A 115343-nucleotide genomic window follows, 5' to 3' on the forward strand; every position below is an offset into this window, starting at 1 on the left:
ACTCAGCTCGTTTTTGTAAAACTTTGCTGAGTTTTTTTATTCTATTTTTATAAATCAACTTACTTCTGAAAGTGCCTGTTTTAGCAAATAAAAAACCCAAGAATTAATTTCTTGGGTTTTCTGTTAATAAATGTAGCGAGAGGGGGGCACGATCCCCCGACCTCCGGGTTATGAATCCGACGCTCTAACCAGCTGAGCTACCTCGCCATAATTTAAGGCTGCAAATATAAAAACAATATTAATGCTTACAAACATTACTTTAGTAAAATATTATTAAAAATAGTTGTATAACTTATCAATTAATGTATATATTGAGCATCATATTATTTAATGTTTACTTATGGACGATAAAGTTAAATTTGAAATAGAGTTTCCTATTCATGCATCACCTCAGTTGTTGTATCAATATATATCGACACCTTCTGGTTTATCTGAATGGTTTTCTGATAATGTAAATTCTAGAGGCGAACTATTTACTTTTATTTGGGATGATAGCGAAGAACAGGCTAAATTATTAAGTAAAAAAAGTGGTGAGCGTGTTAAGTTTAGATGGGTTGAACATGAAGAAGAAGAACTTTCTTGTTATTTTGAAATTCGTATTCAAGTAGACGAAATCACCAAAGATGTATCGCTAATGATTACCGATTTTGCAGATGAAGATGAAGTCGATGAAGCAAAAATGCTGTGGGATAATCAGATATCCGATTTAAAACAGGTTTTAGGCTCAGCCTAAATTTATAATACATTTTAAATTATATTTGTCCAGCTCAAAATTTTTAAACGAGCTGGATTTTTTTATGATAAATTTTAACGGAACTATTCAAGAAGAAAACACGAAGTTATCTATTAAAAATAGAGGATATGCTTATGGTGATGCATTATTTGAAACAATTAAATCTGTTTATGGAAAACTATTGTTTTGGGAGGATCATTATTTTAGATTGATGGCTTCTATGCGTATAATGCGAATGGAAATCCCCATGAATTTTACCATGGAATATCTTGAAGAACAAATTCAAAAGACATTAATAGCATCTCAATTAGAAAAAGTTACCACCCGAGTGAAATTAACTGTACACCGAAATGAAGGTGGTTTATATTTACCAGATAGCAATGATATTAGTTTTATAATTACGGTAAAGATTGTTGATTCCGATTTTTACTTATTTAATGACAATGCTTACGAAGTTGATTTATTTAAGGACTATTATGTGTCAATTGGCTTACTTTCTACATTAAAAACTAACAATAAAGCTTTAAATGTTATTGGAAGTATATATTCTAAGGAAAACAACTTAGATAATTGTTTGATTCTTAATACCAATAAAATGGTAGTTGAAGCATTAAATGGCAACCTATTTCTTGTAAAAGAGAATGTAATAAAAACACCGCCTATAAGCGATGGCTGTCTTAAAGGTGTTATGCGCAAACAAATTATTGAAATAATAAACAGTATTCCTGAATATGAAGTTATAGAAGAATCTATTTCACCATTCGAATTGCAAAAAGCAGATGAACTGTTTATAACTAATGTTATTGCCGGAATTCAACCAGTAACCAAATATAGAAAGAAACAATTCTCTAATATTGTTTCGAAATCACTGCTTCAAAAATTGAATATAAAAGTGAGGTTGAACTAGTTGTAACTAGGATTTTCTGGTGCGTTAGACCATATGCTGTATTCGCCACCAAGTTCTAGCATTTTTTCTTTCCAGAATGTTTCATAATCTTTTTCGATAATATTTTTTTTGTAAATATTTTCCGAAATAAGCCATGAATTTGCTTTAAGTTCATTTTCTAACTGGTCGGAATCCCAACCTGAGTAGCCAAGAAAAAAGCGAATATCATTTTCCTTTATCCTTTTGTTTGCAATAAGTTCAGCAACTTTTGAAAAATCACCACCCCAGAAAATACCAAGTGAAATTTCAATACTGTTTGGAATTAAATCGGGTACCTTATGTATAAAATATAAATTATCCTGTTCTACAGGGCCGCCATTATAAACTTTATAATTGGCATCAATTTCTGGAACTAAATCGTTGATACTATATTCTAACGGTTTATTAAGAATAAAACCAATAGAGCCTTCGGGGTTATGATCGGCCAACAATACAATAGAGCGATTAAAGGAAACGTCTCCAATTATTGCTGGTTCTGCGATTAACAAATTACCTTTTTCTGGTTTTGCCGAAGTCATAAACTTGAGTAATTTAATATTTAAATCTAAGATTTATTTATTAAAAATGCAACTACCAACTATTAATAAACAAAAATGCCTTCAAAATTGAAGGCATTTTATAAAATATTTAAAAAGTAAATTAGTTTACTGCGCTAGATAAATCTGAACCAGCTTTAAACTTTACTACGTTTTTTGCTTTTATTTTTATAGTAGCTCCTGTTTGAGGGTTTCTTCCTTCTCTTGCAGCTCTTCTTGAAACTGACCAAGAACCGAAACCAACTAAAGAAACTCTGTTACCTTTTTGTAAAGCGCCTTCAATTTCTATTAGAGCACACTCTAAAGCTTTTTTTGCAGCTGCTTTAGTAATTCCAGCGTGTTCTGCCATTGCGTCGATTAAATCTGTTTTGTTCATAATATAAATTTTAATTATTAATAAATTGGTTAAACAATTTTTGTTAAATCCTCTACAAATTTATACGGATTATGCAACCATGCAAGTAATAGCAAGCGAAATGCATGCTATTGTTGATAACTTGATGCATTTGTTAATAACGGAAGTGTATTTTATCGATGTTTTATTAATATCAGTGATAGTAGGGCTTCAGAGAACTTTAGCATTAGAATCAAAATGATATCCATTTAGAAGTGATTTTACATCCATTTTACGTTTACCAGGAAGCTTAATTTCTATCAAATTTATATAACCACCTGCTACAGCTATCTTTAATTCTTTTTTATTAGATATAATGTTACCAATGGGTAATTTATGTTCAAAAATTTCTTTTTCAGATTTATAAATTTTAATATCAAAAGAATCATCACCATTAATTATTGAAGTATAAGCAGCAGGGTACGGACTCAAGCCACGAATCTTATTATATATATTGTCTATAGAATCTGTCCAGTCTATTTTACAGTTATCACGATTAAGTTTATAAGCTGTTTTTAAATCTGGGATATCTATTTGTGGTGTAGTATTAACTTTATTCTTTTTAATTAAGGAAACAGTTTTTAAAACGAGCTCACTTCCTAATAGCATTAATTTATCATGGAGGCTTCCTGCATCTTTCTTAGAATCAATTGGGGTTTCTTCCTGCAAAATCATTTCTCCTGTATCAATCTTATCGTCAATAAAGAATGTAGAAACACCTGTTTTTGTTTCACCATTAATAATAGCCCAATTTATGGGAGCTGCACCACGATAGTTTGGTAATAAGGATGCATGTAAATTAAAAGTGCCATACTTGGGCATTTGCCAAACAACTTTGGGTAACATTCTAAAAGCTACCACTATTTGTAAATTAGCATTTAGATATTCTAATGCTTTTATAAAATGGTCGTCTTTTAAATTTGTAGGCTGTAGAATATTTAAACCTTGCGATTTTGAATATACTTTCACGGCACTTTCATGTAACTTACGACCGCGACCAGCAGGCTTATCTGGAGCTGTAATAACACCTACAATATTATAGTTGTTTTTAACCAAAGCTTTTAAAGTATTAACCGCAAAGTCGGGAGTTCCCATAAATATAATTCTTAAATCCCTCATAAATGACTTAATTTATATGTGTTTGTTTTTGTTAGACGTATAATATCGTGTTCTAGTAAAATAGCTAGTGTTTCTTTAATGTCTTTTTCTGAAAAGTCTAAAGCTGAAACCATAGCTCTTGATGACTGTTCTTCAACTTCTAGTAATTCTATTATACATTTTTTTATAGAATTTATATCTTTAGAAGCGTTATTTTTTTTTGATTTAAGGCAAACAGTACAAATACCACAAGGTTCTATTTCTTTTTCACCAAAATAGGCGAGTAGCTGCGTGCTTTTGCAAACGGTATCATTTTCAGTATAGTCAAGAATCGCTTTTACCTGTTCTTGTTTTAGCTTGTTTTGTTGCTCAATAATTGTAGCAATACGATTAATGGTTTTGTCATCTTCTCTTGGCTGAATAAAGGTTACTTGAGCATCTGTTTTTGCTAAATGTAAATTTATAATGCCATCATTTTCTAATTGTTGGAGGATCTTGATAACATGAGATTCAGATGTTGAAGCTTTTTCAGCAACTCTAATAGTATTTATTTTAGTGTTGTGGTCAAAAATACCACCATAAACACGTAGCATGGATTTAACCGTTAAAACTAAGTCTTGATGTGTTTCTAAATAATTAAATAGAGAAGGACTCGATATTATAAATTGAACCGAAACATTATTTTTAAATTGCTTAGAAAGGTTAATAACACTATTTCTATCTAGTAATAGTAATGCATTATATGTTAAAATAGTACTGAATTTATAGGTTTTGCAAAATGAATTAAAATTAAAATCATGTACAGTAAAAGCGCCTTCACCATAAGAAATTTGAAAGTAGTTACATAGTTTTCTATATACCTGTTTTACAAAATCAACAGATGGCAATACTTTTAAAAATTGATTTTTAACTAAAACTTCATCACTATTGTTTTTCAATAAAATAGCGAATGCTTTATCGCCATTTCTTCCCGCGCGACCGGCTTCTTGAAAATAACTTTCAATACTTTCTGGTAAATTAATATGGATAACCGTTTTTACATCTGGTTTATCAATTCCCATACCAAAGGCATTTGTAGCTACCATAACTTGGCTTTGGTTATTAAGCCAGAGATTCATATTATCTTCTTTTTCATTATTCGATAAGCCGCCATGATAAAAAGTTGCAGAAATATTTTTCGATTTTAAAAAAGAGGATAGTTCTATAGTTAGTTTTCTGTTTCTAACATAGATAATTGATGATGCCTTATGCTTCTTTAAAATGGACTCAATACGATAGTATTTATCGTTTTCATGTAAGACCATATAAGCTAAATTGGAACGAAAAAAAGATTGTTTAAAGATTTTTGGTTGAATAAAATCGAGTTCTTTGGTAATGTCTTTAATAATATGTGTTCTTGCAGAAGCAGTAAGCGCAATTACATTTACAGTGGGATGCAATTGTCTTAATAATACAATATTCTTATAAGCTGGTCTAAAATCGTTACCCCATTGCGAAATACAATGTGCCTCATCTACAGCAATTAAATTTACATGCATTTGTTTGATGCGATCCTGCACCAATTCTTGTTGTAAACGTTCTGGAGATAGATATAAAAATTTATAATTTCCATAAATACAATTATCTAAAAGCGTATCTAAGTCGTTAAAAGAAATACCGCTCGTAAGTGCCATCGCTTTTATGCCTTTTGCTTGTAGCGCTTTTACTTGGTCTTTCATTAATGCTACCAACGGCGATACAACAATGCAAATACCGTCTTTGGCTAATGCAGGTATTTGAAAGCAAACCGATTTACCGCCACCTGTTGGTAATAAAGCAAACGTGTCTTCTCCTTCAATTACAGCATTAATAATGGCTTCTTGTTGAGGTCTAAATGCTGTAAAATTCCAATAACGCTCTAATATGTTTACAGGATGAGTCAATGAGTTTATAGACTATTTATGATATGATTTGTACGCTCTTCTATACTACCAAAAGGAACTTCAATAATATTATACCCAAATTTTTTATAAGTATGCTCTAGATGGTCATGAATTTTCAATACTTCATCAAAACTTTCAAATCGACCACTGTCGGGTTTATATATTGCTTTCCATGGCGGAAGTAAAAAGACATCTGTATACATATGCTTATTACAAGCATTTGTAAATAAGTCTCCATATTCTTGATTAAAGAAGTCCATATAAGCCAAAACATCTGGGATACCACGGTCAAAAAAACAAGTTTCTTCACTTAAAGAATCCACTTGTTTAAATTGATTAATTCGGCCATTTAGTAACCGTGTATTAAAATCTAATGGGTCTTTAGCAAAAACAATTGGGTTAGAAATATGGGTTGAAACATCTACTTCCTTTTTGGCTTCAGAAGTTAATGATCTTATAACTTCGTCAAAACAATAAAATCCTTTTGCTTTTAAAGCATTTATAACCGAGGTTTTTCCTGTTCCTGCACTACCTGTAATTACAATTTTTTTTGTATTCAATTCAACATTATTTGCTGTAAAAATCGGAATTTAACTGCTATAAAAAAAATAGAAAGGAAACCGACATGATTAAAATTATTATTAAAATTTAAGGCAATGATTATTTTAAATATTAAAGGATACATGAAACAATAAAAAAAACAATAAAATAAATTCATGAAACTGTATATTTGTTGCTTAAAAATTGACAAAGAGCATGCCTTCAAATTCAGAAGAATTTTATAAAAAACTAAGAGTCCAATTATACGATACCGCTTTATGGCCTTCGGAGTATCTGTATAAATTTATAGTAACAACCAATTCAGAAAAAATAGAGCAAATAGAATCGCTTTTCGATAACATGGGGGCTGTAATAAACACAAAAGAATCTAAGAACGGAAAATACACCAGTGTTTCTATTAATGTAAAGATGAAAAACCCAGATGCAGTAATAGAAAAATATAAAGAAGTTTCAGAAAAAGTTGAGGGCGTGATAAGCCTATAGTTTTTTTTTGTATTTTGCGCTTGCATAGCAACTACATGCACAAACATTTAACTCTACACATTTATTTTGATAGATAATTTAGAATACAACACAGAGCGTGAACATTTAATAATTCCAGAATACGGACGTCATTTACAGAAAATGATTAATCACGCTAAAAGTCGCGAAACAAAAGAAGAGCGCGATAAATTAGCAAAAGCCATTATATCTGTAATGGGAAATTTACAACCGCATTTAAGGGATGTTCCAGACTTTCAACATAAGCTTTGGGATCAGCTTTTTATCATGTCTAATTTCGAATTAGATGCCGACTCGCCATACCCAAAACCAACTAGGGAAGTTTTTGAAGAAGCACCAGAGCCTTTAAAATATCCTCAAAACCATCCGAAGTACCGTTTTTATGGTAATAATATAAAAACCATGATTGATGTGGCTATGACATGGGAAGAAGGCGAATTAAAAGAAGCCTTGACCTATACCATTGCAAATCACATGAAAAAGTGTTTCTTGAACTGGAATAAAGACACGGTTGAAGACGGCGTTATTTTTAATCATTTATTTGAATTATCTGATGGTAACATTGACTTACGAAACTCGGAAGAAGATTTATCAGATTCTACAAGTTTAATGCGTACAAAAACTAAGTATAGTACTAATAAAAAAGGTGGCCATAAGAAAAATACCAACCGTCAAAGAAAACGCTACTAACATTTATGGGAACATTTAAAATTGAAGGAGGCCACCAATTAAAAGGAAGCATTCAGCCTCAAGGCGCCAAAAATGAGGCGCTTCAAGTTTTATGTGCGGTTTTATTAACGCCAGAAGTGGTTACCATTAATAACATTCCAGATATTATAGATGTAAATAAGCTTATAAAACTTCTTGAAAAACTAGGCGTTAAAATTGAAAAATTAGGACAAGGTTCTTATTCGTTTCAAGCAGATGAGGTAAACTTAAAATATTTAGAATCCGATCAATTTAAAATAGACGGTAGAGGACTTCGAGGCTCTATAATGATTGTTGGCCCTTTATTAGCACGCTTTGGAAAAGGTTATATCCCGAAACCAGGTGGCGATAAAATTGGTCGTCGTAGGTTAGATACTCACTTTGAAGGACTTATTAAACTAGGAGCTAAATTTGGTTATAGTAGAGAAGATCAATTTTATGGTGTTGAAGCTAAAAGACTAAAAGGAACTTACATGCTTCTTGAAGAAGCATCGGTTACAGGAACAGCAAACATTGTTATGGCAGCTGTATTAGCCGAAGGACAAACAACTATTTACAACGCAGCTTGCGAACCTTACCTCCAGCAATTATGTAAAATGCTGAATAGAATGGGAGCAAAAATTAGCGGTGTAGGTTCTAATAAACTCATTATAGATGGTGTTGAAAGTTTAGGCGGTACAGACCATAAGTTACTGCCAGATATGATTGAAATTGGCAGTTGGATAGGATTAGCAGCTATGACTAAGAGTGAGCTTACCATAACCAATGTGTCATGGAATGATTTAGGCTTAATACCAGAAACATTTAGAAAACTTGGTATCACTGTTGAAAAACAGGGGGACGATATTCATATTCCTGCACATACTGATGGGTATGAAATACAAAGTTTTATTGATGGTTCTATTCTAACTATTTCTGATGCACCATGGCCTGGGTTTACGCCAGATTTGTTGAGTATTATTTTAGTAGTGGCGACTCAAGCTAGAGGTAGTGTTTTAATTCATCAAAAAATGTTTGAAAGTCGCTTATTCTTTGTAGATAAGTTAATAGATATGGGCGCTAAAATTATTTTATGTGACCCACATCGTGCTACGGTAATTGGTCATGATTATAAATCGACTTTAAAAGCCACTACCATGACATCTCCAGATATTCGTGCAGGGGTGTCGTTGTTAATTGCAGCGCTTTCAGCTAAAGGGACTTCAACTATCCAAAACATTGAGCAGATCGATCGTGGTTACGAGCGCATTGCTGAGCGACTACGTGCTATTGGTGCTAAGATTGAGAGGGTAGATTAATTAACTATTATTTTTATACATTTTCGTATGCAGTTATTTGTTGTATGCGCCTTTGCCTAATCTATTATTACTCATATAAACCATTAAATCACGAAAAATTATTCGTTGAATCAGTTTTAATTTTATCAGGTTGTCAATATGATTTTGAATTTCTTGTCTTGACGAAACAGTGATTTTCTTATTACGACCTTGTTTAGTAGGTGAGTTCTTTAGTGCAAGTAATTCAGTTGGTTCAATTTCGTTTGTCTGCTTGTTTATTCTAGAGCCGAGTTGGTAATTTGAATGCAGCAAATCATTTCTAACTTGAATTTGTTTATCAAACTGTTTTTTGAAATCATTTATTCTTTTTAGAATGTCATTCCCAGATATTTTATCTCCATCATTATCATTTATTAATTCGTTGCATATTTGTTCATAACAGTTTAATAAAGGTCCAGCGGTGAAAACCTTTTGACCAAATATAACATCAGATAATCCCCATTGTTCAAGTCCAACGTATTGTAGAATTGCACTGCAGTCAAATCGTATCCATTCTAATATTGATTCAAATTCCACAACAAAGAGTCCAATGGACGCAAGTTGATTATTAATTTGAATATCAAAGTTTTTCGATTTTTTCATAATTGCATAGAACTTTAATGATATATTTCCGTTTCAATGACTTATTATTATTCTGAGTATTTATTCCATTAATTCAATTTGAAACTTTGTTGCACTAAATGCAGATTCTAGACCTTTTAGATTAGATTCAGACTTATTGGTTTCAAATAATTCATTCAAATATTCGATTTGTTTAATAACATTGTTTTTATCTCTTTGGAAAATTTGATATTTCAAAAGAATTAAATTAGTCATAATATTATCTGATATACTCAAGTCGCTTTCCTTTAGAGCTTTGTTAATAGTGCTTTTTATCTCAGTATCGTTCTCTGATAATTCATCGAAAAGATAAGCGTTTGCTAAATCGGGATTATTCATATTCGAATAATCATTTTTATCAGACATATCTTTTCTATAAGTCATTTTGTTTCCATTAAGAAAATACCATCTGGTATAGGAATCATTCTCCATTTTTATTTCTTTTTCAAATATTCTTTCCTTTACACTCCAATTGGTAAAAGCAATTAAAAGCTCGGTTCCGTCATCTTTTTTTAAAATCGCTATTTTGATTATATAATTTTTTTTGCCTGGTTTTTCAATTTCAATTTCTAATGTGGTTTCTACTGAAACATATTTTTTGATAGCTTTCAATATAGATGAAACATCCTCTGGGCTAGCATCTGGAAATAAGTTCTCTCTCAAGAACAAATCAATATATAAATAATGAGTCAGATAGAAATCATCCATTTTTAGGTAGTTTGATTCCTTAAGATTATCTGATTTTATTGTTATTTTCTCTGATTGAGCATATCCAATGTTAGTGAACAAGAATAATAATGATATTGTAAATAGTCTTTTATGCATATTTCTTTTTTTGGTATAAAAACCGTAAAGCTAAATTAGAATTTTCGTACTCAAAAACCAATACATACTTATACTATATTTAATATTAGAATAACCCAGTAATCTCACCATCATCTTTAATATCAATATTTTCAGAAGCAGGATGTGCTGGTAACCCTGGCATGCGCATAATATCACCCGTTATAGGAATTAAAAACCCTGCACCGGCAGCAATTTCAATTTCTCTAACCGTAATAATAAAATCTTTAGGACGCCCCAGTAGTTTTGGGTTGTCGGACAACGATTTTTGAGTTTTAGCAATACATACAGGAAGATGATCTAATCCTAAATTAGTAATCTTTCTTAAATGCGCTTTTGCTTTGGCTGTATAATCTACATGTTCTGCTCCGTAAATTTCTGTAGCTATTGTTTCTATTTTAGAAGTTACCGAGGATTTCCAGTCGTATAATGGTTTAAAATCAGATTTGTTTTCGTCCACGATATCTATAACATGTTGTGCGAGTTCTAGGGCGCCTTCGCCACCTTTTGCCCACACATCTGCTAAAGCCACACGAATGCCTTTTGAGGCTGCAAATTCTTTTATGACGTTAATTTCAGCGTCGCTATCAGATACAAACTTATTTATGGCTATTACTGGAGACACTTTGAACTTAAATATATTTTCTAGATGTTTTTCTAAATTTGGAAACCCATTTTTAAGGGCGTCAACATCTGGAGTGGTGAGTGATTTTAAATCGGCACCTCCATGATATTTTAAGGCACGTATAGTTGTTGTAAGAACAACAGCTTTTGGTTTTAGTCCAGCACTTTGGCATTTAATATCAAAGAATTTTTCTGCGCCTAGGTCAAACCCAAAACCAGCTTCGGTAACCGTATATTCAGAATGTGTCATACCCATCAAGGTGGCAATAACGGTATTGGTGCCTTGTGCAATATTAGCGAATGGTCCACCGTGTATTATAGCAGGATTGCCCTCAATGGTCTGAACTAAATTAGACTTAATAGCATCTTTGAGTAAGGCAGTCATAGCACCTTCAGCCTTTAAATCTTTTGCGTAAATAGGTGTTTTATCGAAAGTGTAACCAATAAAAATATTACCTAATCGTTTTTTTAGGTCGGTGAGGTTTTCAGCTAAACAAAGAATAGCCATTATTTCTGAGGCAGCTGTAATATCGAAACCAGTTTCTCTTGGAACTCCAGAAGTGGTTCCTCCTAAACCCACAATGACACGTCGCAATGCGCGGTCGTTCATATCTATAACACGTTTCCAACCAATGGTTCTTGGGTCAATACGTAAGGATGTTGTTTTACTCTGAATATTATTATCAATAATTGCAGACAATAAATTGTGTGCTTTTTCTATTGCAGAAAAGTCGCCTGTAAAATGAAGATTGATGTCCTCCATAGGCAGTACTTGCGAATAACCACCACCTGTGGCGCCACCTTTAATTCCAAATACAGGACCTAAAGAGGGTTCTCTTAAAACGACGGTTGTTTTCTTATTTAAACGATTTAAACCTTCAGATAAACCAATAGACATGGTTGTTTTTCCTTCACCTGCTGGTGTTGGGGAAATAGCCGAAACTAATATAAGATTACTTTTGGAGGCTTTCTGTTTGTTTATTGTTTGTAAAGGAAGTTTCGCTTTATGCTTACCATACATTTCAATATCATCAGAAGGTATTCCAAATTTTTCTGAGATTTCCGATATATGTTTTAGAGTAATGGTTTTGGCTATTTCTAAGTCAGTCATAAGCTATAGAATTATGTGAAAAAATTAAACTGACTTAAATGTATGAAATTTGTAAATGATGTTATGTGATTTTTATCATTTTCAGTATGGTTGAGGAGTTAATTGACGTGTATTAGGTCTAGGTATAAATATGTGTGTCAATAAATTAGTTACAGATGTTAGGTTGAGCGCAGACCAAACCTCATTAGAATAGATGAATTTTGAAACCTTTCGACTGCACTCAAGGAGAAAAATTTTGTTATTAGGTCTTTGGTAAATTAAAATCAAATTTTAGGTCGAACTCACATTATTTAGGCACTAATTTAAAGCCTCTTTATAAACTAACAAACAACGTTCGCGTGCAAATTTATGATTTACTATCGGCTGAGGATAGGTTAGTTCTTGAAAATCGGGAACCCATCTTTTAATGTATTCTAAGTTTTTATCAAACTTTTGTATTTGCGTTGTTGGATTAAAAATCCTGAAATAAGGCGCTGCATCTACACCACAACCTGCTACCCATTGCCAGTTTCCAATATTGCTAGCCATTTCGTAATCGTGAAGTTTTTCGGCAAAATAGGCTTCACCCCAACGCCAATCGATGAGTAAATGTTTACATAAAAAACTACCTACCAACATACGAACCCGATTGTGCATGAATCCAGTTTCGTTTAATTGTCGCATGCCTGCATCGACTAGTGGATAGCCTGTTTTACCTTCGCACCATGCTTTAAATTCAGTTTCATTATTACGCCATTCGATGCGATCATATTTTGGTTTAAAGCTTGTATTGGTCGTATGCGGAAAGTGCCAAAGAATTTGCATAAAAAACTCACGCCAAATGAGTTCTTGCCAAAAGATTTCATTGTTTTCAGCAATCGCTTTTCGAATCATTTTACGAACACTAACCGTTCCAAAACGAAGATGAGATCCTAGCTTAGAGGTGCTGTCTTTAGCTGGATAATTTCTAGTCGCTTCATACTGTTGAATAAGTACAGGTGTTACTGTGTATGGTTCTATTTTTTGGTTAGTTTTTTTAAACCCAACATCAGCTAGACTTAAATTGGCAAGTTGATTATTCTTTAACAAATTATCAAGATTATTTTCTGATGGAAATGAGTTCGCATCGCTATCTCTAAAGTTTGCTTTCCATTTTTTCATGTAGGGTGTATAGACCAAATAGGGCGTGCCATCGTTTTTTACAACATCGCCTTTTTCAAAAATAACTTGATCTTTAAATGTTTTAAAACTTACGCTATTTTCAGCTAAAAAAGATTTTATTGCTTCATCGCGTGCTTGGGCATAAGGTTCGTAATCGTGATTTGTGTAAATCTCATGAATATTATATTCTTTAACTAAATTGGTGAAAATATTTTTTGGTTTCCCATGATAAATTGCAATACTACTATTATACTTACCTTGTAAGTTCTTGCATATTTTTTGAAGCGTTTCATGTATAAATGTAACACGCGCATCATTTCTGGGTAATTTATCTAAAATTTCAGAATCAAAAATAAAAATTGGTAAAACGGGGTGTTCTGATTTTAATGCTTTATAAAGACCAGCATTATCATCAAGTCTTAGATCACGTCTAAACCAGAATATGTTTATAGGTTTCTTCATTTAAATGTAATTGTCACATCGAGTGATTTTTATAAAAAATCGTATAGAGATTCAGTTATTGATACAATTCCAATAAAACTGAAATTACTCGAACTAGCTTTAAATTAATATTTACCAAATAGTTCTTCAAGTTTTTCAGTACGATAATTGAATATTTCCTCTAGTTTAGGCTTCACTAAAATAGGGTGTGCGAGTTGCCCTAGGAAACCAAATGGCACCTTATAGTCAACAATATCTTCCATTTCTACACCACCATCAATTTTATGTATAAAATGTTTATGATGCCATAACGCATAAGGACCAAAACGTTGTTCGTCAACAAAGTAATTTTTGTCAATACTATGGGTTATTTCTGTTACCCATTTAGTTTTGATGCCTAAGACAGGAGTTACAATATATTGAATTATTTGGCCAGAATACATAGGTCTATCGGCTCCAGATAAAATATGAAACCCCATATAATCGGGTGTAATTATTTTAAGGTTTTTAGGGTTTGATAAAAAATCCCAAGCTTCGTCAATTGTTATTGGAAGATTCTGTTTTTTATGTAGTCTATATATTTTCATTAATAATGTTTTTTTATTTCCTCGAAAAAGGGAATCTCAGTAATTTAATTATTCCATAAAATATAACCGTTTAATGAAGTGGCAATGCATAGCCAGATTAAATAGGGTAGTATCAATATCGTTTTTGCTCCAAGTTCTTTGCTATAAGAAATTGTAAAAATGCTAACTACAATGGTTAAAAGCAGAATGATGGTAAAGCCAATGCCAATTAAGTGCTGATTAAAAAAAGCATAGTTCCAGATAACGTTTAAGATAAATTGTATACTGAACAAGCCTATTACTGTTACGTTGGGTTTTAATTTATACAAATACGCCATATATAGAGAAAAACAAATCATTATGGTTGTCCAAGCAACGCCAAAAACCCATCCAGGAGGTGTCCATGGTGCTTGGTTTAAATTTGTGTACCATTCCGTTTGTGGTCCATTATTCATAAGTAGACTTCCAACGTATAACGCACCAAAGTTTATAATTAGAAAGATAGTATTGTACTTAAACAGCTTCATTCTTAAAGCTATTTATTTGTTCTGCGATTAATTGTGCCTGTGCGTATTTTTCGTCACTTGCAGCTCTATTAATACTGGACAGTTTATGCCATTCTTGCATAAGTTGTTTAAACTTCTCTTCTAATTTTTCTTTTTTTGATTTCTTTTTAAATAATCCGAACATAGCATTTATTTTAAATGTTTAACAATTTTTGGACTAAGCGGATTTGTAGAGGAGAGGTAGTAATCTACTAAGTTGCCACTTGTATCAATTAAATATTTTTGAAAATTCCATTTTACTGAAGATGTCTTTACAGCATTATTCACTTTTTGAGTTAACCAAGTGTAAAGCTGGTGTTGATGTTTCCCTTTTGTATCAATTTTTTCAGTGATTAAAAATGTAACACCATAATTTATTTCACAAAAGAATTGAATATCCTTTGAAGTACCAGGTTCTTGATTACCAAACTGATTACATGGTACCCCAACAATTTCAAGTTTATCCTGATGGTTTTTATATAGTGATTGCAACTGTTTATACTGCGAAGTAAACCCACACTTGGATGCTACATTTACAAACAAGATGTATTTTTCTTTAAACTTCGATAAATCAATTGGTTTACTGCTAATTGCATTAATTTTTATGTCGTAAATAGAATTTAGGCTTAATTTTTTTTCAAAATTATTAGAGCCTAAGTTAGGCGTAAGCGCTTTTAATACATTCATAAATTTATAATTTAAAGCTTACTATACCGCAATCCATTTCGAAAATTTGACCTGATATAGATGATGAATTTTTAGATAATAGAAACTCAGCCATATCTGCAACTTCTTCGGGAGATAGGATTTTTTTGAGAGGATGGCGTTCTTTGATGTTTTCAATCATTTTTTCGTTCCTAAGTAGTTTCGCAGAAAGGTTAGTATCAGTTACTGTAGGTGCGATGGCGTTTATTCGAATATTTGGCGTTAATTCGGCTCCTAAAGATTTTACCAATCCTTCAACGCCAGCTTTAGAAGTAGCAATACTAGCGTGATATGGCATTCCTAGTTTTGCTGCTACCGTACTAAAGAGTATGATAGATGGATTATTACCATTCTTTAGAATTGGTAAATATTTTTGAATAGAAATAACAGCTCCCAATACATTGATTTCAAAATCATTTTTAAAATCTTCAATGCTTAAGCGAGAAATTGGTTTTAAATTAATACTGCCTGGACAGTAAACTAAACCATCTGCATTTTTAATTTTTGGTAATTTATCTTGGGTAATATCGCAACTATAGTGAGTTAGATTGTCATGCGATATATCTGGAATACTCCGGCTAATGTTAATAACGTTGCAATACGTTAATAATTTAGCAATTATGGCTTTACCAATGCCCTTACTTCCACCAACTACTATTATTGTTTTCATGGGTTTCAGGGCATTTTAAATTTTTATGGCCTGCCCTTTAGCCTTTTTTCAATTTTTTGTTTTATAACTGTTAAGCGCTTCATGAGATCCATTAATTCAGGATCTTTGTTCTCTTTATAAAGGTCATTAATACTTAATATTAAACTTTTAACCTCTCTAGAAGATTCAATACGCTCGCTAGTTGTTTTAAACGTATGTCTGCGTTGTTCGAACTCTAAAGCTTTGTCAATAATTTCCATAATTCTAATCTTACTATAATTTTTATAAAATGCACTAATATATGCACATTTTCGCAATATAATAAATTATAGAAGATTACCTATTTTTATGTCGATTTATTAGTTAAATTTTAATAGTTCAATTAACTAGCCTCTTGTTTTTGATAGTTATACTATTATAAAAGACGTCCCTTCAATCGCTTCTCAACTTTTCGTTTTATCACAGTTAAACGCTTCATGATTTCCATAATTTTTTCATCTTTTTTAACCTTGTAAATTTGATTTAAATCTAAGATTAATGCTTTCGCTTCTCTAGAAATTTTTACACGATCGCTAGTTGAAAGTGACCTCATTTTTCTTTGTTCAAATTCTAATGCTCTGTTTATTAATTCCATATTATTAACTGTTTAAATAATTTTTTAATTCTGTGATTTTTTCTCAAGTATTATATTTTCAATCAGGATAAACGTTTATATAGATGAGATACTCTCTGAGGTAAGTCTATTTTTATGTGATTCAACTTTTACAAGTTTATTAATCATTCCGGAAAAAATGAACCCATGAAAAGGTAGAACAAAGTACCAGTATAATCTGCCCCAAAGTCCGCGAGGTCTAAATGTTGCCGTTTGCTTTAATTTGTTATTTTCTATTTTAAATTCTAACCAAGCCTCACCTGGTAATCGCATTTCAGCATAAAGAAGTAGTTTTTGTTGTGCTTTATTTGCAAAAATAACACGCCAAAAATCTAAAGCATCACCAGCGTTTAATTCTGTTGGACTTGTACGTCCACGTCTTAATCCAATGCCACCAAAGAGTTTATCGATATAGCCTCTAATACGCCATAAAATATTGCCGTAGTACCACCCATTTGTTCCGCCAATACACCATATTTTATCAATGGTTTCGTTTGAGTCAATAACTTCACGTTCTTTATAATCTTTAAAGCAGCCAAATTTTGGAACATTTACATATTTGTGTAAACGGTTTCTTAAGTGACCGCTACTTATCATAGAATCTTTCCAGCTGGAAACAATACTATTTTGTTCAATTTTTTCAAACGCTAATTCAACGGCAGCTTTATAAGTTATAGGTTCTACTTCTAAAAGTGTATTTATTTCACTTGGTTTTCCAATTATTTGAACACCCATACTATCAACTAAGGATGATGCCAATTTGTATGAGGTAGATGTTACAAAATACAACCAATACGATGATAATTTTGGTGTCATTACAGGAACTGTGAAAATGCGCCGTTTTAATTTCCGTACTTCTGCGAATTGCAAGAGCATCTGTTTGTAAGTGATAACTTCTGGACCAAACACATCATAAGCTTTGTTGTAGACAACTTGGTTTCCTGCAGCCCTAGATAAAAAAGCTAAGACATCTCTAACCGCCAAAGGTTGGGTTTTCGTATTTAGCCATTTAGGAGCAATCATAAACGGTAATTTCTCCACCAAATCTCTTATTATTTCAAATGAAGAACTACCCGAACCAACGATAATTCCTGCTTTGAAAATGGTTAAAGCATAGGATTCTGAAGCTAAACATTGTTCAACATTTTTTCTAGATTCTAAATGCTTTGAAAGTTCAACTTCATTTGTAATGCCACTTAAATAGATAACCTGTTCAGTATTTGTAGTTTCAATGTAGTTTTTAAAATTTATAGCGCAACGTTCTTCAAGAGATTCAAAATCTTTCGAAGAGTTAGACATAGAATGAATTAAATAATAAGCAACATCAATTTTTTTTGGAATATTTTGAAGAGTCTCTGGTTTTAAAAAGTCAGCTTCAATCACATAGACATTTTCATCTTCGAAATAGCTCTTTTCTGCTCTTAATCTATCACGTACAACACATATAACTGTATGTCCTTCATTTAATAAAAAAGGGATAAGACGTTTGCCTATGTAGCCTGTTGCACCAGTTACAAGAATATTCATATCTGTTGTATTAATTCCTTTGGTCTTTGGTAACCAAAGCGTGTTTTGTTTTCTGGTATAGTGTAACCATCTAATCCATTTATGGCTGCAACTTCCGCTTTAGATAGGTTAATAAATCCATCATTTTCAACAAGATTATCTTTAATATACAGCCCTTTTACCTTACCGATAACTAGGATGGTGTTATTCGCTTTAATTTCATATTCTTCAACAAATTCCATTTCTATTTGAACAGGAACACCTTTTACAAATGGTGCCAAAAATTCCGGTTTGAATTCCGGTTCTAAATTGGTAACATCAAACTCTGAAATATCTCTATCATATTTTGCAGAAGTATGATGCGCTTCGATAATAATATTTTTGTGAATATGATTGATGGTGTAAAACCCTGTTGCTTTTATATTTTCGTACGTATTCCTTAACACGGTTGTTGGTCTTACAAAAAAACCAAGCATGGCAGGACTTGAACCAACATGAGTTACTGAGCTGAATACAGATACATTTTCAATGCCACTTTCTGAAATAGAACCTATTAAATTAGCGGACTTATAGCCTGAACAACTATTTATCAAATTGATTTTATAAACGTGATCTAAGTCTTGTATGTCTGCTTCACTAAAGTATTTCATATTAAGATAACTTTAGATAATTATTAATTTGGATGTCTTTGGCTTTTAAGTCGAACATTAAATTATACAAACCAAAGAATGTTCTATTGATGTAAATGAAATGTTTAGACCCTCGGTTACCATTCATTTTTTTTAAGTCAGTGCTTTTTGAATAACGCTCACCTAATTCTGCAATTTTCCCAAAGAATTCAGCATCTGAGAAATCGAAAGTGTCTTGATGAAACGGCTGTGTGAAAAGGCTTAGCATTTCATGAAACATCTCAGTAAAAAAGGCTATTTCTTGGCTAGAATCATCCTCTCGAAGAATTTCAAGTTCATAAAGTTTTGAAACAAAGTATTCTTTATTGTTTATATTCTCTGGTTTTGCAAGCTCAAAATAAGGAGTGTAAAATTCGTCAGGGATCGATTTCATACACCCGAAATCAAGTGCAATTAATTCTCCTTTTTCAGAAATAAGGAAGTTACCAGGGTGTGGATCTGCATGTACCTTTTTTAAGTTATGAATCTGGTACATGCAAAAATCCCATAGTGCCTGCCCTAACTTATGTGCTTTCTCTTGGTCTCTATTATACGCCGTAAATTCCGAAAGGTGTTCACCATGCATATAATCCATAGTAATGATACGTTCAGAAGAAAAGTCTTCATAATATTTCGGAAACTTTAAATTTGAAATATGAGCGCAAGCATTGGCAATTTCTTTACTATGTTCAACTTCCAAAATATAATTCGTTTCCTCAGATAATTTGTTTTCTACTTCTTTAAAATACTTATCTGAATCTTTTCCTTTAATGTTGAACATGCTCATAGCCACAGGTTTTACCATAGCTAAATCTGATGCAATACTTTCCGCAACTCCTGGATATTGGATTTTCACAGCAAGTTTTTTCCCATTCTTAGTTGCCATGTGCACCTGACCGATGCTGGCAGCATTCACAGAAGTTGCGTTGAAAGTATCAAATAGTTCATTTGGATGTTTTCCAAAATATTTTTTAAATGTTTTTATAACTAGAGGGGGTGATAGTGGCGGTACAGAAAATTGGGCTAAAGAGAATTTCTCTACATAAGCCTGCGGCATTATGCTCTTTTCCATACTAAGCATTTGAGCTACCTTAAGTGCACTACCTTTTAATTGTTTCAACCCGTCATAAATATCTGAGGCATTATTCTGATTCAGCCGTTTTTTTGCTTCCTCCTCCGTATTTACAATTTTATCACCGTAATATTTTAAATAATTCACACCAACTTTAGCCCCAGTTGATACTAATTTACTGGCTCTTTGAATTTTTGATGTCGGTATGTTATCTATAGTTTTCATTTGTTTCCTTTTAATTCATTTGAAATTTTTCTTTGAATAAGAATTTACCTAGGTCCAAAACACTTTTCAATGGAGCTATATCCAAAACATCAAAAGTGGTGTTAACAGATTTTTCAATAAATATGTCTGTTTTTTCAAATGAAGTTGAAGTATCATCCAACCAAAACTTCATGGTCATTAGTAGCTGTAACCAAGCGGATTCTTTTAGGGCATTATCCTGAATTTTTTCAAACTGTTCTTGTTTAATATCCAACATTTGAATTCCTAATTCACTAACATAATGTGTGAAATGTTGCTTTAGTCCAGATAACATTTTCAAACCTTTGAGATTTTTACTGTATTTATCTAAAACATGCTTTACGTAACTTCTGTTTGCTGTTAGGTTTTCAAAAAATGTGTAATAAAAACTTAAGAGTTTGTTTCTTGCATCAAAAATTTCGTAGTCTTCACTTTTTTGAAGTGCATTAATTGAATTTGTATAGAATGCTTCAAAGATTCCTTTTTCTATAGCTTCAAAAGAAGCGAAATGTGCATAGAAATTTACTTCTTCAAAATTGTTCATTTTTGAAAAGGCAAATACTGTTTTTGGATTAGCATCATGCTCTAAAACATAATCCATATAGCACGTGATTATATCGTTTTTGGAAATTGCTTTTTTCTTTGCCATACTGTTTGAATTTATGGTAAAGATATAAAATGTTTAACAAATATTAAAATAAGTTAAACAAAATAACATATAGAACTATAAGAATTTCTTATTGAAATTTAGCAACACTGGTCATCCTTAACCAATTTACAACTAGAAACAGCGGCAATAGCACCCAAAATAGGTGCAGAAATATAAAGCCATAAGTATTGGAAATTTCCTGTAAAAATAGCAGGAGCTATAGAACGAATAGGGTTCATAGATGCTTTTGTCATGGGGCCAGCAAACATAGCTTCAAGCAGAATAACACCTCCTACAGCAATTCCTGCCATGATTCCTATTTCTTTACTGCCTGTGGAAACATTAATAATTACAATCATTAAAAAGAATGTGAGTAGAAATTCTAAAATAGCTGCTTTGTATGGGGGGAAACCATCTGCTGGCGTTGTTTCTCCTAAAAATTGACTTTCGGGAAACAGAAACCAAAGTAGAAAAGCTGCGAAAATGGCTCCAATTGCTTGTGCCGTAATATATTTTGGGACTTTGTTCCAAGCAAATTTTTTGGAAAAGGCAAAGCCTATTGTTACTGCTGGATTAAAATGTGCTCCAGATATTTCGCCAAAAGCATAAATCATGGCCATTACTATAAGCCCCCAAGTTGCAGCAACTCCAACATGAGAAACGTTTCCGCCAGTTATTTCGTTAATGGTCATGGCACCACAACCACAAAAAACCATAGCGAAAGTGCCTATTGTCTCTGCCAAATATTGTTTCATGTCTTTTGTTTTGTGCAAATATACAATGTCTTATTTTAAGCTTTTGTTAACAATAATAGGAAAGAGATTTGTTAAATTTATTGAATTGAAAACCTAATCATTAAAAAATATACAAAATGAAAAAATTACTACTAAGTTTATTAGCATTGCTCCTTTTTTTCTCTCTGAATGCACAAGTTAAAACGCCAGCACCTAGTCCTTTTGCTAAATTGGAACAAAAAGTTGGATTAACAGATGTAACTATCGAATATTCTAGACCTGGAGTTAAAGGTAGAAGTGTTTTTGGTAATTTAGTTCCTTATGGTAAAATATGGAGAACTGGTGCTAATGCTAGAACAAAAATTACATTTAGTACAGACGCTACAATAGATGGACAGACTTTAAAAGCAGGGTCCTATTCTATATTTACTATTCCTAATGCGGAATCATGGGATGTTGTTTTTTACAATGACGGAAAAGAATTTGGTACACCCAAGGAGTTAGATGATGCACATGTAGCAGCTAAAACAACTGCTAAGTCGTATCCAATTCCGTTTAATGTAGAAACTTTTGCAATGGATATAAATAACATTACTAATAGTGGAGGACGTCTTGAATTTATTTGGGAGAAGACCTATGTTGCAGTTCCTTTTACTGTACCAACAGATGATGCTGTATTGGCTAGTATTAATAATGTAATGAGTGGTCCTGGAGTTAATGACTATTTCTCTTCTGCTGTATATTATTTACAAGAAGGGAAAGATATTGATAAAGCAAAAGAATGGATTGACAAAGCAGTTGAAATGACTAAGGACAAACCGCGTTTTTGGGTATTAAGACAACAGTCGGTAATTCATGCCAAAGCGGGTAGTAAAGATACTGCTATCGCTGCTGCAAAAGCGTCACTTATGCATGCTGAAAAGGCTGGAAACGACGATTATGTAAAGATGAATAAAGATTCTCTTAAAGAGTGGGGAGCAATGTAATTTGTTGAAATTATAATTTTTAAAGCGTAATTCGAGAGAGTTGCGCTTTTTTATTTGTATTTTAAATTGATATGTTTTCTAACATCATCGAGGGTCTCGATAAGTTGCTTGCTAAACTCAAAAGACATCACATTACTTTCCGTTTTTCCTTGACGAAGTAAGTTATTAAAATGAATTATCTCGTAATTATATCCTCTAGTTTGGTAATTGAAATCTAATGTTTTGCTTTTACCATCGGCTATAACAGTAACTGTTGTTGGTCCATGAAATCCGCTATTTATTTTTATGGTACCTTTTTCACAATTAAAAATGGCCTCACTAGGAGTATCTTCTAATAGTGTGCTTTTTAAATAAGCTTTCACGCTGCTATCATATTCAAAAATTATATCGCATGAAGAGTCTGCTCCATTCTCAAAATATGTAGCAGTTGCTTCAATATTTTGCGGCTTTCCCAAAGCAGATAAAGCAGCAAATATTGGATAGATACCAATATCTAGCAAACTGCCGCCACCTAATGATTTATTAAATAATCTAGATGAATTATCAAATGCTCTGAAAAATCCAAAATCGGCTTCAAGCTTTAAGAGTTTTCCGTAAGTCTTGTTAACTAATTCTTTTAAAACGTATTGATAATGTGGTAAGAAGTATGTCCATAATGCTTCCATTAAAAGAACATTTTTTTGTTTAGCAACTGAAATCATTGTTAATACTTCTTCTGCATTCATAGCAAAAGGTTTTTCGCATAATACTGCAATACCATTTTCTATACAGAGTAAGGAGTTTTCTTTATGAAAAGCATGTGGAGTTGCTATATAAACAGCATCAATATTTGGGTCTTTTGTTAAGGCTTCATAACTAGTATACCATTTTTTGGCATTATATTTTGACGCAAAAGTATTGGCTTTTTCTTCTGAACGTGATGCTACTGCATACAATTTAGCATCATCAACTTTTAATAAGTCTTGGGTAAATTTATGAGCGATGTTCCCTAAACCTATAATGCCCCAGTTAATTATTTGCTTTGAGGTTTGTTTGGTCATGATTTTTATAAAATAGCTGGATAATAGCAGCAATTAAGATAACTAAAATACAACCAAATAAATTAAGCCATAGGTAAGGCATCCAATCGTACCACCAACCAATTAAAACTATGACTTGTGTAATTATTGCTGCTGAAAAAACAGCGTTACCTTTAATAAATTTGAAGAAAAATGCTAACAGAAAAATACCTAAAACATTACCATAAAAAATGGATCCAATAATATTAACTAGTTGTATTAAATTTTCTGCAAGATTAGCAAAACAAGCAATAATTATAGCAACAATTCCCCATATAAGTGTGAATATTTTTGTGGCTTTAACCATATGTTGTTCATCTTTTTCTTCTCTTAAATTTCTTCCGTATAAATCTATTGATGTAATGGTAGCTAATGCATTTATCTCTGAAGCAGTTGAGGACATAGCAGCAGAAAGTATTACAGCAAGGAGTAAACCTATAAGACCTTTGGGTAGATATTTGAGAATAAATGTAATAAACATATAATCCCTATCATTAGTTTGTGTGTCTTTAGAAGCTTCTATATACCAGTCTTTTATTTCAGCTTCTTTCTCTTTAAAGGCATCACTCTTATTATTTTTAAAAGCTAGTAGTTCAGAATTTAATCTATCATATTTACTTGCATAGGCGGTATCAATAGCTCTTTTAATTAAATATTTAGACTCTAATCGATGTGTTTTTTCGATGCTATCTAATACAAATATGTCTTCCCTTAAGTTATCATTTTCGCTTTTAGATAGTTGAATACTTAAAGCTTTCTTTTTATTAAAAAGAACATTTTGTTTTTCTTGAAGGTCTTTATATTGTTGTGAATATTCCGAAGCTAAAACTTTTTCAGTAGAAGAATCTATAAAATTTAAAGGTGCTGGATTAAATTGATAAAAGACAAATACCATGATGCCTACAAGTAAAATAAAGAACTGCATAGGTACTTTTAATAAACCATTAAAGATTAATCCCATTTGCATTTGCTTCATAGACTTGCCAGAAAGATAGCGCTGTACTTGACTTTGGTCGGTACCAAAATAGGCAAGAGCAAGAAAGGTGCCGCCAATTAATCCAGACCAAACGGTATATCTATTTTCTAAATCGAAAGAAAAATCTAAAACATCCATTCTTCCACTAGCCCCAGCTATGTCGAGAGCCTTAGTAAATGAAACATCTTCTGGAATTAAGTTTAAAATAATAAATAATGCAGCTATCATTCCAGCAAAAATGACAAACATTTGCTGTTTTTGAGTTACTGTTACAGCTTTAGTTCCACCCGAAACCGTATAAATGATAACTAAAATTCCTATAACAATATTTAGATAAGTAATATTCCAACCTAAAACTACAGATAAAATTATTGCAGGGGCAAAAATAGTAATACCTGCCGCTAAGCCACGTTGTATTAAAAATAAGATAGCCGTGAGGCTTCTGGTTTTTAAGTCGAAACGGTTTTCTAAAAACTCATAAGCAGTATATACTTTTAAACGATGATATAGTGGTATAAAAACTAAGCAAATTATTACCATCGCAATTGGGAGTCCGAAGTAAAATTGAACAAAACCCATTCCGTCTGAAAATGCTTGACCCGTAGTAGATAAGAAAGTAATGGCACTGGCTTGAGTAGCCATAACCGATAAGCCAATGGTCCACCAACGTGTTGTGTTTCCGCCTTTTACGTAATCTTGAACGCTTTTACTGCCTCTGGTTTTCCAAGTACCATAGCCAACTATAGTAAGTAATGTAGTAAGTAAAACAACCCAATCAATCCAATTTAGTGTTTGCATAATTTTAAAACCATTTCATTATAAAATAAAACACTAATATGTAAATAGCATTGGCTATTAAAACTATGGAGTATAGTTTGAGCCAAGGTTGTTTAGGTTGTTTGTCTTTGGTCATAAATTAATCGTTTAGTTTGGCTTCCGATTTTAATTCTTCTTTTCCAATAGAAAGCATATTTGCAAAAAGCCTATATGCTCCCGAAACACCAGCTGGAAATTCTCGAAAAAAGCTTAATCCTGTATAAATGTAGTATCCCTTTCCATATTGAGCGACAAGCAGGCTACCATCTTTGGCAGATTCTCCTTTATCGTTCATGGAAAGGATAGGAGTGTAGGCATCATCCCATTCATTTGGGAAATATAAACCGCGTTCTTGTGTCCAACCTTTAAAATCTTTTTGAGTGATTTTATTGGGAAAATTTAAAACAGGGTGTCCTGGATTTAGAAAACGAACTTCAGCATTTTCATCAGTAACTCGATCTCTTGATAGTTTTAGTTTGTAAGGAGTCAAGTCGTTAACTTTTATCCCATAACTTGTATTGTATTGTACAATCATATTACCACCTTTGGCAACAAAGTCAAATAGTATTTTTTGTTTAAACTTTAAATCTTCAACAGTATTATAAGCTCTAATTCCAAGAACAACAGCATCAAATCTTCTTAATGTTTCGGCATTAATTTCATTTGGTTTTAAAACACGAACATTATAGCCTATTTGTTCGAGGCTTTCTGGAACAACATCACCAGCACCTTGGATATAGGCTATGTTTTCACCTTTCTTTTTAATATCTAAGCGTACAATTTTACTTTTGTTAGGTAATAGAACTGTTTGAAGCGGTATATGTTCGTAGTTAATTTCAATAAGTTCCTTTGAGTAATTGTTATCGTTAATATTAACAATAGGACTAATAAACCCTTCACTTTGATTTTTAGGAGGAATAATAGTAAATATTAATGTTTGCTCTTCTCCTTTATTAGCAATATTTATTTTTTGTTGCGCAGGATATACGCTCCAATCGTTCGGGTGACTAACTTTTACAGAACCTTCTATATTATCGCGTCCAGCTTTTACAATCACCTCGATATCATGCTGATTATCACTATCTAAAATGATAACTTTTTCGGTGATTTTTACAGAAACTTCTGGTATAATTTCAAAAGGACGATATAATTCACCTTTATCTGGTTTAGAATAACGCTGTATTATAGGTTTAGTTATTGTTATTGGTACATTGTTAACTAGTAAATTAAAGTCGATAGTATAGGTTCTTGGAGTTTCAGGTAAGCCAATTAAATTTTTATTATCTACTTTATACATTCCTAAGGAACCTTTATTTGTTAACCAATATGGTGTGGTTGGTTTAGCAGAACTAGGAATTTTTATAACTTCTTTAAATGGGTATTTAATGTTATTTTTTAAAACTATTTTCTTTGAAATGTTTAAATCTTCATTATTACTTAAACTCACAAGCGTGATAGCTAATTCACTTCTATTAAGCGCTTCAATATTTAGGTTTACAGTTTCGTTAGGAGTTGCCCAATTAGTTTCGGCTGAAGCTTCCAAATAAAGACCAGCACACATTTCGATGATAGATTTTAGTTCTTTTGTTTTTTGCGTTTTCCAATGTTTATTATCAATTTTTTGAAGCAATTTGAATGCTTCAAGGAGTTGAGGGATGTGCTTTGAAGGGTTTTTAAAATTGAAATTAGTTTCAATCGTACTTAAAATATTACCAACAGCTTTTCCACCTTTAACACGATTCCAAGACGTATCAATACCTTCAAAAACGTCTTTGTTATTAACCAAAGGTTCTCCTTTTAAAAATTCAATATATTCTTGTTGAGATCCGCGTTGTGCCATACGTCCAAAGCCTTGACATAGATGCTGACTGCTTGCTAAAGAAGCTAATTCATTGTTAGATAAGCCTTTTTGTGGGTAATACGTGCCAATATCGAAACTAAGCATATTACTTTTATCAACTTTATCGAATTCCTCTCTGCTGCCATAACGCCACCAACTTGTATTATAAAACAAACGTTTTGGTTGCCATAGGCTTGTATATTTTAGTTGATATGTGTAAGCGGACTTATCATTAGCGAGATCAAAAGCTTCTAAACTTAACATAGCAGATGTGGTATGATGCCCATGTGAACGGCCTGGTGTTCTATGATCGAATCTGTTAATAATAACATCGGGCTTAAATCTTCTAACAGCTAATACGACATCGCTAAGTACTTGGTCTTTGTTCCAGATTTCTAATGTCTCATCTGGGTGTTTTGAGTAACCAAAATCGTTAGCTCTTGTAAACATTTGTTCGCCACCATCAACGCTTCTCGCGGCTAACAATTCTTGTGTTCTAATAACACCTAAAAGTTCTCTAATTTCTGGCCCAATTAGGTTTTGCCCACCATCACCTCGTGTAAGAGACAAGTAGGCTGTTCTAGCTTTTACATGGTTAGACATGTATGAAATTAGCCGTGTATTTTCATCATCTGGATGTGCAGCGACGTATAAAACTGAACCTAGGAAATTAAGTTTTTGAATGGATTCGTAAATTTCTGATGAAGAAGGTGTTTTTGGTTTTTGGGCTTGAATAGTAAGCGTAAAAACGAATATAAATAAGTAAAGAAGCTGTCTTTGCATACGGTTTTTAGTTAGCTAAAAACCAAATATAGGAAAGTTATGAGAGGGTTGGTTAGCTTTTAATGTTTCTTTAACTTTAAATGAAATAATCTAATTGTCATGCCCAATAGCGTCTTTTTTAACTAGAGTTACAGCCTTCTGAAGCATTAAATTGTTAGGGTAAGTCACTAAATCACCATTATCTAAACGAAGGTGTAATTGAAAAGCTCGAATGTCTTCAATAATAGCCTCAATAGGAAAATCTTTATCATGGATATTAATTTTGTCACCAACTTTATAAGGAAAGTTAAAAAACATTATGATGCCAGAAGTAACATTACTTAATATAGACCAAATAGCAAAAAGCGCAATGCCTAAAATAGCAAAAATAGAAGAGAATAAAACTGCTAAGTCTTTAAATTGAGCTCCAAAAACAAATGCTTCAATAATCATGGCAATTAAAAAAAGAGTCACGGTTACATAACGACGCATAAGTCGTATTCTAGCATCATTTATGCCGTTTTTTTTAGCTATTTTAGTAATGGTAAAATGCGAGATAAACCTAATTATTAACAATGAAATAATTACAATTCCAGATATAATAAATTCGTTTTGATAGTTGCTTAAAAACATAACTTTTAGATTAAGGTTTCATGCAAAGATACACTCAAAATGAAAATAAAATTAGTTTAATTTAAGCGTTTCCCTAAGAATTTCATCTGTGTTACTATTCTTTTGCCAATAAGCAGATTTTATGGTTTTAATTTTGGTTGCTCTTGTTGTTAAAATTTGAGAATTTGGTCCAAACCCACTTTTAAAAGTCTCTTCCCAACTCAAAACATCGTAAGGGAAATTACTGTTAAAAACAATGGCTAAAGTTCTATTTAATTCTGGGTAGTTTAAAGTATAAGTATTCTTATTTATTGTTGCAGATGCTTTATATGTTTTTATAGGTACGTGTTGCAGTCTAGCAAACTCGAATGATGGAATTATATCTAAATTGCCAATAGGTAAAGACTTTGGATTAATGCGTAGTTGTGTCCATAATTCATTTTCTAAAATCGATTTTTCTAGCTTTAAATTTTTATCAGCTTCCCCCTCAAAATACGAATGAGATATCACTTCAAATTTATCTCTATTGTTTAGCTGTGCATAAACATGACCACACCATTCTTGCATAGAGCTGGATATTTTTACAGCATGTTTGTTGTTTGAAACAGGGTAGAAGGTGCTCTGCATAATAGAATAGGGATATACACCAGTATTAAACTTTTTTGTAGCATTTAGTTTTAGCACGGGAATATTATTACTATTTCTGCTATCTGTTTTTACTTGTATATTTGGTAAAAAATCTTCAGTCACGTAAATTAATACAGCTGTTCCTTCCCTTATTTCTCCATAACGTGCTTGTTCTAATTTATAAGAAGATATTTCGGCTTCTCCAGCATACCAATAATCTTTAAAATCTTTTGGAAGCTCCTTTTTATTAAAAACCTTTTCATCTTCAACTGTGTTAGACGAATTAATTGCCAAATCTTTAGGTTGTTTTTCATCTTTACAGGATACGAGTAACATTAAAATCCCAATGATTGCCCATAAGATTAGTTTGGCTTTAATAATTTTATTCATTGCTAGAGTTTTAGCTATAAAGTTACAAAGCTAAGAGGGTTCTGCAATGGTGTTTAACGTTTTGTAAACAAGATGTATTGGTAATCCCATAACATTAAAATAAGAGCCTTGTATTTTGGTAACACCAATTTGCCCTATCCATTCTTGAATACCATATGCTCCAGCTTTATCGAAAGGTTTAAAGGTGTTTATGTAGTGCCAAATTTCTTCATCAGATAAATGCTTAAAAGTTACTTTTGTTATGTTATGAAGAGTTTTTTCAAAGTTAAGTGTAGTAAAACAAACAGAAGTAATAACCTCATGAGTAGCATTGCTTAAAGATTTTAAAATACTAAAAGCTTCATTTTTATCTCTTGGTTTACCCAATGCTTTATTATTATGCCAAACAATAGTGTCGCTTGTTATTAGAATGTCTTTTGGTTTTAATTCTTCTTTAAAGGGTAATGCCTTTAATTGCGCTAGATAATTACTTATTTCAAAATGGGTTAATCTGTTTGGATATTCTTCTTTTACTGGTTTTAGTCTCACTTCAAAATCTAAATCCAAATTTTTGAAAAACGCTTGCCTTCTAGGAGATCCTGAAGCTAAAATTATATGATAATTTTTTAGTTTTTTATTGAGCATTAATTTAGAATTACAAACTTGTATAAAAGTAACGAAAGCATCCCAAAAAGCATGATTAATTTATAAACGCTACTTATATGATGAAATTCGCTTTTTGTTTTAGCTGTAAATAGTTTAATAGAATTATAAATTAATGGACCTACAATTAAAAGCAGAAAGTAACTAACAGCTATAGGTTGTTTGTATAGGCTTGAATTAATATAATATATGATACCGAGTAATGGTATAAAGTTTAAAATAATTAAAAAATTTTTGGAGCGTTCTCTGCCAATAGCTATTGGTAAGGTATTCATGCCTGCTTTGTAATCGCCATCTATGTCTTCAATATCTTTTGCTATTTCTCTAAGTAAATTAATGATGAAAGCAAACAGAGCATAATCAAATATTACTTTGAAAAACGTTAATTGCGTTTGTTTATTTAAAGATGTTATTGATGGAAGTAATTCAAATATGCCAACAAAAATAAGACTTAACGCTACAAGAATAGAAATAATAATATTACCTACTAAAAGTGTGCGTTTTAAATAAGTGGCATAAATATAAAGCAATACAGAAACTATTACAAATAGTGAAAAGAAAGCACTTTTTTCAACTAAGTGTGATAGGTAAAACCCTAAACCAACCCCAGTAACATTAAAAATAATAAACAAATTATAAGCGTTTTTTTCTGAAATATTTTTACCAACAATTAGCTTATTCGGTTTGTTTATAGCATCTGTTTCGGTATCGCTTATATCGTTTATAATATTACCAGCAGCAGCAATACAAATGGTAGCTAGTATTAAGATTGAAATTCCGACACCATTCAAACTAGTATTGACGCCAAACGGTTCTAATAAAGCATATTTAATAAGTAGTTGCACTAAAGCAATCATTAATAAATTTTTCCAGCGGATGAGGTTTAAAAGTTTCATTAATCTTGCACATGAAAAATGAATGGGAAACTATATTTTGAATTCACATTTTTACCATTATTCTTAGCTGGTATAAATCTAGGAAGCAGATTAATTGTATGACTTATTTCGTCACTTAATTCAGGATTTTTTGATTCTATTTTTATGTTGACAACATTTCCTTCTTTATCAATTATAAAATGAATTTTATTTTTAAGTCTACCAGTTAAACCTATGTTAGAGGCAATCTCAGGATTAAACTTTCTAGAGAAAAACCACGTAATTGTTTGTGATACACATCTCTTTAAAAGGGCTTTGTCTTTTAAGTGAGAACAATTATAGGTTTTTGCGGGGATATTTATATCATCGGAAATGATATCATTTTCATCAATACTTACGTATGTAAACGGTTTATTATATAATAAAGTTTTAACTGATTGTATTGAATTCTTATTAATCTTTAGTTTACAAGAGTTTTCATTTTTTTTTAGCTTAAGTCGAGCTCCAATAAAATTGAAAAGTAAAAAATTATTTTCCTGATTTGCTTGGATATATAAGATATTTGATGACTTCTTTTTATTTCCTATACTTATGATATTGTTTTCAGTATTGTAGTATAAAACCTTATTAAATATATCATGGTTAAATGGTAAAGGTGTTGTTTTTTCAGTTTTTATTTCAACCAATCCATTTTTACTGAAAGCAAAATTTATGGTTTGAAAAAATGAAGATATTGAATTAATTTTGTCTCTATCAACAGCCTCAAATATTTTTGAATCTACATCAACTTCATTAACTTCCCAAAGCCCTGTTAATGTTTTATTAGTTATGTTTTGAGAAAACATTTGATTAAATGAAACAATGAGTAATATAATTTGTAGTTTTTTCATTATGCCTTTTTCTTAATCATATTTAGCCCCAAAATTTCCACTCCACTTACCTTGAACTTTTAATACTTGCTCAATAACGTCGCGCACCGCACCTTTACCACCTTTTTTATGAGATACGTATTTTGAAATATTTTTAATTTCTGGAACAGCATCCTGTGGGCAACATGGTAAACCAATACCTTTCATGACGGGGTAATCTGGAATATCATCACCCATGTATAATGCGTTTTCAGATTTTATGTCTTTTTTGCTGAAATAATCATCTAGTTGCTCAATTTTATTATGAGCACCAAGATAAATATCTGTAATCCCTAAACCTTTTAAACGAACACGAACACCTTCATTCGATCCGCCTGAAATAATACACACGTTATAACCCATATCAACCGCGGTTTTGAGTGCGTAGCCATCTTTTATGTTCATGGTTCTTAACATGTCTCCAGTAGCAGTAATATGAACTGTTCCATCTGTTAGTACACCATCAACATCAAAAATAAATGTTGTGATATGGTTTAGGTATTCTTTATAACTTTTTTCTTCCATGGGTTTGCTGTATTGAACTTGTTAAGAGCTTATAAATGTCTTTATGATGATTGCTTTCTAAAGTTTTTAAGTGCTTTTTAATGGTTTTTATATCATTGCGCTTTGCTGGCCCTGTTTGTGCCATGTAAGGTGATATATCTTGTATTTTCTTAGCAGTCTCTAAGATAAGTGGTTTTAATAAATCGAATTCTGCTCCTTGGCTTTCTGTTATTTCATGGCCAACTCTATACAGTTGGTTCGTAAAATTATTCACAAAAACAGCAGCTAAATGCAAAACGCGTCTTTGATCGCTATTTACTTTTTTTAAAGGACTTCCAATACTCAAAGCAAGCTCCTTTAGAATGTGATAATCAGATTTATTGATAGTTTCAATACAAATAGGGACATTAGCAAAATTCATTTTAGCACCTTTGCTAAAGGTTTGCAAAGGATAAAAAACACCTCGTTTGTGTTTCTTATCAAGGTCGTAAACATTCACGCTTCCAGAAGTATGCACCACTAATTTATCTTTTAATGACAATTGCTTAGATAAAGAAGCAATAGCATCATCGCTAACTGCCAAAATATAGACATCGGCATCTTTTAGCATTGATAAATCATCTGTAGTAGTAACCTCGTTTTTATATTGCTTTATAGAATCAATACTTCTGTTAAACCATTGAATTACAGAAATATTATCAGATTCTTTAAAAGCCTTAAATAAGTGTGTCGCAACATTGCCTGCGCCAAGAATGACAACTGAAACCATACTGCTAAAATAGGTAATAAAACCATATTTAAAAACCTATTGTCTTATCTTTGTTATTATGGACAAAAAGGATATTAATACAAGAGAGGATGTCTTTTTACTGGTGTCATCTTTTTATAAAAAAGTAAGACTTGATAGTGTTTTAGGTCCTTTCTTCAACGATGTGATTAAGGATTGGGATGCGCATTTAGATAGACTAACCACATTTTGGGAAACGAGCTTATTTATGACGCGAAAACTGGAGCATAAGTATTATGGAGACCCTCTTAAAGCTCACGTAAAAGTTGATAAAGAGAATAATAATAGTATTACCGAGTTACATTTTGGTTTATGGCTGAACCTATGGTTTGAAACCATTGAAGAACTCTTTAAAGGAGATAACGCCGAAAATGCTAAAAGACGCGCCAGAAAAATGGGAACCTTTTTGCATTTAAAAATATTTGAAGCGAGAATAAAAAAGTAGGCAGTAATCAGTTTGCAGTCGCAGTCGCAGTCTCCCGTCATCGGTCTTCAGTCTTCAGTCTTCGGTCTTCGGTCTTCAAACTTTTCCAACACTTTAACACCTCAAAACAAACATAAATCCCTAAATTTGCACGACCTTAAAATTGGGTTGTAATTATGAAAAAAAGACTTGCCAATATTTTCTTTTCTACCAGACTTACTGCTTTCTTATTTATTGTCTTTGCAGCTGCCATGGCTACAGGAACAATTCTTGATGCTGGACAAGAAACATCGCCAACTCCATATACTAGAAACTTAATTTATAATGCGTGGTGGTTTGAAGCAATCATGGTATTCTTCATTATTAATTTCACAGGAAATGTTTTTAGATTCAGACTTTATAAGAAAGAAAAGTGGGCGACATTCATATTACACCTAGCATTTATTTTTATTCTCTTAGGAGCTTTTATAACACGTTATGCGAGTTTTGAGGGGATGATGGCTATTCGAGAGGGTGCTACAGAGAACGCATTTCTATCTCAAAAAACATATGTAACCGCTCAAATTGTTGGTGATTACGAAATTGATGGGCAATTACAACAACGCTATTTAGAAACTGAAGTCGATTTCTCAGCACGTTTGGATAACGATTTTAAAGTTACAACAGACTACAATAAGCAACCAATTTCTATTGAATTGGAAAAGTTTATTAAAGGTGCTGAAGAAGATATTGTTCCAAATGATACTGGTGAAGAATACCTTAAAATTGTTGAAGCAGGAGGTAGTGGACCACATAATCACTTTTTAAAAGTTGGACAAGTGCAAAGTATTCATAACATTCTTTTTGCATTAAACAAACCAACCGAAGGTGCTATAAATATTACCTATACAGAGAATTCACTTTTAATTAAATCTCCATTTGAAGGTGAGTTTCTTACTATGGCAACCATGACTCAAGGAAAACTTGTAAAAGATAGCTTGCAACCTTTAGCATTGCGTTCGCGTTATATTATTGGCAATATGCAGATGGTATTTCCAAAACCTGTAGTTAAGGGTGTTTTTGATGTGGTTCAAAAATCACAAATACTTAAGAATGATGAAGATGGTGTGGTGTTAAAAGTGACTGCAAATGATGAAACTAAGCATGTTGGATTACTTGGAGGCAAAGGCATGAATAACCCATTAAAACAAGTTGAAATAGGCGGTTTAGATTTTGCTTTAAGATATGGTTCAAAAGTATTAGAATTACCATTTTCAATAAAGCTTAACGACTTTGAAGCAGAACGTTACCCGGGTACAGAAAGAGGCTATTCGGCGTATTCTAGTGAGGTTACCGTTATTGACAATGAGGAGGGCGATTTCGATTATAAGATATTTATGAATAACATTTTGGATCATCGCGGGTATCGATTTTTTCAATCTGGTTTCGATCCCGATGAGAAAGGAACCATTCTTTCTGTAAATCATGACTACTGGGGAACGCTTATTACCTACATTGGGTACTTTATGTTATATTTTGGTTTGATGGTTATTTTGTTTTCAAAGCATTCGCGTTTTGGCGATTTAAAAAAGCAATTGGAAAAGGTTAAAAAGAAGAAAGCAAAATTGTTTGCTATAATGCTATTATGTTTTGGATTACAAGCTGTGGCACAAGAGCATTCTGTAAACGATGGGCACGACCATTCAAAACCGAGTAAGGCTCAAATAGATTCTATATTAAAAGCGAATATTACTCCTAAGGAGCATGCTAACAAATTTGGACATTTAGTTATTCAAGATTTAAGCGGACGTATGATGCCGGTGAACACCTATGCTTCAGAGATGTTGCGAAAGTTAAGTAAGTATGATACTTACAACGATTTTGATGCAAATCAAGTATTCTTATCCATTCAAGAAAGTCCAATGCTATGGTATAATGTACCAATCATTTATTTGAAGCTTAAAAAAGGGGATTCCATTAGAAAACTTATTGGTGTTAGCAAGGACGAAAAGTATGTAAGACTAGCCGATTTCTTTTCAGACATGGGAGAATATAAATTAGCGCCTTTTTTAGATGAAGCTTACAAAGCACAAGTGCCTAATGGATTTCAGAAAGAGTTTAAAGAAACCGATCAGCGTGTAAATTTACTTTACAATACTATTGAAGGGATGTCATTAAAGATTTTCCCAATCCCAGATGATGAAAATAATAAATGGATTTCTAATTACGATTATAGAAGTGGTAACTACAAAATTCAAGATTCACTTTATCAAAATTTTATAAAGAATGGATTTAGAGCTTATCTATTTACGCTTAATCAAGCAAAACAATCTGGTGACTATAAAGAAACTGAAAAACTTTTAGCAGCATTCAAAAAAACGCAGCATCGTTATGGTGGCGAAGTCATGCTTAGCGATGATAAAGTAAAAACTGAAGTGCTTTACAACAAATATGACATTTTTAAAAAGCTATTTAGTTGGTACTTATACGCTGGAAGCTTATTGTTCATTCTGCTCATTATTCAGATATTTAATGACTTAAATAAAGTTATAAACACCTCAGTTACGGTTTTTAAATTTGTGATTCTAGGGTTGTTTTTATTACATACAGCTGGATTAATTGTACGCTGGTACATTTCTGGTCATGCACCTTGGAGTGATGCTTACGAGTCTATGATTTATGTGGCATGGGCTACAATGTTTTTTGGATTAGCATTCGGCAGAAAAAGTGATTTAACCATAGCTTCAACTGCTTTTGTTACAGCAATGATTTTAATGATTGCTCATTGGAATTGGATGGATCCAGCCATTGCAAACCTACAACCCGTTTTAAATAGCTATTGGCTAATGATACATGTAGCAGTTATTGTGGCAAGTTATGGACCATTTACTTTAGGAATGATTCTAGGAGTTGTGAGTTTACTACTCATGATTTTTACGAATAAGAAGAACAAAAAGAAAATGGCTTTAAACATCAAGGAGCTTACCATAATTAATGAAATGGCTTTAACGGTTGGCTTGGTTATGTTAACCATTGGAAACTTTTTAGGAGGTATGTGGGCTAACGAGAGTTGGGGACGCTATTGGGGTTGGGATCCCAAAGAAACTTGGGCACTTATTAGTATTATGATATACGCTTTTGTAATTCATATGCGTTTGGTTCCTGGTTTGCGTAGCCGCTGGTTTTATAACTTGATGTCTATCGTAGCCTTTGCAAGTATTCTTATGACGTATTTTGGTGTAAATTTCTATTTAGCTGGCTTACATAGTTACGCAAGTGGCGATCAAATAGTAAGCGTAAAATTTATAAGCATAGCCTGTGCTATAGTTACGGTTTTAGGATTCTTTGCATACAGAGGATATGCTAAACATTACCAAAAGTAAGGTTTTAAACATTTTAATATTCTTTTTATTTATAAACTTCATTTGTGTTAATTTTGGTTTTCATTAAACAATTTAGGACACATGAAAATATTCAAAGAATTTAAGGAGTTCGCCGTAAAAGGTAATATGATGGATATGGCCATCGGTATTATAATAGGAGCTGCTTTTAATAAGGTAATCGATGTTTTGGTTAAGATGGTGTTTCTACCGCCATTATCTTTATTAACCGATGGTGTAAATTTTCAAGATAAACGTATTATTTTAAGAGAAGCCCTTGCTGATACTTCTGGAGCTGTAATAACAGACGAAGTGGCAATTGGTTATGGTTCGCTTGTAGAAGCTTTTTTAGATTTCATTATAATTGGCTTTACGGTATTTATTGTGGTTAAATTTATGAACCGACTACGCAATAAAGCCCAAGACACCAAAGACGAAACTGTTGCTACACCAAAAGATATTGAATTACTAACAAAGCTCAACGAATTAATGGAAGAGCAAAATGCTTTGTTGAAATCTAAGTGATTATGGCTAAAAAAGGAAGTGAGAAAAACACTAAAAGCAAAGCTAAACATGCTAGGTTAGTAACGCAAAAGAAAAATAAAAAGAAAGCTGAAGAGGCATTAAGAAAAGAACGTTTGAAAAATATTGTCAAAAAAATGAAAGAAAATTCGAGTAGTTGAATAAAAGTTTTAAATTTATAGCTTTCAAATTTTAACAAACCAAATTTAAAATCATGCGCAAACTAACCATCGCTTTATTACTGTTTTTTTCTTTTCATATAAATGCTCAAGAAGCAGATTCATTATCTATTAACTTAGAACAATATCAAAGTGTCTTAGATAGTATCAATAATTCATTTACTTATGAATATGGAAGTATTAATTTAGATGATGGATTAGCCGTTTTAAATGTCCCTCAAGGTTTTAAGTTTTTAAATGGAGAACAAAGCAGTTATGTTTTGACAGAGTTATGGGGTAATCCTCCTGGTGAAACCATTGGATTGCTTTTTCCAGAAGACATGTCGCCAATGCATGATGCATTTACCTATTGTGTCGAAATTGAATATTCAGAAGAGGGTTATATAGATGATGAAGATGCCGAAGATTTAAATTACGACGATTTACTAGAAGAAATGCAAGAAGATATCATAGCTTCTAATCCGCAACGCATCGAGCAAGGGTATGGATCTATGGAACTTATTGGTTGGGCATCTCAGCCTTATTACGATAAAGAAAGTAAAAAACTGCATTGGGCTAAAGAATTAAAATTTGAAGGCACAGATATTAATACCTTAAATTATAATATTAGAGTATTAGGTAGAAAAGGCTATCTTAATTTAAATGCTATTGGAGATATTGATATGCTCGATACTTTTAATGCTGATAGAGACAATATTTTACACAGTGTAGAATTTACAGCGGGTAATAGATATTCCGATTTTAATCCAGACATCGATGAGGTGGCAGCTTATGGTATTGGTGGATTGATAGCTGGAAAAATATTAGCCAAAGCAGGTTTCTTTGCTTTAATTTTAAAATTCTGGAAGTTTATTGCTATTGGAGCAGTTGCTCTTTTTAGCGCATTTAGAAAGAAAATATTTGGAGGAGGGAAAGAAGAAGTATAGAAATTTTAAAGATTGTAAGTTATAGTAATTGTGATAGATTTGTCCAAATTGTATAAAGAAGGATAATTTAACATAGCTAAAATAGTTGCTCTAGCTTGTTAAAAGCAATTTCTTTAAAATCTTTAATTACCATATTGGCTTTTGAATAGTCTTGATTTTTAGAATGAAAACTATCAAAACCTACACAGAAAATACCTGCTGCTTTTGCGGCTTCAACACCGTTTGTTGAATCTTCAATAACTATACATTCGTCTTTAGAAAAACCAGAAGCTTCTGCTGCCTTTATAAAAATTTCTGGATGAGGTTTTGATTGTTTTAAGTCGCCACCACTAAGTTTAGCTATAAAATATTGGTTTAAATCAAAACGGTCAAAAATTTGATTGATACTCGTCATAGCAGCGGAAGAAGCCAGTACCAAAGTGAGTCCATTACTATGATAATCTTTTATTAAATCTAAAACCCCTTCAATAAGTCCTAAATCAGAATTGCTATAAAAAAAGTGTTTGTAGTATTTACGCTTTAAAGCGACTAATGTTTCTGGAGATTCATCAAGATTAAAATGATCGCATAAACGCTTGCAAATATTAATGGTGGATTGTCCTGTGAAAGATTCGTAAAGTTCAGTTGAAACCTCAATACCAACTTCATCAAACATATCGTGGTAGGCTTTATTATGCATAGGTTCACTATCTATAATAACACCATCCATATCAAAAATAACTGCTTTTAACATTTCTAAAATTTTTTGGCGAAGATAAAATAATAGGCATTCTTAGCCTAAGGACATTTTGTGGTTTTAAATAAAATTGTCATATTTGTTCCTTATGATTGTTTAATTGAAAATGAGTTCATCAATGCAGAGCATTGAGGATTCCGTTGAAATTGTCATTTCCGTGCAAACGGGAATCAAAAAATATAAGCTTTTATAATTTTTATTTCAACATCGTTCTCGCGTCGAGGTTCTCTCGAGCAAAACAAAAGCTAAGTGCTATGTGCATTTGGCAATGTTCTATATTTAATTATTTCAAAAATGCAATCAAATAAAATTTCTTTTAAACAATTTCTTCAATATTTTAAAATAGCTGTAAGAGGTAAAGCGCAAGATTTTACTTCTGGTAGTATTCGTAGGGCTGTTTTTATGCTCTCAATACCTATGATTCTAGAAATGCTCATGGAATCCATATTCGCTTTGGTAGATATCATGTACGTCTCTCAAGTAAGTGTTAATGCTGTCGCTACAATTGGCTTAACTGAATCTGTTATTACTCTGGTGTATGCAGTAGCCATAGGATTAAGTATGGCAGCTACAGCTGTGGTAGCAAGAAGGGTGGGAGAAAAGGATTTAAAAGGCGCTTCTAATGCCGCAGTACAAGTTATCTTTTTAGGTGTTTTTGTAGCTGCTATTATAAGTGTTATAGGGATTATATATCCAAAAGAAATACTGGGTTTAATGGGAGGCGAACCCGAATTAATAGCTGAAGGTTATGGTTATACGCAAGTCCTATTAGGAGGAAATGTAACCATTATGCTTTTATTTTTAATTAATGCTATTTTTCGTGGAGCAGGGGATGCCTCTATAGCGATGTGGACGCTCGTGTTGTCAAACGGACTTAACATAATACTTGACCCAATGTTTATTTTTGGTTTCGGACCTATTCCTGCTTATGGTGTTGAAGGAGCAGCTATAGCTACAACTATAGGTAGAGGGACAGCAGTACTATTCCAGTTGGCCATTTTATTTTTCGGTTTTAGTAAAATAAAAATAGCTGTTAAAGATTTAGTATTACAAATAGGAGTGATGTTGAATTTGATAAAGGTATCGCTTGGAGGCATTGGTCAGTTTTTAATAGGAACATCATCTTGGGTGTTTTTAATGCGTATTATGAGTGAGTTTGGTAGCGAAGTATTAGCAGGTTATACCATTGCTATTCGTGTTATGATGTTTACGCTAATGCCAGCATGGGGAATGAGTAATGCTGCTGCTACTTTGGTAGGGCAAAACTTAGGAGCTCAAAAACCCGAACGCGCAGAACAGTCGGTTTGGAAAACAGGAAAATATAGTGCTATTTTTATGGGAATGGTTTCCATAATTTATTTGGTTTTTGCGCCTCAAATTATAGTGCTATTTAATGCTACACCAGATGTTGTGAAATACGGTAGTTTATGTTTGCGTATTATTGCAGCTGGTTACATTTTTTACGGTTATGGTATGGTGGTAATCAATGCTTTTAATGGAGCAGGAGACACCAAAACACCAACATATATTAACTTTGTTTGCTTTTGGTTGCTACAACTACCATTTGCGTACCTTATGGCTATAACACTTGATTTTGGACCTTCGGGTGTATTTTGGGCAATTACTTTAGCTGAAGTGTTAATTGCTATTGTGGCTATTATTTGGTTTAAAAAAGGCCACTGGAAAAAAGTAGAAGTTTAATATTTAAAAACGATAAATAACCATCAAGACAAGTACAAATTTCCATCCGAAGAACAAGCATAAATCTGGATATGATTTTGAAGCTTTGTGTAGTGTGTTTCCAGATGTAATGCCTTTTGTTTTTGAAAATAAATATCAAACAAAAACGATAGATTTTGCTAACCCAAAAGCTGTTAAAGCACTAAACACAGCTTTGTTGTTTAAAGATTATAATATAACGTTTTGGGAGTTTCCAGATACTAATTTATGCCCGCCTATTCCAGGGCGGGTGGATTATATTCATCATGTTGCTGATTTATTAAAATCATCAAAAATCACAAACGATATACATGTTTTAGACATTGGTACGGGAGCAAGTTGTATCTATCCCATTTTAGGAAACGCAGAATATAATTGGCGTTTCGTAGCAACTGATATTGATAAAAACTCATTGAAATTTGCTCAGAAAATCATCGATAAAAATAATTTGAATGATGCAATTATTTTACGCCATCAAAAAGAGGTGTCACAAGTTTTTAAAGGTGTTTTAAATACAGAGGATGCTTTTTCGGTATCTATTTGTAATCCACCTTTTTATAAATCTGAAGCCGAAGCATTAGATGCAACTTCAAGTAAACTAAAGGGTTTGAAGAAGGGTGATAAATCAGTTATTAGAAACTTCTCTGGAACTCAAAATGAACTTTGGTATAAAGGTGGAGAAAAAGCATTTATTCATAACTATCTTTACGAAAGTTCATTGTATAAAAACCAATGCATTTGGTTTACAACCTTAGTTTCGAAAAAGGATTTGGTAAAAGGCATATACATGTCTTTAAAGAAATTAGGAGCTACAGATATTAAAACTATTACTATGGGGCAAGGGAATAAAATATCAAGAATTGTAGCTTGGTCTTATAAATGAATAAGTATCGAAAACTACATTTTGCGTAGCTTTCGATACCATTTTCAATTGAATGTCACTCCAAATATTTTATGTTTTCTTTCTTAAATCCATTTTATAAAACAGTCCTAATTGTAACCTGTGCAAGCTTAACTTTTTAATAGCTCTATTGAGGTAACCAACTTGAATATTTACAGATTTTGAGGCATTAATACCCAAAGCGGTATAAAAGCGATTCTCTGAAAAAGCATCTACTTTTTTGGTTTGAAGAGTTGTAAGATATTCATTGTGAATACGGATGAAGAAGGTTTTATCAAGCGCTATCTTGGTACCTAGTCTATAACGTAGTCTATTATGTGTAACGTTTGGTCCAGATTTGTTAAGAAAACGGTGTTCCACTCTAAACCTATGGTCTATAGGAAGTTTAAATAGTTTATGTTTATAACCAACCTGTTCAGATAAACGATTTTCAAAAGTATGTGCCCCATTTGTTTCGAAGCCACTATCAATATCTGCATATCCGTAAGCTAATGTAGTCGTCAATTTTGGTGTTACATAATAGTTTATTGAGAGGTTGTATAAAATAAAGTTGAAGTTATCCACAAATTCATAGTCCCAAGCTTGAATTAAAGTACTAATACTTGTTTTGTCAGAAATTTTATGATTTCCAAAAAAAGTAAACCAAGAGCCTAATTTTTCCTCAACAGGTGATTGAGCAAAAGTGCTGTTAAAACTTAAAATAAGTAATAAAAGGGCGATATTACGTTTCATATCAAATGAAGTTAAGTAAATGAAATATAAAAGGAGCTCCATTCGAGCTCCTTTTATGGTCAAATAAGAACCTATTAAAAGTGTTCGTGTAAGTGATGGTGTTCATCAATTAGTGGTCCACCTTCAATAATTTGTTCTGATGCTTGATGCGCAAATTTTTCAAAGTTTAGGTGGAATGAATGTGCTAGTTGAATAGCTTTACCCACATATGCACCTTTTTGCAACCAAGTATTCATTGGATCTAAAATCTCAGTTGGTACACCAGGACAGTATTTCGGCATATATAATCCGAATATAAAGTTTTGTTCGTAATCAACATTGTCTAAATCCCCATTAAGGATTGCAGTAATCATGGCTCTTGTGTATTTTAATTTTATACGAGATCCCACACCGTAAGGTCCTGCGCTCCATCCTGTGTTTATTAACCAAACATTTACACCAGCTTCAGTCATTTTTTTACTTAACATTTCGCCATATACAGTTGGGTGTAATGGCATAAATGGTTCTCCAAAACATGCAGAGAAAGATGGTACTGGTTCAGTAATTCCAGCTTCTGTTCCAGCTACTTTTGCAGTATAACCAGAGATGAAATGGTAAGCTGCTTGTCCAGGTGTTAATTTAGATACTGGAGGTAATACACCAAAAGCATCACAGGTTAAGAAGAAAATATTCTTAGGATTTTTTGCGTATAAGGTCTCTTGAATGTTATCAATATGATAAATAGGATAACTTACACGAGTGTTTTGCGTAATAGTACTATCTTCATAGTCTGGTTCTCCATCATCTTTAAAAACGACATTTTCAAGAAGTGCTCCTGGTTTAACAGCTCTAAAGATATCTGGTTCTTTTTCTTCTGTTAGGTCAATTACTTTTGCATAGCATCCACCTTCAAAGTTAAAAATGGTATTGTCTGGAGTCCAACCATGTTCATCATCACCAATTAGTTTTCTTTCTGGGTCTGCAGATAAAGTGGTTTTTCCTGTACCAGATAATCCAAAGAAAATAGCAGTATCTCCAAATTTACCAACATTAGCAGAACAGTGCATAGGTAATACGTTTTTTTCGGTTGGTAAAATTAAATTTAAAGCAGAAAATATGCCTTTTTTCATCTCACCAGTATAAGCCGAACCTCCTACTAATGCAATTTTTTGTGTAAAGTTTAAAATAGAGAAGTTACCTTGACGAATGCCATATGCTTTTGGGTCTGGACATTCATATCCAGGAGCACAAAGAATTAGCCAATCTTCTTTAAAGTTTTCTAGTTCTTTTTCGCTTGGTCTTAAAAACATATTATAAATAAACATATTAGACCATGGTAATTCGGTAACTGTTCTAATATTTGTTCTGTATTCAGGTTCTGCACAAACATAGCCATCTCTAGCATAGATTTCTTTTCCAGAAAGGTATTTAGCTATTTCATTTTTAAGCTTGTCGAAGTTTTCTGGTGAAACCGGTTTATTTGTTTTTCCCCACCAAACTTTATCTGCTGTGTAGGCATCTTTAACTAAAAAACGGTCTTTAGGAGATCGTCCTGTAAATTTCCCTGTGTTAATGGCAAGTGTTCCATTTGCTGTTTCTTTACCCAGTCCTTTGTCAATGGTAATTTGCTGAAGTTCCTTTGGTGATAAATTCCAATTTACTTTAACGTCTTTGATACCGTATTGGTTCAAGTCGGGATGTTTTGTTGCTGTTGTTTCCATTTTGATTTAATTTAAAAGGTTCTTATTAATATTTAATTTAAAAGGGCCATATTATTGGCACAAGTATTAGTGACACAATTAGAAATAAAAGTAGAAGTGGTGCGCCTACTTTTAAGTAATTCATAAATTTATATCCACCTGCCGTCATTACCATAGCATTTGTTGTTGTCCCGATAGGTGTTAAAAAAGCTGTCGAGGCGCTAATTGCAACTACAATCATAAACGGTTCTGGCGAAAGACTTAATGAGTTGGCTGCAAGAATAGCTATTGGTGCCATTAGTACAGCTGTAGCAGAGTTGTTAATTACTTGGCTAAAAGTTGTTGTTAGCATGAATACCCCACCTAAAAGTACAATGGGATGAATGCTTCCTAAATAGTCTACAAGTCCGTTGGCAATTAATTGAGCGGTTCCAGTTTTTTGCAAGGCAATACCCATAGGTATCATAGCAGCAATCATAACTACGCTTGTCCAACTAATTCCTTTGTATGCTTTGTTAATTGGAACACAACCTGTTAATAGAATAATGCCAGCAGAAATTAAAGCTGCAATCGACCCTGGTACTATTTTAAATACCATGAAAATAATCATTAGTATTAATGCGCCTAGGGCAATAAATGATTTTGGACTTAAACTTTCAACGTTCTTAGCCATACCTTCTGGACTGCCAATGATAACTAAGTTTTCATGTTGTTTTTTCAAATCTTCAATATGCTCCCAAGTACCTCTTATTAAAAAGGCATCTCCAGCTTTTACAATAATTTCTTTTTCTAGTATCGGTTTTTTATTTCTTGAAGCTGCTAGTAATTGAATACCAAATCGTTTAAAGTAGTCTCCTAATTTGTATTTTCTACCAACAAGAATAGAGTTTGGGTTTACAATAATTTCAGTCATTCCAACCTCTTGATTTATAAGATTATGCTTCAGTTCGTCTGTAATTGGTTCTAGAGGCAAAAGTCCTAATCTAAACGTAATCATCATTCTGTTAATAGCTTCAGTATCTCCTTTTACAGTAATTATGTCGTGATACATAAACTCTGTGCTAGGATCTGGAAACTCAATAAATGTTGGTATTTTTTTTAATAGATTTGGATGCCTTCTTCTAATACGAATAATAGAGACGTTGTATTTTTTTTCAAATTGCCATGCTTCTATTTTGGTGTTTAATAAGGGCGAAATGGATCTAACACGTAATCGGTAATAACCACTATCAATTTTATAGGCTTCAATCCAATTGTGTAGTGTAGATTCTATATTAACAGGCTTGTTGTTTGTTTTGTTTTTTGGTAATAGCTTATGGCCAACATATCTAAAGTAAACCAAAGCAATGATTAATAATGGCAAGCCAATTAATGCAAATTCAAAGAATGAAAACCCTTCAAAACCTGCTTCAATAAGTGCATTACTAGCAATAATGTTAGGAGGTGTTCCAGTTAATGTTAAAAGCCCCCCAGTATTAGAGCCAAAAGCTACAGGCATGAGCATTTTAGAAGGTAAAGTACCTATGCTCCAAGCAGATGAAATGGTTAAAGGCATTAATGTAGCTACGGTTCCCGTATTACTAACAAATCCAGAAAGTATACCAGCACCTAGTGTTACAATTACTAAAAGTTTAGGAACACTTTTGCCAGCCCACTCTACAAACTTTTTACCCGCCATGGCAGTCCAACCGGTTTGTGCAATGCCTTCTCCAATAATAAAAAGGGCTGCAATCATTATAACAGTAGGATTACTAAAGCCACTTAATGTTTCATTAGCGTCTAAAATGCCAGTTAAAAATAAACTAATCATAGATATTAGTGCTACAATATCTGGTGTAAACTTTCCCCAAACAAAGAGACCAATGGTGATAATTAATATGAGAAGCATTAAATAGATCATATTTTAAATTAGTTTATTAGATTTAACCGTTATATGGCATTTAATAAATATAGTGTAAAATTAGGATGGATTGACGTTAATTATTATGACGAATGTCATGCTTTTAAATAGCTAGGCATTTTTCAATTATTGTTATATTTAAGAGTTAATTTGTGATAAAAGTATTTACGAAGACGTTTTCGTAATAGTGAGTTATAAGATATTCGAAAAGTTTATTAAATAATTTACCTTTATCACTTATAAGAGTTACCAAAAAAAAGAATTTTTTATATGAAATTAGACATATTAGCTATAGGTGCACATCCAGATGATGTTGAATTAGGTTGTGGAGCAACTATAGCAAAAGAGATAGCCAATGGGAAAAAGGTTGGTATTATTGATTTAACTCGGGGCGAATTAGGTACTAGAGGTACTGCAGAAACTAGGGATGAAGAATCTTTTAATGCGGGCAAAATCTTAGGTGTAAAAATGCGTACAAATATGGAGTTTGCTGATGGCTTTTTTGTGAATGATAAAAAACATCAACTAGAAATTATAAAAATGATTCGTAAATACAAGCCAGAACTTGTTATTTGTAATGCGGTTGATGATAGACATATAGACCACGGAAAAGGGAGTAAGCTAGTTAGTGATGCGTGTTTTTTAAGTGGCTTATTAAAAATTGACACTAAAATAGAAGATGAAGATGAATGGCAAGAACCTTGGAGGCCAAAGCAAGTATACCATTATATTCAATGGAAAAATTTAACACCCGATTTAATTGTTGATGTTTCAGGGTATATGGATAAAAAGTTAGAAGCTGTTTTTGCATATAAAACCCAATTTTATGATGCCAATAGCAATGAGCCAGAAACGCCTATATCGAGTAAAAATTTTGCCGATAGTGTTATGTATCGTGCTAATGATTTGGGGCGCTTAGTTGGTGTTGAATACGGTGAAGGTTTTACTGTAGAACGATTAGTGGCTGTGGATAGCTTATTTCATTTAAAGTAGTTACATATTCCAGATAAAATATTAAAAAAGTCTTTGTAGATAAGATTGAAATAAATTACATTTGCACCTGTCTGCCGACAAAGGTAGGTACGCATTGAGAAATGCAGTTACACGGTGGTTGTAGCTCAGTTGGTTAGAGCATTGGTTTGTGGTACCAAGGGTCGCCGGTTCGAATCCGGTCTTCCACCCAAAAAGTAAAAGCCTTTCAAGAAATTGAAAGGCTTTTTTTGTTATTCGTAAATATAATTTAATCTAGTTTTACTCGTTCATCACGATTAGCCAGCTCCCAAGCGGTGTGAAAAATTAACCGCGCTCTAGTTTCTAAAAAGGCATAATTTATTTTATCTGGTGTGTCGCTTGGTCTATGATAATCATCATGCGTTCCATTAAAATAAAAGATAACAGGAATATTATTTTTTGCAAAGTTGTAATGGTCTGAACGATAATAGAAACGGTTTGGATCGTTATCGTCATTATAGGTATAATCGAACTCCATGTTAAAGTACTGTTTATTAACCGCCTCAGATACATTGTGCAATTCTTTACTTAATTTATCCGAACCTATTAAATATAAATAATTGTCTTTGCCTTCATGTTTTGGGTCGATGCGACCAATCATATCTATATTAAGATTGGCAATTGTGTTTTTTAAAGGAAAAACAGGATCAACATCGGCGTAATATCTTGAGCCAAAAAGGCCGATTTCTTCACCAGTAACATGTAAGAATAAAATAGAACGTTTAGGGCCATTACCCTTGTTTTTTGCTTCTTTAAAAGCTTCAGCAATTTCAATCATGGCAACTGTTCCAGAGCCATCATCATCTGCACCATTATTAATATCTCCATTGCCTGAGATTCCTATATGATCTAAGTGAGACGAAATAACAATAATTTCATCTAGTTTTTCAGAACCTTTTATGTAAGCCAAAACATTTTCAGAATCTTTAATATTGCTTTTGTTGAAGTATGAAGCTGGTATTTCTTGAAAATAGTCGTCTTTTCCTAAGGGCGAAGGTACGCCCATTTTAATGTATTGGGTCTTTATAAATTCAACTGCTTTTTTTTGCCCAGGCTCCCCAGTTTTTCTACCCTCAAATTCATTTGAAGCATAAGTAAAAAGCATTGTTTTTAGTTCGTCTGCGGTAATAGTCTTAGCAAATTCAGTAACACCTTCAACATTTTTTGAAGATTTATTGTTTTGTGAAGAACTGCATGATATTACTAGCAATGACGTGCATAATATTAAAGCTATTTTTTTCATTGGATACTATCTGTTTTTAAAATCAAATCTAATAAACCATGATATTAGTTAAGTATAGTCTATCTAATTCAGGATTTATTGGCTAATAATACAAAAATGCGAACTAACTTTAAGTCTGTTTTAGTCTATTTTAACAAAACATTTTCCTTATCTGTGGCTAACCTATTAGGCTGATTTGCTATTTGCCATGCAGTTGCAAAAATAAGTCTAGCTCTTTTTTGTAATAGTGCGTAATTTATTTTGTCTGGTGTGTCTGTGCTTTTATGATAATCTTCGTGCTCTCCGTTAAAATAAAAAATAACTGGAATACCATGTTTTGCAAAATTATAATGATCTGATCGTGAGTAATATTGATTTCTATCGCGCTCAGAATTATAACGATAATCTATATTAATATTATAGTAAGTATTATTTACTGTTTCCGAAATATAGTGTAGCTCCTTACTAAGCCTATTCGAGCCTATAAGATAAATATAGTTTTCATTGTTTTCATGAATTTGGTCAACGCGCCCAATCATGTCAATATTTAGGTTTGCAATGGTATTTTTAAGAGGAAAAACAGGATGTTGCGTGTAAAATTCCGATCCCATTTTTCCAATTTCTTCAGCTGTTAAATGAAGAAATAAGATGCTTCTTTTTGGACCATAACCGTCTCTTTTGGCTTGGTTAAACGCTTGAGCTATTTCCATGATGGCTACTGTGCCAGATCCATCATCATCTGCACCATGATTAACTTTTCCATCTTCGGTAATGCCTAAATGGTCTAAATGGGCAGAAATAATAATTACTTCTTCTGGCTTTTCGGAACCTTTAATGAATGCTAAAACATTCTCCGAAGCTTTTATATCTTTAAAGAAAAAAGATTTAGGGATAATCTGGTAATAATTTGAACCTTCATAAGGTGAGGCTATTTCCTCATTAATGTAATAATCCTTCAGAAAATTTGCAGCCAACTTTTGTCCTAGTTCACCAACTTCTCTCCCTTGAAATTCATCTGATGAAAATTTATACAGATGCTTGCTCAATTCTTTACTAGTTATAGTATTTGCATATTTTACAACCTTAGTACTATCTACAAGTTTAATACTGTTTTTAAGGTTTTCAATTTTTGTGGAGTACTTTTCTGTGGCGCATGTCCCTAATAGTGTAAAAACAGACAGAATACAAAAGGCTTTCATGTGTAAATATTAATGATCACGTGTAACCAGCAAATAATTATTTCTGAGGGGATAAGAAAAGTTTTTTATGCTCGTTTCATTAAAAATGATGAGCAAATATATTAAAAAACGTAAAAAAACGACTACTATTCTAAATTTATATCATCTAATTCAAGCTCCTCTAAATCTAGATCTTCAAGTTCTTCAATTGCTTCTTCTTTTGCCTCTTTTTCCTTTTCTATTAGTTCTTGGGTATCAGCTACTTCTGTAGTGTTAAAAATGGCTTTGTAAATAGTAATAGATAATGCTACTGCGGTAAGTAAAAATGTAAATTGAATAATTTTTTTTATTTGACCACTTTTTTTTGAAAAGTAAAAAGCTGCAATTCCAGATAAAAGAGCAAAAATAGCTGGAAAAATAGCTAGGTTTGAAACGGGTAATACAGATAGTATAATAGCTAAAATGGAAGCTATTAAGGCTAAAATGGTAAATAGTTTTTGCATAATAAAAGTATTAATTTTTTAATCCAGAAGCAGATTTTATTTTTAGCTCGCCACTACCAACAGGGATTTTAAATTTGGCATATACAAGAATTTTATTCTCATCTGCTGTAAGCCATAATAAATTATTATTACTTCCTTGTAGCACATTAGAATTCGATCCTATAGCCAATTTGTAACATTCTTTTGTGCCAATAGCTGTATTAATAGTTTCTTTTCCAAGATAGGTAATTTGTGCTTTTGTTTCTTTTCTGTCAAATATAATTGTGAACGATTTGCGTTGCCCGTTACTCATATTTTCATAATCAAACAATCTTATATTATATAAAGTAGATACAATGTCTTTTGTGCCAGCTCCAATAGAAACATTTTTCTTTTCTACATTATTGTTCTTTTTAGTTTGAACAGACTTTACGGTTTTTGTTTTATGGCTGAAGGTGTATTTCATAGCTTTATAATAGCTTCCTTCATTTATATCTCTATTGTATAAATAGGGTGTTAAGGTTTTGGGGTTTACATAACTTTCATATAAATCTCTAATCTTAAAAAAATTATCCCATTTACTGTAGGTAGCAGCAGTACATTTTAGTCTAAGTAGAGTTGCTTTCGATGTTTTTACTTCGCTAGTCTGCATAGTAACTTGAGCAATATTAGTTAATATACCAGACATATTATAACTAGCTGTATAGGTTAATTTTTCATTTGTTCCTATAGTACTATTTTGTGCTTGAGTAGCAAATGATATTAAAAAAATTAAAAGAAGAGATATGCGCATTTTAGATAATAATTTTTTATTGTATAATGAAGCAGGATGCATTTATTGTGCCAAAAATACGATGCTTTGTATAATTAAGCTAATTTTTTAATATGGCGATTTGTAAACCTTTGTTTAGCTGATAATTATCATATTTTTGATAGTTGATGTACATTATATTTATAAAAAATACTACATCATGAAATCGATATTACTGCCAACAGATTTTTCGAAGAACTCGGTTAATGCCATACACTATGCTATGAACCTTTTTAAAGATGTAGAATGCCAATTTTATATTCTGAATGTACAAAAAGCATCATCATTTTTAACAGACGATATGATGGTAGTTTCTTCTTCGGCTACTTTATATAATACCATTGTTGATGCAGCTAAAAAATCTATAACAAACATCATTTCAAAAATAGAAAAGAAATATGCTAATATGAATCATGAGTTTCACTCACTGGTTGATTATGATAATTTTATTGATTCCATAAATCAAGTTTCAGAGAAGTTTGAAATTGATTTAATAGTTATGGGAACCAAGGGAGCCGCTGGTTTAGAAAAAATGATTTTTGGAAGTAATACGGTACGTGTAATGCAGCGTTGTAATAAGCCAGTTTTAGCTATACCTAATGGTTGTAAATATCATGCAATAGACTCTGTGGTATTTGCGACAACAAACTTAAAGCAATTTAAAGTTGAAGATTTTAAGCCGCTAATCTATATTTTAAACACTGGAAATTCACAACTAGATATCTTGCATTTGGCAGACCAGAATCATATAGCTTATGATGCTTTTGATAATATGACGTTTTTTAATACTCACTTTACTAATGCTAATCACGAATTTATTGATACAAATAGCAAGGATTTGTTTAATACGGTTCATAATTATTTAATTAATAATAACATTAAAATGCTCTCAATAGTCAATAAAAAACACTCCTTTTTAGAACGATTGTTCAATAAACACGATGTTGAAACATTTGGATTTAAAATTGATATTCCACTTTTAGTTATGCAAAGTTATAACTAGTCTATGGTGTTAAATAACTCAGAATCGTTTTTAGTAAAACAAAAAAAGAATAAGGTCTAGTAGGTATTAACTAGACTTTATTCTTTTAAATAAAGAAGGAGTAACTACTGTCCTTCTTTTATATATCCCCAGCCTTCATTTTGTTTCGTTACAATTTCTAGAATGCCATCGGGTACGCTTCTTACACCTTCAATAATATCTGAAGCTTCTGCCTTATGACGTTTCATTGTGCCTTCGCAAATAACAAAATCGACATTGTTTTTTTGAATAAGATTAGCAATGTCTTCTGCTACCACAGACTTTTCCTTTAATACCATTTCCATAGCGCCACTATACATAACAACTTCAAATTGTGAATTTGGATATGCTGCCGACATTGCTTTTACATGCCTAACGGTAGACTTATGAACACTTGTATTATTACTAGTAACGTCAAATACTATTTTAACAGGTTCTTCTTGCGAAAAAGTTATTGCTGTAATAAGGCTCGCTATTAATAATGTGAAAATTTTTTTCATAATCATAATTGTTTAGTTATTCGCCTGCAAAAATATACCCACAACCTTTTGCTTGTGCTTTTCCAAGAGCCCATACGCCAGATGGCACTAATTCAATATCTGAAATAATACCCGCTACCCAGTCTTTGTAAATTTCTTCGGCGTTTCCACCGTTTTTTTCTGCATATTTTCCACTATACACTTGGAGGGCTAAATTACAAACGCAAAAGAGAGCACCTCTTCCTTGCATTTCTTTAATGCCTCCAGGGCCGTTAATAGGGTAATCGCCATCTTGTGGTTCGTGCCATGGATTTCTTAGCGCAAAATCTTTTGTGTGATCTTTTACTCCGAAAAATTCGCCTAATTTATATTTTGCCCAAGTTTCATCATTTAATGCTAAAGGAATAGCGGAATGACGTAAAACGGACATTGCTGTTATGTCGGTATCTGGTGAATCTGTTGAATTGTGAGATAAGTAAAATGCCCAATTCCAAAGAATAGGTAAACCTGCATGTGGTGTCGAGCCATCATATACTATACGATGTGTGCCTTTAATTTTGTCGAACCAATTTTCTGTAGCTTTCATTCCTTTAACGTCAAAAGCTTTTGTGCTTGCGTAAATTGGATTTGCTAGCACAGATATTGTACTTGCTGTAGCTCCTAGGGCTAGGGCTCCTAAAAATTGCCGTCTTGAATTACTGTCATTTGTTTTCATAATTTACTTGGTTTTAGTTATATTGTATTCTTGTTTATAAAATGCCATTATTGGCTGAAATGGTCCTAATTTATGTTGTTCAATAGGGAAGTTATCTGCATAAGGTGGGTAAGGTGTAGAAACGGGTTTTTTCTTTATATCTGGAAAGTCTTTTTCTGGGTTTGATTTTTGAGGGCGATCGTGCATATTAATAAACCCTGCAACATCATAGGCTTCTTCATCGGTTAAAACAGGAGCATCATATGTAGCAAGTTCAAATGGCATGTTTCCTTTTATAAATTTTGCTGCAGTAATAACTCGCGTCATGCCAGCGCCATTATTAAATGAATCGTCTCCCCAAAGAGGTGGGTATTCATAACTATAACCATCAGCGTATAATGTGCCTTGTCCATCTATTCCATGGCAAGTAACACAATGTTGGGTAAACACTTTTTTGCCATTATCAAGGTTTACTGCTCTATTAGGTATTTTAAGTTTTAAAAATCCTTTGCCTTTTATTTCTCCATCTTCTGGTGCAAACCGGCTTAACCATTTTAAATAAGCAACCATGCCTTTCATTTCTTTACTTTCAAGTGGTAATACGCGTCCATTCATACTACGTTCCATGCAGCCATTTATACGTTCTTCTATAGTGCCGATTTTATTTTCGCGCCCTCTAAATTGTGGAAACCTTTGTATGATTCCTATTAGTGGCGCAGAATATGGTTGTGTTCCTAAACCTAAATGGCAATTTCTACAAGCTAACCTGTTATTTTGATACACCATATCTGGGTTTCCATTGTCTGTCCCTATATATTTTGGTGTTTTTTGAAATAGTTCGAATCCATATTTTAGAAGTTCATTGTCTTTAGAGTCTGGTAATGTTGAAACATCATAATTCATATAATAAATATTAGAAATCTTGTTTTTGGATTTAAACAAATCTAAAGGGATAACATCGAAACAACAGCACAGAGTTAAGAAAGCGATTACTAATATTGAACCAAAGTACATAAATACTAGTCTTCTAATTTTTTTGTAAAACGGTGGTACTTCTTTGTTCATAATTAATTAAAATAATTCGTTAAGGTTATATTAATTTAGGGTGTAATTTAACTATACCAGATAGCCGTTTAGACTATTAAGCTTTTGGAGCTACTTTTTTAATTCTAGGAAGTGAATCAAAAAAAAATATTCTTGATTCGGAGAAGAATATTTTTAAAAATATCTTCAATTTACAAAAAAGTATCTTTTTATATCAATTTGTTTTGCGATTTGTCATTTTTTGTAAGTTAATTGCTTTTTGATTTTGTTATTTTGAATTAATTTAAACCTGTTAACAGGGGTAGAGAATGCCATGTTTAAATACTTGTCAAATCTTCTATCTACTTGTTTTTGAATCTTTAATATTCGAGAATTATATACTTCTTTATTATTTTCGAATAATTTTGAAAAACGTTTCTCCAGTTTTAAATAGTCTCCAATTTTTATTGAAGGTATATTAGAATCTAACTGAAGTGTATTTAGTTTTTTTTCTGATTGTCTTGGATCGTTTCTATATAATAGCCATTGGCCAGAATCTACTGCTGCTTTATGATATTGACTTGGATTTTTCATGTCGATACCATGAGAATCACTATGGCAATAGGCAATTATTATGGATGGGCCATCAAAACTTTCTGCTTCATTAAAAGCTTTAAGAGTTTGGTCTTGGTCTGCACCAATAGCAACAGAAGCCACATATACATTATTGTAAGTCATTGCTAATAACCCTAAATCTTTCTTTTGTTTTTGTTTTCCATTATAGGCGAACTTTGTTTGTGCTCCGTAAGGTGTAGATTTAGAGGCTTGAGCGCCTGTATTATCGTAAACTTCGTTGTCTAAAACAAGAATATTTACATTGGCACCACTAGCCATAACATGATCTAGTCCACCATATCCAATGTCGTATGCCCAACCATCACCACCAACTATCCATACACTTTTTTTAATTAAATTATCGACTACATTTAGCAATTGCTTTGCTACTGGAGATTGAATTTTTTTAAGCTGTTCTTTTAATGTTTCAACAAGTAATCGTTGATTACTAATTTCAGTTTCAGTTGTTTGTTCGTTATTTAGAATGTCGTGAACCAAATCGAAGTTTAATTGTGGTAATAAGGATTCTAAAAGTTGTTTTGCTTTTTGTTTTTGTTGGTTTATTGAAATCCTAAAGCCTAGTCCAAATTCGGCATTATCTTCAAACAGTGAATTCGACCAAGCTGGACCGTGTCCGTTTTTATTTTGAGACCAAGGAGTTGTAGGTAAAGCACCTCCAAAAATAGAACTAGCACCTGTTGCGTTGGCAATTAACAATCTATCGCCAAACAATTGGGTTATTAGTTTTAAATAGGGTGCTTCACTACAACCTTCAACACCACTTGAATATTTGAATAAAGGTTCTTGTAATTGTTGTTGACTCACTTTTGTTGTATCAATTTTTGTTCTATCTAATTCTGGAATCGATTTAAAGTAATTCCAATTAGTTGTTTCTTTTTGTGTATTTTCACTTTTATTAACCATTTTTAAAGCCTTAACAAGACAAGCATCAACACAATTATTACAGCTATTACATTGTTCGTGATTTATTTGAATTGTGTAATTCATTAAATCAAAATCTTCAGAGTTTATCTTTTTTAATGTATTAGGAGCTTCATTTGAAATTTCATCATCATATACTTTAATTCTTAAAGCAGCTTGAGGACATGCCATACTACATGCACCACATTGTGTGCACAAATTTGAATCCCAATCGGGTATGTATTTACCAACCTGAAACGGATTGAATTTAGAAGTGTTGGTTTGAAAAGTCCCATCGGTAGGTAATAAGCTTACAGGTATACTGGTTTCGTTGTTTTTAAGCATTTTGCCTAAAAGGCTATTACTGAATTCGTTATCAAATTCTGATACAATAGATTCTTTTTTATACCCATATGAGGTATCAACGCTGTAGATAAAGTCTCTTAAATCAATTATAGATTCATCATAGATTAAATCTGTTTTAATAGCTAAGAAACAGGCATGAAGTTCAGAAATTGATTTTAAATTTGAAATATGATTTTCTCTGATTTCATCAAAATTTACAATCATTAGATTGATGTTTTTTTCAATTACTTGATATTGTTTGTTAGCAGATAAAGATTGCCAAAATGCTTTAGACGTTTGTGAAGTATTAACCAGTAATGTGCCTCCTGGTTTTAAATTGTTTATTGCGTTGTCGTTTTGTGCGAAGTATGCATTTTGGCAACCTATAAAATCGGCTTGTTTTATTAAATATGGGGCTTTTATTTGTTTATTGTTTATGCGTAAATGTGCTACATTGCTTGAGTTTGATTTTTTATAATCTAGCTCTGTATAGCCTTGAACAAAAGTGTCGTCTATGTTTTCAATGAGTTTTAAAGTGTTTGTGAAACTCTTAGAAATAGCTTTGCTTTTATCTTGATAGAAAATAGCTTGATAAGCGTTGTTTTCTAGTTTTATATTTTCAGAATAGTCTAAACTCAAATTTTTAACATCGTCATTTATTCCAATGGTGAAATTGTTTTTTGGAAATTCTAATTTTAAGTTTTTGAAAATAGCATGAACCATATTAGGGGTAAATTCTTTTGAAGACAACCCGTAGCGGCCTCCAACGGTTTTAGGAAAAACACTTAATTGATTATTCTGAAATGCCTTAGTGATAGATTGAAGCACATCTAAATATAGTGGTTCGCCAGAAGAACCAGGTTCTTTTGTTCTATCTAGAACTGCTATCGATTTTATTGATTTTGGTAACGCTTCAATTAGATGTTTTGTGCTAAATGGTCTAAACAATCTAATTTTAATGAGTCCGAATTTTTCTCCTTGCTTGTTTAGCTGATTTATAGTTTCTTCTATAGTTTCAGTAGAGGAAGCTATTGAAATAATTAGTTGTTCTGCATTTGAATGTCCTATATAGTCGAAAAGCTTGTATTTTCTGCCAGTTAGTGTCGCAAATAAATCCATGTGCTTTTGTACAATATTTGGGCAGTTATCATAGAATAGGTTAGCAGCTTCTCTACTTTCAAAAAACACATCTGGCCCTTGAGCGCTTCCTCTAAGACCAGGTTTGTTTGGATTTAAAGCTCTATTTTTATGTTTAAGGATGGCATTTGAATCCATCATGAATTGAATGTTTGCATCAGAAACAGTTTCAATTTTAGATAATTCATGAGACGTTCTAAATCCGTCAAAAAAGTGAATAAATGGAATTTGAGATTCTAATGATGCCGTTTGGGCTATTAGGGAAAAATCTTGTGCTTCTTGAACTGATGCACTAGCTAACATGGCATATCCAGATTGTCTTACAGCCATAATATCGCTATGGTCTCCAAATATTGATAGAGCATGTGTAGCAATACTTCTGGTTGCGACATGAATTACATTTGGTGTAAGTTCGCCCGCTATTTTATACATATTTGGTAGCATCAATAATAAGCCTTGAGATGCTGTGAATGTAGATACTAATGAACCTGTTTGTAAAGCTCCATGCATCGCGCCTGCAACACCTGCTTCACTTTGCATTTGAAATACAGAAGGAATATCTCCAAAACAGTTTAGCTTTTTTTCTGCACTATACTGCTCTACAAGTTCGCTCATTTCTGAAGCTGGAGTGATTGGGTATATTGGAAAAACCTCATTGGTTTTATAAGCAATTCTTGCAACGGCTTCGTTGGCTGTTAGAATGCTATATTTTGAAGTTTTCATGTGGTGGTGTTTTAGTGAGTTGAAAAAAATGGCTACTTTAATGAGTAGCCATTTTTAAAAAAGATTTACTCTTTTACAATTTCAATTGAAACTGGAGTAGGGTTTGAAATCATATCAAACACTGGGGAGAATTTTGCCAACCTTTCTAATTGTTCAGCAGAAGCATCAGACTTAACTTTTAGTTGCATAGTAATACCATTGAAGCCAGTTCTTACTTCGGGATCTAAGCCTAAAAAGCCATGTAAATCGGCATTTCCCTTAATAGTTGATTGTGCGCCTTCTATTTCTATGCCATTTGCTGCGGCATGGTATACCATTGCTCCTGTTAAGCAAGAGCTTAATGCGTGAAGGACTACTTCTGGAGGAGTCGCTGCCTCATCTTGCCCTAATAATACTTGAGGGTGGCTACATTCCATAGTAAATGTTTCTTCTCGAGAAGCATCTTCTTGTCCAGCGCCATAAAAACTTTTAATACTTGATACACAATGTCCACCATCTATCCAGTTGTTCTTAGCTCTAAATTCAAATTTTGCTAATTCTGGTTGCTCTTGAATGTGGTTAATAGTGTCTACCAATTGATCTACGTTTACGCCGTTTTTTACATTTGTTGTTGTAATCATTTTTTCTAAATTTTAATTATTAATTGATTTTTTTAAATGTTTGCTATGTTTAATGCATTTGCTATGCCAAACTACTTAAATGGCTTATAATCAGTTTTTTAAATTAAAATTTAGAATATGGATGTGATACGATATTTAGTTTATTTACGAGATGTCGTTAAGTTATTTACGAAATATCGTTAAATTATATCGGTCGCTCTATTTTAAGTGCTTTAATTCTCGATGCTAATGTAGTAGGCGGTAATTGTAATAATTCTGCTGCGCCATTTTTGCCAGATATTTTCCACTTAGTTTGCCTGAGTGCTTTTAAAATATTCGCTTTTTCTAAAGTGATTAACTCTTTAGATGTTAGAATTTTTTCCTGAGAAACTTCCATCTGAACATTAGCGGTATTCGAACTATTTGGTATAATGGCCTGCCAATTAATAGTGCCATTTTGCGATACAATAACGGCACGTTCAATTAAGTTTTGAAGTTCTCTAACATTCCCTGGCCAATTATGAGCTTTCAAAAGCGCCTTGTCTACATCAGATAATGTAACAATAGGCTTATTCAGTTTCTTTGAAAATTGTTCAATCATTTCTTGGGCAATTAAACAAATATCATCACCTCTATCACGAAGGGCAGGCACTTCAATTGGAAATACATTTAGCCGGTAAAATAAATCTTCTCTAAATTTGCCTTCTTTAGAAAATTCGAGCAGGTTTCTATGTGTTGCTGCTATAATGCGAACATCAACTTTAATGGTTTCAGAACTTCCAACGGGATCGAATTCGCCTTCCTGAATAATTCTAAGTAATTTAGGCTGCAGTCCTAATGGCATTTCACCAATTTCATCTAAAAAAATAGTACCCTTATCTGCAAGTAAAAAACGTCCTTTTCTATCAGCAGTAGCACCAGTAAATGCCCCTTTTTTATGGCCAAACAATTCGCTTTCAATAAGGTTTGTTGGAATAGCACCACAGTTAATCCTGATTAATGGCTTATCGTTTCTATTACTTTCTTTATGAATAGCTCTGGCAACCAACTCTTTTCCTGTTCCTGTTTCGCCATGTATTAACACCGTAGCATCAGTTTTTGCTACTTGATGAATAAGATTTAAAACAGCTTTCATCTTTTTGTTTTCGGCTATTATACCATAACTGCTGGTAAGCTCTTGAATTTCTTCTTCTAAATATTGCGTTTGCTTTGTGAGTAAGTTAATTTTATCCTCGGCAATTAATCGTTCTTCAATATTTCTTAAAATAAGTGTGTAAAACGGATTTGAGTCCGAGCCATATTTGCTAATAGTACCTTCATTTAAAGTTTCGGTATCGTTAGAACCAATTACTTTAACAACATTTGGAAGATATTTGTTGACTTCTTTTTTATTGTCATCAGACTTTACAATACCTTCAATAATACCTGAGCTTTCATCATCAAAGAAAAATAAAACGTTACGCTGCAAAGTGTCATCATTTTCTAAAATTTTATTTGCCGAAGCGTTGGTTAATACAATTTTAAAATGGCAATCAAACATAATAATGGCATCCATAGCACCATTTATCAAACCATTCATTTTACTGTTAGCAATCTCAATAACTTGTTTAGAAGATGCTAAACTTTCTTGGATAGTATCCAATTCGCGATGACGTTTAACCATAACAGCCAGAATACTTTGAGAAAACTGGATGCTCTTGCTCATTAAGTCTAAAAAATGTTTGCGTTCAATTTTTAAAACAGTTGTTTTCTCTAGTGTTGCTATAGATGCTGAACGCGATTCGTTATCTATTAAGGCATATTCACCAAAGCAATCGCCAGAGCTAAGTGTGTCGTATACGTGATCTTTTTCAAAAACCTTAACCTTTCCATTAATAATAACATACATGGAGTCCCCTAGGGTTCCTTTTTTAAATATAGTTTCGCCTTTTATGTATAATTCCTCGGAAGCGTTTTTATACAATTCTTCCATAGATTTTGCAGAAACCCCAGAAAAAAAAGGACTATTAGAAAGAAATTGAATGCGTGTTTTTGAGCTAGAATCGGACATAAAATAACTTATAATTAGGCTAAATATATTAATAATTATGAAGCATATAGCACATTGAATTTTTAAAAGCTACGTTTTTAAAGATAATTAATTAAATTAGTTGTTTAACAACATTATATAAATGCCACAGCATAGAGAACTTGTTGCCATTATGTTTACGGATATTGAAGGGTATACCTCTTTAATGCAAAATGATGAAAAAGAAGCGATGCAAATTCGAAAAAAACATCGCGAGATATTTGATGCCTGTACACTTAAACATAAAGGGGAACTTATTCAATATTTTGGAGATGGTACCTTAAGTACTTTTAGAAGTTCTGTCGAGGCTATTAAATGTGGTATTGAAATGCAGCTAGCCTTTCAAGAAGAACCTGCAATTCCCGTTAGAATTGGTGTGCATGTGGGTGATGTTATTAGAACTGAAGCTGATATAATTGGTGATGCCGTTAATATTGCATCTAGAATAGAATCTTTAGCTGTTGCTGGAAGTATTTTGATTTCTGATAAAGTAAATGACCAAATAAGAAATCAAAAATATTTATCTACTCAATATATAGATGCTGTCGATTTTAAAAATGTAAATAAGGTAATTCCTGTTTTTGCAATTACTAATCAGGGGCTTGTTGTACCAGAAAAACATACTCTAAAGGGTAAAACTAAACCTAATGACTCCGAAGTATATAAAAGTTATAGAAAAAAGAGTTTTTATGTTTTAGGGTTTCTTTCATTAATTATATTCTTTCTAGCGTATTTTATGATGCAGAATAGCGATGTTGAAATTAAGGAACCTACTTTGGCCGTTCTTCCTTTTAACAATATGAATAATGACGAGAAATCGAATGTTTTTACTGATGGTATTACGGAAGATATTATAACACATTTGTCGAAAATCCAACATTTGCAAGTGATTTCAAGAGCATCGGCAATGCACTATAAAAATAGCAATAAGTCTATTCAAGATATAGCCAAAGAGTTAGATGTTAACTATATACTCGAAGGGAGTGTTAGAGTAAACAACAATCAAGTACGTATTAATGCAAATCTAGTTGATGCTGCAAATAATAAGAATTTATGGGCTGATAATTATGACAATGATTTAGTTCAGATTTTTAAAATACAAAATGATGTCTCTAGAGATATAGCTAATGCATTAAAAATTACTTTAAGTGATAGAGAGGAGTCTCGTTTAAGTAATGAACCTACTAACAACCCAGAGGCTTATACTGCTTTCAAAGAAGGTCAAGTTTATTTGCACCAAGGGGGAGGGAAAGTTGAAGAATTAAAAAAGGCAGAAGACTTGTTTAAAAAGGCAATTAACTTAGATCCGCAATTTTGCAGAGCTTATGTAGGTGTTGCAGAAACATATTTGGAATATATTTTCTGGGGTAGAGAATCGCCAAAAAAAATGTTAGAGCTGGCGTCAACACCAGCATTAAAAGCATTAGCAATTAATTCTAATGATGGAGGAACTTTTGGGGTTTTAGGAGCAATAAGTTATTATAAATATGAAAAGGAAACCGCTTTATTATATTTAAAAAAGGCTATAGAGATTAACCCAAGCTACGTAAGTGCCTATAATAAACTTGGATGGATTTATGCTTTTGATGGTGATTTAGAAAACATGGAAGAGAATTTTAATATGGTTCAAAAACTTGACCCTTTGTCATCTAAATACATCGGAGATATGGGGCAAGCTTATTACTATCTAAGAGAATTTCAAAAGTCTATTGATAAAATGAGTGAATCTTTGAATAAGTTTCCAAACGATAACATGTTATTATGGATGAAGGCTTCAAATCTTTCTGGTTTAGGAAGGTATCAAGAAGCGATTGATATTTATACTTCACGAAGTGTCGCTTCGAATACTAATTGGATGCTTGGTTATTGCTATGGCATGGTTGGAGAAACGGAGAAGGCAAAAGAGATATTAAATTACCAACTGAATAAAAACAAAATGGTTTATGTGCCTCCAGTTATGATAGCAACCATTTATATGGGACTAGGTGATTTTGATAATGCACTTACCTGGTTAGAAAAAGATTATGAGTTAGGAGGTCAGGGATTATTCTTTTGGGGATTAAAACAGGATATTAAATTTGACCCAGTTAAAAATCACCCACGATTTCAAGCTTTAATGAGCAAAATCCCATGATTAATTTAGGAATAGTGAATTTTAAGACACTAATTATTGTGGCATAAAAGTCTTGATTAGGTATCTTAGAGTTTCAAAAAAAAACATCATGAGACACCAAAGGCAATTAGCTGCTATTATGTTTACAGATATAGAAGGGTATACTTCTTTGATGCAGCATGATGAAATGCAAGCTATAGCTATAAGGGAAAGACATCGAAATTCTTTTGAAGTAACTACTGAAGCCTATGGTGGAAAAATTATTCAATATTTTGGTGATGGCACATTAAGTATTTTTAAAAGTACCGTTGAAGCAGTTTACTGTGCCATCGAAATGCAAAAAGCTTTTTTAGAAGACCCTAAAATACCTGTTAGAATTGGTATTCACGTTGGGGATATTATGTATTCTGATGAAGACATTATTGGCGATGCTGTTAATGTAGCTTCAAGAATAGAGTCCTGTGCAGTTCCAGGTAGTGTACTAATATCCGATAAGGTACACGATCAAATAAGAAGTCATAGAGATATTCATGTTAAATTTTTGGATGCCTTTGAATTAAAGAATGTTGATGATGCAATGCCAATATTCGCTATTTCAAATGAAGGATTAATTGTTCCGAAGCGCGAAGAAGTAAAAGGAAAACTTAAAGTTGTTAAAGAAAACCCTAAAAGTTTTATAGGCTTTTTTAAGAACAAAAAAAATATTTTCAGGTTAACAGCAGTTGCAATTTTGCTATTTTTTTTATTTAACATTAAATCGTTGAAAATAACTACTGATACTTCAGAAAAGGAATTATCTATAGCTGTTTTACCTTTTAATAATTTAAGCTCTGATAAAGATTCAGATTTTTTTAGAGATGGCGTTACAGAAGATATACTTACCCAACTATCAAAGTTGAAAGATGTTCGTGTTATTTCAAGAACTTCTGTAATGCAATATAAAGGCACAAATAAAACAATGCCCACGATAGCTAACGAATTAGGAGTCTCTTATGTGTTAGATGGTAGTATTCGAAAATATGGTAATGATATTCGAATTTCAGCACAACTAATAGATGCAGATTTAGACAGGAATTTATGGGCGGAAAATTATGATAAAACCATAACAGATGTTTTTACAATTCAGACTGAAATTTCTCAAGAAATAGTGATGGCTCTTGAACTTAATTTGTCTTTTGAAGAACAAAAAAGATTAACAACAGTAGCAACTAAAAATATAAATGCTTACAAGTTGTTTATAGAAGGTAGAGATGAAGCAGATAAAAGAAACTCTGAAAGTATTGCCAAAAGTATCGCCCTTTATAAAGAAGCCACGATACTCGACCCAAATTATGCAGAAGCATATGCAGAAATTGCTAATTCTATATATTTAGAGACGTATTATTCGCGACGAGATCCAGCGGAAGCTTCAAAAAGTGCAAGAGAATATTTAGTTAAAGCAGAAGTAATTAATAGTGAAGTTCCTCGAATTTATTCAGTAAAAGGTTTTATTGATAATATAGAAGGAAATCATCAAGCCGCAGAAGACGCATTTCAAAAAGCTATTAGTTTATCTCCAAATGATTTAACAACCAGACATCAATATGCAACTTTTTATTATTATACTAGACAATATGTAAAGCAGTTAGAACAAGCAGAAATTGCTTATAGATTAGATCCATTATCATTTGTTACGGCTAATAGTTATGCTACTGCATTGGCTTTTAATCATAAATATGATGAAGCAGAACGAATATTGAAAAAAGCTGAAAATTTAAGCAGCGAAAACAACAAGTTTGTTATTAACAGGTCTTATTTTAGACTCTATATGGATCAAAAGAGATATAAAGAGGCTATTAATCCATTAAAAAAAATTGTTATAGAAGAAAATGTGTTTAATAGGTTTTTAGGGTTTTGTTATGCCAAAATAGGAGATACTGTTAATGCTAAAAAAACAATTCATACTATTAGAAGAGTTGCTCATCCTTATGAAAAAAGCCAACAGTTAGCGGTAGTGTATGCAGGACTTCAGGAGCGTGACAGTGTACTTTATTATTTAGATACCATAAGAAACAAGCAAACAAAAACTTTGAAAAGAGAAGTTTCTGAGTTTTTTGAATTTTTGAAAGATGATGATGAATTTAAGGAAGTGCTTATGTCTCATGGTATTTTAGAGGAGTAAATATCTTTTACTATATTTATTCTGTAACATTTATTGAGTTTTTACGTCATATAAGTATCAATCGAAAAATTACCATCATGCGACAAGACAATCAATTAATCGTTATTACCCATTTAAGTCAGTTAATTACTCTAGTAACTGGTTTTGGAAGTTTACTACTTCCTTTAATACTATGGCTTACACAAAAAGAAAAAGTGTATCAAATGGATACACATGGTAAGAATATTATAAATTTTCAATTAAGTTTAATAGTGTATTGCCTTATATGCATTCCATTAATTTTATTGTTTGGCTTAGGAATTTTAGGCTTTATAGTTTTAGGAATAATTTCTATTATTTTCCCTATTGTTAATGCTATTAGAGCTAGTCGAGGCGAAACACCAAAATACCCTTTATCTCTTAATTTTATTAGTTAGTATAGTTAGTATGAGATAAACAAAACGTTCACCATTTGGTGAACGTTTTTTTGTTAAGTCTGTTTATAGTTTTTATTTTAGAAATTCTAAAACATTGGTTTCAATACGCTTTTGGATATTGCTAACATCTGCTTTTTCAAATGTTTCTCCTGTAATATTTTCGTAAAGTTCAATGTAACGTTCGCTAACTGTTTCAATATATTCGTCACTCATAAAAGGTACCGTTTGTCCTTCTAAACCTTGAAAGTTATTGGATATAAGCCATTGGCGTACAAACTCCTTAGAGAGTTGCTTTTGAGCTTCTCCTTTGTCTTGACGATCTTGGTAACCATCAGCATAAAAATATCGTGAAGAATCTGGAGTGTGTATTTCATCAATTAAAACAATTTGTCCTTCTTTTGTTTTGCCAAATTCGTATTTAGTATCTACTAAAATTAATCCACGAGATGCGGCTATTTCAGAACCTCGTTTAAATAATTTACGGGTATAATCTTCTAGAATTAAATAATCTTCTTTAGAGACAATTCCTCGTTTTAAGATGTCTTCCTTTGAAATATCTTCATCATGATCACCCATTTCAGCTTTAGTTGCTGGGGTAATTATAGGTTCTGGAAATGCATCATTTTCTTTCATGCCTTCTGGCATTGGTACACCGCAAAGCATTCGTTTTCCTACTTTATACTCACGTGCGGCATGACCTGACATATACCCGCGAATAACCATTTCTACTTTAAAAGGCTCGCATAAATGCCCTACAGCCACATTAGGGTCTGGTGTAGCTGTTAACCAATTGGGTACTAAATCTTCTGTTGCTGCCATCATTTTGGTAGCTATTTGGTTTAGTATTTGTCCCTTATATGGAATTCCTTTTGGCATAACAACATCAAATGCTGAAAGTCTATCTGTAGCAACCATTACTAATTGCTCATCATTAATATTGTATACTTCTCGTACTTTTCCCTTATAAACATTTTTTTGTCTGGGAAAGTTAAAATTTGTATCTATTATGGTATTACTCATTTTTGGTTTATTCGTTTATGAGTTGGTTTGTTTCTTATTTATTTAAGAAGCCCTAGCCCCGATTGATACGGCATCCTTTTTTGCAATTAAAAGCAAAAAAGATATAGTGGAAAGTGGGAAATAGCTTCTAAAAAATTAATCTCTGTTCTCTATACTTTTGTACGCTTCTATTACTTTTTTAACTAGTTTATGACGAATCACGTCTTTGTCATCTAAAAAGACAATACCTACGCCTTCTACATTTTTTAAAATTAAAAGTGCCTCTTTTAAACCAGAAATTGTTCGACGCGGTAAGTCAATTTGCCCAGGATCGCCTGTTAGTAAAAATTTGGCATGTTTACCCATACGCGTCAAAAACATTTTCATTTGTGCATGCGTTGTATTTTGTCCTTCATCTAAAATAACAAATGCATTATCTAAGGTTCTACCACGCATAAATGCTAAAGGAGCAATTTGTATTGTGCCGTTTTCAATATAATGTGCTAGTTTTTCTGGCGCAATCATATCGCGCAATGCATCATACAATGGTTGCATGTACGGGTCTAATTTTTCCTTTAAGTCGCCTGGTAAAAAACCAAGATTTTCTCCAGCTTCTACTGCTGGTCTTGTTAAAATAATACGTTTAACTTCTTTATTTTTAAGTGCTTGAACTGCTAATGCAACTCCTGTGTAAGTTTTACCAGTACCTGCGGGGCCAATTGCAAACACCATGTCGTTTTTACGCATTAACTCAACCAATTTTCTTTGGTTTGCAGTTTGGGCTTTAATAAGTTTGCCACCAACACCATGGACAATTACTTCGCCACTTTGCTTCGAGGTAGTATAGTCATCGCTACTTTGACTTGTTAGAACACGTTCTATAACATTTTCGTCTAGCTTATTATATTTAGCAAAATGTTTTAAAAGCATGGTGATTCGGCGATCGAATTCTTCAAGTAATTCTTCGTCGCCAAAGGCTTTAATTTTTGTGCCTCGGGCTACTATTTTAAGTTTTGGAAAGTACTTTTTAAGAAGTTCAATATTTGCATTTTGGGCTCCAAAAAATTCTTTTGGAGTAATCTCTTCAAGTTCGATAATAATTTCGTTCAAAGGCTTAAATTTTGTTTAAAATTTTATCTTATATAAGCGAATTTGATACTTATAAAGACAAAACGATTTATTAGTTTTATTCGGTATTTCTTATTTAAAAAAATAAGGATTCAATAACCTGCATTTTTCATTTAAAATATAAAAACGAAAACGAAAATTTATGTAGGTTTGTAAAACAAGTAATAATACTCAAAAATACTTAATTTTGGGTGAGGAAATGCTAAAAACATATCAACAATTTTGCCAATGGCGATAATAACATTAACTACCGATTTTGGAGAAAAAGACCACTTTGCTGGCGCGACAAAGGGCGCTATTTATAGTGAACTTCCAGATGTTAGAATTGTTGATATCTCACACTCGGTATCCTCGTTTAGTATTCCTGAAGCGGCTTATATAATTCAAAATGCATATAGTAGTTTTCCTAAAGGCACGATTCATATTATTGGAATTGATTCTGAAATAAATCCAGAAAATAAACATATTGCGATTAAACTTGACGACCATTTCTTTATTTGTGCAAACAATGGCATAATGAGTATGATTTGTTCTGAAATTGCACCTGAGAAAATAGTTGAAATTAATATCCACGATAAAATACAAACTAACTTTCCTGTTTTAGATATTTTTGTAAAAGTGGCTTGCCATATAGCTAGAGGAGGTACTTTGGAGGTTATAGGAAAGACTATTAATGAAATTAAACCAATTAAGAATATCGTGCCTTATGTAAATGATGATAAGTCACAAATAATTGGTAGTATTATTTATATAGATAATTATGGGAACGTTATTACTAATATAAAACGTAGTTTTTTTGAAACCATACAAAAGGGACGTGATTTTGAGATTTCTGCCAGAAACCATAAATTCAAAAAAGTATTTAATAAATACAGCGATATTGTAAATTTTGATATTCCAGAAGATAAAAGACATGATGAAGGAAGAGGATTAGTGGTGTTTAATTCTGGAAATTTTTTAGAAATTGCTGTTTATAAAAGTAATAGTGCAACCGTTGGAAGTGCTTCTACGCTTATGGGGCTGAGTTTAATGGACACAGTGAGCGTTAATTTTATAAAGAAAAGTGTTGAGGTTTTTCCTGAGCGTCCGCTTAAAACAGAATTAAACGAAGATTTATGATAGTAAGAATCGTAAAAATGGGGTTTAGGGAAGATGCAATAGACGATTTTATTAATAATTTTGAATCTAATAAACACAAAATAAGAAATTTTGAAGGCTGCGAATTTCTTGAATTGTATAGGGAAACTAAGAATTCAAATATATTTTTTACTTATAGTTATTGGAAATCTGAAGCTAATTTGGAAACCTATAGAGAATCTAGTTTGTTTAAAAGTGTTTGGGCAAAAACAAAGCCACTGTTTAATATTAAACCAGAGGCTTGGAGTTTAGATAAATTAGCAATACTTAAATAAATTTAGAACGCAGTTAAAGATTATATGTTAGCAATTTTTAAAAAAGAAATAAATTCATTTTTTACCTCACCAATAGGATACTTGGTTATTGCTATTTTTTTACTTCTAAACGGACTTTTTCTGTGGTTATTTAAAGGCGAATTTAATATTCTTGATTATGGTTTTGCCGATCTATCTTCTTTTTTTCTACTAGCACCTTGGATATTAATTTTTTTAATTCCTGCGGTGACTATGCGTAGTTTTTCAGATGAAAAAAAACAAGGTACCTTAGAATTATTACTCACTAAACCAATATCACACAGTCATATTGTTTTAGGAAAATATTTTGGTGCCTTTGTACTTGTTTTAATAGCTTTATTACCATCACTTTTATATGTTTATACTGTTTACAATTTAGGAAACCCAACAGGTAATTTAGATATTGGAAGTACATTAGGCTCATACTTTGGCTTACTGTTTCTTATAGCGTCATATACTGCTATTGGTGTTTTTAGTTCTACGCTTTCAGACAACCAAATAGTTGCTTTTATTTCTTCGGTATTTATTTGTTTTTTATTTTATATTGGTATTGAAGGGGTTTCAGATTTTTTATCAAGTACTATTATTGAACAATTTGGTATGAGTTTTCATTATAAAAGTATGAGTCGTGGTGTGTTAGATACACGAGATATTATTTATTTTTTTAGCATAACAATTTTCTTTTTAATGCTTACTAGGTTTAATCTTAATAAAGCAGATAAATGATATTAACGCCCATTTTTGTTGTTTTATTTTTACTTGTTTTTGTGCTCGTTTGGTTATTTGCGCGTACAATAGATAAAAGACTTTGGGTTAGTTTATTAATAGGTATGGTTTTGACTCCTATTCTTTATTTCTATGTATTTTATCCGTTTATAAATATTTTTTCAAGTTATTATCATGAAAAGCATTTTGATTCTTCAGCTTGGAAAGATAAACCTGGACTGCGTTATGAAATGAGCAAGGAAATAATTAATGAATCATTATTTATTGGGAAAGATAAAAACGAGGTTGAAATACTGCTTGGTAAAAGTGAATGGTTTGGTTGGGATGATTCTTTAAAAATGAATTCTCAAAATAAATGGAATTATAATTTAGGGTTTAAACCAGGAGCTTTTAATAGGAATCAAGAATGCCTAGAGTTGATTTTTAAAAATACCAAAGTAAAAAGTATAAAACAGTATCAATTAGAAAAAACATTTGAATAAATCTATTAAAAATATTAGCATAGCCTTAGTAGTTATCATTTTAATAAATGTTTTAGCTAGTAAATTTTATAAACGATTTGATTTAACTCAAGACAATCGTTATACGCTGAGCGAGTCTGCTAAAAAAATTGTTAGTAGTATAAACTCGCCTGTTGATGTTGATGTGTTTTTGATAGGAGAAGATTTTCCTTCAGAATTTAGACGTCTTCAAAATGAAACAAAGCAATTACTCGAAGAGTTTTCAGCAGAAAACAACAATATTAAATTTAAGTTTGTCAATCCTTTAGAAGACGAATCTACACGCGAAAGTAATATACAACAACTTACACAACGTGGTTTAACACCCATGCAGTTGAGTGTTCAAGAGAATGGAAAATCAAGTCAAGCAGTTATATTTCCTTGGGCATTAGCAAGCTACAATGGTGTAACAGTAGCAATTCCATTAGTAAAAAATAAAATTGGTGCCTCGCAGCAAGAATTAGTAAGTAATTCTGTCCAACATTTGGAATATGCATTTGCGGATGGGTTTAGCAAACTCACCCAACCAAAGCACCGTAAAATTGCCATTTTAAAAGGGAACGGACAGCTCGATGATAAATATATTTTTGATTTTGTAAAAAAATTGGGTGAATATTATTTTATAGCTCCTTTTACATTGGATAGTGTTTCTAGTAACCCACAAAAAACACTTACAAACCTAAAGTCTTTTGATCTTATTATTTCTGCAAAACCAACTGAGGCTTTTACAGAAAGCGAGAAGTTTGTATTAGATCAATTCAATATGAATGGCGGAAAAAGTTTATGGCTAGTAGATGCGGTAGCAATGGAGAAAGATAGTTTATATAACGATTCAGGGAAAAGTTTTGCCACAACAAGAGATATTAACCTAACCGATTTCTTTTTTAAATATGGAGCTAGAATAAATCCTGTTATGGTAAACACACTTTATTCTGCACCTATTACACTTGCAATGGGAGAGGGCAGTAGTTCTCAGTTTCAACATTTAAAATGGCCTTATTCACCTTTATCTGCATCTAATAATCATCATCCTATAGTTAATAATTTAAACCTAGTTAAATTCGATTTTGCCAATCAAATAGATACTTTAAAGAATAATATAAAGAAAACCATTCTTTTAGAAAGTGCACCATTAAGTAAAATAGATGGCACCCCGAAAGAAATAAGTTTAGAATTAGTTGTTAAAGAACCTAATCCAGCTTCTTATAACAAAGGAAACCAAACATTGGCAGTTTTACTTGAAGGTGCGTTTACTTCTATGTATAAGAATAGGATAAAGCCTTTTAATATATCAGGTGGAAAAGATGAAGGTGTTGCCTCAAAAATGATTTTGATAGCAGATGGAGATGTTATAAAAAATGATGTGGTTAGAAATACACCTCAAGAACTAGGCTTCGATCGTTGGACTGGACAAACTTATGGTAACAAGGAATTTTTATTGAATGCTGTAAATTATTTATTAGACGATAACGGACTTATAAACATTCGATCTAAAGAAATAGCGGTCACTTTCTTAGATCAACAGAAAATTGCCAAAGAGAAAACAAAATGGCAACTTATTAATATTGTATTACCACTAGGTTTATTAGCTCTTTTTGGTTTCATTTTTGGTTCAATAAGAAAGAAAAAATATAGAGTATAAATGTTAATAAGTTTGTTTCTTATATTAGACCGTATCGAATATATTTGTATGTAGTATTATTAAATTATAAATCTACAAATCATTCATTATTTCTTGTTTTAATTAAGTAGAATTTTTGTTTAATGAATGTAATAATTGTCAATTAAAAAAATACAAACTACCAAATGAAATTTATAGTATCAAGTACCTATTTATTAAAACAATTACAGATTTTAGGAGGTGTTATTAACAACTCTAATACACTACCTATTTTAGATAATTTCTTATTTAATTTAGATGGATCAAAATTAGTTGTGTCTGCAAGCGATTTAGAGACAACTATGTCTTCTTCTTTAAATGTGGAGAGTGATAGTAAAGGTAGTATTGCTATTCCAGCACGTTTATTACTTGATACCTTAAAAACATTTCCGGAGCAGCCATTAACTTTTGTGGTTGAAGAGAATAATACTATTGAGATTAGTTCTAATCATGGTAAATATGCATTAGCTTATGCCGATGGGAATGAGTTTCCAAATGCGGTATCATTAGAAGACCCAAGTCAAACAGTTATTGTTGGCGATGTTTTAGCTACCGCTATTAGCAAAACTATTTTTGCAGCTGGGAATGATGATTTAAGACCAGTAATGAGTGGTGTCTTTTTTCAGTTTTCTACAGAAGGTTTAACCTTTGTTGCTACAGATGCGCATAAGTTGGTAAAATATACGCGTGAAGATGTAAAAGCTTCGCAAGTAGCCGAATTTATTATGCCAAAAAAACCTTTAAATCTTTTAAAAAGTATTTTAGCAGGTAGTGAAGACAGTGTGACTATTGAATATAACGATTCTAATGCTAAATTTACTTTTGAAAACTCTGAATTAATTTGTCGCTTGATTGATGGAAAGTATCCTAATTATGAAGCAGTAATTCCAAAAGAAAACCCGAATAGACTTACTATCGCGCGTAATCAGTTTTTAAATTCTGTGAGACGTGTTAGTATATTTTCAAATAAAACTACGCATCAAATTCGTTTAAAAATTGCTGGTGCAGAGCTTAATATTTCTGCTGAAGATATAGATTATAGTAATAAGGCTGAAGAACGTTTAACTTGTGATTATCAAGGCGATGACATGCAAATTGGATTCAACTCACGTTTTTTAACAGAGATGTTGAATAATTTAGGTTCAGATGAAGTGCAATTAGAAATGAGTTTGCCTAATAGAGCAGGTATTTTAACACCTATTGATGGCCTTGATGAAGGAGAACAAATTACTATGCTCGTAATGCCGGTAATGCTTAATAGCTAGATATTATTTTAGTACATAAAAAAAGATTCTTATAAAAAAGAGGCTGTCTAAAACGTAAGTTCGATATCATATTACGCTTGTCGAAATATTTTTAACTTACTGATAATCAATATCGGTTTCGGCAGGCTCAACCTGACAAATCAAATTATCAAGACTTTTTAGACAGCCTCTTTTCTATCTTCACAATGTGATTAATTCACGTTATAGTATTATTCTTTTCCTCTTTTTCTCCTTTTTAGCTCATCGAGCATTCTTCTTTTAAAATCTTCTTCGGCTATTTTTAGAAGAATTATTTTTTTAGGAGAAATGATACCTGATAGTTTTTTACTAAATTCTAAATTTAGTTTATGTAATTTGTCTTCAGCAGCATCGAGTTTTAACAATAAGTCGCTTGCTTGTGCATCTGTAAGAGATTCAATATTGTTTTTAATTTCTTTACGTATGCTTCTTATATCTTGATATCTAATTTTTACTATCTTCTTGTCATGTTCGTTGTAAACGGGCCAAAACTTTTGGGCTTCCTTTTCTGTTAAATCTAGCATTTCGGTAATAAAAGAAACTTTTAAAGCTTTTACACGTTCTCTATGGTTTTGTGCCACAACATTTAATGATAGTAACAGTAGTAGTATAGTGAGTAATTTTTTCATCTTTTTAATTTATTTGTTCAAGCATTAAATCTTCAATATCTATATTGTTTAAAAGGTATTCTTCGACTATTTCCTCTTCAAAATTATATTCTACAAAGCTGTCTTCATTGAGTTGTTCGTTTGTTAATAGTGAAGCAATTTCATACGAGTCGATACTTTCAGAAATTACATAGTTTTCAACAGTTTCGGTTTCTAAAGTATCAAAAGTAGGTGAGTTATTAAAAATAAAAAGATTTAATAACAACAAAATAGTCGCAGCAATACCAGAGATATAGATTATATTTCTACGATTAAATAATGAAACAACCTTAGATTCACGTTTATCTGATGCTTTATTCAAAATACGCTCCTCTAAAGAGTCAAAATAACCATCAGGCGTTTTAAATGCCGTTTCTTTAAAGGTGTCTAAAGTATCTTCATTTTTAAGCTTACTCAAAATTTGTTCATTTAAAGATTCTAAATAACCATCAGGTATTTTAAACCCAGCAGATTTGATATTATGTAAATTATGTTTTTTCATCTTATTTATAAGACTTAAATTAATTGTAAGGGTTTAATGGGTAGTTAAATATGCTTCTATTTTTTTTACTGCTATATGGTATGATGCTTTTAATGCGCCCTCGCTAGTATCTAGTATTTCTGACATGTCCTTGTATTTTATATCCTGAAAATATTTCATGCTAAATACTAATTGTTGCTTTTCTGGTAGCGTAGCAATGGCGTTTTGTAATTTTAGTTGGATAGCATCTCCTTCAAAATAAACATCTGAGGTTAAATTGTTTATTGCCAATTGCTTGACTTCTTCGTTTGTAATTTGTAATTGTTTAGCTTTTTTATTTATAAATGTAATAGACTCGTTTGTTGCAATGCGATACATCCAAGAATATAATTTACTATCTCCTTTAAAATTATGAATATTTTTGAAAATTTTAATAAAAGTGTTTTGTAAAACATCGTCTGTATCATCATGCGACTTAACTATATTTCGAATATGCCAATATAAGCGCTCCTTATAAGTAGTTATTAACTCTTTAAAGGCTTGCTCTTTATATGTATCCGATTTAAGTCGTTCTAATAAATGCGCGTCGTCTAGCAAAAATATAGTTTAGGTATTAGACACATAAATATAGTGAAAGTTTAAGCTGAAATTTTTACTAATTCGCTTGCTTGTGTAAGTAGTTGATAAACAGGTGTTTTTAATTAAAATAATCGATAAAATACATAAAAACACGATAAAATACATATTTTTCTTGTGAGAAGCATTTATTTATTATATGTTTGTACCAGAAACCTATTTATGTTGTTAGTTGTCCCCAAATCTAGCAATGAACAAAAAAAGGATAGATGCCCAAATCTCTATCCTTTTTTATTTTTAAAGAAGTTTTATACTATTCGAAACTTTGCATATCAACCAACTTTTTATAAACACTATTTTTAGCAATAAGTTCGTTATGCTGCCCTTGCTCTACAATTTTGCCCTTTTTAAGTACAACTATAGTATCTGCAGTTTGAATAGTTGATAGGCGGTGAGCGATTACAATGGACGTTCTGTTTTTCATCATGTTTTCTAAAGCAGTTTGCACGACTCTTTCACTTTCTGTATCTAAAGCCGAGGTTGCTTCATCCAGAATCATAATTGGTGGGCTTTTTAAAACTGCTCGAGCAATACTTAATCGTTGTTTCTGTCCGCCTGAAAGTTTAGTTCCTGCATCACCTATATTATAATTTAAAACACCATCTAAGTCTTTCACAAATTCCCAAGCATTTGCGACTTTTAGAGCTTCAATTATTTCATCATCAGTAGCGTCGCTTTTTCCAAGTTTGATATTGTTTTTAATACTGTCGTTAAATAAAATGGCATCTTGTGTTACAATTCCCAATTGTTTTCTTAAGGAACTTGTCGAGATATCATTAATATTTATACCGTCTATTAATATTTCTCCGTTATTAACATGATAAAAACGGGTTATTAAGTTTGTAATTGTTGATTTGCCGCTACCGGACTGCCCAACAAAAGCCACCATTTTACCTTTTGGTATGGTTAAACTAAAATTCTTTAAGACATCTTCATCATCATATCTAAATGTGATGTCCTTAAATTCAATTTCAGAATCAAAGCTTTCTTTTTTAATGGCATTTGGTAAATCCTTTAATGGATTCTCAGTGTCAATAATTTCTTGAATACGCTCTGCTGCGGCTCCTCCCTTTTTAACATTGTATAAGCCCCTGGATATGGCCTTAGCAGGTGTTAATATATTATAAGCAAGGCCTAAATATATTAAAAACTTGCTACCGTCTAGGGCTAAACTAGTATCTTTGCTTAATACAAGATTTCCACCATACCAAAGTATAGTGGCTATCATACAAATTCCTAAAAACTCGCTCGTAGGAGAGGCGAGATTTTGCCGATTCATTAACTTATTTGAAAATCTATAAAATCGAGAGGTAGATTCTTGAAATTTTTCATTGAATTTACTTTCGGCATTAAAACCTTTTATGATGCGCAAACCGGTTAAGGTTTCTTCTAAAGTTGATAAAAATGTACCTTGCTCTTTTTGAACACGGTCTGATTTTCGCTTTAAACTATTACCGATTTTTGATATAATAAACCCCATTACTGGTATAAAAATAAAAACAAATAAGGTAAGTTGTGGACTTATATAAAGCATTGCAACTATCGTGAAGATTATCGTTAATGGCTCTCTAACAATAATTTCTAAAACTGATAGGAATGAATATTGTAAATCTAAAACATCACTAGTAACCCTTGATAGAATATCTCCTTTTCTTTGTTCAGATAGGTATGATAAAGGTAGTTCTATTGTTTTTTTGTAGACTTTATTTCTAAGATCTCTAATAACACCATTTCTTAAAAATACTAAAAAGTAGTTTGCGAGGTAACCAAAAAGATTTTTTAATAAAAACATTACTACTATTAAACAGATAGTAAATAAAAGTGCTTTGGAGTTGTCCCCACCTGTAATTCGATTCATTTCATAAGCTAGGAGGTCTCCAACATAATCATCTATTTTTATTATTCCTTCATAAACTGGTTTTTGCGATGGGACTTTGGTATCTTCTTTAAAAATAACCTTCAGCATAGGCATCATTGAAATAAAAGAAAGTGTACCAAATAAAGCAAAAAACACATTAGATATAATGTGTCCTATGGCATAGCTTTTATACGGCTTTGCGTACTTTAATATATTTAAAAAATGATTCATTAAATAAGATTCATGTCTTTTAAGATAGCATCTGCTTTAGCATCTAACGCCGCTTCGGTATTTGAAAAATCTTCCACGTTGTCCAATTTTGTATTGACACTTACGTAAAATTTAATTTTTGGTTCTGTCCCACTAGGTCTTAAAGCTACTTGACTACCATCTTCCGTATAATATATCAATACATTGGATTTTGGAATATCAATGGCGATTTCTTCGCCAGTTATCATGTTTTTAGATACCGATAAATCATAATCTTCGAACTTAACCACTTTAGAACCGTTTATAACTTTAAGTGTATTGTTTCGAGCATCTGTCATCATTTGTTTAATTTCCTCAGCACCTTCAATACCCTTTTTAGTAAGCGATACAAGTTTTTCTTTATAGAATCCATGCTCTACATAAAGCTTTAAAAGTTCGTCATAAAAAGAACTTCCGTTTGATTTTGTTATAGCTGCAATTTCGCAGGCCAAAAGGGTAGAGGTTACTGCATCTTTGTCTCGAACAAAATCACCTACCATATAACCAAAACTTTCTTCACCACCACCAATAAAATCTAATTCTGGAAAATCATGAATTAATTTTGCAATCCATTTAAAACCGGTTAAAACAATTTTGCTTTCAACATTATAAGCGGCCGCAAGTTTTGCTAGCATCGGTGTTGATACAATGGTTGAGGCAATAAATTCTTTTCCTTTTATTTTTCCTTCAGCTTTCCACTGTTTTAAAAGAAAAGCAGTCATCATCAACATGGTTTGATTTCCATTTAATAATTGTAATTCATTTTCAGAATTACGAACCGCAACACCCAACCTGTCACAGTCTGGGTCTGTTCCTATAACAATGTCTGCATTTACCTCCTTAGCTAATTCTAGTGCTATTTTTAGAGCGGCAGGTTCTTCAGGGTTTGGGGATGCTACCGTTGGGAAATCACCATCTGGTACTTCCTGTTCTTTTACAATATGTACATTTTTATAACCAGCACGCTTTAATGTTTCTGGCACAGCCGTAATAGATGTTCCATGTAAAGATGTAAACACTATCGTTAAATTTTCTTTGGCTGATTGTGTTGCACCAACACTTCCATTTTCTACAGATGCATTAATAAAAACATCATCAACTTGTTCTCCTATATAATGAATTAACGAGTCGTTTGCTTCAAACTTAATATCTGCATAATCAAGGTCGTTAATAATATTAATAACTGCGCTATCATGTGGCGGAACTAATTGACCACCATCTTGCCAATATACTTTATACCCGTTATATTCTGGAGGATTATGAGATGCCGTTAAAACAATACCGCAATGGCAGTTTAAATGTTTTACAGCGAATGATAATTCTGGTGTTGCTCGTAAGTCTTCAAATAAATAGACTTCAATACCGTTAGCTGAAAACACATCAGCAACAACTTTTGCTAATGTTTTACTATTATGTCTACAATCATAAGCTATAACTGCTTTAGGTGTTTCATTAGGGAATTGTTGGTGTAAATAATCGCTTAAACCTTGCGTGCTTTTACCAAGGGTATATTTGTTTATTCGATTTGTACCAACACCCATAACACCACGCATGCCACCCGTTCCAAACTCTAGGTCTTTGTAAAAGCTTTCTTGGATGTCTTTTGGGTTATTGGCAATACCATTCTTTATTATTTGTTGTGTTTCTTCGTCAAAACTAGGTGTTAACCACGTGTTTATTCTTTCTAAAATTTTTGGGTCTATATAAATCATTTTAATACTTATTGAATGGCAAAAATAAACAATTGTTTAGCTATAATTTTTTTAATAACATATTCTTTTCAAGATAAATTTATAGAGAAAACGTTTTAGTTAATATTTAATTCGTCTTTTATTAAATAACGTTTTTTGTCTTGCTTAGTGCGTAAAATAATTTCTCCTAAAAATCCTGCTACAAAAAATTGTGTTCCTATAATCATAGTGGATAAAGCGATGTAAAATTGCGGACGTTGCGTTATAAGTCTGCCTTCAGGATTTAAAAACAATTTATCGATGCCTAGGTAAGTTGCAAAGCCAAATCCAATAGCAAACATTATTACGCCAAGGGCGCCAAATAAATGCATAGGGCGTTTGCCAAATCTAGATAGAAACCAGATAGTAATTAAGTCTAGAAATCCGTTAATAAAACGATCCATACCAAATTTGGTTTCACCATACTTTCTTGCTTGATGTAAAACAATTTTCTCTCCTATATTGCTAAACCCAGCATTTTTTGATAATACAGGAATATAGCGATGCATTTCGCCATTTACATCTATATTCTTTACAACATCTTTATTGTATGCTTTTAAACCACAATTAAAATCATGCAATTTCACTCCAGATGTTTTTCTTGCAGCCCAGTTAAATAATTTTGAAGGTAAATTTTTGGTAATAACAGAGTCGTAACGCTTTTTTTTCCAGCCAGATACCATATCAAAACCATCTTTGGTAATCATATTATACAGTTCTGGTATTTCATCTGGATTATCTTGTAAATCGGCATCCATAGTAATTACAACGTCGCCTTTAGCTTTATCAAATCCTGCATGAAGTGCTTGAGATTTCCCAAAGTTTTTAAGAAACTTAATTCCTCTTACATTGTTGTTTTTTTCTGATAGTTGCTTGATAACGTTCCAAGAATTATCTGTGCTACCATCATCTATAAAAATAATTTCATAAGAAAAATGATTGGTTTGCATGACATTTACAATCCAATCATTTAACTCGTTTAACGATTCGTATTCATTAAGTAGTGGAATAACTACAGATATATTCATTTGAAATTTTCAAAATTAATAGTTCAAAAATACTGAATTTATTCTGAGTCTGGATTCGTTTTTTTTATAAAAGCGGCAGATATTAATCCAATAATAGTAATAGGAAGCAGGTAATTCATAATTAATCTTTGAAGAAGATTACTGAAAGAATAAAGGTTTTCATTTTTTATTTTGCCAATTGTATTAGAAATTTCTTGCTCAGATGTATTCATGCCTTTAAGCATTTCAATAAATTTTTCAATAGTTTTTTCTTTTATTGTTTCAGAGGCTTCAGTATCAATAACGTTGAATAATACAAAAGTAACAAGGGTGTTTATCCCTAATCCTATTATTGCTACAATAAAATAAGTTTTAAAAGCTTCTTTAAAATTAATATATCCATTAAAGAATTTTTTACAATTAATAATTGAAATTAATCCAAAAATAATTGTTGCTATCATTACTGAAATAATATATAGCGGGTTAACAAATAACTCTAAACTAAAAGCATACACCAAAATTGTTAATAGGGCAAGGGTAATTCCTAAGTATAAGCCATAATTAATGGCAATAGATTTTAAAGATTTTCTCATATTTTTTTGATGATATTTTTAGTTGACAATTTAGTATTCAAATATAACAAAAGGGCACAGACAAATGTGCGATAAAAATTATCAAAAAAAATTGTAGATTTATAAAATTTACGTAAATTTGCAGCTCGAAAATTGAAAAGAATAAAAGCGTTTAGCGATGAAAAAAGGTATACACCCAGATAATTATAGATTAGTAGCATTTAAAGATATGTCTAATGATGATGTGTTTTTAACTAAATCTACTGCAAACACAAACGAAACTATTGATGTTGATGGTGTTGAATACCCATTAGTGAAAATGGAAATTTCTAGAACATCACACCCTTATTACACTGGTAAATCTAAGTTAGTAGATACTGCTGGTCGTATTGATAAATTCAAAACAAAATATGCGAAATTTAAAAAATAAGTTTTGCTTAACAATATAATATGAAAGCCTTTCTATTTAGAAAGGCTTTTTTGTTTTCTGCAATTACGCTACTTTTGAATGAGGAAAAATTGTAACAAGAATATTTCAATTCTAATTTTATTATGAACTACATCCTTTTTGATGGTCCATCGCGCAATAATTTATTACCCTTTACTTATACGAGACCAGTAGCAGATATTCGAGTAGGGATTTTAACTATTCGAGAAAAGTGGGAACGTTTTTTAAAAACCACTACAACTACGGTTACCGAAGATTATTTATCAGATAAGTATCCAATGGTTGAAATGGAAGTTAACATTATGATTAATGCGTCCTACTTACCCAATTTCAAATTAGTCAACATGGTTATGGGTTTAAAGGAAAATCAAGCTGTTTTTAAAGGAGAAGATATTATTGCTTTTTATACTAAAGAAGCTCAAGAAGCTATTGATTTTAATACTTTTGAAGCTTTAGAGTTTGAAGAAGATGCTTTTAAAATTGAAAATACATGGGACATTTTTTCTAAAAATGGTGAGGCAATTCTTGAAGATTTTAATTTATTAACAAAAGGTAGAAAATCAGAGTTCATCCCTTCGAGTAATAATATAATAGCTCCTGAAAATATTTTTATTGAAGAAGGAGCTAAATTAGAGTTTGTAACATTAAATGCTAGTAAAGGTCCAATATACATTGGTAAAAATGCTGAAATAATGGAAGGAAGCATTATAAGAGGTCCTTTTGCTTTGTGTGAGCATGCTATTGTTAAAATGGCAGCAAAAATTTATGGACCGACTACTGTTGGACCTTTTAGTAAGGTTGGAGGTGAAATAAATAATTCTGTTTTATTTGGCTATTCTAATAAAGGGCATGATGGCTTTCTAGGAAATTCTGTTTTAGGAGAATGGTGTAATCTAGGAGCTGATACCAATAATTCGAATCTCAAAAACAATTATGCAGAAGTACGTTTATGGGATTACCAAACAGAAGGTTTTGCAAAAACTGGATTGCAATTTTGTGGACTTATTATGGGAGATCATAGTAAATGTGGTATTAATACCATGTTTAATACTGGTACTGTGGTAGGTGTAAGTGCCAATATTTTTGGCAGTGGGTTTCCTAGAAATTTTGTCCCAAGTTTTAGCTGGGGAGGAAATAGTGGATTTACAACATACCTTACGCGCAAGTCTTTTGAGGTAGTCGAAATAGTGATGTCTAGACGTAATATAGAGTTTACAGAACAAGATAAAAATATTTTAGAACACGTTTTCGAAGAAACTAAAAAATACCGCAGAGCGTAATTTATTTACTCTTAATCTATCATTTGTACAGGGATTAATACAAATTGTTATATTTGATTGAATCAAGCCCAAGTCAAATGATTAAGACTATTATCTATATTTTTTTTCTCTTTGGGGTGCTTTCTTTTGCACAGAGCGAGAAGTATACCGTTACAAATTTAGAAATCAATAATGAAAACCCTCATTTTGGTTTGATGAAACTTAAGAATGATAAAATTATTTTCACTTCTTACCTTTTAGGTAAAAAGGGAAAGTTAAAATTGGTTTCAGGAAGCCCGATACTTACAATATACGAAGGCACTTTATCTGAATCTGGCAAAATAACAGATGTTATACCAGTAAAAATTGATGAAAAACAAATTCTTCCTACAATTACAAGTGCTACGATATCACCAGATGGAAGTAGACTATACTTAACAACCATTTACAATAATAAAAATAAACCAAAGGGGGATTTTAAAACCACAAATTTTCATATCGAAGTAGGTGAATATAATGAAGCTATAGGTTGGACTAATTTTAAGGTATTACCATTTTGTAAGCCAAAATATTCGTATGCACATCCAGCTTTAAGTCCAGATGGTAAAACACTTTATTTTACTGCAAATATTAGAGGAGGTAAAGAAACAACTAAAGGAGGTTCAGATATTTTTAAAGTAACTATTTTAGGTAATAACACTTATAGCGAGCCTAAGAATTTAGGTAGTAAAGTGAATTCTTATAGTCGTGAAATGTTCCCATTTATAAGTAGCGATAATACATTATATCTTGCTTCTAACAGACCCAATGGATTTGGAGGATTCGATATTTATAGAAGTACTATGAATGAAGATGGTACATTTAATAAATCTGAAAAATTACCCAAGCCTATTAATAGTAATAAAGACGATTTCTCTCTAATAATGGATACAAGTTCTTCTGGTTATTTCTCTTCTAAAAGAACAGGTGGTAAAGGGGATGATGATGTTTACTATTTCAAAAAAATATAGTTATGGATTTAAAGGAATTTGGGAATTCGATTAATAAAATTATAAATGAAAGACTTACAAGTCCATTTTATGGAACATTGATTGTTTCATGGCTTATTATTAATTGGAAGATTATCTATTTAACCATATTTGTAGATAGTAGCGAGATTAGAGGAACAAAGATCGATTTTATTGTTAGCAATTATTCTGAGAGTTCACGTATTATATGGTATCCACTTCTCACAACAATTTTAATAATTACAATTGTACCATTTATTACTTATTTAGCATATTGGGCAAGTTTGATTTTTATTGATTTACGTAGAAAATTGAAAAATAAAATAGAAAAAAATCAACAGCTGACGGTTGAAGAATCTGCTCAAATTCGATTAGAAATTCAAAATCAAAAAGTCAGACTTATTGAATTGTTAAAGGATAAAGATATAGAAATTGAGAGTTTAAAACTTCAAATTGAAGAATTGAGCAAATCTCTAATTGAGCAAAATAAAACGACTAATAAAATTGATAAAAAAAGTTCTAATACTCAAAATAGCAAGAGTACTTTGGAAATTATTCAAGATCAGAATAAGAAAGAAGAAGAAAAAGTTTTATTCGAAAAATTGTTTAAGGATACTAAGATTTTCACTGAATTGAAAAGTGTAATACATGGTATTGAAAGTTATGGCAATGCTAATTATTTTGATAGAGCAACTTTGGACACTGTTACAAAGCTAAAGGCTAATAAAATTATTAAACGAGGAAGTAATGGGAAAGATGAATTTACTGATTTAGGAATTTCTTTTTTAAAATATTTTTATGATCAAGAATAATATTTAATTCTTTTTAACCCTTCTTAAGTCCAATAAATTAATTGGATTAATACCAAGGCCTTCCACATTTTTCTGGGTAAACCGAACCACCTCATCATAAAAAAGTGGTACCATAATAGCTTTATCCATAGCTAAAGAGTCCATTTTTGAATACAAATGTTTGCGTTTTTCTATATCTGTAATCGTAAATGCTTTATTGTATAAACTATCAAATTGTGGGTTTTTATAATGAAAGTAATTAGAACCATTGGGGGCGAAGTTTTTGCTATAAAAAATAGACAGGTAGTTTTCGGCATCTAGGTAATCTGCTATCCAAGAACTTCTAAACATATCTACTTTTCCGTTAGACCTAGCAGATCTTAAAGAGGCTTCTGGCATTACATCGACATTAATTCTTAAACCAGTTTTTTCAAGTTCTCGTTGTATGAATTCACAAAAACTCAAATAGTTACTTGTTGTTACTAAATTAATTTCTGGATTGCTAATACCGCTTTCATTTTTAAATTGTTCTACTAATTTTTTTGCCTTTTCGGGTTGATAAGTAAAACCAATATTAGTATCGTAACCAGGGAGGCCAATTGGAATAAAACCACCATTTGCAGGATTCCCAATGCCATTTCGTAAATAAATCATCATTTTTTTTCTATCGAAGCCATAATTAATGGCTTTCCTAATTAATTCAGATTGTATTTCGGGTGTTTCAGAATCAAGGTAGAAACCTAAATACTCCGTATTTAAATAAGGGCCTCGAATCATGTTAACACTTTCAATGTACATTTCTCGTAGCTGCCCATCTGCGGTTAATAACTCGTCTTTATACGAAGCGTCTAAGCCCGATAAATAATCAATATTGCTCTGTGCAAATTGTAAAAATTCACTTTGCTTATCAGGGAGAAATGTAAGTGCTACCGCTTCTAGATAGGGTAACGAATTTCCTGTTTCATCCTTTTCAAAGTAATTTTGGTTTTTTCTTAATACAAGCTTGATGTTTTCTTCCCATCGTTTAAACTTAAATGGACCAGTTCCAATAGGTTTGGACCGAAACTTCATGCCATAATGTTCAGCTATTTCTTTAGGAATAACCGAACAATATTTCATTGTTAATAAACCAATAAATGCTGGGAAGGGCTGTTTTAAACGAATCTCAAAAATGCTATCGTTAATAGCTTTAAAATCATCTACTTTATTTAATACCCAACTACCTGGTGCTGCAATTTTTTTATCTCTTAGGCGGTTTAGACTATATTCAAAATCGTTTGCAACGACTATCCGAGTGGAATCTTTACCAAACAAGTCATGTTTATGAAAATATACATCGTTGCGAAGTGAAAAAGTATATAAAAGGCCATCTTCAGAAATAGTCCAATCTTTAGCTATGCATGGAAGAATATTTAAATCATTATCTAGCTGAACCAGCCCATTGAATATTTGATTGCAAATATTGTTGTCTTGCAAAGTTCTTGAAAACGCAGGATCTAAAGTGTTTATATTTCCATATTCATTATAGCGAAAAATAAGATGATCTTTAGATGCATCATTTTTATTATTACATCCAATAAATAATAAAGATGTAAATAAAATTATTAATAGTTGATATTGTTTTGGAAACTGCACGTTTTTAATTAAATAATAAGTAACCCAAAAATATAGATTTTAAACTGTAAACAAAGATTAATTATAATTTAAACTATCGTATGTCATTTTTAGGGTTTTATTGAGTTTAGCTGTCATATATATAGCTATTATTAACAAAACTCTCAAATTTATAATGAAAAAACTTTACTTTTTAGCATGTTCAATGCTATTGTGTGCTATGTCACATGCCCAAATTACTTGTCCTACATCTATTAAAACTTCTGGACAAAGTACGACCTCAACGCCAATTTTAACAGTACCCAATGGTCAAAATGGTTGTAGCGAATCTTGGCCAGCAACAATTACTGTTAATGGTTCTTTAACTTACGATTATGTTAGTTGTTCTGGTGGAAATTTAAAATATGCCATACAATCTGGAACAGCTCCTTCTACTTTCGAAATGACAATAGATTTCGGCTCTGGTGTTGTTTGTGGTTATGATGCTTCTGGAAACTTAAATGTTTTATCTTCAGAGGAATTTAAAACTATAAAAGCTTCTATTGGGCCTAATCCAGCTAGAGATTTTTTAAAGATTAGTTTAGATAATTCTAATTCTTTAAAAAGCTTAAATATATATTCTGTTTCTGGTAGGCTTGTTTATAATTCTGGGAGTAAACTAGAGATTAATATATCTAATTTAAGTCGTGGTCTTTATATTTTGAAACTGGAAACCGTACAGGGTAATGTCTCAAGAAAAATAGTTAAGCATTAATATTATTTTATAATAGAATAAGAAAGAGCGCCTCAATAAATGAGACGCTCTTTTTTATTAACTTTGCCTGATTAAAATGGAGAAATGAACACCAATAAAAAAGTAGCATTTTACACATTGGGTTGTAAGCTTAATTTTTCGGAAACATCTACTATAGCAAGAGGTTTTAAAAATGAAGGGTTTGATCGTGTAGATTTTTCTGAAAAGGCAGATATGTATGTAATTAACACGTGCTCTGTTACCGAAAATGCGGATAAACGCTTTAAAACCATTGTAAAACAAGCGCAAAAAGCAAATCCTAATGCATTTGTTGCGGCTGTTGGATGTTATGCACAGTTAAAACCAGAAGAGTTGGCAGATGTTGATGGAGTTGATTTGGTGCTTGGTGCTACCGAAAAATTTAATATTACCGATTATATAAATGACTTGACTAAAAACGATTTTGGCGAAGTACATTCTTGCGAAATTGAAGATGCCGACTTTTATGTGGGATCATATTCTATTGGAGACAGAACCCGAGCGTTTTTAAAAGTGCAAGATGGTTGTGATTATAAATGTACATATTGTACAATTCCTTTAGCACGTGGTATTTCGCGTAGCGATACCATGGAAAATGTTTTAAATAATGCTAAAGAAATTTCAAGGCAAAATATAAAAGAAATTGTTCTTACAGGAGTTAATATTGGAGATTATGGTAAGGGTGAATTCGGAAATAAAAAACACGAGCACACTTTTTTAGATTTAGTTACTCAATTAGATAAGGTAACTGGGATCGAACGACTAAGAATTTCCTCAATTGAGCCTAATTTACTTAAAAATGAAACTATAGATCTAGTTTCTAAATCCAGAGCTTTTGTACCACATTTTCATATCCCCTTGCAATCAGGAAGTAACGAGATTCTTAAAAAAATGAAGCGTCGTTACATGCGTGAATTGTATGTAGATAGAGTTAATAAAATAAAAGAAGTGATGCCACATGCTTGTATTGGAGTAGACGTTATTGTTGGTTTTCCAGGAGAAACAGATAAGCACTTTTTAGAAACATATAATTTCTTAACTGAGTTAGATATCTCGTACTTGCATGTATTTACTTATTCCGAACGTGATAATACAGAAGCGGTTGAGATGGGTGGAGTAGTCTCTAATAATATGCGTAGCAAACGTAGTAAAATGTTGCGAGGTTTGTCTATTAAGAAACGTCGAGCATTTTATGAAAGCCAGATTGGAACTGTAAGAACAGTTTTATTTGAAAGCGAAAATAAAGAGGGTTATATACACGGGTTTACCGAAAATTATATAAAAGTAAAAACACCTTGGAATCCAGATTTGGTAAATACATTGCATCAAGTAGAACTTGTTAAGATAGATGACGATGGCTTAGTAAGAATTGAGTTTATTAGTGTGTTTTCAAAATAAATTCTTCAATTTTATTGTAAATCAACCCTTATTTTGTCCATTTAGCTTGTTTTTTATGCTGTTAATGCTAGCATTAATACTTTCGTTATGAAATAATCATGCCCCAATATGAATAAATTATTTTTTACACTAGTCCTTTCATGTCTATTTTTAGTTAGTTGCTCTGGTAACGATATTAACGATGATCCTCTTCTTGGTGTATGGAAATTAACTGAATGGAATATAGCAGATGGTTTCGATATTGATAACGATGGTTTTGTAAGTACTAATCTTTTGAACGAAATTAATTGTTCTTACAATGAAACCTTACTTTTCGAACCTAATAATATTGTTTCATTAAACACTACTTTTAATCCTAAGTTAGAAATCGCGCAATTAAATAATAGTACTAATGAGTATAGTTTTAATGTTGAATGCGATACAGAAGGTGTTGTAAGCTTAGCAACGTTTTATTCTAAAGAAGGGAATTCTGTAATATTTGGTGAAAGTGAAGCAGTGATAAATGGCAACCAAATATCAATAGTTTTTAAAGAAAGTATAGAAATTTATAATGAAGATTTTACTCAAGTTATAGCTAATAAGGATTTAACAGTGGTTTATACAAAGCAGTAATTACTAAGCTTTTGAAAATAAAAAATGCGAAGTTATAACTTCGCATTTTTTATTAGTTTTTTCTAAATATTTTAGATTCTTACCCCAACAGGTAACATTCGTTTATATTTTCTGTTACTTCTTACAAACTTTGCAATTTCAGGACTTGTAGGAACTACACTTAAATTACGTTCTTGAATCTGTTCGAAAACAGCCGCTAAAAATTCTTTTCGAAAATCTTCATTATCAATAGCATCAGGAATTAAAAGCTTTGTTAAGAATATTTTTCTTTCTTGAAGAGAATATTCAATTTTTGCTAAATGATTATCAATTTTTAATTCAAATTGACGTAAAAAGTCATTGTCAATTAATTCGGCAACATCAACCATGGTAAGTATTTTATTTAATTTCTAAGGAGTCGTAAAATAGTGGTTACTATTTAGCTATTTTTGCTGTGCAAAGATAGTTAAAAAAACGAGAATATAAAACTTAAAGTAAGTTAAAAGCTTATGACTCAAGAGGTAATACATGTTTATTTAATGCCAGGAATGGCCGCTAGTCCAGTAATTTTTGAGCATATTAAATTGCCAGAGAACCAATTTAAAGTTCATTGGTTAGAATGGGTGTTGCCTATTGATAATGAGACTATTAGTGATTATTCTTTACGAATGGTTAGTAATATAAAACATAAAAATTCTGTTTTATTAGGTGTTTCATTTGGAGGTGTATTAGTTCAAGAGATGAGTAAACATATAAAATTGAGAAAACTTATAATTGTTTCAAGTGTAAAATCTATGCGGGAACTACCAAAACATATGTTGTTAGCTAATAAAACAAAAGCCTATAAATTAGTTCCAACTCAGTTAGCTTCTAATATAGACTTATTTGCTAAATACGCTTTTGGAAAAAATGTAAAAAAGCGTATGGTGCTTTATAAAAGATATTTGTCTGTTAATAACCCAAAATATTTAAGTTGGGCTATTAAGCAAATGGTTTCTTGGAATCAAAAAGAACCTATTCCCAATTTGGTTCACATTCATGGAGATAATGACTCGGTATTTCCAATTAAGAATATAAAAGATTGTATTTCAATTAAAAATGGAACGCACATAATGATTATTAATAAATATAAGTGGTTTAACGAGAATTTACCACGTATTATTTTAGAGGACTAGTCAGGGATTTTCGATTATTTTTTTATAACTTTAAACCAAACTTATAATTATGAAGATAGCTCAAAAAATATTGGCGCTTGTGGGATTATTAAGTTTATGTCTCTTATTTATTTTTGCCCTACAAGATGCTCCTACCGATGAAAATTTTGAAAAAAAATTAATAAACGATTATAATGTTTATGCACTTCAAGTGCCTGAACATTTAAACTTTGCTGGCGAGGCTATGCCACTTCAAAATCCTGATATTTTGGAGCGCATGGATAGAGAGTTATTGGTCAATACTTATTGGCAATCTAACGGCTTATTAATGTTTAAACGTGCTAAAAAATATTTTCCAATTATTGAACCAATTTTAGCCAAGTATAACATTCCAGATGATTTTAAATACTTAGCTGTTATAGAAAGCGGATTGACAAACGCAGTGTCTCCAGCAGGGGCTAGAGGTGTTTGGCAAATTATGCCAGCAACAGGAAGAGAAAATGGATTAGAGGTTAATAAAAATGTTGATGAACGCTATCATATAGAAAAAGCAACTGAAGTGGCTTGTAAGTATTTATTAAAATCCAAAGAAGATTTAGGTTCATGGACACTAGCTGCCGCTGCTTATAATGCTGGTAATGCAGGAGTTTCAAGAAGATTGAAAGAACAAAATGTATCTAATTATTACGATTTATTATTAGGAGAGGAAACGGGACGTTACTTATTTAGAATAGTAGCTTTAAAAGAAATTTTATCTAACCCTAGTAAATATGGTTTTAATTTTAGAGATAAAGATTTGTATAGTAAAGTTCCAACATACAAGGTTGAAGTCGATACGGCAGTAACAGACTTTACCCAATTTGCTGGAAAATTTGGAATTAATTACAAAATATTAAAGCTGCATAATCCCTGGTTAAGAGAACCACATCTTAATAATAAAACTAGAAAGCCATATTTAATAGAAATCCCAGAAGATGGCTATTATGATTTAGCAAGTAAATAATTATTTACTTCTTCTTTTTTGCTGTCTTAACGATCCACCTGCACCGTAATGTTGATTTGGCATTTGAGCACGCTTCATATTGTCTTTCATCATTTTTATTTGGTCAGCTAGCATGCCTTGTTTATCAAGTTTTTGAGCTTCAGATAAAAGTTTCTGTGCTTCCTGTTTTCTTCTCTTAGAAAAAGCAATACCAGACAAGTTAAGTTTAGCCATTGCTAAATCGTGATCCATAGATAAGCCTAAAGAAATAGCTTTTTTAAAGTATTTCTCAGCATCATTCATATTACTTTGAGAAACCATAATACCATGCAAATAGTTATAATAACCTTGTTGTTTTCTAACTAAAGCAGCTTCAGGGTTTTTTATTTTATTTAGCCATTTCTTAGCACCATCAAAATCTTGCTTTCGCAACCTTAAAAAAGCAAGTAAAATAAATTCATTTTTAAAATAAAGAAAAACGAAAATTAATGATAGAAAAATAAGCATGATACCATTTCCAATATATCCTTCAGAAAATTGATAAACTGCAAAAGCAATAATACCAGCAGCTATGATAAGTTTTATTATTTTATTGTACATATTTATAAAATTTGAATGGTAAAAAGTAAGCTTTAAGCAACCAAATGCGCTATAAGTTTAATTTTGATTGCAAAGAAACTAAATTTTTACGAAAAAATTGATATTAACTAAGAACAAATAAATTGGCTTTAGCCCAAATATATAGGGGATTTGGACAATGTTGACTGAGTAAAAATTTTATTAAAATATTTTTAATAAAATGATTTGCAAAGTAATAAAGGGTTTGTATATTTGCCCTCAGTTTTGGAGAAGCACCAAACTAATTATAATAAAATTACAATTCAGTTATTAAAGATATAAGATAATGAGTAAAAGAACATTTCAGCCTTCTAAAAGAAAGAGAAGAAACAAACATGGTTTTAGAGAAAGAATGGCTTCTGCTAATGGTAGAAAGGTATTAGCGCGTAGAAGAGCTAAAGGAAGAAAAAAATTATCTGTGTCATCTGAAACAAGACATAAAAAATAATGATTAACAATTGTTGATAATTTAAAGGTGTTACTTAAGTGTAACGCCTTTTTTTATATCTACTGATTGCTATTTTTGTAACTCATTAAAATACACCAAATAAACAGTAAAAAATGCCAAAAAATCCTAAACTTAAATCGATTCTAATTATTGGCTCAGGGCCTATTGTTATTGGACAAGCATGTGAATTTGATTATTCAGGCTCTCAATCATTAAGGTCACTCGCAGAAGATGGAATTGAAACGATTTTAATTAATTCTAATCCAGCAACAATTATGACAGATCCAACTATGGCAGATCATGTTTATTTGTTGCCCCTTAATACAAAATCTATTATAAAAATTTTAAAGGAGCACCCACAAATTGATGCGGTTTTACCAACTATGGGAGGACAAACAGCATTAAACTTGTGCATAGAAGCAGATGAAAAAGGTATTTGGAAAGATTTTGGAGTTGAATTAATTGGTGTAGATATTAATGCTATTAATATTACAGAAGATAGGGAACAATTTAGAGAATTGATGGGTAAGATAGATGTTGGTATGGCACCTCAAGCTACAGCTACTTCTTTCTTAAAAGGAAAAGAAATTGCTCAAGAATTTGGCTTCCCGTTATGTATTAGAGCTTCTTATACGCTAGGTGGTGCTGGTGCTGCAATTGTTTATGAAGAGGAAGATTATGATAAATTATTACGCAGAGGATTAGAGATTTCTCCAATCCACGAAGTGATGATTGATAAAGCAATGATGGGTTGGAAGGAGTATGAATTGGAACTGCTTCGAGATAAAAATGATAATGTTGTAATTATTTGTTCTATTGAGAATATGGATCCTATGGGAATTCATACGGGAGATTCAATTACGGTTGCTCCAGCAATGACATTAAGTGATAAAACGTATCAAAAGATGCGTGATATGGCTATAAAGATGATGCGTAGTATTGGAGATTTTGAAGGCGGATGTAATGTGCAATTTGCAGTTAGTCCAGACGAAAAAGAAGAGATTATTGCTATCGAAATTAATCCACGTGTATCGCGTTCTTCAGCATTAGCAAGTAAAGCAACAGGGTATCCAATTGCTAAAATTGCTACTAAATTGGCTATTGGTTATACTTTAGATGAGTTAGATAATCAAATAACAAAATCTACTTCTGCTTTATTCGAACCTACATTAGATTATGTAATTGTAAAAATACCACGTTGGAATTTTGATAAGTTTGAAGGTTCAGATAGAACATTAGGTTTACAAATGAAAGCCGTTGGAGAGGTTATGGGAATAGGGCGTTCTTTTCAAGAAGCATTACATAAAGCAACGCAATCTTTAGAAATTAAAAGAAACGGTTTAGGAGCAGACGGGAAAGGCTATAAAGATTATAATCAAATTATAGATAAGTTAACAAATGCCTCTTGGGATCGTGTATTTGTTATTTATGATGCCATTGCTATGGGTATTCCACTAAGTCAAATTTATGATATCACAAAAATTGATATGTGGTATTTAAAGCAATATGAGGAATTATTTCATTTAGAAAAAGAAATATCTAAATATACCATCGATACGCTAGACAGAGATTTATTGTTGGAAGCCAAGCAAAAAGGTTATGGAGACCGCCAGATAGCACATATGTTGGGTTGTCTAGAAAGTCAAGTATATAATAAAAGAGACGAATTTAACATTCAGCGTGTATTTAAACTCGTTGATACATGTGCCGCAGAATTTACAGCAAAAACACCATATTACTATTCAACTTTTGAGAACATGGTTGAAACACCTTCTGGTGAAAAATATGTACACAACGAAAGTATTGTAAGTGATAAAAAGAAGATTGTTGTGTTAGGTTCTGGACCAAATAGAATTGGTCAAGGTATTGAGTTCGATTATTGCTGTGTTCATGGTGTTTTAGCAGCAGCAGAATGTGGTTACGAAACTATTATGATTAACTGTAATCCAGAAACGGTTTCTACCGATTTTGATACAGCCGATAAATTATATTTTGAACCTGTTTTCTGGGAGCATATTTACGACATTATTCGTCATGAGAAACCTGAAGGCGTTATTGTTCAGCTTGGTGGGCAAACAGCTTTAAAATTAGCTGAAAAGCTAACCAAGTATGGGATTAAAATTATAGGTACTAGTTTTGAATCTTTAGATTTAGCTGAAGATAGGGGGAGTTTCTCTAGATTGTTGAAAGAAAATAATATTCCATATCCAGAGTTTGGAATTGCAGAAAATGCAGACGAAGCTTTGGCTTTAGCAGATGAATTAGATTTTCCAATCTTAGTGAGACCGTCTTATGTTTTAGGAGGTCAAGGGATGAAAATTGTAATCAATAAAGAAGACCTAATTGAAACTGTAGTAGATTTATTAAGAAGAATGCCAAATAACAAACTTCTTTTAGATCATTATTTAGATGGTGCTATAGAAGCTGAAGCTGATGCTATTTGTGATGCTGACGGAAATGTTTACATCATCGGAATTATGGAGCATATTGAGCCCTGTGGAGTTCACTCAGGAGATTCAAATGCTACCTTACCAGCGTTTAATTTAGGAGATTTGGTAATGCAACAAATTATAGACCATACAAATACTATTGCAAGAGCATTAAACACAGTAGGTTTAATAAATATTCAGTTTGCTATTAAAGATGATATTGTGTACATAATTGAAGCAAACCCAAGAGCGTCAAGAACAGTTCCTTTTATAGCTAAGGCTTATAAAGAACCTTATGTTAATTATGCAACTAAGGTTATGTTGGGAGAGAAGAAGGTAACAGATTTTAATTTCAATCCTCAGTTAGAAGGTTATGCCATCAAGCAACCCGTATTCTCCTTTAATAAATTTCCAAATGTTGATAAACGACTAGGGCCAGAAATGAAGAGTACAGGAGAAAGTATCTTGTTTATAGATAGTTTAAAAGATGATGAGTTTTACGACTTATATTCTAGGCGAAAAATGTACTTAAGTAAATAATAGAGGCTGTCTAAAAAGTTTTATAATTTGATTTGTCAGGTTGAGCCTGTCGAAACCGATATTGATTATCTGTAAGTTAAAAATATTTCGACAAGCTCAATATAACATCAAATTTGCTTTTTAGACACTCTCTATTTCTTTTTAAGCTCAAAATTAAATGCGACTTCAATGTCTTCTGCAATTTTACTACTCACAATTTTTGGGATTTTTATATCAAATTCTGATGCTTTTGCCTTAAAGGTTCCTGTCATATTTATAATGTCAGCTTCTTTAGATATAGACACAATTAAATTCTTAATTTGTTTTGTTTTTCCATGAAATGTAAGTTCTCCATTTAATTTATAGGTTGCCTTGTTTTTTAATTTTGGAATATCAAAATCTAAGATTTTTCCCTTGAAAGTTGCTTTAGGAAATTCATCAGATTCAGCATAGTTTTCATTAAAATGTTCTTCCATTAAAGCATTTTTAAAACGAAACCCCTTAACAAGAATTAAAGCTGCGAATTCTCCATTTTCAGTGTTAATAATTGCGGTTACGGCATTGTGCTTTGCTTTAACTTCCTCAAACGAAGGAACAGACGCTTCAAAAGAGACCGCACCTGTTTTAGTTAAGTATTTTCCTTGTGCGAATGTGTTAAAGCTAATAAAAGCTAAAATGTATAATAGATTTTTCATAGTTACTTTATTTAACTTTTTAGTTAAATCAAAAACACTGCCAAATTTAATTTTCTAAAAGACCATCATCTTTCCATTTTTCTATTAGATCAATTTGAGTTTGAGATAAGGGGGAATTTGGAGAAGGAGGCATTCTGTTACTAGTGCTTTTAATTCTAGAAATAATATTGTTAACTCCATTTTTTACTTGAGTATATGTTGTGTAACTAGTGGGACCAGGGTTCGGTGGATTTCCATGACATTGAATACAGTTGTTGTCAATAATACTCTTTATATCAGCGTCATAAGTAACTTTGACCATTGGATCTGGGTCTGGGTCAGGATTTTGATTGGATAAATCATCACTGCTACTACTTGAGCAGTTAAACATTAGGGCAATTACTGCAAAGCCCAGAATTAAGTTTTTAATGTTCATAGCATATAGTATTTAAATTAATTTTTCATAATTAAAAAGTTCGACTTAAGTTAAAACCGAAATAAAAAACGCCTTCGCTCCAATCGCCTTCGCCTTGTCCTAAAAACCCGTTGGTATTCATAGCTTGAGCATTGGAAAAATGCATTTGGAATACGTGGCCTCCAGTTTCTAAGTCAACTCCAATAGACAATGGATTTTTAAATGGTGAATTACTTGCTCTATTAAGATGCAAGCCATAATCAGCATTTAGAGACCAGCGTTTCCCTAATTTATAGCGCCCACCAAAACCCAGTGCAAATTGAGAATTGTCTTGTTCATCTACTATTACAAAATTATCATGAAAGAACGTTGGAGCTAATTGCAATGTTAAATCAGTATTTATTTTTCTCGAAATAAGTAGTTGCGCTGTATAACCTAAGCGGTGTTTAAACTCTAAAAGAGGCCAGGTATCTTTGTCCAATGCAGTATTTACTAAAATGGCATTAAACCCAACTACGGTGAAAGGGAAGCCGTTTTTTTCCTGTCTAAGCAACCTGTATTTGGCAGTTATATCATAGACTTTAAGAAGGGAACTTCTTGAAACGCCAATGTTAATGGCATCTGTAATTCCATAAACAAAGTTTAATCTGGTTACGGCGTTGTCTAAACCAAAAAAATCGTCAATGCCATTTTTTACACTTCCAAATCTGTGTGAAACAATAAAATTTAGTTCTTTTTTTGCAACTAGTTTGGTTGATTCAAAGTTTACAATTTTTAAACCTTTAAAGGCGGCTGTTTCGTATTGGTTACCTGTAGAATTTGAATCTATCTCATCTAGTAAATCATCTTGAGAATAAGTAAATATTGGTAAGCATATTAAGAAAACGAGTAATTTCATCATATTATGAATATGTTAAGTTTTACTAAAATAGCAATTATTGTTTAATAAAGCGTTTGCTAACTGTTTTCCCAAAAGCCGATACTTTTATTAAATACAAACCAGATTTCCAGTTTGAAATATCGACTTTGGAGTTTATAATATTTTCAGAAGTGTAAACAGCTTTACCTAAAATATCATAAATAGTAGCTCTAGATTGCTTAATGTTTTTTGGAAACTTAAATTGAATTAATGTTGCTCCAGGGTTTGGGGAAATTCTAAATTCACTCAAGGTAAGTTCTTTAGTACTTAGAGTACTTTCCCAAAAAGTAGATCCATTTTGAGATCCGTCTCCATTATATTGATAAGGAGGAGTAACATTAACGGTTGTTCCTGCTGTCCAAATACCCTTAGCCACGGCTACGGGTTCTCTTTGATGACCAGAAGTAACCCATTGCATGTAATCTTCCATAGCACTTGATGAACTAAAAGAGTTAGTATTGTAAATTCCAAGTTCTCCATTGGTATTATCTAATCCTGAAACCCAAATTACAGTTACTTCTTCATCTGGAGAAAGTAAGAAATCGCCAGATCCTACTATTGAAGTATCGCTAAACCTATCGTATTGAGGAAAATCGCATAACCAATAATTGGTAATATCGACTGTTGATGAGCCGAAGTTCTTTACTTTAACAGTAATATCATTAGTCGCTGGGTCAACCATTATTGACCTTATTTGTGCATTTAAAGTGAGAGCGAAATTTAATAAGGCAAGCAAAAAAAATAATGTTGTTTTCATAGCTGTAAAATTTAGTTGTTTAATATAATACACTGGTCTAGTTTGACTTGTTCCAACAAATCGTCAAAACCGATTACCCGTCCTTTAATTGTTATTTCGGAGTTTACTCGTAATTTAGTTTCTAAAGAACCTTCGAATGAACAGAAAACTAAGTCGTCGATAGTTAGGCTACCTTCGCTTAACTCAGTTATGTTTCCAGCGATTTCAACAGTATTATTTAAAAATTTTTCTTCGGAAGCGCTTAAATTTTTTAGAAAAGCATTGCTTATATCGGTTGCTGTTAGTGTGTACTCTGCTTTTTCTAATTTTATATTCCTATGGTCTTGATATACATATTGGTATACAAAGATTCCAATAATGACAACAAAAAATAAAATAAGCCATTTACGCATGATTGGAGAATATTAGCACATATTTTCAGATCCAAATACCAATCAATACATTCTATGTGAAGTTTAATGTGTTTAGGGTCGTAATTAATTAAGTAACCTTACAATTAAATATTAATTTTTGCATTATGTAGTTTTATAATCTCCAAAAACTCATCAATCTTAAATTCTGAAGATTTAAATTTGCTTGTTCGGTGTTTGGCTTGTTCTTGTCTGGTTATACTTCTTGCAAAACGCCTAATTGCCTGTTCCGAATCTAAAATGATACCTGGAACTTTGGCATTTTTGCCATTTTCATCTTTGGCTACCATAGTAAAATATGAAGAGTTACAGTGTTTTGTTTCTCCTGTTTGAATGTTTTCCGATTCCACTCGTAACCCAATAACCATGGAAGTTTTTCCTGTATAATTTACCGAAGCTTTTAAGGTAACTAACTCCCCAACTTCAATCGGGTTTAAAAAATCAACACGATTTACAGAGGCGGTTACACAATAGTTTTGCGAATGTTTTGAAGCGCATGCAAATGCTATTTGATCCATTAAGTTTAATATATGTCCGCCATGAATTTTTCCACTAAAGTTGGAGTGGGACGGAAGCATTAATTCGGTAATAGAAACTTGAGATTCTTTTGGGTGTTTAAACATGGGTTTATGTAAGAATATTAAATAAAATACCAGTAATTATGGCAATTCCAAAACTAATTAAAGTGCCTATTAAAATGTACTCTGTGAGTTGCCTGTCTTTTGATTCTTTTAAATCTCCAAACCTAAAAACAGATTTAGCTGTAATTAGAAAACCAACAGCTTCCCAATGATTTGAAACTATAAAAATGAACACTAAAATACGCTCTAAAATACCAATATATTTCCCTGCATCCTTGAGTGATTGGTTATTTTTAGTGAGTTTTGAAATATTCCACTTTAAAAAAATGGTTTTCATAATTATGGACACTGGTATTGTTAAAAACAATAAACAGGTAAGGAGTAATAAGTTGTTTTCAGTGAAGTTTATATCGAATATAGATGTGTTTTTTGAAAGAAAATAATAACATCCAATAATGACCAAAACATGAAGCAATTGGTCTACAAAAAATAATATTCTTTTTGTTTTTTTCTTTTGAAATATAAGTTTGATGCCATCAATGATTAAATGAGAAACAGCAATAATAGTTATAATTGGCCATAAAGATATATCCCAAAGCAGCAATGTCATTAAAGCTGCATGTATTAAAACATGAAGATAAAGTTTTGGAGATTTTAATTTTTTCTTCTCTTTTTCTTTAACCCAACTTTCAGGTTGAAGAAAAAAATCACCTATGAAATGCGCTAATATGAGTTTTATTAGAATCATAATAAAGTATGTATTTTTTGTCTATACATTAAATCTAATTCCTTAATTTCATCTAAGTGAGCTCGTTTTTGTCTGGTGCTTATCGCATTTTGATTAATACCTATAATTTCACCAAGTTCACTTTGTAGCGCATTAGGATTTTCGATACTTAACTTAACAATCTCTGCAGAATTTTTAGTCCAACTATCCATAAATACAAGTGCTAACTTAAAATATAAGTTGAGTTCTTCATCTATATTAAAATTACTAGTTTTAATACGTAAATTTTGTTTTTCTTTTTTCAAAGTTTCTAAGGTTTCGCCAGAAAAGACGAAGGCATTTCCATTAGATTCAGTCACATTTTTGCCTTCATAAGTTTTATCACCTATACCAATGGCTAAGCGAACATCTAGCCCGCGAATTGATTTAATACAAGCTTTAATATAAACTGCGGCTTGAAAGCTTTGGTACCAATCTCGTATTTCTATTTGAAAGCTGTCGCCTCGATAAATTTCCCAATAGATTTCATCTGAACTTAAATTAGATAATGTGCGTTTTAATATATTTATCCATACCTCAGCGTTAATTTGAGTTCTAGATTTTATAATATCTCCTGTAATAACACTTGTAATCATAATATCACGTTTTTGTGTGATAAACAAATATATCATGTTTTTGTGTGATAAACAAATATATCATGTTTTTATGTGATAGTATTGGATGATAAGTTTTTGCTTAATAAAATAGATTACTCATCTTCTTCAGCGCGTTTTATAATGGCTTCAGGAAGCGATTTCTTAGCTTTAGCTCCCATTTTTTTAAGCTTTTCAACACTTGTAATAAGGTTGCCTCTACCATCAACAAGCTTGTTCATAGCTGCAGAATAATCACTTTTTGCAGCATCTATTTTTTTGCCAACACCAGTTAAATCAGTAACTAACCCTTCAAATTTATCGTAAAGAGCTCCAGCTTGTCTTGCTATTTCTATGGCGTTGCGCTGTTGTTTTTCGTTATTCCACATGGTATCAATAGTACGAAGCGTTGCCAGAAGGGTAGAAGGTGTTACAATCACAATGTTTTTTTCAAAAGCTTTGTTGTAAATAGCGTTATCATCATTTACAACTATAGCGAAAGCAGGTTCAATAGGAATAAACATGAGTACAAAATCTGGTGATTCAATATCATACAAATCTTGATAATTTTTTTCAGAAAGTTGGTCAACATGTTTTCTAATAGAATTTACATGCGCTTTTAAATATTGAGGTTTATCAGCATCGTCAGCATTTACTAATCGTTCATAATCAGTTAATGATACTTTACTGTCAATAATCATCTTCTTACCGTCTGGTAAATGCAAGACTACATCTGGTAAAACGCGAGAACCATTTTCAGTTGTAAAACTTTGTTGTACAAAATATTCTCGGTCTTTTTCTAAACCAGATTTTTCTAAAACCCGTTCTAACACTAATTCCCCCCAATTCCCTTGCATTTTACTATCGCCTTTTAAAGCGCGAGTTAAGTTGGTGGCTTCCTTAGTCATTTGTTGGTTGAGGTCTTTTAAACCTAATAACTGCTCTTTTAAAGCAGAGTGCATACTAATACTTTCCTTTTGGGTTAAATCTACTTTTTCTTCAAATGTTTTAATTTTTTCTTGAAGCGGATTTAAAATGTTCTTTATGTTTTCTTTATTCTGAAGCGTAAACTTCTCAGATTTTTCATCTAAAATTTTAGTAGCCAATAATTCAAAGTCTTTTCGTAATTGTTCTTGACGTTCTTCAAGTTCTTTATCGCGTTTTAGGTTTTGCTCTTGAAGATTTTCGTATTCTGAATTTTTTCTTGCTAATTCGGTATTTAAAAATTCTTTTTCTTTTCTAATATCTTCACGTTCATTTTCAATCTTGCTGAGGTTTTGTCTTAACTCTTCAATAGTTAATTGCATTTGGTTTTGACGTTCCTCTAAAGTACTTTGTTCGCTTTTGTTTTTCAATTTTGAAAAATAATTACCTAAGAAAAAACCGATTGCTGCAAAAATAATAGCAGCCACAATTATGATTAAGTTGTCGTTCATTTTTTGTAAAAGAAGTTTAACCAAATATAAATGGTATTATTATCTCTAGCAAAGATGTGAAGGCGTAAAGTATCAACATTTTCTAAAATCTATTGTTTTACTGAAATATACAGAGATTTACAGAGATTTTTAATTTTGTTAATTTATCTGAGAGACTTTATGTAATCTTTATGAAATCAGTGGAAGCTCATTATTTTTTAACCCGAAAACTCCCTGTTTTCTCATCAAAAGCAATTAAATCTTTTGGGAATAAAGTTTCAAAAGTACCTTTTGATATCAAATTACAAGGTGTATCTGAAACCACTTTAGTGTCAGTCATTACAATTAAGGTGTCACACAATTGAATGGCTAAATCTATTTCATGTGATGAAAATAGAATGGTTTTTCCAGTTTCTTTGGCTAATTTTTGAAGCAGTTTTAAAATATAGGCTTTATGATACATGTCTAGATGTGTGGTAGGCTCATCTAGAATAATCAAATCGGTATCTTGAGCAAGGGCACGAGCAATCATTACTTTTTGTAATTGACCATCACTTAACTCAAAGCATTTTTTATCTTTTAATTCTAAAATATTGGTTTGTTCAAGGGCACTATGTGCGATATCTAAATCGGTTTTAGAAAGTTTTCCAAACCAATTAGTATAGGGTTGTCTGCCTAAAGCCACCAATTCAAAAACCGATAAGTTTTTTGAAGCTACAGGCTCTGTAAGTACTAGACTCATCACTTTTGCTAAATCGGTTGGTGCGTATTTTTTTAATGCTGTATTATTTATAAAAATATCACCTTCTAATGGATTTTGCACGTTAGTTAACGTTCTTAAAAGCGTAGATTTTCCAATACCATTTGCTCCAATTAATCCAACTAATTCACCTTGTTTTAGTTCAATATTAATATCTGATGCTACAATGGTTTTTAATTTTTTTGTAGCATAACCAATAGTTAAATCTTTTGTTTTTAAAATAATATTTTGGTTTTTACGCGCCATTAAAAAATCATTTTTCGTTTTTTAACTAATAACCAAATTACAACCGGAGCACCAACTAACGAGGTTATAGCATTAATGGGTAAGGTATAATCGCTATTAGGTAATTGTGAGATGCTATCACAGACTAACATAACTATAGCACCAAGCAAAAAAACAGCTGGTAATAATATTTTATGGTTTGAGGTATTAAAGACTTGCCTTGTTATATGTGGAATAGCCAAACCTATAAATGCGATAGGGCCTGTAAAAGCGGTAATAGTTCCAGCTAATAAGCTTGTTGAAATTATAATAATAAACCGACTTTTTTTGATGTTTAACCCTAGACTTGTAGAATAGTTTTCACCTAGAAGTAATGTGTTTAATGATTTTGTAGCGCTTATAGCAAGTAAAATACCAATGGTGTAAATAGTGAATAGTACAATAACATCTTCCCAAGATAGGTTTCCTAAACTGCCAAATCCCCAAAATATATACTGTTGTAATTGTTCTGCAGACCCAAAATAGGATAATACACTAACTATAGCCGCAGTAATGCTAGCAAACATGAGTCCGATAATTAATATAGCCATGGTATCTCTTAATTTTAATGATACAGCTAAAACAGCTAATAGTACTAAAAAACTACCTAAGCTTGCTGCAATTACAATGCCCCACTTTGAGATAAAAAGTAACCCCAAAATACCACCAAAAATACTAGACCCTAAGATGATTAATGCTACACCTAAACTAGCACCAGAACTAATACCTAAAACAAAAGGACCTGCTAAGGGATTTCTAAATAAGGTTTGCATTAATAGTCCAGAAACCCCCAAACCAGAACCAACAATAATTGCAGTTATGGCTTTTGGTAATCTATAGTTTCTAATAATATGCTGCCAAGTTTCTTGCTCAGTAGCATTTCCAATCAGGCTATTGAAGATATCTTTAAAAGGAATAGATACAGAACCCAAACTGATGTTTATAAAAAAACAAAAGAATAGAATTGCTATAAGAATAGCAAAGGAAATTTGGTATGTATCTTTATTAGGCAATTATTCTAGAGGTTTGAAGAAATAAGGTTGATAATCATTTAATAACTGTGGATGGCAAATTTTAATAATATCTTTTAAAACTAAATCGGGTCTTGTCATTCCTAATTCGTAATATAAAACGCCTCCCGTGTTTCCTGTTATATTAGTAAAGGTATAGATATTTTTATTTTGAAAAGCGTCAAACATGCTATGGTTTTGATTACCATTTTTTAGGGTTTCTAAACTTTGATAATTTGAAGGATTTAACCAAATATCTGCATGTTTTGCTTTTACAAAAACCGATTCAAAATTTAGCTTTAAACTTCCAGAGCCCTCTGTGTTACTCCAAAGATAATTTACATTGGCATCTTTTAAGAGTTTTGCTTCTGTACTTGTACCATTAGGTAAATACCAAATATCGCTGTGCATAGCACCACTTAAAACTGTAGGTTTAGTGGTTACATTTTGCGCTAATTTTTTAGCCTCTAAATAATCGCTTTCAATTTGTTTAAAAATAGAATCGGCTTTAGTTTCTTTATTAAACAGTACACCAAAAAATTTAATCCATTCTGCCTTAGCTAAAGGAGAGCTTTCTACCCAATCGCCATTAAATACTACAGGGATACCAGATTTTTTTATAATTTCTAAAGAACGATTTCCTCCATCAATACCAAAGCCAACAACTATGTTGGGGTTTAATTCTAATAATACTTCAGTATTAAGTCCTTCGTTTTTACCAAGTTCTCTAATATTTCCATTATCTATTAGGTTTCTTATAGTTTTAGATGATATATAATCTGTCCCAGGAAATCCAATCAGTGTCTTTTCTGAATTTAAAAGTTCTAAAGCAGGAAGATGTGTTGTAGAAGTCACTACAATTTTTTCAATAGGCGTTGTAATAATACCATCAAAAATATCTTTATCAAAAGTAGTTTTGGCGGCATTTTCTTTACTAATTAAAGCATATTTATAGGTTTGCGTTGCATTAGGCCAAGGTTTTAAAATTTTTAAAATTTTGTAATTTTTAAAATCAATTATTTCAAATCCGTTTGCGTGTTTTAATATTAAGCTTTCTCCATTTTTTGAAGTATCTATGCTATGATTTTGTTTCTCCTTACAACGGAATAAACAAACACATATTAAAACAATAAAGATCTTATACTTCATAAGGTTATGTGATATTTGTCACTTTTAATACTGCTAATCATAGCTAATTTTGAAAAAAAATAAAACTATGCGAGACGGTTCAAATTTAACAATATATATAGTAGCTGGAGTTATTATAGCACATTTTCTTATTGGGTTTATTTATCTCATTTATAAAATGAATAAGAAAAAGTAAAGTTTACATATCAACTTTTGTTAAAAAAACATCTACTTTTGCATCGAATTTTGGTTCTTGTTCAATTTTAATTGAACAGATTAAAAGGGAATCAAGTGAAAAGATTGACAATTAACGATTGATAATTTTTGGAATATGAATTCTAAAATTAAAAATAAAGATTCGTCACTCTTCATTCTTGAACTGTTCCCGCAACTGTAAGTTTATGCTCAGCTTAATTGAGCACCTTTTTTAAGGATGTTATTAACTTCAATACCACTAGCTTTATGCTGGGAAGGTTTATTAACATAAAACAAGTCAGGAGACCTGCCATTTTCAAAACAAATAAGTTAAACTTTCGGGATAAAAGTTTGCGTATGATAATCCATGCGATTCTCGAGTAATTATTCATTAAAATGAAAAAAACGAATGTTTTTGGCATCCTATGTTTAGGATTCTCATTGGTTGGTTTTGCACAAAAGCAAAATGATTCAACAAAAGTAGAGCAACTTGAAGAAGTTGTTATTTCAGATTCACGATTCAAATTAAAACGTGAAAATTCTGGTAAAACAGTTATTAAAATTTCTCAACAGGAAATTGAAAGAAACCAAGGTAGGACGGTTTCAGAATTAATTAATACTAAAAGTGGTATTGAGGTAAATGGAAGCAGAAGCGTTGCTGGACAGAATATCTCTAGCTTTGTAAGAGGTGGTAACAACAGGCAGGTTTTAGTACTTATTGATGGTATTCAAATTAATGACCCTTCTTTAGTGTCTAATGAATTTGATTTAAGGTTAATAGATTTGAATACTATAGAATCTATTGAGATTATTAAAGGTGCTGCAAGTACACTTTATGGAAATGCCGCTGCTACAGCTGTAATAAACATAACAACTAAAAAATCGAGTAAGGATGAAATTTCTGGAAGTTTTTTAACCGTTGTTGGTACAAATCAAACTCAAGATGATTTAAACTATAATGGTTCTAGTTTTACAAACAATGTGTCTGTAAACGGAACTTTAAATAAGTTTACATATTTGGCAAGTTTTGGTAATAGTTTTGTTGACGGGCTATCTGCAGCTAAGTCTGACAATGCAGAAAAAGATGCTTTTTCCAGATATAATACGAATTTGAAATTGAGTTATGAATTCTCAGATAGTTTTGAAATAACTGCTTATGCAAGTTTAGATAAGTTTAAAACAGATATTGATGGATTTCCTCCACCAACTTACACTTTTGCAGATACTAATGATGAATATATTTCTAAACAAAAGCGGGTAGGTGTATCTCCTAAGTTTGAATATGAAAACGGAAGTTTTCAAATAAATGCGGCTTACACTAAGATTGATAGAGAAACTATTTCTGATTTTGGTTCAACTAATGAAGCAGATAGTTATGTAATTGATGCTTTTAATAAATATAATTTTAATGACCAGTTTTTTACTATTGTTGGTTTAAATTATGGGGATTATAAAAGTTTATTTACCGAAGAAGAAAGCTTTATAAATACAGATCCGTATTTAAATGTGGTTTATGTATCAGGTTTTGGATTGAATATCAATGCTGGAGGTAGATTGAATAACCATAGCGAATATGGTTCTCATCTTGTTTATAATTTAAATCCGTCGTTTAGCATTCCAGTAAAAAAAGGATATGCAAAAATATTTAGTTCTTATGCAACCTCTTTTATTGCACCAAACTTGTCTCAATTATTTGGTTTTTTTGGAGCAAATCCAGATTTAGAGCCTGAAGAGAATCAAACTATAGAAGGAGGGGTAGAGTATAATACGAAAAATGGATTTCGTTTAAGTGGTTTGTATTTTAATAGAAATGAGGAAAATACGATTGTTTATGGAAGTGCTTATGAAAATGCTACTACTGACGCTACAGTTCATGGTGTAGAAATTGAAGCTCAAGTTGATTTGATTAAAAACGTATCAATTTCTGCAAATTATACGTTTACTGAAGTTAAAGATGGGGTGCGTTTGAGAGTCCCTAAACATAAAGCTAATGCTAGTTTGGGTTATGATTTTTGTAAAAACACTTTTGCGTCATTAAACTATCAGTTTGTTGGAAGTAGAACGGATACTAATTTTTCAACATTTGCAAACGAAGATTTAAGTGCTTATTCTTTAATTGATTTATATTTCAGTCATAAATTAATTAAGAGTAAAGTGAAGCTTTTCGCAAATATTTCTAATTTATTAAATGAAGATTATTTTGAAATCCTGGGATATACCACAAAAGGAAGAAATGTGAGTTTAGGGTTGAATCTTAATTTGTAGATTTCAGACCTGTTAGGTTTTTAAAACCTGACAGGTCTTTTTATTTTGGGAGTAAATCGCAATACCAAACACCGTATTTTTCAGCACTTGTTTTACATACAGTATCATCATCTGTTTTAGGCGTATCATATTCTCGATACACTTTTTCTCCAATAGTAAAATCAATTGGGTTTTTAAATATAGGGCCATCAAAACAAAAGGTATGAAACTCACCGTTTTCGCCACAAGGGTCAACTTCCTTGGGTAAATTATCTATAAATTTTTTGTCTATTATTGTTCCCACAAAGTCTTCATTAAAGTATTTAGAATTGGCGCATACAATAATCGTTTTAAAGCCTAAATCTAAAAACTCATTTAAAAGTGCTTTGGTATTTCGTTTCCATAGTGGATATACAGAAGTCAAATTTTGTTTTGCTAATTGTTTGTCTCTATAGGCTCTTAAATCTTCAAGGAAAATATCTCCAAAAGCTGAATGTGTAAAATTATCAGATTTTAATCTTAAAACAACTTCGGTTATTTTTTGTTCATAAATAGCCATACTAGGCATTTCTGGAAGTTCTATTAAACTAGCAGGAATGTTAAGTGCATCAGTTTGAGCAATTAATAACTCTTTTCTTAAACCATGCATGGAAACACGATTGTAATGGGAATTTATGGTTGTAATTAGTTCATCAACAGAATAGTTGTTATTCTGTAATAAATGATATAAGGCTAAAGCAGAATCTTTACCAGAACTCCAGTTGAAATAGGTTTTGTATTTATTCAATAATGAGTCTTTGTATAATGGCTTTAGGAAATTCTCTATCATCAATTAATTTACCTCCAGATAAACTAGCGTTTTCAAACGAATCCAAAATGCCTAAGCTGTTGTTTTTGATTTTACTAGATTTTCCTGAACCTGTAATTTCTCCAATAGCCTCAGCTAAGAGAGGTTCATTTTCATCGCCTAAAATCCCAAGGTTTGTTCTAGTTTCGCTTAAAGGAGTATTAGGTTCAAGACCATTAAAAAAGTCTGTGTTATCATTTACATTAGAGAATTTAAATACTAAAGGTTGAAGTGCATAAGTATGATTTGGGTTAGCTCCTTGGCGTTTAAAATCTGGAGAGTCATAAATTGTAAACGACCCTTGATATTTACCTCTGGTATTTTGTCCAATTTGCACTACATCAATATAGGGCTCTAAAGCATTAATTACTAATTCACTTGCAGAAGCACTGTTGCGAGTTGTTAGGAAATAAACTTTAGTTAAATTAAGACTGTTTAAAGTTAAACCATCTTCATTATCAATAAATCGATCCAATAAAAACTCAGGGTCTTGATCTTCAAATAACGGTTGCAATTCACTGTTATATAATCTTTTATTAAGTACTTCACCCGTAAATTGACCTGTAATTAAACTTGATAATAGTATTGCTTTAGTGTTAAAACCACCGCCATTATAGCGCAAGTCAACTACTAAGTCTGTAACTGAAGCACTTTTAAAAGAGCCAAATGCATCGTTTAATTCAGAAGAACTTCCATTAAATCCATTATACATGAGATAGCCAATGGTTTTACCCCCAACATTTAATACTTTACTAACATGAATGGGGTTTTCTATAAATTCTTCTTTTACGAGAGTAATACTTTGATTCAAAGGTGTTACAAAATCATCAGCTGTATCTGGCGTTCCGTTAGTATTATAAGTTCCTAAATCTAAGCTAAAACTATTTGCATTAAGTAAAGAGTAATTATTATCTATAGGCGAATTATAAAATAATTCTGTTCCATTTACAGCATAAAAAATATCGCCTCGCTTTATACCTTTATCATCAGCATCACTTTCTGGAAAAACGTATAGAACAATCCCATATCTTACGGGGTCATTATCTGATCGACTAATAAAAGTGTATTGCATACCAGAAGTAAGCCCTCTAGCATTTAAAAAGTCATCATTTGCAAAATAGTCATCTGTAATCCAACTAAATTGGTCTATTGTAGGCCTATTATATATTAAACTTTCAAATAATTCTTCCGGAGAGGAAAAACTATTTAAATAATCTGCATATTCACCGTTATTAGAGAAACGATCGTTTGCAAGATTAGGACTATTATCTTTATATAGGTAAAAGGCATTCATACCTTTCCATACAAAATCGTTTATTTGGCTTGCAGTAATGGTATTATCATCATTGTCTTCAAAGCAACTTGTAAATAAAAAACAAGTAACAATCAAGACTAACAGTGCTTTATAATTTTTCATAGCTTTTTCTATATAAAGTTTAGTCTTTAAAACCCTAAATTTACTTACAATATTGTGCAATTAAAAATTTTTGTAACAAAATACATAGTTGTTCGTCGTAATATCAAATAGCAATAACTAAGCTGTTTTATTAAACCAAACCAAAAATGACTCAAAGCGAGTTTTTAAATATTGTAATGCCTTTTAAAGATAAGGTCTTTAGATTAGCAAAGCGCTTATTGGTTTCTACCGAAGAAGCTGAAGATGCGACGCAAGAGGTGCTGTTGAAATTATGGAATAACAAAGCTAAAATTGCAGAGTATAAAAATGTAGAAGCATTTTCCATGACTATGACAAAGAATTTTTGTTTCGATAAACTTAAATCTAAACAGGCACAGAATTTGAAAATTGTACATAGCAATTATGAAGACAAACAAACGGCATTACAAAAACAAGTTGAATTAAATGATAGTGTAAGTTGGGTAGCTAAGATTATTGAAGACTTACCAGAGCAACAAAAATTAATAATTCAATTAAGAGATATAGAAGAATACGATTATGATGAGATTGCAAAAATGCTAGATATGAATAATACAGCAGTTCGTGTAAACTTATCTAGAGCAAGAAAAACAATAAGAGAAAAATTAACTAATACACATAATTATGGTATTAAATAATATAGAAAAATTACTAAAAAAGTACGAAAACGGCGAAACAACTATTAAAGAAGAGCAAGTGTTGAAAAACTATTTTTCCAGCGACACTGTAGCACCTCATTTAGAAATGTACAAACCTATGTTCGACTATTTTTTGGTAAACCAACAAGAACAATTTACTAAAGACATTCCGTTAAACACTAAACGTATTTTTAATTACAAATGGATTTCTGTCGCTGCAGTAGCGGTTTTAATGTTGGGGTTTTATTTTAGTAATTCATTTAATAGTGATCTAGGCACTTATAGTGAATCTGAAAAAGAACTAGCTTATAATGAAGTTGTAAAATCTTTAGAAATGATTTCTAGTCATTTCAATAAAGGAACTTCAACTGTAGGATATTTAAATGAAGTTAATAAAGGAACTTCGGCTTTAGGATATCTAAACGAAATAGATAATACAACAAGTATAATTTTTAAGAACTAATTAAATCAAAAATCAAAAAATGAAAACTTTAAATAATTTAAAAACAAGAACAATGAAAAATAGATTAATAGTTTTGGTAATGGCAATTATGTTATTGCCAATAACAGGAATGGCTCAAAAAAGTGTTTTTGAGAAGTATAGCGATAGTCCAGATGTTACATATGTAAATATTAAGCCTAAAATGTTTCAAATGCTAGCAAAAATGGGTGTTAATATAGACGATCCAGAAGCTAAATCATATATGGAAATGGTTAAAAGTATTACTAGCTTTAAAACCATAGTAACAGATAATAAAGGTATTTCTTCAGACATTTCTAAATGGGTAAAATCGCGTTCTAGCTCTTTAGAGGAATTAATGGAAGTAAAAGATGACGGTACAGAAGTTAAGTTTTATGTACAAGAAGGAAAAGATGCAGATCATGTAAAGGAACTTTTAATCTTTGTTAGTGGAATAGATAAAGCTATGAAAGGAAAAGGTGTTGAAATTAATGGTGAAAATCGTAGCATAGAAACCGTAGTAGTTTCACTTACAGGAAATATTAATTTGAACGAAATTTCTAAACTTACCGATAAAATGAATATTCCAGGAGGTAAGCATTTAGATAAAAAGGAATAATAACAATCAATCTTAAAATGAACAGTTGTGATATGCTGATAAGTAATTTCATCAGCATATCGTAATTGTCAATCAAAAAACAATCAACCAATGAAACAAATATTCAACTATATAGCTTCTATACTTTTAATAGCTACTATTTTTACTAGTTGTAACAATGGTCCAACTTTACAACGTTATTTTGTAGATAGCCAAGAATCTGCCAATTTTATTTCGCAGGATGTACCACTATCAATGGTTAAAATTGATGCTAGTGCATTTACCGAAGATCAAAAGGAAGCTTATAATTCAGTAAAGCGATTAAACTTTTTGGGTTATAGAGCAAATGAAAATAATGGAGCAACACTACAAAGTGAAATTGAAAAAGTAAAAACTATTTTAAGTGATGACAAATACAACGACTTAATGGAGTTTAGCGATAAAGGAAATAAAATTGTTGTGAAATATATTGGAGATGATGATGAAGCAGATGAGGTAATAATCTTTGGAAGTGCTAAAGAATTAGGTTTTGGTGTTGTACGCGTTTTAGGAAACAATATGAGTCCAGATAAAATGGTGACTTTGGTTTCAGCTTTAAAAGATGCGAATGTAGATGAATCTAATGTTCAGGATATTATGAATTTTTTTAAATAAATTATAGTATTAATGTTAATGAAAAAAGGGTTGCTAATTAGCAACCCTTTTTTTTATTCTTGATCTTTAGGAGTATCCTCTTTTTCTTGACCTTGGACATAAAGTAAATTACCTATTATAACAAGAAAAACAATTGTAAGAACCGTTAAAACAACAAAATTATCTAGAATGTTTAGTATTCCAGTTACAAAAATACCTGCCGTAAGAACGCCACAAAGTATTAATGATTGTTTATCGCTTAACATATTATATTCCTGTATAGTTGCTAGGAGAAATAGCTTTTAATTCTAATTTTATTGTATCAGAGACATCCAAAGTATCTATAAAATTAGAAATAGAAATCTGATTTATTTTTTCGTTCGTTCTTGTTAACCCTTTTAAAGCTTCATATGGATTTGGATAGCCTTCTCTACGCAATATTGTTTGTATAGCTTCTGCAACAACCGCCCAATTATTTTCTAAATCTTCAGCAAATTTACTTTCGTTTAGTAATAGTTTGCCAAGTCCTTTTAAGGTGGATTTAAAACCAATTAGTGTATGTCCAAAAGGGACGCCAACATTTCGTAATACCGTGCTATCGGTTAAATCTCTTTGTAGTCTAGAAATAGGTAATTTCGCAGATAAGTGTTCGAAAATAGCGTTTGCAATACCTAAATTGCCTTCAGAATTTTCAAAGTCAATGGGGTTCACTTTATGTGGCATTGCAGAACTTCCAACCTCACCAGCTTTAATTTTTTGTTTGAAATAATCCATTGAGACATAGGTCCAAATATCTCTATTTAAATCAATTATAATGGTATTAATTCGCTTCAAAGTATCAAACAAAGCTGCCATGTGGTCATAATGCTCGATTTGTGTGGTTGGAAACGAATGTTGTAAACCTAATTTTTCTTGTACAAAACTGCCACCAAAAGCTTTCCAGTCAATATTTGGGTACGCTACATGATGTGCATTAAAATTACCAGTTGCACCGCCAAACTTTGCAGCACTAGGTATATCGTTTAATAAATTAAATTGTTCTTCAAGACGCACTACAAAAACTTCAATTTCTTTTCCAAGTCGGGTAGGAGATGCTGGTTGCCCATGTGTTCTAGCTAACATAGAAATAGCTGCCCAGTCTTTAGATAAGGCCTTTAGTTTTTCTAAAACTATAAAATATTCAGGAACATAAATAGCGTTCATAGCTTCCTTAATACTTAAAGGAATAGCTGTATTGTTAATGTCTTGAGAGGTCAATCCAAAATGGATAAACTCTTTGTATTGGGATAAGCCTAAGGCATCAAATTTTTCTTTTATAAAATATTCAACCGCTTTAACATCATGATTGGTGACACTTTCAATTTTTTTAATAGCTAAAGCATCATCAGAAGAAAACGTTTGATATATCTTTCTTAAGGCATCAAAATGTGAACTGTTAACAGACTTAAGCTGAGGTAAAGGAACTTCGCAAAGCGCAATAAAATATTCTATTTCAACTAAAACACGATATTTTATTAAGGCTTCTTCAGAAAAATATGGAGCTAGTTCATTGACTTTACTTCTGTAACGTCCATCTATTGGAGAGATGGCATTTAAGGCGGATAACGACATAATTTTGTTTGATTTTTTGAAGTTGCAAAGATAGAAAAGAAAGTTTGAAGCACGAAGTTAGATGACCGAAGTTATTGCTTTTTAATCTTTTTTAAAATATGTCTAGCTCTTGCCTTAAATCCAGAACTTTGTATTTGGAAATCCCTTTCTAATATTAAAACTAATTCTGGATGAACCCAATCGTATTCTTTACCTAATAAAAACAGGGCGTTCATGGAGTAAGCTTTAGGAGCTATTTTCTCGTCATTTATCATAAAATCGAAACAGGTTTCTATAATGCGTTCTCTATGTGTTTCGGTTAATACGTTTTTAATGTTGTTGTTTGTTTTAGATGTGTAAGATTTGGCGAGAAACTCACATATTTTTGCTATTGGCCGAACGGCAGAATCCATATGAACGCGTTTCATGTTTTTAGTAAACATATTTAAATATGGGATTATAATTTCTATATCATTATTACACATAAATTCAAAAACCCAAGCAGCACGTGGCGATATTTTATCGTCTACCATAAAAAGAATGTCTAACAGCTTCGGAATTAAATCTGGATTATCCGTTACTAAATTTGCATAATACAAACGTTTTTCACGAGAATGGTTTACATAATTTAATTCGTTATAAAGTTCTGCTGTAGTCAAATCGATTTCATTATTTTTATAGAATAAAAGTATTAAAATGAAGATTATAAAAAAAGTGCTGTTGCTTTTGTTAGTTGTTTTTGTTGTAGCACAGTTTTTCCGACCAGAAAAATATTCAGGAGATATTAGTTCCATTGAACCTTTTCTAGCAGAAACCAATCCTCCAGAGAGTGTAAAACTCATATTAAAAGAAAATTGTTTCGATTGCCATAGCGATGTAACTCGATATCCTTGGTATAACAATATAACTCCTGTAAACTATTGGTTAAAAGGGCATATAGATGTAGGAAAGCATCATTTTAATGTCTCGAATTGGATAGGTAATTCTACGAAGCGAAAAGACCATAAATTTGAAGAACTTATAGAAATGGTTGAAGCTAAAGAAATGCCATTAAAATCTTATACTTGGGTGCATACCGAAGCTAAACTTTCCAATGAGCAAATACAAATGGTTGTTGATTGGGCAAAATTAGTGCGTTTAAAATATGGGCTGGAATCTTTGCCACAGTAAGCAGTAATTTAGAGCACAAGAGAGAAATTGCATAATATTAATTAAACATTTGTGAATTCGTGGCAATCAAAAAATTATTAATCATTGGCTTTGTTTGGCCAGAGCCAAGAAGTTCTGCAGCAGGTAGCAGGATGTTGCAATTAGTTGCTGTATTTCAATCTGCTGGTTATCAAATTACATTCGCAACTCCATGTGCTAAAAGTGATAATGCGGTTAATTTGGAAGAAAACAATATTGAACAAGTTTCTATAGAGCTAAACAATTCTAGTTTTGATGATTTTATAAAAGTATTAAACCCAGATATTGTAATGTTTGATCGCTTTATGATGGAAGAACAATTCGGTTGGCGAGTTACCGAGCATTGTCCAAAGGCATTAAAGATTCTTGATACCGAAGATTTGCATTGCTTGCGAAAAGGCAGGCGACAAGCATTTAAGGAAGCCAAACCATTTGACACTAAGTATTTATTTAACGACACCGCAAAGCGAGAAATTGCCAGTATTTATAGATGCGATTTAAGTTTGATTATTTCTGAAGTTGAAATGGAAATCCTGAAAAACGACTTTAAAGTAGATGCATCTCTTTTACTATATGTGCCATTTTTACTCGATAACATTACAGATGAACAACTAAACAAGCAACCGTTCTTTAATGATAGAAAACATTTTATTACGATAGGCAATTTTTTACATGAACCAAACTACAATGCCGTTTTATATTTAAAAGAAACTATTTGGCCATTGATAAGAGAGGATTTACCTCATACTGAATTACACGTTTATGGGTCTTATGCTTCTCTAAAAGTAAATCAATTACACAATGAAAAACAAGGATTTTTAATTAAAGGATTTGCTGAAGATGCTAATGTTGTCATGCAAAATGCCAGAGTTTGTTTAGCGCCTATTCGTTTTGGTGCTGGTTTGAAGGGGAAGTTAATAGATGCTATGAGAAATGGAACCCCTTGTGTGATGTCATCAATTGCTGCTGAAGGCATGTTTGGTAAATTAAAACCAAATGGGTTTATTGAGGATAACCATATACTATTTTCTGAAAAAGCTATTCAGCTTTACAAGGAGGAAAATGGCTGGGTTGAAAAGCAACAAAACGGATTTCAAATAGTTAATTCGCGCTTTAATAAAACTGAATTTCAAGTTGGCTTAATGTCCAAAATAGTGGAAACGATTCAACAGCTAACTCAAAAACGATTCAATAACTTTACAGGACTCATGTTGCAGCACAATAGTTTGCAAAGCACAAAGTATATGAGTAAATGGATTGAGGAGAAGAATAAAAAGAAATAGTTTCTCAAATAATCACTATATGGATAAACTACCTAAAATTATTTATAATAACTCAATAATCTTTTGCATTCCAGCGGTAGCAGTTTCTGTAATAACCGTTAAATTCTTTTTACTTTCAATATTAGGTTTTGGATCAATAAAGTAAGTTGGGGTATTTTGTGGTACATAATGCATTAAACTCGCGGCTGGATATACTTGCATAGAGGTGCCAATAATTATTAAAATATCGGCTGTTTCGCAA

At 31.8% G+C, this 115343-nt stretch carries 117 protein-coding genes, 2 tRNA genes and 1 riboswitch (1 of these 120 running past the window's edge); of the genes, 43 read left to right on the forward strand and 76 right to left on the reverse strand.

Annotated elements, in window-relative coordinates:
- Positions 1 to 133 precede the first annotated feature (133 nt).
- A tRNA-Met gene (locus tag Q0739_RS10850) sits at positions 134 to 207 on the reverse strand.
- Positions 208 to 340: 133 nt separating this feature from the next.
- Here Q0739_RS10850 and Q0739_RS10855 point away from each other — a divergent pair.
- Together Q0739_RS10855 and Q0739_RS10860 are read left to right on the forward strand one after the other, a co-directional pair.
- Complete coding sequence (locus tag Q0739_RS10855; protein WP_298238755.1) at positions 341 to 733, forward strand: START-like domain-containing protein; 393 nt, start codon at positions 341 to 343, stop codon at positions 731 to 733.
- A gap of 64 nt (positions 734 to 797) precedes the next feature.
- Positions 798 to 1640 carry an aminotransferase class IV gene (locus tag Q0739_RS10860; RefSeq protein ID WP_298238756.1) on the forward strand — a complete coding sequence of 281 codons (843 nt, stop codon included), beginning with the start codon at positions 798 to 800 and terminating at the stop codon, positions 1638 to 1640.
- Here the strand turns inward: Q0739_RS10860 and Q0739_RS10865 are convergent.
- From Q0739_RS10865 to Q0739_RS10885, 5 genes are all read right to left on the reverse strand, one after another.
- Complete coding sequence (locus tag Q0739_RS10865) at positions 1637 to 2197, reverse strand: YqgE/AlgH family protein (protein ID WP_298238757.1); 561 nt, start codon at positions 2195 to 2197, stop codon at positions 1637 to 1639. The genes Q0739_RS10860 and Q0739_RS10865 overlap by 4 nt on opposite strands.
- 121 nt (positions 2198 to 2318) lie before the next feature.
- Positions 2319 to 2591, reverse strand: coding sequence for an HU family DNA-binding protein (locus Q0739_RS10870; RefSeq protein ID WP_298238758.1), 273 nt, complete (start codon positions 2589 to 2591; stop codon positions 2319 to 2321).
- 189 nt (positions 2592 to 2780) lie between these two features.
- The gene (gene fmt / locus Q0739_RS10875) at positions 2781 to 3728 is read right to left on the reverse strand and encodes a methionyl-tRNA formyltransferase (RefSeq protein ID WP_298238759.1); all 948 of its coding nucleotides are present in this window, start codon (positions 3726 to 3728) and stop codon (positions 2781 to 2783) included.
- Positions 3725 to 5629, reverse strand: coding sequence for a RecQ family ATP-dependent DNA helicase (locus Q0739_RS10880; protein ID WP_298238760.1), 1905 nt, complete (start codon positions 5627 to 5629; stop codon positions 3725 to 3727). Before Q0739_RS10880 ends, fmt begins: the two co-directional genes overlap by 4 nt.
- A 5-nt stretch (positions 5630 to 5634) precedes the next feature.
- Positions 5635 to 6189 (reverse strand): ATP-binding protein, encoded by a 555-nt coding sequence (locus Q0739_RS10885; RefSeq protein ID WP_298238761.1) that lies wholly within the window; start codon positions 6187 to 6189, stop codon positions 5635 to 5637.
- A gap of 196 nt (positions 6190 to 6385) precedes the next feature.
- Here Q0739_RS10885 and Q0739_RS10890 point away from each other — a divergent pair, with 196 nt between their 5' ends.
- The 3 genes from Q0739_RS10890 to murA all read left to right on the forward strand — a co-directional run bounded on the left by Q0739_RS10890 (position 6386) and on the right by murA (position 8697).
- Positions 6386 to 6673, forward strand: coding sequence for a DUF493 family protein (locus tag Q0739_RS10890; protein ID WP_298238762.1), 288 nt, complete (start codon positions 6386 to 6388; stop codon positions 6671 to 6673).
- A gap of 66 nt (positions 6674 to 6739) precedes the next feature.
- A complete protein-coding gene (locus Q0739_RS10895) occupies positions 6740 to 7381 on the forward strand; it encodes a DUF4290 domain-containing protein (RefSeq protein ID WP_298238763.1) in 642 nt (213 codons plus the stop codon).
- Positions 7382 to 7386: 5 nt separating this feature from the next.
- Positions 7387 to 8697 carry a UDP-N-acetylglucosamine 1-carboxyvinyltransferase gene (murA, locus tag Q0739_RS10900; protein WP_298238764.1) on the forward strand — a complete coding sequence of 437 codons (1311 nt, stop codon included), beginning with the start codon at positions 7387 to 7389 and terminating at the stop codon, positions 8695 to 8697.
- Positions 8698 to 8730: 33 nt separating this feature from the next.
- Here the strand turns inward: murA and Q0739_RS10905 are convergent, their stop codons facing one another.
- The 16 genes from Q0739_RS10905 to Q0739_RS10980 all read right to left on the reverse strand — a co-directional run bounded on the left by Q0739_RS10905 (position 8731) and on the right by Q0739_RS10980 (position 21523).
- The gene (locus tag Q0739_RS10905; RefSeq protein ID WP_298238765.1) at positions 8731 to 9318 is read right to left on the reverse strand and encodes a hypothetical protein; all 588 of its coding nucleotides are present in this window, start codon (positions 9316 to 9318) and stop codon (positions 8731 to 8733) included.
- Between the two features lie 60 nt (positions 9319 to 9378).
- On the reverse strand, positions 9379 to 10161 hold the full coding sequence (locus Q0739_RS10910; RefSeq protein WP_298238766.1) for a hypothetical protein: 783 nt from the start codon (positions 10159 to 10161) through the stop codon (positions 9379 to 9381).
- Between the two features lie 85 nt (positions 10162 to 10246).
- On the reverse strand, positions 10247 to 11914 hold the full coding sequence (locus Q0739_RS10915) for a formate--tetrahydrofolate ligase (protein ID WP_298238767.1): 1668 nt from the start codon (positions 11912 to 11914) through the stop codon (positions 10247 to 10249).
- Positions 11915 to 12211: 297 nt separating this feature from the next.
- On the reverse strand, positions 12212 to 13516 hold the full coding sequence (locus Q0739_RS10920) for a deoxyribodipyrimidine photo-lyase (protein WP_298238768.1): 1305 nt from the start codon (positions 13514 to 13516) through the stop codon (positions 12212 to 12214).
- Between the two features lie 104 nt (positions 13517 to 13620).
- On the reverse strand, positions 13621 to 14082 hold the full coding sequence (locus Q0739_RS10925; RefSeq protein ID WP_298238769.1) for an SRPBCC family protein: 462 nt from the start codon (positions 14080 to 14082) through the stop codon (positions 13621 to 13623).
- Positions 14083 to 14126: 44 nt separating this feature from the next.
- Complete coding sequence (locus Q0739_RS10930; RefSeq protein ID WP_298238770.1) at positions 14127 to 14588, reverse strand: TspO/MBR family protein; 462 nt, start codon at positions 14586 to 14588, stop codon at positions 14127 to 14129.
- On the reverse strand, positions 14575 to 14751 hold the full coding sequence (locus Q0739_RS10935) for a Lacal_2735 family protein (protein WP_298238771.1): 177 nt from the start codon (positions 14749 to 14751) through the stop codon (positions 14575 to 14577). Before Q0739_RS10935 ends, Q0739_RS10930 begins: the two co-directional genes overlap by 14 nt.
- Positions 14752 to 14756: 5 nt before the next feature.
- Positions 14757 to 15293 (reverse strand): glutathione peroxidase, encoded by a 537-nt coding sequence (locus Q0739_RS10940; RefSeq protein WP_298238772.1) that lies wholly within the window; start codon positions 15291 to 15293, stop codon positions 14757 to 14759.
- Between the two features lie 4 nt (positions 15294 to 15297).
- A complete protein-coding gene (locus Q0739_RS10945; RefSeq protein ID WP_298238773.1) occupies positions 15298 to 15981 on the reverse strand; it encodes an SDR family oxidoreductase in 684 nt (227 codons plus the stop codon).
- Positions 15982 to 16004: 23 nt separating this feature from the next.
- The gene (locus Q0739_RS10950; protein ID WP_298238774.1) at positions 16005 to 16220 is read right to left on the reverse strand and encodes a hypothetical protein; all 216 of its coding nucleotides are present in this window, start codon (positions 16218 to 16220) and stop codon (positions 16005 to 16007) included.
- 155 nt (positions 16221 to 16375) lie between these two features.
- Positions 16376 to 16594, reverse strand: a complete 219-nt coding sequence (locus Q0739_RS10955; protein ID WP_298238775.1) for a hypothetical protein — start codon at positions 16592 to 16594, stop codon at positions 16376 to 16378.
- A gap of 75 nt (positions 16595 to 16669) precedes the next feature.
- Entirely contained in the window at positions 16670 to 18139 is a 1470-nt protein-coding gene (locus Q0739_RS10960) for an SDR family oxidoreductase (RefSeq protein WP_298238776.1), read from the reverse strand.
- The gene (locus tag Q0739_RS10965) at positions 18136 to 18768 is read right to left on the reverse strand and encodes a flavin reductase (RefSeq protein WP_298238777.1); all 633 of its coding nucleotides are present in this window, start codon (positions 18766 to 18768) and stop codon (positions 18136 to 18138) included. The genes Q0739_RS10960 and Q0739_RS10965 overlap by 4 nt, the downstream gene beginning before the upstream one ends.
- Position 18769: 1 nt before the next feature.
- Positions 18770 to 20083, reverse strand: coding sequence for an AarF/UbiB family protein (locus tag Q0739_RS10970; RefSeq protein ID WP_298238778.1), 1314 nt, complete (start codon positions 20081 to 20083; stop codon positions 18770 to 18772).
- A 10-nt stretch (positions 20084 to 20093) separates the two neighbouring features.
- The gene (locus Q0739_RS10975; protein WP_298238779.1) at positions 20094 to 20750 is read right to left on the reverse strand and encodes a TetR family transcriptional regulator C-terminal domain-containing protein; all 657 of its coding nucleotides are present in this window, start codon (positions 20748 to 20750) and stop codon (positions 20094 to 20096) included.
- A 98-nt stretch (positions 20751 to 20848) separates the two neighbouring features.
- Positions 20849 to 21523 (reverse strand): aquaporin, encoded by a 675-nt coding sequence (locus tag Q0739_RS10980; protein WP_298238780.1) that lies wholly within the window; start codon positions 21521 to 21523, stop codon positions 20849 to 20851.
- Between the two features lie 98 nt (positions 21524 to 21621).
- Between Q0739_RS10980 and Q0739_RS10985 the strand changes: the two genes are divergently transcribed.
- A complete protein-coding gene (locus tag Q0739_RS10985; protein ID WP_298238781.1) occupies positions 21622 to 22470 on the forward strand; it encodes a DUF2911 domain-containing protein in 849 nt (282 codons plus the stop codon).
- Between the two features lie 50 nt (positions 22471 to 22520).
- Here the strand turns inward: Q0739_RS10985 and Q0739_RS10990 are convergent, their stop codons facing one another.
- The 10 genes from Q0739_RS10990 to Q0739_RS11035 all read right to left on the reverse strand — a co-directional run bounded on the left by Q0739_RS10990 (position 22521) and on the right by Q0739_RS11035 (position 33249).
- Positions 22521 to 23510, reverse strand: coding sequence for a Gfo/Idh/MocA family oxidoreductase (locus tag Q0739_RS10990; protein WP_298238782.1), 990 nt, complete (start codon positions 23508 to 23510; stop codon positions 22521 to 22523).
- Positions 23479 to 25302: a sodium:solute symporter gene (locus Q0739_RS10995; protein ID WP_298238783.1), complete on the reverse strand. Its 1824-nt coding sequence runs from the start codon at positions 25300 to 25302 to the stop codon at positions 23479 to 23481. Before Q0739_RS10995 ends, Q0739_RS10990 begins: the two co-directional genes overlap by 32 nt.
- A 118-nt stretch (positions 25303 to 25420) precedes the next feature.
- Entirely contained in the window at positions 25421 to 27943 is a 2523-nt protein-coding gene (locus tag Q0739_RS11000) for a PIG-L family deacetylase (RefSeq protein WP_298238784.1), read from the reverse strand.
- Positions 27944 to 28033: 90 nt separating this feature from the next.
- Positions 28034 to 28555, reverse strand: coding sequence for a mechanosensitive ion channel domain-containing protein (locus tag Q0739_RS11005; protein ID WP_298238785.1), 522 nt, complete (start codon positions 28553 to 28555; stop codon positions 28034 to 28036).
- 51 nt (positions 28556 to 28606) lie between these two features.
- Entirely contained in the window at positions 28607 to 29551 is a 945-nt protein-coding gene (locus Q0739_RS11010; RefSeq protein ID WP_298238786.1) for a septum formation inhibitor Maf, read from the reverse strand.
- 30 nt (positions 29552 to 29581) lie between these two features.
- A complete protein-coding gene (locus Q0739_RS11015) occupies positions 29582 to 30175 on the reverse strand; it encodes a Maf-like protein (protein ID WP_298238787.1) in 594 nt (197 codons plus the stop codon).
- A complete protein-coding gene (locus Q0739_RS11020) occupies positions 30175 to 31089 on the reverse strand; it encodes a geranylgeranylglycerol-phosphate geranylgeranyltransferase (RefSeq protein ID WP_298238788.1) in 915 nt (304 codons plus the stop codon). Before Q0739_RS11020 ends, Q0739_RS11015 begins: the two co-directional genes overlap by 1 nt.
- Positions 31089 to 31958 carry an energy transducer TonB gene (locus Q0739_RS11025; RefSeq protein ID WP_298238789.1) on the reverse strand — a complete coding sequence of 290 codons (870 nt, stop codon included), beginning with the start codon at positions 31956 to 31958 and terminating at the stop codon, positions 31089 to 31091. The genes Q0739_RS11020 and Q0739_RS11025 overlap by 1 nt, the downstream gene beginning before the upstream one ends.
- A gap of 12 nt (positions 31959 to 31970) precedes the next feature.
- On the reverse strand, positions 31971 to 32501 hold the full coding sequence (locus Q0739_RS11030; RefSeq protein ID WP_298238790.1) for an HAD family hydrolase: 531 nt from the start codon (positions 32499 to 32501) through the stop codon (positions 31971 to 31973).
- Positions 32482 to 33249, reverse strand: coding sequence for a Rossmann-like and DUF2520 domain-containing protein (locus Q0739_RS11035; RefSeq protein ID WP_298238791.1), 768 nt, complete (start codon positions 33247 to 33249; stop codon positions 32482 to 32484). Before Q0739_RS11035 ends, Q0739_RS11030 begins: the two co-directional genes overlap by 20 nt.
- A gap of 58 nt (positions 33250 to 33307) precedes the next feature.
- On the opposite strand from Q0739_RS11035, the gene Q0739_RS11040 reads away from it, so the two are divergent.
- The 5 genes from Q0739_RS11040 (at position 33308) to Q0739_RS11060 (ending at position 38677) form a co-directional block, all read left to right on the forward strand.
- Positions 33308 to 33712, forward strand: a complete 405-nt coding sequence (locus Q0739_RS11040) for a group III truncated hemoglobin (protein ID WP_298238792.1) — start codon at positions 33308 to 33310, stop codon at positions 33710 to 33712.
- A 155-nt stretch (positions 33713 to 33867) separates the two neighbouring features.
- On the forward strand, positions 33868 to 37053 hold the full coding sequence (gene ccsA, locus Q0739_RS11045; RefSeq protein WP_298238793.1) for a cytochrome c biogenesis protein CcsA: 3186 nt from the start codon (positions 33868 to 33870) through the stop codon (positions 37051 to 37053).
- 81 nt (positions 37054 to 37134) lie between these two features.
- The gene (gene mscL / locus Q0739_RS11050; protein WP_298238794.1) at positions 37135 to 37575 is read left to right on the forward strand and encodes a large conductance mechanosensitive channel protein MscL; all 441 of its coding nucleotides are present in this window, start codon (positions 37135 to 37137) and stop codon (positions 37573 to 37575) included.
- Between the two features lie 2 nt (positions 37576 to 37577).
- Complete coding sequence (locus Q0739_RS11055) at positions 37578 to 37733, forward strand: hypothetical protein (protein ID WP_298238795.1); 156 nt, start codon at positions 37578 to 37580, stop codon at positions 37731 to 37733.
- A gap of 53 nt (positions 37734 to 37786) precedes the next feature.
- Positions 37787 to 38677 (forward strand): DUF2167 domain-containing protein, encoded by an 891-nt coding sequence (locus Q0739_RS11060; RefSeq protein ID WP_298238796.1) that lies wholly within the window; start codon positions 37787 to 37789, stop codon positions 38675 to 38677.
- Between the two features lie 76 nt (positions 38678 to 38753).
- On the opposite strand, the gene Q0739_RS11065 is transcribed toward Q0739_RS11060, so the two are convergent.
- Positions 38754 to 39410 (reverse strand): HAD family phosphatase, encoded by a 657-nt coding sequence (locus Q0739_RS11065; RefSeq protein ID WP_298238797.1) that lies wholly within the window; start codon positions 39408 to 39410, stop codon positions 38754 to 38756.
- Between the two features lie 297 nt (positions 39411 to 39707).
- Here Q0739_RS11065 and Q0739_RS11070 point away from each other — a divergent pair, with 297 nt between their 5' ends.
- Together Q0739_RS11070 and rlmF are read left to right on the forward strand one after the other, a co-directional pair.
- The gene (locus Q0739_RS11070) at positions 39708 to 41114 is read left to right on the forward strand and encodes an MATE family efflux transporter (RefSeq protein WP_298238798.1); all 1407 of its coding nucleotides are present in this window, start codon (positions 39708 to 39710) and stop codon (positions 41112 to 41114) included.
- A gap of 22 nt (positions 41115 to 41136) precedes the next feature.
- On the forward strand, positions 41137 to 42015 hold the full coding sequence (gene rlmF / locus Q0739_RS11075) for a 23S rRNA (adenine(1618)-N(6))-methyltransferase RlmF (protein ID WP_298238918.1): 879 nt from the start codon (positions 41137 to 41139) through the stop codon (positions 42013 to 42015).
- 69 nt (positions 42016 to 42084) lie between these two features.
- Here rlmF and Q0739_RS11080 read toward each other — a convergent pair whose 3' ends face one another.
- The 3 genes from Q0739_RS11080 to Q0739_RS11090 form a co-directional block, all read right to left on the reverse strand.
- Positions 42085 to 42765: a DUF2490 domain-containing protein gene (locus tag Q0739_RS11080; RefSeq protein ID WP_298238799.1), complete on the reverse strand. Its 681-nt coding sequence runs from the start codon at positions 42763 to 42765 to the stop codon at positions 42085 to 42087.
- 74 nt (positions 42766 to 42839) lie between these two features.
- A complete protein-coding gene (gene pckA / locus Q0739_RS11085; protein WP_298238800.1) occupies positions 42840 to 44465 on the reverse strand; it encodes a phosphoenolpyruvate carboxykinase (ATP) in 1626 nt (541 codons plus the stop codon).
- A gap of 37 nt (positions 44466 to 44502) precedes the next feature.
- The gene (locus Q0739_RS11090) at positions 44503 to 46332 is read right to left on the reverse strand and encodes an SLC13 family permease (protein WP_298238801.1); all 1830 of its coding nucleotides are present in this window, start codon (positions 46330 to 46332) and stop codon (positions 44503 to 44505) included.
- A 282-nt stretch (positions 46333 to 46614) separates the two neighbouring features.
- On the opposite strand from Q0739_RS11090, the gene bshB1 reads away from it, so the two are divergent.
- The gene (gene bshB1, locus Q0739_RS11095; protein ID WP_298238802.1) at positions 46615 to 47337 is read left to right on the forward strand and encodes a bacillithiol biosynthesis deacetylase BshB1; all 723 of its coding nucleotides are present in this window, start codon (positions 46615 to 46617) and stop codon (positions 47335 to 47337) included.
- 113 nt (positions 47338 to 47450) lie between these two features.
- A tRNA-His gene (locus tag Q0739_RS11100) sits at positions 47451 to 47526 on the forward strand.
- Positions 47527 to 47584: 58 nt separating this feature from the next.
- Here Q0739_RS11100 and Q0739_RS11105 read toward each other — a convergent pair.
- The 4 genes from Q0739_RS11105 to Q0739_RS11120 form a co-directional block, all read right to left on the reverse strand.
- Positions 47585 to 48598, reverse strand: a complete 1014-nt coding sequence (locus Q0739_RS11105; RefSeq protein WP_298238803.1) for a M28 family metallopeptidase — start codon at positions 48596 to 48598, stop codon at positions 47585 to 47587.
- A gap of 125 nt (positions 48599 to 48723) precedes the next feature.
- Complete coding sequence (locus Q0739_RS11110; RefSeq protein WP_298238804.1) at positions 48724 to 49776, reverse strand: M28 family peptidase; 1053 nt, start codon at positions 49774 to 49776, stop codon at positions 48724 to 48726.
- Positions 49777 to 49901: 125 nt separating this feature from the next.
- The gene (locus Q0739_RS11115) at positions 49902 to 50258 is read right to left on the reverse strand and encodes an FUSC family protein (protein WP_298238805.1); all 357 of its coding nucleotides are present in this window, start codon (positions 50256 to 50258) and stop codon (positions 49902 to 49904) included.
- 10 nt (positions 50259 to 50268) lie between these two features.
- Complete coding sequence (locus Q0739_RS11120; RefSeq protein ID WP_298238806.1) at positions 50269 to 51030, reverse strand: DUF3108 domain-containing protein; 762 nt, start codon at positions 51028 to 51030, stop codon at positions 50269 to 50271.
- 178 nt (positions 51031 to 51208) lie between these two features.
- Here Q0739_RS11120 and Q0739_RS11125 point away from each other — a divergent pair, with 178 nt between their 5' ends.
- On the forward strand, positions 51209 to 52051 hold the full coding sequence (locus Q0739_RS11125; protein ID WP_298238807.1) for a universal stress protein: 843 nt from the start codon (positions 51209 to 51211) through the stop codon (positions 52049 to 52051).
- A gap of 104 nt (positions 52052 to 52155) precedes the next feature.
- On the opposite strand, the gene Q0739_RS11130 is transcribed toward Q0739_RS11125, so the two are convergent.
- The 6 genes from Q0739_RS11130 to Q0739_RS11155 form a co-directional block, all read right to left on the reverse strand.
- On the reverse strand, positions 52156 to 52569 hold the full coding sequence (locus Q0739_RS11130; RefSeq protein ID WP_298238808.1) for a DsrE family protein: 414 nt from the start codon (positions 52567 to 52569) through the stop codon (positions 52156 to 52158).
- 16 nt (positions 52570 to 52585) lie between these two features.
- Positions 52586 to 53263, reverse strand: coding sequence for a Tat (twin-arginine translocation) pathway signal sequence containing protein (locus Q0739_RS11135; RefSeq protein WP_298238809.1), 678 nt, complete (start codon positions 53261 to 53263; stop codon positions 52586 to 52588).
- A gap of 3 nt (positions 53264 to 53266) precedes the next feature.
- Positions 53267 to 54307, reverse strand: a complete 1041-nt coding sequence (locus Q0739_RS11140) for a c-type cytochrome (protein WP_298238810.1) — start codon at positions 54305 to 54307, stop codon at positions 53267 to 53269.
- Positions 54308 to 54520: 213 nt separating this feature from the next.
- On the reverse strand, positions 54521 to 58006 hold the full coding sequence (locus tag Q0739_RS11145; protein ID WP_298238811.1) for a thiamine pyrophosphate-dependent enzyme: 3486 nt from the start codon (positions 58004 to 58006) through the stop codon (positions 54521 to 54523).
- Positions 58007 to 58071: 65 nt separating this feature from the next.
- Positions 58072 to 58626: an OsmC family protein gene (locus tag Q0739_RS11150; protein ID WP_298238812.1), complete on the reverse strand. Its 555-nt coding sequence runs from the start codon at positions 58624 to 58626 to the stop codon at positions 58072 to 58074.
- Positions 58627 to 58810: 184 nt separating this feature from the next.
- A complete protein-coding gene (locus tag Q0739_RS11155) occupies positions 58811 to 60655 on the reverse strand; it encodes a sigma 54-interacting transcriptional regulator (protein ID WP_298238813.1) in 1845 nt (614 codons plus the stop codon).
- A gap of 121 nt (positions 60656 to 60776) precedes the next feature.
- Here Q0739_RS11155 and Q0739_RS11160 point away from each other — a divergent pair, with 121 nt between their 5' ends.
- From Q0739_RS11160 to Q0739_RS11170, 3 genes are all read left to right on the forward strand, one after another.
- Complete coding sequence (locus Q0739_RS11160; protein ID WP_298238814.1) at positions 60777 to 62807, forward strand: FlgO family outer membrane protein; 2031 nt, start codon at positions 60777 to 60779, stop codon at positions 62805 to 62807.
- A gap of 88 nt (positions 62808 to 62895) precedes the next feature.
- Positions 62896 to 64947 carry an adenylate/guanylate cyclase domain-containing protein gene (locus tag Q0739_RS11165; protein WP_298238815.1) on the forward strand — a complete coding sequence of 684 codons (2052 nt, stop codon included), beginning with the start codon at positions 62896 to 62898 and terminating at the stop codon, positions 64945 to 64947.
- A gap of 77 nt (positions 64948 to 65024) precedes the next feature.
- Positions 65025 to 65363, forward strand: a complete 339-nt coding sequence (locus Q0739_RS11170; protein ID WP_298238816.1) for a DUF4870 domain-containing protein — start codon at positions 65025 to 65027, stop codon at positions 65361 to 65363.
- A gap of 72 nt (positions 65364 to 65435) precedes the next feature.
- Here Q0739_RS11170 and Q0739_RS11175 read toward each other — a convergent pair whose 3' ends face one another.
- Together Q0739_RS11175 and Q0739_RS11180 are read right to left on the reverse strand one after the other, a co-directional pair.
- Positions 65436 to 66383, reverse strand: coding sequence for a phosphoribosylaminoimidazolesuccinocarboxamide synthase (locus Q0739_RS11175; RefSeq protein ID WP_298238817.1), 948 nt, complete (start codon positions 66381 to 66383; stop codon positions 65436 to 65438).
- Positions 66384 to 66518: 135 nt separating this feature from the next.
- A complete protein-coding gene (locus Q0739_RS11180; RefSeq protein ID WP_298238818.1) occupies positions 66519 to 67472 on the reverse strand; it encodes a PhoH family protein in 954 nt (317 codons plus the stop codon).
- 246 nt (positions 67473 to 67718) lie between these two features.
- Between Q0739_RS11180 and Q0739_RS11185 the strand changes: the two genes are divergently transcribed.
- The 6 genes from Q0739_RS11185 to dnaN all read left to right on the forward strand — a co-directional run bounded on the left by Q0739_RS11185 (position 67719) and on the right by dnaN (position 73071).
- Positions 67719 to 68609, forward strand: a complete 891-nt coding sequence (locus Q0739_RS11185) for an SAM-dependent chlorinase/fluorinase (protein WP_298238819.1) — start codon at positions 67719 to 67721, stop codon at positions 68607 to 68609.
- Positions 68606 to 68902: an antibiotic biosynthesis monooxygenase family protein gene (locus Q0739_RS11190; protein WP_298238820.1), complete on the forward strand. Its 297-nt coding sequence runs from the start codon at positions 68606 to 68608 to the stop codon at positions 68900 to 68902. The genes Q0739_RS11185 and Q0739_RS11190 overlap by 4 nt, the downstream gene beginning before the upstream one ends.
- Positions 68903 to 68926: 24 nt before the next feature.
- Entirely contained in the window at positions 68927 to 69646 is a 720-nt protein-coding gene (gene gldF, locus Q0739_RS11195) for a gliding motility-associated ABC transporter permease subunit GldF (protein WP_298238821.1), read from the forward strand.
- A complete protein-coding gene (locus Q0739_RS11200) occupies positions 69643 to 70128 on the forward strand; it encodes a hypothetical protein (RefSeq protein ID WP_298238822.1) in 486 nt (161 codons plus the stop codon). Before gldF ends, Q0739_RS11200 begins: the two co-directional genes overlap by 4 nt.
- Positions 70121 to 71788 (forward strand): gliding motility-associated ABC transporter substrate-binding protein GldG, encoded by a 1668-nt coding sequence (gldG, locus tag Q0739_RS11205; protein WP_298238823.1) that lies wholly within the window; start codon positions 70121 to 70123, stop codon positions 71786 to 71788. The genes Q0739_RS11200 and gldG overlap by 8 nt, the downstream gene beginning before the upstream one ends.
- Before the next feature lie 164 nt (positions 71789 to 71952).
- Positions 71953 to 73071, forward strand: coding sequence for a DNA polymerase III subunit beta (dnaN, locus tag Q0739_RS11210; protein WP_298238824.1), 1119 nt, complete (start codon positions 71953 to 71955; stop codon positions 73069 to 73071).
- 209 nt (positions 73072 to 73280) lie between these two features.
- On the opposite strand, the gene Q0739_RS11215 is transcribed toward dnaN, so the two are convergent.
- From Q0739_RS11215 to Q0739_RS11245, 7 genes are all read right to left on the reverse strand, one after another.
- A complete protein-coding gene (locus tag Q0739_RS11215) occupies positions 73281 to 73718 on the reverse strand; it encodes a sensor of ECF-type sigma factor (protein WP_298238825.1) in 438 nt (145 codons plus the stop codon).
- A 4-nt stretch (positions 73719 to 73722) separates the two neighbouring features.
- Positions 73723 to 74238 carry a hypothetical protein gene (locus Q0739_RS11220; RefSeq protein ID WP_298238826.1) on the reverse strand — a complete coding sequence of 172 codons (516 nt, stop codon included), beginning with the start codon at positions 74236 to 74238 and terminating at the stop codon, positions 73723 to 73725.
- A 33-nt stretch (positions 74239 to 74271) separates the two neighbouring features.
- Entirely contained in the window at positions 74272 to 74814 is a 543-nt protein-coding gene (locus Q0739_RS11225; RefSeq protein ID WP_298238827.1) for an RNA polymerase sigma factor, read from the reverse strand.
- Positions 74815 to 75106: 292 nt separating this feature from the next.
- Positions 75107 to 76942 carry an ABC transporter ATP-binding protein gene (locus tag Q0739_RS11230; RefSeq protein WP_298238828.1) on the reverse strand — a complete coding sequence of 612 codons (1836 nt, stop codon included), beginning with the start codon at positions 76940 to 76942 and terminating at the stop codon, positions 75107 to 75109.
- Positions 76942 to 78672, reverse strand: a complete 1731-nt coding sequence (locus tag Q0739_RS11235; protein WP_298238829.1) for a phospho-sugar mutase — start codon at positions 78670 to 78672, stop codon at positions 76942 to 76944. The genes Q0739_RS11230 and Q0739_RS11235 overlap by 1 nt, the downstream gene beginning before the upstream one ends.
- Positions 78673 to 78767: 95 nt before the next feature.
- Positions 78768 to 79718, reverse strand: coding sequence for a glycosyltransferase family 2 protein (locus Q0739_RS11240; protein WP_298238830.1), 951 nt, complete (start codon positions 79716 to 79718; stop codon positions 78768 to 78770).
- Positions 79719 to 79756: 38 nt separating this feature from the next.
- Complete coding sequence (locus tag Q0739_RS11245) at positions 79757 to 80290, reverse strand: DUF4199 domain-containing protein (protein WP_298238831.1); 534 nt, start codon at positions 80288 to 80290, stop codon at positions 79757 to 79759.
- Positions 80291 to 80447: 157 nt separating this feature from the next.
- On the opposite strand from Q0739_RS11245, the gene Q0739_RS11250 reads away from it, so the two are divergent.
- From Q0739_RS11250 to Q0739_RS11265, 4 genes are all read left to right on the forward strand, one after another.
- Positions 80448 to 80699 carry a type B 50S ribosomal protein L31 gene (locus tag Q0739_RS11250; RefSeq protein ID WP_298238832.1) on the forward strand — a complete coding sequence of 84 codons (252 nt, stop codon included), beginning with the start codon at positions 80448 to 80450 and terminating at the stop codon, positions 80697 to 80699.
- 122 nt (positions 80700 to 80821) lie between these two features.
- Positions 80822 to 81997 carry a GlmU family protein gene (locus tag Q0739_RS11255; RefSeq protein WP_298238833.1) on the forward strand — a complete coding sequence of 392 codons (1176 nt, stop codon included), beginning with the start codon at positions 80822 to 80824 and terminating at the stop codon, positions 81995 to 81997.
- A 77-nt stretch (positions 81998 to 82074) separates the two neighbouring features.
- A complete protein-coding gene (locus tag Q0739_RS11260; RefSeq protein WP_298238834.1) occupies positions 82075 to 82986 on the forward strand; it encodes a hypothetical protein in 912 nt (303 codons plus the stop codon).
- A gap of 2 nt (positions 82987 to 82988) precedes the next feature.
- Entirely contained in the window at positions 82989 to 83795 is an 807-nt protein-coding gene (locus tag Q0739_RS11265) for a hypothetical protein (RefSeq protein WP_298238835.1), read from the forward strand.
- Between the two features lie 3 nt (positions 83796 to 83798).
- On the opposite strand, the gene Q0739_RS11270 is transcribed toward Q0739_RS11265, so the two are convergent.
- Complete coding sequence (locus Q0739_RS11270; protein WP_366140792.1) at positions 83799 to 85409, reverse strand: ABC transporter substrate-binding protein; 1611 nt, start codon at positions 85407 to 85409, stop codon at positions 83799 to 83801.
- A 154-nt stretch (positions 85410 to 85563) separates the two neighbouring features.
- On the opposite strand from Q0739_RS11270, the gene Q0739_RS11275 reads away from it, so the two are divergent.
- From Q0739_RS11275 to Q0739_RS11285, 3 genes are all read left to right on the forward strand, one after another.
- On the forward strand, positions 85564 to 86142 hold the full coding sequence (locus Q0739_RS11275; protein ID WP_298238836.1) for a T9SS type A sorting domain-containing protein: 579 nt from the start codon (positions 85564 to 85566) through the stop codon (positions 86140 to 86142).
- Between the two features lie 84 nt (positions 86143 to 86226).
- Entirely contained in the window at positions 86227 to 87558 is a 1332-nt protein-coding gene (mtaB, locus tag Q0739_RS11280) for a tRNA (N(6)-L-threonylcarbamoyladenosine(37)-C(2))-methylthiotransferase MtaB (protein WP_298238837.1), read from the forward strand.
- A gap of 108 nt (positions 87559 to 87666) precedes the next feature.
- Complete coding sequence (locus tag Q0739_RS11285) at positions 87667 to 88170, forward strand: hypothetical protein (protein WP_298238838.1); 504 nt, start codon at positions 87667 to 87669, stop codon at positions 88168 to 88170.
- Positions 88171 to 88241: 71 nt separating this feature from the next.
- Here the strand turns inward: Q0739_RS11285 and Q0739_RS11290 are convergent, their stop codons facing one another.
- Entirely contained in the window at positions 88242 to 88538 is a 297-nt protein-coding gene (locus tag Q0739_RS11290) for an N-acetyltransferase (RefSeq protein WP_298238839.1), read from the reverse strand.
- Between the two features lie 120 nt (positions 88539 to 88658).
- Between Q0739_RS11290 and Q0739_RS11295 the strand changes: the two genes are divergently transcribed.
- Both Q0739_RS11295 and Q0739_RS11300 read left to right on the forward strand, forming a co-directional pair.
- Complete coding sequence (locus tag Q0739_RS11295) at positions 88659 to 89324, forward strand: alpha/beta hydrolase (protein ID WP_298238840.1); 666 nt, start codon at positions 88659 to 88661, stop codon at positions 89322 to 89324.
- Between the two features lie 49 nt (positions 89325 to 89373).
- A complete protein-coding gene (locus Q0739_RS11300; RefSeq protein WP_298238841.1) occupies positions 89374 to 90306 on the forward strand; it encodes a lytic transglycosylase domain-containing protein in 933 nt (310 codons plus the stop codon).
- Here the strand turns inward: Q0739_RS11300 and Q0739_RS11305 are convergent, their stop codons facing one another.
- Positions 90307 to 90885 (reverse strand): DUF2892 domain-containing protein, encoded by a 579-nt coding sequence (locus Q0739_RS11305; RefSeq protein WP_298238842.1) that lies wholly within the window; start codon positions 90883 to 90885, stop codon positions 90307 to 90309.
- Positions 90886 to 91189: 304 nt separating this feature from the next.
- Between Q0739_RS11305 and rpmH the strand changes: the two genes are divergently transcribed.
- Together rpmH and carB are read left to right on the forward strand one after the other, a co-directional pair.
- Entirely contained in the window at positions 91190 to 91351 is a 162-nt protein-coding gene (gene rpmH, locus Q0739_RS11310) for a 50S ribosomal protein L34 (RefSeq protein WP_027878648.1), read from the forward strand.
- Between the two features lie 113 nt (positions 91352 to 91464).
- The gene (gene carB, locus Q0739_RS11315; RefSeq protein ID WP_298238843.1) at positions 91465 to 94320 is read left to right on the forward strand and encodes a carbamoyl-phosphate synthase large subunit; all 2856 of its coding nucleotides are present in this window, start codon (positions 91465 to 91467) and stop codon (positions 94318 to 94320) included.
- A gap of 131 nt (positions 94321 to 94451) precedes the next feature.
- On the opposite strand, the gene Q0739_RS11320 is transcribed toward carB, so the two are convergent.
- The 12 genes from Q0739_RS11320 to Q0739_RS11375 form a co-directional block, all read right to left on the reverse strand.
- Positions 94452 to 94994, reverse strand: coding sequence for a YceI family protein (locus tag Q0739_RS11320; RefSeq protein WP_298238844.1), 543 nt, complete (start codon positions 94992 to 94994; stop codon positions 94452 to 94454).
- A gap of 46 nt (positions 94995 to 95040) precedes the next feature.
- Positions 95041 to 95409, reverse strand: a complete 369-nt coding sequence (locus Q0739_RS11325; protein ID WP_298238845.1) for a hypothetical protein — start codon at positions 95407 to 95409, stop codon at positions 95041 to 95043.
- A 31-nt stretch (positions 95410 to 95440) separates the two neighbouring features.
- Complete coding sequence (locus Q0739_RS11330; RefSeq protein ID WP_298238846.1) at positions 95441 to 96289, reverse strand: DUF5777 family beta-barrel protein; 849 nt, start codon at positions 96287 to 96289, stop codon at positions 95441 to 95443.
- Between the two features lie 34 nt (positions 96290 to 96323).
- Positions 96324 to 97064 (reverse strand): T9SS type A sorting domain-containing protein, encoded by a 741-nt coding sequence (locus tag Q0739_RS11335; protein ID WP_298238847.1) that lies wholly within the window; start codon positions 97062 to 97064, stop codon positions 96324 to 96326.
- Positions 97065 to 97075: 11 nt separating this feature from the next.
- The gene (locus tag Q0739_RS11340; RefSeq protein WP_298238848.1) at positions 97076 to 97456 is read right to left on the reverse strand and encodes a hypothetical protein; all 381 of its coding nucleotides are present in this window, start codon (positions 97454 to 97456) and stop codon (positions 97076 to 97078) included.
- Between the two features lie 104 nt (positions 97457 to 97560).
- Complete coding sequence (locus Q0739_RS11345; protein WP_298238849.1) at positions 97561 to 98097, reverse strand: acyl-CoA thioesterase; 537 nt, start codon at positions 98095 to 98097, stop codon at positions 97561 to 97563.
- Between the two features lie 4 nt (positions 98098 to 98101).
- A complete protein-coding gene (locus tag Q0739_RS11350) occupies positions 98102 to 98803 on the reverse strand; it encodes a DUF3307 domain-containing protein (RefSeq protein WP_298238850.1) in 702 nt (233 codons plus the stop codon).
- A complete protein-coding gene (locus Q0739_RS11355) occupies positions 98800 to 99417 on the reverse strand; it encodes a transcriptional regulator (protein ID WP_366140793.1) in 618 nt (205 codons plus the stop codon). Before Q0739_RS11355 ends, Q0739_RS11350 begins: the two co-directional genes overlap by 4 nt.
- A gap of 113 nt (positions 99418 to 99530) precedes the next feature.
- Entirely contained in the window at positions 99531 to 100850 is a 1320-nt protein-coding gene (gene rmuC / locus Q0739_RS11360; protein ID WP_298238851.1) for a DNA recombination protein RmuC, read from the reverse strand.
- A gap of 190 nt (positions 100851 to 101040) precedes the next feature.
- On the reverse strand, positions 101041 to 101835 hold the full coding sequence (locus Q0739_RS11365; protein ID WP_298238852.1) for an ABC transporter ATP-binding protein: 795 nt from the start codon (positions 101833 to 101835) through the stop codon (positions 101041 to 101043).
- Complete coding sequence (locus Q0739_RS11370) at positions 101835 to 102866, reverse strand: iron ABC transporter permease (RefSeq protein WP_298238853.1); 1032 nt, start codon at positions 102864 to 102866, stop codon at positions 101835 to 101837. The genes Q0739_RS11365 and Q0739_RS11370 overlap by 1 nt, the downstream gene beginning before the upstream one ends.
- Positions 102867 to 104012: an ABC transporter substrate-binding protein gene (locus tag Q0739_RS11375; protein WP_298238854.1), complete on the reverse strand. Its 1146-nt coding sequence runs from the start codon at positions 104010 to 104012 to the stop codon at positions 102867 to 102869. It lies immediately after the preceding gene.
- A 209-nt stretch (positions 104013 to 104221) separates the two neighbouring features.
- A riboswitch (cobalamin riboswitch) is annotated at positions 104222 to 104516 on the forward strand.
- Between the two features lie 66 nt (positions 104517 to 104582).
- Between Q0739_RS11375 and Q0739_RS11380 the strand changes: the two genes are divergently transcribed.
- A complete protein-coding gene (locus Q0739_RS11380) occupies positions 104583 to 106451 on the forward strand; it encodes a TonB-dependent receptor (protein WP_298238855.1) in 1869 nt (622 codons plus the stop codon).
- Positions 106452 to 106491: 40 nt separating this feature from the next.
- On the opposite strand, the gene Q0739_RS11385 is transcribed toward Q0739_RS11380, so the two are convergent.
- Complete coding sequence (locus Q0739_RS11385; protein ID WP_298238856.1) at positions 106492 to 107217, reverse strand: adenine nucleotide alpha hydrolase; 726 nt, start codon at positions 107215 to 107217, stop codon at positions 106492 to 106494.
- Positions 107210 to 108694: a S41 family peptidase gene (locus tag Q0739_RS11390; RefSeq protein ID WP_298238857.1), complete on the reverse strand. Its 1485-nt coding sequence runs from the start codon at positions 108692 to 108694 to the stop codon at positions 107210 to 107212. The genes Q0739_RS11385 and Q0739_RS11390 overlap by 8 nt, the downstream gene beginning before the upstream one ends.
- A gap of 146 nt (positions 108695 to 108840) precedes the next feature.
- On the opposite strand from Q0739_RS11390, the gene Q0739_RS11395 reads away from it, so the two are divergent.
- The 4 genes from Q0739_RS11395 (at position 108841) to Q0739_RS11410 (ending at position 111062) form a co-directional block, all read left to right on the forward strand.
- A complete protein-coding gene (locus tag Q0739_RS11395) occupies positions 108841 to 109350 on the forward strand; it encodes an RNA polymerase sigma factor (RefSeq protein WP_298238858.1) in 510 nt (169 codons plus the stop codon).
- Positions 109337 to 109813 carry a hypothetical protein gene (locus Q0739_RS11400; protein ID WP_298238859.1) on the forward strand — a complete coding sequence of 159 codons (477 nt, stop codon included), beginning with the start codon at positions 109337 to 109339 and terminating at the stop codon, positions 109811 to 109813. The genes Q0739_RS11395 and Q0739_RS11400 overlap by 14 nt, the downstream gene beginning before the upstream one ends.
- Before the next feature lie 52 nt (positions 109814 to 109865).
- Complete coding sequence (locus Q0739_RS11405; RefSeq protein WP_298238860.1) at positions 109866 to 110429, forward strand: DUF4252 domain-containing protein; 564 nt, start codon at positions 109866 to 109868, stop codon at positions 110427 to 110429.
- A 90-nt stretch (positions 110430 to 110519) separates the two neighbouring features.
- Positions 110520 to 111062, forward strand: a complete 543-nt coding sequence (locus Q0739_RS11410) for a DUF4252 domain-containing protein (RefSeq protein ID WP_298238861.1) — start codon at positions 110520 to 110522, stop codon at positions 111060 to 111062.
- Between the two features lie 53 nt (positions 111063 to 111115).
- On the opposite strand, the gene Q0739_RS11415 is transcribed toward Q0739_RS11410, so the two are convergent.
- The 3 genes from Q0739_RS11415 to Q0739_RS11425 all read right to left on the reverse strand — a co-directional run bounded on the left by Q0739_RS11415 (position 111116) and on the right by Q0739_RS11425 (position 113290).
- Positions 111116 to 111307, reverse strand: a complete 192-nt coding sequence (locus tag Q0739_RS11415) for a hypothetical protein (RefSeq protein ID WP_298238862.1) — start codon at positions 111305 to 111307, stop codon at positions 111116 to 111118.
- Between the two features lies 1 nt (position 111308).
- Positions 111309 to 112652 carry an adenylosuccinate lyase gene (gene purB, locus Q0739_RS11420; protein ID WP_298238863.1) on the reverse strand — a complete coding sequence of 448 codons (1344 nt, stop codon included), beginning with the start codon at positions 112650 to 112652 and terminating at the stop codon, positions 111309 to 111311.
- 71 nt (positions 112653 to 112723) lie between these two features.
- Positions 112724 to 113290 (reverse strand): adenylosuccinate lyase, encoded by a 567-nt coding sequence (locus Q0739_RS11425; RefSeq protein WP_298238864.1) that lies wholly within the window; start codon positions 113288 to 113290, stop codon positions 112724 to 112726.
- A gap of 37 nt (positions 113291 to 113327) precedes the next feature.
- Between Q0739_RS11425 and Q0739_RS11430 the strand changes: the two genes are divergently transcribed.
- Entirely contained in the window at positions 113328 to 113801 is a 474-nt protein-coding gene (locus Q0739_RS11430) for a heme-binding domain-containing protein (RefSeq protein WP_298238865.1), read from the forward strand.
- Between the two features lie 65 nt (positions 113802 to 113866).
- Positions 113867 to 115102, forward strand: a complete 1236-nt coding sequence (locus Q0739_RS11435; RefSeq protein ID WP_298238921.1) for a glycosyltransferase family 4 protein — start codon at positions 113867 to 113869, stop codon at positions 115100 to 115102.
- 42 nt (positions 115103 to 115144) lie between these two features.
- On the opposite strand, the gene Q0739_RS11440 is transcribed toward Q0739_RS11435, so the two are convergent.
- On the reverse strand, positions 115145 to 115343 hold the end of the coding sequence (locus Q0739_RS11440) for an NAD-dependent deacylase (protein WP_298238866.1). 476 nt of this gene lie beyond the right edge of the window; the window shows 199 of its 675 coding nt (coding positions 477–675); the start codon falls outside the window, past its right edge; the stop codon is at positions 115145 to 115147.

Origin of the sequence: uncultured Algibacter sp. (assembly GCF_947487605.1) — a bacterium.
Lineage (GTDB): Bacteria > Bacteroidota > Bacteroidia > Flavobacteriales > Flavobacteriaceae > Algibacter_D.

Excerpts from the sequence above, each read along its gene's own strand:
- Q0739_RS10855 (WP_298238755.1), top strand. The coding sequence starts at position 341 with ATGGACGATAAAGTTAAATTTGAAATAGAGTTTCCTATTCATGCATCA.
- Q0739_RS10860 (WP_298238756.1), top strand. The coding sequence starts at position 798 with ATGATAAATTTTAACGGAACTATTCAAGAAGAAAACACGAAGTTATCT.
- Q0739_RS10865 (WP_298238757.1), bottom strand. The coding sequence starts at position 2,197 with ATGACTTCGGCAAAACCAGAAAAAGGTAATTTGTTAATCGCAGAACCA.
- Q0739_RS10870 (WP_298238758.1), bottom strand. The coding sequence starts at position 2,591 with ATGAACAAAACAGATTTAATCGACGCAATGGCAGAACACGCTGGAATT.
- fmt (WP_298238759.1), bottom strand. The coding sequence starts at position 3,728 with ATGAGGGATTTAAGAATTATATTTATGGGAACTCCCGACTTTGCGGTT.
- Q0739_RS10890 (WP_298238762.1), top strand. The coding sequence starts at position 6,386 with ATGCCTTCAAATTCAGAAGAATTTTATAAAAAACTAAGAGTCCAATTA.
- murA (WP_298238764.1), top strand. The coding sequence starts at position 7,387 with ATGGGAACATTTAAAATTGAAGGAGGCCACCAATTAAAAGGAAGCATT.
- Q0739_RS10905 (WP_298238765.1), bottom strand. The coding sequence starts at position 9,318 with ATGAAAAAATCGAAAAACTTTGATATTCAAATTAATAATCAACTTGCG.
- Q0739_RS10910 (WP_298238766.1), bottom strand. The coding sequence starts at position 10,161 with ATGCATAAAAGACTATTTACAATATCATTATTATTCTTGTTCACTAAC.
- Q0739_RS10915 (WP_298238767.1), bottom strand. The coding sequence starts at position 11,914 with ATGACTGACTTAGAAATAGCCAAAACCATTACTCTAAAACATATATCG.
- Q0739_RS10920 (WP_298238768.1), bottom strand. The coding sequence starts at position 13,516 with ATGAAGAAACCTATAAACATATTCTGGTTTAGACGTGATCTAAGACTT.
- Q0739_RS10925 (WP_298238769.1), bottom strand. The coding sequence starts at position 14,082 with ATGAAAATATATAGACTACATAAAAAACAGAATCTTCCAATAACAATT.
- Q0739_RS10930 (WP_298238770.1), bottom strand. The coding sequence starts at position 14,588 with ATGAAGCTGTTTAAGTACAATACTATCTTTCTAATTATAAACTTTGGT.
- Q0739_RS10935 (WP_298238771.1), bottom strand. The coding sequence starts at position 14,751 with ATGTTCGGATTATTTAAAAAGAAATCAAAAAAAGAAAAATTAGAAGAG.
- Q0739_RS10940 (WP_298238772.1), bottom strand. The coding sequence starts at position 15,293 with ATGAATGTATTAAAAGCGCTTACGCCTAACTTAGGCTCTAATAATTTT.
- Q0739_RS10945 (WP_298238773.1), bottom strand. The coding sequence starts at position 15,981 with ATGAAAACAATAATAGTAGTTGGTGGAAGTAAGGGCATTGGTAAAGCC.
- Q0739_RS10950 (WP_298238774.1), bottom strand. The coding sequence starts at position 16,220 with ATGGAAATTATTGACAAAGCTTTAGAGTTCGAACAACGCAGACATACG.
- Q0739_RS10955 (WP_298238775.1), bottom strand. The coding sequence starts at position 16,594 with ATGGAATTAATAAACAGAGCATTAGAATTTGAACAAAGAAAAATGAGG.
- Q0739_RS10960 (WP_298238776.1), bottom strand. The coding sequence starts at position 18,139 with ATGAATATTCTTGTAACTGGTGCAACAGGCTACATAGGCAAACGTCTT.
- Q0739_RS10965 (WP_298238777.1), bottom strand. The coding sequence starts at position 18,768 with ATGAAATACTTTAGTGAAGCAGACATACAAGACTTAGATCACGTTTAT.
- Q0739_RS10970 (WP_298238778.1), bottom strand. The coding sequence starts at position 20,083 with ATGAAAACTATAGATAACATACCGACATCAAAAATTCAAAGAGCCAGT.
- Q0739_RS10975 (WP_298238779.1), bottom strand. The coding sequence starts at position 20,750 with ATGGCAAAGAAAAAAGCAATTTCCAAAAACGATATAATCACGTGCTAT.
- Q0739_RS10985 (WP_298238781.1), top strand. The coding sequence starts at position 21,622 with ATGAAAAAATTACTACTAAGTTTATTAGCATTGCTCCTTTTTTTCTCT.
- Q0739_RS10990 (WP_298238782.1), bottom strand. The coding sequence starts at position 23,510 with ATGACCAAACAAACCTCAAAGCAAATAATTAACTGGGGCATTATAGGT.
- Q0739_RS10995 (WP_298238783.1), bottom strand. The coding sequence starts at position 25,302 with ATGCAAACACTAAATTGGATTGATTGGGTTGTTTTACTTACTACATTA.
- Q0739_RS11000 (WP_298238784.1), bottom strand. The coding sequence starts at position 27,943 with ATGCAAAGACAGCTTCTTTACTTATTTATATTCGTTTTTACGCTTACT.
- Q0739_RS11005 (WP_298238785.1), bottom strand. The coding sequence starts at position 28,555 with ATGTTTTTAAGCAACTATCAAAACGAATTTATTATATCTGGAATTGTA.
- Q0739_RS11010 (WP_298238786.1), bottom strand. The coding sequence starts at position 29,551 with ATGAATAAAATTATTAAAGCCAAACTAATCTTATGGGCAATCATTGGG.
- Q0739_RS11015 (WP_298238787.1), bottom strand. The coding sequence starts at position 30,175 with ATGCTCAATAAAAAACTAAAAAATTATCATATAATTTTAGCTTCAGGA.
- Q0739_RS11020 (WP_298238788.1), bottom strand. The coding sequence starts at position 31,089 with ATGAAACTTTTAAACCTCATCCGCTGGAAAAATTTATTAATGATTGCT.
- Q0739_RS11025 (WP_298238789.1), bottom strand. The coding sequence starts at position 31,958 with ATGAAAAAACTACAAATTATATTACTCATTGTTTCATTTAATCAAATG.
- Q0739_RS11030 (WP_298238790.1), bottom strand. The coding sequence starts at position 32,501 with ATGGAAGAAAAAAGTTATAAAGAATACCTAAACCATATCACAACATTT.
- Q0739_RS11035 (WP_298238791.1), bottom strand. The coding sequence starts at position 33,249 with ATGGTTTCAGTTGTCATTCTTGGCGCAGGCAATGTTGCGACACACTTA.
- Q0739_RS11040 (WP_298238792.1), top strand. The coding sequence starts at position 33,308 with ATGGACAAAAAGGATATTAATACAAGAGAGGATGTCTTTTTACTGGTG.
- ccsA (WP_298238793.1), top strand. The coding sequence starts at position 33,868 with ATGAAAAAAAGACTTGCCAATATTTTCTTTTCTACCAGACTTACTGCT.
- mscL (WP_298238794.1), top strand. The coding sequence starts at position 37,135 with ATGAAAATATTCAAAGAATTTAAGGAGTTCGCCGTAAAAGGTAATATG.
- Q0739_RS11055 (WP_298238795.1), top strand. The coding sequence starts at position 37,578 with ATGGCTAAAAAAGGAAGTGAGAAAAACACTAAAAGCAAAGCTAAACAT.
- Q0739_RS11060 (WP_298238796.1), top strand. The coding sequence starts at position 37,787 with ATGCGCAAACTAACCATCGCTTTATTACTGTTTTTTTCTTTTCATATA.
- Q0739_RS11065 (WP_298238797.1), bottom strand. The coding sequence starts at position 39,410 with ATGTTAAAAGCAGTTATTTTTGATATGGATGGTGTTATTATAGATAGT.
- Q0739_RS11070 (WP_298238798.1), top strand. The coding sequence starts at position 39,708 with ATGCAATCAAATAAAATTTCTTTTAAACAATTTCTTCAATATTTTAAA.
- Q0739_RS11080 (WP_298238799.1), bottom strand. The coding sequence starts at position 42,765 with ATGAAACGTAATATCGCCCTTTTATTACTTATTTTAAGTTTTAACAGC.
- pckA (WP_298238800.1), bottom strand. The coding sequence starts at position 44,465 with ATGGAAACAACAGCAACAAAACATCCCGACTTGAACCAATACGGTATC.
- Q0739_RS11090 (WP_298238801.1), bottom strand. The coding sequence starts at position 46,332 with ATGCTTCTCATATTAATTATCACCATTGGTCTCTTTGTTTGGGGAAAG.
- bshB1 (WP_298238802.1), top strand. The coding sequence starts at position 46,615 with ATGAAATTAGACATATTAGCTATAGGTGCACATCCAGATGATGTTGAA.
- Q0739_RS11105 (WP_298238803.1), bottom strand. The coding sequence starts at position 48,598 with ATGAAAAAAATAGCTTTAATATTATGCACGTCATTGCTAGTAATATCA.
- Q0739_RS11110 (WP_298238804.1), bottom strand. The coding sequence starts at position 49,776 with ATGAAAGCCTTTTGTATTCTGTCTGTTTTTACACTATTAGGGACATGC.
- Q0739_RS11115 (WP_298238805.1), bottom strand. The coding sequence starts at position 50,258 with ATGCAAAAACTATTTACCATTTTAGCCTTAATAGCTTCCATTTTAGCT.
- Q0739_RS11120 (WP_298238806.1), bottom strand. The coding sequence starts at position 51,030 with ATGCGCATATCTCTTCTTTTAATTTTTTTAATATCATTTGCTACTCAA.
- Q0739_RS11125 (WP_298238807.1), top strand. The coding sequence starts at position 51,209 with ATGAAATCGATATTACTGCCAACAGATTTTTCGAAGAACTCGGTTAAT.
- Q0739_RS11130 (WP_298238808.1), bottom strand. The coding sequence starts at position 52,569 with ATGAAAAAAATTTTCACATTATTAATAGCGAGCCTTATTACAGCAATA.
- Q0739_RS11135 (WP_298238809.1), bottom strand. The coding sequence starts at position 53,263 with ATGAAAACAAATGACAGTAATTCAAGACGGCAATTTTTAGGAGCCCTA.
- Q0739_RS11140 (WP_298238810.1), bottom strand. The coding sequence starts at position 54,307 with ATGAACAAAGAAGTACCACCGTTTTACAAAAAAATTAGAAGACTAGTA.
- Q0739_RS11145 (WP_298238811.1), bottom strand. The coding sequence starts at position 58,006 with ATGAAAACTTCAAAATATAGCATTCTAACAGCCAACGAAGCCGTTGCA.
- Q0739_RS11150 (WP_298238812.1), bottom strand. The coding sequence starts at position 58,626 with ATGATTACAACAACAAATGTAAAAAACGGCGTAAACGTAGATCAATTG.
- Q0739_RS11155 (WP_298238813.1), bottom strand. The coding sequence starts at position 60,655 with ATGTCCGATTCTAGCTCAAAAACACGCATTCAATTTCTTTCTAATAGT.
- Q0739_RS11160 (WP_298238814.1), top strand. The coding sequence starts at position 60,777 with ATGCCACAGCATAGAGAACTTGTTGCCATTATGTTTACGGATATTGAA.
- Q0739_RS11165 (WP_298238815.1), top strand. The coding sequence starts at position 62,896 with ATGAGACACCAAAGGCAATTAGCTGCTATTATGTTTACAGATATAGAA.
- Q0739_RS11170 (WP_298238816.1), top strand. The coding sequence starts at position 65,025 with ATGCGACAAGACAATCAATTAATCGTTATTACCCATTTAAGTCAGTTA.
- Q0739_RS11175 (WP_298238817.1), bottom strand. The coding sequence starts at position 66,383 with ATGAGTAATACCATAATAGATACAAATTTTAACTTTCCCAGACAAAAA.
- Q0739_RS11185 (WP_298238819.1), top strand. The coding sequence starts at position 67,719 with ATGGCGATAATAACATTAACTACCGATTTTGGAGAAAAAGACCACTTT.
- Q0739_RS11190 (WP_298238820.1), top strand. The coding sequence starts at position 68,606 with ATGATAGTAAGAATCGTAAAAATGGGGTTTAGGGAAGATGCAATAGAC.
- gldF (WP_298238821.1), top strand. The coding sequence starts at position 68,927 with ATGTTAGCAATTTTTAAAAAAGAAATAAATTCATTTTTTACCTCACCA.
- Q0739_RS11200 (WP_298238822.1), top strand. The coding sequence starts at position 69,643 with ATGATATTAACGCCCATTTTTGTTGTTTTATTTTTACTTGTTTTTGTG.
- dnaN (WP_298238824.1), top strand. The coding sequence starts at position 71,953 with ATGAAATTTATAGTATCAAGTACCTATTTATTAAAACAATTACAGATT.
- Q0739_RS11215 (WP_298238825.1), bottom strand. The coding sequence starts at position 73,718 with ATGAAAAAATTACTCACTATACTACTACTGTTACTATCATTAAATGTT.
- Q0739_RS11220 (WP_298238826.1), bottom strand. The coding sequence starts at position 74,238 with ATGAAAAAACATAATTTACATAATATCAAATCTGCTGGGTTTAAAATA.
- Q0739_RS11230 (WP_298238828.1), bottom strand. The coding sequence starts at position 76,942 with ATGAATCATTTTTTAAATATATTAAAGTACGCAAAGCCGTATAAAAGC.
- Q0739_RS11235 (WP_298238829.1), bottom strand. The coding sequence starts at position 78,672 with ATGATTTATATAGACCCAAAAATTTTAGAAAGAATAAACACGTGGTTA.
- Q0739_RS11240 (WP_298238830.1), bottom strand. The coding sequence starts at position 79,718 with ATGAATATATCTGTAGTTATTCCACTACTTAATGAATACGAATCGTTA.
- Q0739_RS11245 (WP_298238831.1), bottom strand. The coding sequence starts at position 80,290 with ATGAGAAAATCTTTAAAATCTATTGCCATTAATTATGGCTTATACTTA.
- Q0739_RS11250 (WP_298238832.1), top strand. The coding sequence starts at position 80,448 with ATGAAAAAAGGTATACACCCAGATAATTATAGATTAGTAGCATTTAAA.
- Q0739_RS11255 (WP_298238833.1), top strand. The coding sequence starts at position 80,822 with ATGAACTACATCCTTTTTGATGGTCCATCGCGCAATAATTTATTACCC.
- Q0739_RS11260 (WP_298238834.1), top strand. The coding sequence starts at position 82,075 with ATGATTAAGACTATTATCTATATTTTTTTTCTCTTTGGGGTGCTTTCT.
- Q0739_RS11265 (WP_298238835.1), top strand. The coding sequence starts at position 82,989 with ATGGATTTAAAGGAATTTGGGAATTCGATTAATAAAATTATAAATGAA.
- Q0739_RS11275 (WP_298238836.1), top strand. The coding sequence starts at position 85,564 with ATGAAAAAACTTTACTTTTTAGCATGTTCAATGCTATTGTGTGCTATG.
- mtaB (WP_298238837.1), top strand. The coding sequence starts at position 86,227 with ATGAACACCAATAAAAAAGTAGCATTTTACACATTGGGTTGTAAGCTT.
- Q0739_RS11285 (WP_298238838.1), top strand. The coding sequence starts at position 87,667 with ATGAATAAATTATTTTTTACACTAGTCCTTTCATGTCTATTTTTAGTT.
- Q0739_RS11290 (WP_298238839.1), bottom strand. The coding sequence starts at position 88,538 with ATGGTTGATGTTGCCGAATTAATTGACAATGACTTTTTACGTCAATTT.
- Q0739_RS11295 (WP_298238840.1), top strand. The coding sequence starts at position 88,659 with ATGACTCAAGAGGTAATACATGTTTATTTAATGCCAGGAATGGCCGCT.
- Q0739_RS11300 (WP_298238841.1), top strand. The coding sequence starts at position 89,374 with ATGAAGATAGCTCAAAAAATATTGGCGCTTGTGGGATTATTAAGTTTA.
- Q0739_RS11305 (WP_298238842.1), bottom strand. The coding sequence starts at position 90,885 with ATGTACAATAAAATAATAAAACTTATCATAGCTGCTGGTATTATTGCT.
- rpmH (WP_027878648.1), top strand. The coding sequence starts at position 91,190 with ATGAGTAAAAGAACATTTCAGCCTTCTAAAAGAAAGAGAAGAAACAAA.
- carB (WP_298238843.1), top strand. The coding sequence starts at position 91,465 with ATGCCAAAAAATCCTAAACTTAAATCGATTCTAATTATTGGCTCAGGG.
- Q0739_RS11320 (WP_298238844.1), bottom strand. The coding sequence starts at position 94,994 with ATGAAAAATCTATTATACATTTTAGCTTTTATTAGCTTTAACACATTC.
- Q0739_RS11325 (WP_298238845.1), bottom strand. The coding sequence starts at position 95,409 with ATGAACATTAAAAACTTAATTCTGGGCTTTGCAGTAATTGCCCTAATG.
- Q0739_RS11330 (WP_298238846.1), bottom strand. The coding sequence starts at position 96,289 with ATGATGAAATTACTCGTTTTCTTAATATGCTTACCAATATTTACTTAT.
- Q0739_RS11335 (WP_298238847.1), bottom strand. The coding sequence starts at position 97,064 with ATGAAAACAACATTATTTTTTTTGCTTGCCTTATTAAATTTCGCTCTC.
- Q0739_RS11340 (WP_298238848.1), bottom strand. The coding sequence starts at position 97,456 with ATGCGTAAATGGCTTATTTTATTTTTTGTTGTCATTATTGGAATCTTT.
- Q0739_RS11345 (WP_298238849.1), bottom strand. The coding sequence starts at position 98,097 with ATGTTTAAACACCCAAAAGAATCTCAAGTTTCTATTACCGAATTAATG.
- Q0739_RS11350 (WP_298238850.1), bottom strand. The coding sequence starts at position 98,803 with ATGATTCTAATAAAACTCATATTAGCGCATTTCATAGGTGATTTTTTT.
- Q0739_RS11355 (WP_366140793.1), bottom strand. The coding sequence starts at position 99,417 with ATGATTACAAGTGTTATTACAGGAGATATTATAAAATCTAGAACTCAA.
- rmuC (WP_298238851.1), bottom strand. The coding sequence starts at position 100,850 with ATGAACGACAACTTAATCATAATTGTGGCTGCTATTATTTTTGCAGCA.
- Q0739_RS11365 (WP_298238852.1), bottom strand. The coding sequence starts at position 101,835 with ATGGCGCGTAAAAACCAAAATATTATTTTAAAAACAAAAGATTTAACT.
- Q0739_RS11375 (WP_298238854.1), bottom strand. The coding sequence starts at position 104,012 with ATGAAGTATAAGATCTTTATTGTTTTAATATGTGTTTGTTTATTCCGT.
- Q0739_RS11380 (WP_298238855.1), top strand. The coding sequence starts at position 104,583 with ATGAAAAAAACGAATGTTTTTGGCATCCTATGTTTAGGATTCTCATTG.
- Q0739_RS11390 (WP_298238857.1), bottom strand. The coding sequence starts at position 108,694 with ATGAAAAATTATAAAGCACTGTTAGTCTTGATTGTTACTTGTTTTTTA.
- Q0739_RS11395 (WP_298238858.1), top strand. The coding sequence starts at position 108,841 with ATGACTCAAAGCGAGTTTTTAAATATTGTAATGCCTTTTAAAGATAAG.
- Q0739_RS11400 (WP_298238859.1), top strand. The coding sequence starts at position 109,337 with ATGGTATTAAATAATATAGAAAAATTACTAAAAAAGTACGAAAACGGC.
- Q0739_RS11405 (WP_298238860.1), top strand. The coding sequence starts at position 109,866 with ATGAAAAATAGATTAATAGTTTTGGTAATGGCAATTATGTTATTGCCA.
- Q0739_RS11410 (WP_298238861.1), top strand. The coding sequence starts at position 110,520 with ATGAAACAAATATTCAACTATATAGCTTCTATACTTTTAATAGCTACT.
- Q0739_RS11415 (WP_298238862.1), bottom strand. The coding sequence starts at position 111,307 with ATGTTAAGCGATAAACAATCATTAATACTTTGTGGCGTTCTTACGGCA.
- purB (WP_298238863.1), bottom strand. The coding sequence starts at position 112,652 with ATGTCGTTATCCGCCTTAAATGCCATCTCTCCAATAGATGGACGTTAC.
- Q0739_RS11430 (WP_298238865.1), top strand. The coding sequence starts at position 113,328 with ATGAAGATTATAAAAAAAGTGCTGTTGCTTTTGTTAGTTGTTTTTGTT.